The sequence below is a fragment of the Telluria sp. PB2R4 genome (assembly GCF_059685695.1).
Map to the genome: position 1 here is coordinate 57672 of NZ_JCASIC010000008.1, position 110954 is coordinate 168625.

105 protein-coding genes, 3 tRNA genes and 1 other RNA gene (2 of these 109 cut by a window edge) are annotated in these 110954 nt (G+C 64.5%); 50 read left to right on the plus strand and 59 right to left on the minus strand.

Annotated features, from left to right (window positions below):
* Positions 1–1595, minus strand: partial view of a chaperonin GroEL gene (gene groL / locus AC56LU_RS14495; RefSeq protein ID WP_497176315.1) — the 5' portion only. The gene continues 52 nt to the left of window position 1, outside the view; 1595 of the gene's 1647 nt are visible here — the first part of the coding sequence; it begins with the start codon at positions 1593–1595; its stop codon lies off the left edge, out of view.
* Positions 1596–1637: 42 nt separating this feature from the next.
* Entirely contained in the window at positions 1638–1928 is a 291-nt protein-coding gene (gene groES, locus AC56LU_RS14500; RefSeq protein ID WP_036244728.1) for a co-chaperone GroES, read from the minus strand.
* A gap of 384 nt (positions 1929–2312) precedes the next feature.
* Here groES and AC56LU_RS14505 point away from each other — a divergent pair, with 384 nt between their 5' ends.
* From AC56LU_RS14505 to AC56LU_RS14525, 5 genes are all read left to right on the plus strand, one after another.
* Complete coding sequence (locus AC56LU_RS14505) at positions 2313–2564, plus strand: hypothetical protein (RefSeq protein ID WP_497176316.1); 252 nt, start codon at positions 2313–2315, stop codon at positions 2562–2564.
* Complete coding sequence (locus AC56LU_RS14510) at positions 2561–2872, plus strand: cell division protein ZapA (protein ID WP_497176317.1); 312 nt, start codon at positions 2561–2563, stop codon at positions 2870–2872. Before AC56LU_RS14505 ends, AC56LU_RS14510 begins: the two co-directional genes overlap by 4 nt.
* 57 nt (positions 2873–2929) lie before the next feature.
* A non-coding RNA gene (gene ssrS, locus AC56LU_RS14515) (6S RNA) lies at positions 2930–3110 on the plus strand.
* Between the two features lie 98 nt (positions 3111–3208).
* Entirely contained in the window at positions 3209–3679 is a 471-nt protein-coding gene (locus tag AC56LU_RS14520; RefSeq protein ID WP_497176318.1) for an EVE domain-containing protein, read from the plus strand.
* On the plus strand, positions 3679–4482 hold the full coding sequence (locus AC56LU_RS14525; RefSeq protein ID WP_497176319.1) for a sulfite exporter TauE/SafE family protein: 804 nt from the start codon (positions 3679–3681) through the stop codon (positions 4480–4482). The genes AC56LU_RS14520 and AC56LU_RS14525 overlap by 1 nt, the downstream gene beginning before the upstream one ends.
* Here the strand turns inward: AC56LU_RS14525 and AC56LU_RS14530 are convergent.
* The 3 genes from AC56LU_RS14530 to AC56LU_RS14540 are packed head-to-tail and all read right to left on the minus strand — an operon-like array spanning position 4475 to position 8486.
* A complete protein-coding gene (locus tag AC56LU_RS14530) occupies positions 4475–6700 on the minus strand; it encodes a xanthine dehydrogenase family protein molybdopterin-binding subunit (protein ID WP_497176320.1) in 2226 nt (741 codons plus the stop codon). The two genes, AC56LU_RS14525 and AC56LU_RS14530, sit on opposite strands and share 8 nt — an antisense overlap.
* Positions 6700–7188, minus strand: coding sequence for a (2Fe-2S)-binding protein (locus tag AC56LU_RS14535; protein ID WP_497176321.1), 489 nt, complete (start codon positions 7186–7188; stop codon positions 6700–6702). The genes AC56LU_RS14530 and AC56LU_RS14535 overlap by 1 nt, the downstream gene beginning before the upstream one ends.
* Positions 7185–8486: a c-type cytochrome gene (locus AC56LU_RS14540; RefSeq protein ID WP_497176322.1), complete on the minus strand. Its 1302-nt coding sequence runs from the start codon at positions 8484–8486 to the stop codon at positions 7185–7187. The genes AC56LU_RS14535 and AC56LU_RS14540 overlap by 4 nt, the downstream gene beginning before the upstream one ends.
* 111 nt (positions 8487–8597) lie before the next feature.
* On the opposite strand from AC56LU_RS14540, the gene AC56LU_RS14545 reads away from it, so the two are divergent.
* Positions 8598–8942, plus strand: coding sequence for a hypothetical protein (locus tag AC56LU_RS14545; protein ID WP_497176323.1), 345 nt, complete (start codon positions 8598–8600; stop codon positions 8940–8942).
* 82 nt (positions 8943–9024) lie between these two features.
* A complete protein-coding gene (locus AC56LU_RS14550) occupies positions 9025–11208 on the plus strand; it encodes a hybrid sensor histidine kinase/response regulator (protein WP_497176324.1) in 2184 nt (727 codons plus the stop codon).
* A 16-nt stretch (positions 11209–11224) separates the two neighbouring features.
* Here the strand turns inward: AC56LU_RS14550 and lgt are convergent, their stop codons facing one another.
* The 3 genes from lgt to AC56LU_RS14565 all read right to left on the minus strand — a co-directional run bounded on the left by lgt (position 11225) and on the right by AC56LU_RS14565 (position 13249).
* Entirely contained in the window at positions 11225–12034 is an 810-nt protein-coding gene (lgt, locus tag AC56LU_RS14555; protein ID WP_497176325.1) for a prolipoprotein diacylglyceryl transferase, read from the minus strand.
* Between the two features lie 4 nt (positions 12035–12038).
* The gene (locus AC56LU_RS14560) at positions 12039–12932 is read right to left on the minus strand and encodes a LysR family transcriptional regulator (RefSeq protein ID WP_497176326.1); all 894 of its coding nucleotides are present in this window, start codon (positions 12930–12932) and stop codon (positions 12039–12041) included.
* Positions 12933–13018: 86 nt separating this feature from the next.
* A complete protein-coding gene (locus tag AC56LU_RS14565; RefSeq protein WP_497176327.1) occupies positions 13019–13249 on the minus strand; it encodes a TIGR04438 family Trp-rich protein in 231 nt (76 codons plus the stop codon).
* A gap of 280 nt (positions 13250–13529) precedes the next feature.
* On the opposite strand from AC56LU_RS14565, the gene AC56LU_RS14570 reads away from it, so the two are divergent.
* Positions 13530–13838 (plus strand): c-type cytochrome, encoded by a 309-nt coding sequence (locus tag AC56LU_RS14570; RefSeq protein ID WP_497176328.1) that lies wholly within the window; start codon positions 13530–13532, stop codon positions 13836–13838.
* A 67-nt stretch (positions 13839–13905) separates the two neighbouring features.
* Here the strand turns inward: AC56LU_RS14570 and AC56LU_RS14575 are convergent, their stop codons facing one another.
* From AC56LU_RS14575 to folD, 9 genes are all read right to left on the minus strand, one after another.
* Positions 13906–14628, minus strand: coding sequence for an SIMPL domain-containing protein (locus AC56LU_RS14575; protein ID WP_497176329.1), 723 nt, complete (start codon positions 14626–14628; stop codon positions 13906–13908).
* 97 nt (positions 14629–14725) lie between these two features.
* Entirely contained in the window at positions 14726–16309 is a 1584-nt protein-coding gene (locus AC56LU_RS14580; RefSeq protein ID WP_497176330.1) for an FAD-dependent monooxygenase, read from the minus strand.
* 115 nt (positions 16310–16424) lie between these two features.
* Positions 16425–17123 (minus strand): NnrU family protein, encoded by a 699-nt coding sequence (locus AC56LU_RS14585; protein WP_497176331.1) that lies wholly within the window; start codon positions 17121–17123, stop codon positions 16425–16427.
* 44 nt (positions 17124–17167) lie between these two features.
* Positions 17168–19342: an NHL repeat-containing protein gene (locus tag AC56LU_RS14590; protein WP_497176332.1), complete on the minus strand. Its 2175-nt coding sequence runs from the start codon at positions 19340–19342 to the stop codon at positions 17168–17170.
* 120 nt (positions 19343–19462) lie between these two features.
* Positions 19463–19996 carry an REP-associated tyrosine transposase gene (locus AC56LU_RS14595; RefSeq protein ID WP_497176333.1) on the minus strand — a complete coding sequence of 178 codons (534 nt, stop codon included), beginning with the start codon at positions 19994–19996 and terminating at the stop codon, positions 19463–19465.
* Between the two features lie 39 nt (positions 19997–20035).
* Entirely contained in the window at positions 20036–20461 is a 426-nt protein-coding gene (locus tag AC56LU_RS14600) for a DUF2486 family protein (RefSeq protein WP_497176334.1), read from the minus strand.
* A gap of 13 nt (positions 20462–20474) precedes the next feature.
* On the minus strand, positions 20475–20903 hold the full coding sequence (locus AC56LU_RS14605; protein WP_497176335.1) for a DNA polymerase III subunit chi: 429 nt from the start codon (positions 20901–20903) through the stop codon (positions 20475–20477).
* A complete protein-coding gene (locus AC56LU_RS14610; RefSeq protein ID WP_497176336.1) occupies positions 20900–22978 on the minus strand; it encodes a M3 family metallopeptidase in 2079 nt (692 codons plus the stop codon). Before AC56LU_RS14610 ends, AC56LU_RS14605 begins: the two co-directional genes overlap by 4 nt.
* Before the next feature lie 17 nt (positions 22979–22995).
* Entirely contained in the window at positions 22996–23904 is a 909-nt protein-coding gene (folD, locus tag AC56LU_RS14615; RefSeq protein WP_497176337.1) for a bifunctional methylenetetrahydrofolate dehydrogenase/methenyltetrahydrofolate cyclohydrolase FolD, read from the minus strand.
* Positions 23905–24263: 359 nt separating this feature from the next.
* Here folD and aceE point away from each other — a divergent pair, with 359 nt between their 5' ends.
* The 3 genes from aceE (at position 24264) to lpdA (ending at position 30539) form a co-directional block, all read left to right on the plus strand.
* The gene (gene aceE, locus AC56LU_RS14620) at positions 24264–26975 is read left to right on the plus strand and encodes a pyruvate dehydrogenase (acetyl-transferring), homodimeric type (RefSeq protein ID WP_497176338.1); all 2712 of its coding nucleotides are present in this window, start codon (positions 24264–24266) and stop codon (positions 26973–26975) included.
* A 77-nt stretch (positions 26976–27052) separates the two neighbouring features.
* A complete protein-coding gene (aceF, locus tag AC56LU_RS14625; RefSeq protein WP_497176339.1) occupies positions 27053–28702 on the plus strand; it encodes a dihydrolipoyllysine-residue acetyltransferase in 1650 nt (549 codons plus the stop codon).
* 10 nt (positions 28703–28712) lie between these two features.
* Positions 28713–30539, plus strand: a complete 1827-nt coding sequence (gene lpdA / locus AC56LU_RS14630; protein WP_497176340.1) for a dihydrolipoyl dehydrogenase — start codon at positions 28713–28715, stop codon at positions 30537–30539.
* Positions 30540–30688: 149 nt separating this feature from the next.
* Here lpdA and AC56LU_RS14635 read toward each other — a convergent pair whose 3' ends face one another.
* The 4 genes from AC56LU_RS14635 to AC56LU_RS14650 are packed head-to-tail and all read right to left on the minus strand — an operon-like array spanning position 30689 to position 34511.
* On the minus strand, positions 30689–31405 hold the full coding sequence (locus AC56LU_RS14635; RefSeq protein WP_497176341.1) for a LytR/AlgR family response regulator transcription factor: 717 nt from the start codon (positions 31403–31405) through the stop codon (positions 30689–30691).
* 32 nt (positions 31406–31437) lie between these two features.
* Complete coding sequence (locus AC56LU_RS14640; RefSeq protein ID WP_497176342.1) at positions 31438–32613, minus strand: sensor histidine kinase; 1176 nt, start codon at positions 32611–32613, stop codon at positions 31438–31440.
* Positions 32610–34085 (minus strand): carotenoid oxygenase family protein, encoded by a 1476-nt coding sequence (locus AC56LU_RS14645; RefSeq protein WP_497176343.1) that lies wholly within the window; start codon positions 34083–34085, stop codon positions 32610–32612. Before AC56LU_RS14645 ends, AC56LU_RS14640 begins: the two co-directional genes overlap by 4 nt.
* 9 nt (positions 34086–34094) lie before the next feature.
* Positions 34095–34511: a DUF2141 domain-containing protein gene (locus AC56LU_RS14650; RefSeq protein WP_497176344.1), complete on the minus strand. Its 417-nt coding sequence runs from the start codon at positions 34509–34511 to the stop codon at positions 34095–34097.
* Between the two features lie 376 nt (positions 34512–34887).
* Here AC56LU_RS14650 and AC56LU_RS14655 point away from each other — a divergent pair, with 376 nt between their 5' ends.
* Positions 34888–35205, plus strand: coding sequence for a hypothetical protein (locus AC56LU_RS14655; RefSeq protein ID WP_497176345.1), 318 nt, complete (start codon positions 34888–34890; stop codon positions 35203–35205).
* A 70-nt stretch (positions 35206–35275) separates the two neighbouring features.
* Here the strand turns inward: AC56LU_RS14655 and AC56LU_RS14660 are convergent, their stop codons facing one another.
* Both AC56LU_RS14660 and AC56LU_RS14665 read right to left on the minus strand, forming a co-directional pair.
* Entirely contained in the window at positions 35276–35461 is a 186-nt protein-coding gene (locus AC56LU_RS14660; RefSeq protein ID WP_497176346.1) for a hypothetical protein, read from the minus strand.
* 134 nt (positions 35462–35595) lie between these two features.
* Positions 35596–36234: a TetR/AcrR family transcriptional regulator gene (locus AC56LU_RS14665; RefSeq protein ID WP_497176347.1), complete on the minus strand. Its 639-nt coding sequence runs from the start codon at positions 36232–36234 to the stop codon at positions 35596–35598.
* A 127-nt stretch (positions 36235–36361) separates the two neighbouring features.
* Between AC56LU_RS14665 and AC56LU_RS14670 the strand changes: the two genes are divergently transcribed.
* From AC56LU_RS14670 to AC56LU_RS14710, 9 genes are all read left to right on the plus strand, one after another.
* Positions 36362–37519, plus strand: a complete 1158-nt coding sequence (locus AC56LU_RS14670) for an HlyD family secretion protein (RefSeq protein WP_497176348.1) — start codon at positions 36362–36364, stop codon at positions 37517–37519.
* Positions 37520–37528: 9 nt separating this feature from the next.
* Complete coding sequence (locus AC56LU_RS14675) at positions 37529–39133, plus strand: DHA2 family efflux MFS transporter permease subunit (RefSeq protein ID WP_497176349.1); 1605 nt, start codon at positions 37529–37531, stop codon at positions 39131–39133.
* 18 nt (positions 39134–39151) lie between these two features.
* A complete protein-coding gene (locus AC56LU_RS14680) occupies positions 39152–40594 on the plus strand; it encodes an efflux transporter outer membrane subunit (RefSeq protein WP_497176350.1) in 1443 nt (480 codons plus the stop codon).
* A gap of 57 nt (positions 40595–40651) precedes the next feature.
* On the plus strand, positions 40652–41701 hold the full coding sequence (locus tag AC56LU_RS14685) for a WD40/YVTN/BNR-like repeat-containing protein (RefSeq protein ID WP_497176351.1): 1050 nt from the start codon (positions 40652–40654) through the stop codon (positions 41699–41701).
* A gap of 57 nt (positions 41702–41758) precedes the next feature.
* Positions 41759–43468 carry a DUF8614 domain-containing protein gene (locus AC56LU_RS14690; RefSeq protein WP_497176352.1) on the plus strand — a complete coding sequence of 570 codons (1710 nt, stop codon included), beginning with the start codon at positions 41759–41761 and terminating at the stop codon, positions 43466–43468.
* Between the two features lie 166 nt (positions 43469–43634).
* Entirely contained in the window at positions 43635–44819 is a 1185-nt protein-coding gene (locus AC56LU_RS14695; protein WP_497176353.1) for a methyl-accepting chemotaxis protein, read from the plus strand.
* 103 nt (positions 44820–44922) lie between these two features.
* Positions 44923–45621 (plus strand): hypothetical protein, encoded by a 699-nt coding sequence (locus AC56LU_RS14700; protein WP_497176354.1) that lies wholly within the window; start codon positions 44923–44925, stop codon positions 45619–45621.
* 113 nt (positions 45622–45734) lie between these two features.
* The gene (locus AC56LU_RS14705; RefSeq protein ID WP_497176355.1) at positions 45735–46745 is read left to right on the plus strand and encodes a BON domain-containing protein; all 1011 of its coding nucleotides are present in this window, start codon (positions 45735–45737) and stop codon (positions 46743–46745) included.
* Positions 46746–46839: 94 nt separating this feature from the next.
* Positions 46840–47658 carry an HDOD domain-containing protein gene (locus tag AC56LU_RS14710; protein ID WP_497176356.1) on the plus strand — a complete coding sequence of 273 codons (819 nt, stop codon included), beginning with the start codon at positions 46840–46842 and terminating at the stop codon, positions 47656–47658.
* Positions 47659–47671: 13 nt separating this feature from the next.
* Here AC56LU_RS14710 and AC56LU_RS14715 read toward each other — a convergent pair whose 3' ends face one another.
* Entirely contained in the window at positions 47672–48592 is a 921-nt protein-coding gene (locus AC56LU_RS14715; RefSeq protein WP_497176357.1) for a LysR family transcriptional regulator, read from the minus strand.
* Between the two features lie 107 nt (positions 48593–48699).
* Here AC56LU_RS14715 and AC56LU_RS14720 point away from each other — a divergent pair, with 107 nt between their 5' ends.
* On the plus strand, positions 48700–49284 hold the full coding sequence (locus AC56LU_RS14720; RefSeq protein ID WP_497176358.1) for a cysteine hydrolase family protein: 585 nt from the start codon (positions 48700–48702) through the stop codon (positions 49282–49284).
* Here AC56LU_RS14720 and AC56LU_RS14725 read toward each other — a convergent pair.
* The 5 genes from AC56LU_RS14725 to AC56LU_RS14745 all read right to left on the minus strand — a co-directional run bounded on the left by AC56LU_RS14725 (position 49263) and on the right by AC56LU_RS14745 (position 53629).
* Positions 49263–50429, minus strand: coding sequence for an MFS transporter (locus AC56LU_RS14725; protein ID WP_497176359.1), 1167 nt, complete (start codon positions 50427–50429; stop codon positions 49263–49265). The two genes, AC56LU_RS14720 and AC56LU_RS14725, sit on opposite strands and share 22 nt — an antisense overlap.
* Before the next feature lie 106 nt (positions 50430–50535).
* Entirely contained in the window at positions 50536–51129 is a 594-nt protein-coding gene (locus AC56LU_RS14730) for an IMPACT family protein (RefSeq protein WP_497176360.1), read from the minus strand.
* A gap of 66 nt (positions 51130–51195) precedes the next feature.
* Entirely contained in the window at positions 51196–52842 is a 1647-nt protein-coding gene (locus AC56LU_RS14735; RefSeq protein ID WP_497176361.1) for a choice-of-anchor I family protein, read from the minus strand.
* 114 nt (positions 52843–52956) lie between these two features.
* Positions 52957–53032, minus strand: a tRNA-Lys gene (locus AC56LU_RS14740).
* A gap of 81 nt (positions 53033–53113) precedes the next feature.
* Positions 53114–53629, minus strand: coding sequence for a hypothetical protein (locus tag AC56LU_RS14745; RefSeq protein WP_497176362.1), 516 nt, complete (start codon positions 53627–53629; stop codon positions 53114–53116).
* Positions 53630–53795: 166 nt separating this feature from the next.
* On the opposite strand from AC56LU_RS14745, the gene AC56LU_RS14750 reads away from it, so the two are divergent.
* Genes AC56LU_RS14750 through AC56LU_RS14765 form a run of 4 tightly spaced genes read left to right on the plus strand, consistent with a single transcriptional unit; the run spans position 53796 to position 60051 of the window.
* Positions 53796–56651, plus strand: a complete 2856-nt coding sequence (locus tag AC56LU_RS14750; protein WP_497176363.1) for a type VI secretion system Vgr family protein — start codon at positions 53796–53798, stop codon at positions 56649–56651.
* A gap of 8 nt (positions 56652–56659) precedes the next feature.
* Positions 56660–57475 carry a DUF4123 domain-containing protein gene (locus AC56LU_RS14755; protein ID WP_497176364.1) on the plus strand — a complete coding sequence of 272 codons (816 nt, stop codon included), beginning with the start codon at positions 56660–56662 and terminating at the stop codon, positions 57473–57475.
* A 1-nt stretch (position 57476) separates the two neighbouring features.
* Positions 57477–58076 (plus strand): DUF3304 domain-containing protein, encoded by a 600-nt coding sequence (locus AC56LU_RS14760; RefSeq protein ID WP_497176365.1) that lies wholly within the window; start codon positions 57477–57479, stop codon positions 58074–58076.
* Positions 58027–60051, plus strand: coding sequence for a T6SS phospholipase effector Tle1-like catalytic domain-containing protein (locus AC56LU_RS14765; RefSeq protein ID WP_497176366.1), 2025 nt, complete (start codon positions 58027–58029; stop codon positions 60049–60051). Before AC56LU_RS14760 ends, AC56LU_RS14765 begins: the two co-directional genes overlap by 50 nt.
* 186 nt (positions 60052–60237) lie before the next feature.
* Here the strand turns inward: AC56LU_RS14765 and AC56LU_RS14770 are convergent.
* The 4 genes from AC56LU_RS14770 to AC56LU_RS14785 form a co-directional block, all read right to left on the minus strand.
* Positions 60238–60313 (minus strand) — tRNA-Lys (locus tag AC56LU_RS14770).
* 63 nt (positions 60314–60376) lie between these two features.
* Positions 60377–62182: a type IV pilus assembly ATPase TfpB gene (tfpB, locus tag AC56LU_RS14775; protein WP_497176367.1), complete on the minus strand. Its 1806-nt coding sequence runs from the start codon at positions 62180–62182 to the stop codon at positions 60377–60379.
* A gap of 21 nt (positions 62183–62203) precedes the next feature.
* Positions 62204–62986, minus strand: coding sequence for a spermine/spermidine synthase domain-containing protein (locus AC56LU_RS14780; RefSeq protein ID WP_497176368.1), 783 nt, complete (start codon positions 62984–62986; stop codon positions 62204–62206).
* A gap of 94 nt (positions 62987–63080) precedes the next feature.
* A complete protein-coding gene (locus AC56LU_RS14785; RefSeq protein ID WP_497176369.1) occupies positions 63081–63590 on the minus strand; it encodes a glycine zipper 2TM domain-containing protein in 510 nt (169 codons plus the stop codon).
* Positions 63591–63995: 405 nt separating this feature from the next.
* Here AC56LU_RS14785 and AC56LU_RS14790 point away from each other — a divergent pair, with 405 nt between their 5' ends.
* The 5 genes from AC56LU_RS14790 (at position 63996) to AC56LU_RS14810 (ending at position 69095) form a co-directional block, all read left to right on the plus strand.
* A complete protein-coding gene (locus tag AC56LU_RS14790; protein WP_027865202.1) occupies positions 63996–64403 on the plus strand; it encodes a barstar family protein in 408 nt (135 codons plus the stop codon).
* Positions 64404–64485: 82 nt separating this feature from the next.
* The gene (gene purN, locus AC56LU_RS14795; protein WP_497176370.1) at positions 64486–65115 is read left to right on the plus strand and encodes a phosphoribosylglycinamide formyltransferase; all 630 of its coding nucleotides are present in this window, start codon (positions 64486–64488) and stop codon (positions 65113–65115) included.
* Between the two features lie 12 nt (positions 65116–65127).
* A complete protein-coding gene (locus tag AC56LU_RS14800) occupies positions 65128–66435 on the plus strand; it encodes an RsmB/NOP family class I SAM-dependent RNA methyltransferase (protein ID WP_497176371.1) in 1308 nt (435 codons plus the stop codon).
* Positions 66436–66444: 9 nt separating this feature from the next.
* Positions 66445–67764, plus strand: coding sequence for a mechanosensitive ion channel family protein (locus AC56LU_RS14805; protein ID WP_497176372.1), 1320 nt, complete (start codon positions 66445–66447; stop codon positions 67762–67764).
* A gap of 116 nt (positions 67765–67880) precedes the next feature.
* Positions 67881–69095, plus strand: coding sequence for a DesA family fatty acid desaturase (locus AC56LU_RS14810; RefSeq protein ID WP_497176373.1), 1215 nt, complete (start codon positions 67881–67883; stop codon positions 69093–69095).
* Between the two features lie 53 nt (positions 69096–69148).
* Here the strand turns inward: AC56LU_RS14810 and AC56LU_RS14815 are convergent, their stop codons facing one another.
* The 4 genes from AC56LU_RS14815 to radC form a co-directional block, all read right to left on the minus strand.
* Positions 69149–69898 (minus strand): hypothetical protein, encoded by a 750-nt coding sequence (locus tag AC56LU_RS14815; RefSeq protein ID WP_497176374.1) that lies wholly within the window; start codon positions 69896–69898, stop codon positions 69149–69151.
* Positions 69899–70072: 174 nt separating this feature from the next.
* A complete protein-coding gene (gene rpmG / locus AC56LU_RS14820) occupies positions 70073–70240 on the minus strand; it encodes a 50S ribosomal protein L33 (RefSeq protein WP_005665735.1) in 168 nt (55 codons plus the stop codon).
* Positions 70241–70253: 13 nt separating this feature from the next.
* Positions 70254–70490 (minus strand): 50S ribosomal protein L28, encoded by a 237-nt coding sequence (gene rpmB / locus AC56LU_RS14825; protein ID WP_005665737.1) that lies wholly within the window; start codon positions 70488–70490, stop codon positions 70254–70256.
* 174 nt (positions 70491–70664) lie between these two features.
* Positions 70665–71336 carry a RadC family protein gene (radC, locus tag AC56LU_RS14830; RefSeq protein WP_497176375.1) on the minus strand — a complete coding sequence of 224 codons (672 nt, stop codon included), beginning with the start codon at positions 71334–71336 and terminating at the stop codon, positions 70665–70667.
* 104 nt (positions 71337–71440) lie between these two features.
* Between radC and AC56LU_RS14835 the strand changes: the two genes are divergently transcribed.
* From AC56LU_RS14835 to AC56LU_RS14860, 6 genes are all read left to right on the plus strand, one after another.
* The gene (locus tag AC56LU_RS14835; protein WP_497176376.1) at positions 71441–71890 is read left to right on the plus strand and encodes an FKBP-type peptidyl-prolyl cis-trans isomerase; all 450 of its coding nucleotides are present in this window, start codon (positions 71441–71443) and stop codon (positions 71888–71890) included.
* A 14-nt stretch (positions 71891–71904) separates the two neighbouring features.
* Positions 71905–72846 (plus strand): 4-hydroxy-3-methylbut-2-enyl diphosphate reductase, encoded by a 942-nt coding sequence (gene ispH / locus AC56LU_RS14840; protein WP_497176377.1) that lies wholly within the window; start codon positions 71905–71907, stop codon positions 72844–72846.
* 161 nt (positions 72847–73007) lie between these two features.
* Positions 73008–73937, plus strand: coding sequence for a branched-chain amino acid ABC transporter permease (locus AC56LU_RS14845; protein ID WP_497176378.1), 930 nt, complete (start codon positions 73008–73010; stop codon positions 73935–73937).
* Positions 73938–73953: 16 nt separating this feature from the next.
* Positions 73954–75177, plus strand: a complete 1224-nt coding sequence (locus AC56LU_RS14850) for an ABC transporter permease subunit (RefSeq protein WP_497176379.1) — start codon at positions 73954–73956, stop codon at positions 75175–75177.
* Entirely contained in the window at positions 75174–75944 is a 771-nt protein-coding gene (locus AC56LU_RS14855; protein WP_497176380.1) for an ABC transporter ATP-binding protein, read from the plus strand. Before AC56LU_RS14850 ends, AC56LU_RS14855 begins: the two co-directional genes overlap by 4 nt.
* Positions 75945–75952: 8 nt before the next feature.
* Entirely contained in the window at positions 75953–76675 is a 723-nt protein-coding gene (locus AC56LU_RS14860) for an ABC transporter ATP-binding protein (RefSeq protein WP_497176381.1), read from the plus strand.
* A 217-nt stretch (positions 76676–76892) separates the two neighbouring features.
* Here AC56LU_RS14860 and phaP read toward each other — a convergent pair whose 3' ends face one another.
* Positions 76893–77477, minus strand: a complete 585-nt coding sequence (phaP, locus tag AC56LU_RS14865) for a TIGR01841 family phasin (protein WP_497176382.1) — start codon at positions 77475–77477, stop codon at positions 76893–76895.
* A 344-nt stretch (positions 77478–77821) separates the two neighbouring features.
* On the opposite strand from phaP, the gene AC56LU_RS14870 reads away from it, so the two are divergent.
* From AC56LU_RS14870 to AC56LU_RS14880, 3 genes are all read left to right on the plus strand, one after another.
* Positions 77822–78748 (plus strand): DMT family transporter, encoded by a 927-nt coding sequence (locus AC56LU_RS14870; RefSeq protein ID WP_497176383.1) that lies wholly within the window; start codon positions 77822–77824, stop codon positions 78746–78748.
* Positions 78745–79440 carry a nitroreductase gene (locus AC56LU_RS14875; RefSeq protein WP_497176384.1) on the plus strand — a complete coding sequence of 232 codons (696 nt, stop codon included), beginning with the start codon at positions 78745–78747 and terminating at the stop codon, positions 79438–79440. Before AC56LU_RS14870 ends, AC56LU_RS14875 begins: the two co-directional genes overlap by 4 nt.
* Before the next feature lie 179 nt (positions 79441–79619).
* The gene (locus tag AC56LU_RS14880; RefSeq protein WP_497176385.1) at positions 79620–80822 is read left to right on the plus strand and encodes a serine hydrolase; all 1203 of its coding nucleotides are present in this window, start codon (positions 79620–79622) and stop codon (positions 80820–80822) included.
* 5 nt (positions 80823–80827) lie between these two features.
* On the opposite strand, the gene AC56LU_RS14885 is transcribed toward AC56LU_RS14880, so the two are convergent.
* A complete protein-coding gene (locus AC56LU_RS14885) occupies positions 80828–81637 on the minus strand; it encodes an IclR family transcriptional regulator (protein ID WP_497176386.1) in 810 nt (269 codons plus the stop codon).
* 133 nt (positions 81638–81770) lie between these two features.
* Here AC56LU_RS14885 and AC56LU_RS14890 point away from each other — a divergent pair, with 133 nt between their 5' ends.
* The 7 genes from AC56LU_RS14890 to AC56LU_RS14920 all read left to right on the plus strand — a co-directional run bounded on the left by AC56LU_RS14890 (position 81771) and on the right by AC56LU_RS14920 (position 87789).
* Positions 81771–82157 (plus strand): diacylglycerol kinase, encoded by a 387-nt coding sequence (locus AC56LU_RS14890; protein WP_497176387.1) that lies wholly within the window; start codon positions 81771–81773, stop codon positions 82155–82157.
* 99 nt (positions 82158–82256) lie between these two features.
* Complete coding sequence (locus AC56LU_RS14895) at positions 82257–82895, plus strand: peroxiredoxin (RefSeq protein WP_497176388.1); 639 nt, start codon at positions 82257–82259, stop codon at positions 82893–82895.
* A gap of 211 nt (positions 82896–83106) precedes the next feature.
* Positions 83107–83880 (plus strand): sulfite exporter TauE/SafE family protein, encoded by a 774-nt coding sequence (locus AC56LU_RS14900; protein ID WP_497176389.1) that lies wholly within the window; start codon positions 83107–83109, stop codon positions 83878–83880.
* Between the two features lie 108 nt (positions 83881–83988).
* A complete protein-coding gene (cysT, locus tag AC56LU_RS14905) occupies positions 83989–84861 on the plus strand; it encodes a sulfate ABC transporter permease subunit CysT (RefSeq protein ID WP_497176390.1) in 873 nt (290 codons plus the stop codon).
* Positions 84858–85778 carry a sulfate ABC transporter permease subunit CysW gene (gene cysW, locus AC56LU_RS14910; RefSeq protein WP_497176391.1) on the plus strand — a complete coding sequence of 307 codons (921 nt, stop codon included), beginning with the start codon at positions 84858–84860 and terminating at the stop codon, positions 85776–85778. Before cysT ends, cysW begins: the two co-directional genes overlap by 4 nt.
* On the plus strand, positions 85775–86848 hold the full coding sequence (locus tag AC56LU_RS14915) for a sulfate/molybdate ABC transporter ATP-binding protein (protein ID WP_497176392.1): 1074 nt from the start codon (positions 85775–85777) through the stop codon (positions 86846–86848). Before cysW ends, AC56LU_RS14915 begins: the two co-directional genes overlap by 4 nt.
* An 11-nt stretch (positions 86849–86859) precedes the next feature.
* Positions 86860–87789, plus strand: a complete 930-nt coding sequence (locus AC56LU_RS14920; protein ID WP_497176393.1) for a CysB family HTH-type transcriptional regulator — start codon at positions 86860–86862, stop codon at positions 87787–87789.
* Positions 87790–88092: 303 nt separating this feature from the next.
* On the opposite strand, the gene AC56LU_RS14925 is transcribed toward AC56LU_RS14920, so the two are convergent.
* The 4 genes from AC56LU_RS14925 to AC56LU_RS14940 all read right to left on the minus strand — a co-directional run bounded on the left by AC56LU_RS14925 (position 88093) and on the right by AC56LU_RS14940 (position 91415).
* Positions 88093–89130 (minus strand): quinone-dependent dihydroorotate dehydrogenase, encoded by a 1038-nt coding sequence (locus AC56LU_RS14925; protein ID WP_497176394.1) that lies wholly within the window; start codon positions 89128–89130, stop codon positions 88093–88095.
* 67 nt (positions 89131–89197) lie between these two features.
* On the minus strand, positions 89198–89926 hold the full coding sequence (locus AC56LU_RS14930) for an arginyltransferase (RefSeq protein ID WP_497176395.1): 729 nt from the start codon (positions 89924–89926) through the stop codon (positions 89198–89200).
* 127 nt (positions 89927–90053) lie between these two features.
* Positions 90054–90818: a leucyl/phenylalanyl-tRNA--protein transferase gene (gene aat / locus AC56LU_RS14935; RefSeq protein WP_497176396.1), complete on the minus strand. Its 765-nt coding sequence runs from the start codon at positions 90816–90818 to the stop codon at positions 90054–90056.
* Positions 90819–90833: 15 nt separating this feature from the next.
* Positions 90834–91415, minus strand: coding sequence for an NUDIX hydrolase (locus AC56LU_RS14940; protein WP_497176397.1), 582 nt, complete (start codon positions 91413–91415; stop codon positions 90834–90836).
* 172 nt (positions 91416–91587) lie between these two features.
* On the opposite strand from AC56LU_RS14940, the gene AC56LU_RS14945 reads away from it, so the two are divergent.
* Positions 91588–91664 (plus strand) — tRNA-Met (locus AC56LU_RS14945).
* A 189-nt stretch (positions 91665–91853) separates the two neighbouring features.
* The gene (locus AC56LU_RS14950; RefSeq protein WP_497176398.1) at positions 91854–92267 is read left to right on the plus strand and encodes a T6SS immunity protein Tdi1 domain-containing protein; all 414 of its coding nucleotides are present in this window, start codon (positions 91854–91856) and stop codon (positions 92265–92267) included.
* 4 nt (positions 92268–92271) lie between these two features.
* On the opposite strand, the gene AC56LU_RS14955 is transcribed toward AC56LU_RS14950, so the two are convergent.
* The 9 genes from AC56LU_RS14955 to AC56LU_RS14995 form a co-directional block, all read right to left on the minus strand.
* Positions 92272–93159 carry a DNA-3-methyladenine glycosylase family protein gene (locus AC56LU_RS14955; protein WP_497176399.1) on the minus strand — a complete coding sequence of 296 codons (888 nt, stop codon included), beginning with the start codon at positions 93157–93159 and terminating at the stop codon, positions 92272–92274.
* Entirely contained in the window at positions 93159–94061 is a 903-nt protein-coding gene (locus tag AC56LU_RS14960) for a DMT family transporter (protein WP_497176504.1), read from the minus strand. Before AC56LU_RS14960 ends, AC56LU_RS14955 begins: the two co-directional genes overlap by 1 nt.
* A 105-nt stretch (positions 94062–94166) precedes the next feature.
* Complete coding sequence (locus AC56LU_RS14965) at positions 94167–95192, minus strand: XdhC family protein (protein ID WP_497176400.1); 1026 nt, start codon at positions 95190–95192, stop codon at positions 94167–94169.
* Between the two features lie 145 nt (positions 95193–95337).
* Positions 95338–96420, minus strand: coding sequence for a M48 family metalloprotease (locus AC56LU_RS14970; RefSeq protein WP_497176401.1), 1083 nt, complete (start codon positions 96418–96420; stop codon positions 95338–95340).
* A gap of 24 nt (positions 96421–96444) precedes the next feature.
* Positions 96445–96894 (minus strand): dUTP diphosphatase, encoded by a 450-nt coding sequence (gene dut / locus AC56LU_RS14975; RefSeq protein ID WP_497176402.1) that lies wholly within the window; start codon positions 96892–96894, stop codon positions 96445–96447.
* 18 nt (positions 96895–96912) lie between these two features.
* A complete protein-coding gene (coaBC, locus tag AC56LU_RS14980; RefSeq protein WP_497176505.1) occupies positions 96913–98133 on the minus strand; it encodes a bifunctional phosphopantothenoylcysteine decarboxylase/phosphopantothenate--cysteine ligase CoaBC in 1221 nt (406 codons plus the stop codon).
* A gap of 33 nt (positions 98134–98166) precedes the next feature.
* The gene (lspA, locus tag AC56LU_RS14985; protein WP_497176403.1) at positions 98167–98694 is read right to left on the minus strand and encodes a signal peptidase II; all 528 of its coding nucleotides are present in this window, start codon (positions 98692–98694) and stop codon (positions 98167–98169) included.
* A gap of 48 nt (positions 98695–98742) precedes the next feature.
* On the minus strand, positions 98743–101649 hold the full coding sequence (gene ileS / locus AC56LU_RS14990) for an isoleucine--tRNA ligase (protein ID WP_497176404.1): 2907 nt from the start codon (positions 101647–101649) through the stop codon (positions 98743–98745).
* Between the two features lie 106 nt (positions 101650–101755).
* Positions 101756–102739 carry a bifunctional riboflavin kinase/FAD synthetase gene (locus AC56LU_RS14995; RefSeq protein ID WP_497176405.1) on the minus strand — a complete coding sequence of 328 codons (984 nt, stop codon included), beginning with the start codon at positions 102737–102739 and terminating at the stop codon, positions 101756–101758.
* A 210-nt stretch (positions 102740–102949) separates the two neighbouring features.
* Between AC56LU_RS14995 and AC56LU_RS15000 the strand changes: the two genes are divergently transcribed.
* Positions 102950–103924, plus strand: a complete 975-nt coding sequence (locus AC56LU_RS15000) for an IS1595 family transposase (protein ID WP_497176406.1) — start codon at positions 102950–102952, stop codon at positions 103922–103924.
* A gap of 65 nt (positions 103925–103989) precedes the next feature.
* On the opposite strand, the gene AC56LU_RS15005 is transcribed toward AC56LU_RS15000, so the two are convergent.
* From AC56LU_RS15005 to AC56LU_RS15035, 7 genes are all read right to left on the minus strand, one after another.
* Entirely contained in the window at positions 103990–105216 is a 1227-nt protein-coding gene (locus AC56LU_RS15005; protein ID WP_497176407.1) for a tetratricopeptide repeat protein, read from the minus strand.
* Positions 105217–105284: 68 nt separating this feature from the next.
* Positions 105285–105716 (minus strand): ExbD/TolR family protein, encoded by a 432-nt coding sequence (locus tag AC56LU_RS15010; protein ID WP_497176408.1) that lies wholly within the window; start codon positions 105714–105716, stop codon positions 105285–105287.
* Positions 105717–105797: 81 nt separating this feature from the next.
* The gene (locus AC56LU_RS15015) at positions 105798–106229 is read right to left on the minus strand and encodes an ExbD/TolR family protein (RefSeq protein ID WP_497176409.1); all 432 of its coding nucleotides are present in this window, start codon (positions 106227–106229) and stop codon (positions 105798–105800) included.
* A 2-nt stretch (positions 106230–106231) separates the two neighbouring features.
* The gene (locus AC56LU_RS15020; RefSeq protein WP_497176410.1) at positions 106232–107173 is read right to left on the minus strand and encodes a MotA/TolQ/ExbB proton channel family protein; all 942 of its coding nucleotides are present in this window, start codon (positions 107171–107173) and stop codon (positions 106232–106234) included.
* Positions 107174–107259: 86 nt separating this feature from the next.
* Positions 107260–107919 carry an energy transducer TonB gene (locus AC56LU_RS15025; RefSeq protein ID WP_497176411.1) on the minus strand — a complete coding sequence of 220 codons (660 nt, stop codon included), beginning with the start codon at positions 107917–107919 and terminating at the stop codon, positions 107260–107262.
* Positions 107920–108870: 951 nt separating this feature from the next.
* Positions 108871–110394, minus strand: a complete 1524-nt coding sequence (locus AC56LU_RS15030; RefSeq protein ID WP_497176412.1) for a SpoVR family protein — start codon at positions 110392–110394, stop codon at positions 108871–108873.
* 56 nt (positions 110395–110450) lie between these two features.
* Positions 110451–110954, minus strand: partial view of a YeaH/YhbH family protein gene (locus tag AC56LU_RS15035; RefSeq protein ID WP_497176413.1) — the 3' portion only. Its footprint extends 768 nt past the window's final position; only the last 504 of its 1272 coding nucleotides appear in the window; its start codon lies beyond the right edge, outside the window; it ends in the stop codon at positions 110451–110453.

Consider the following 110954-nt stretch of genomic DNA (forward strand, 5'->3'; position numbering starts at 1 on the left):
ATGCCGCCGGCTGGCTTGTCTTCGGTGACTTCCGAAACCATGCAGTCGGTGGTCAGCATCAGGCCGGCGATCGACGCTGCATTCTGCAGGGCCGAGCGGGTGACCTTGGCCGGATCCAGCACGCCCATTTCGACCATGTCGCCATAGGTGCCGTTGGCTGCGTTGTAGCCGTAGTTGCCGGTGCCGGCGATGACGGCTGCGACCACGACCGACGGCTCGTCACCGGCGTTCTGGACGATCATGCGCAGCGGCTCTTCCATCGCGCGCAGGACGATCTTGATGCCTGCGTCCTGGTCAGGGTTGTCGCCCTTGATGTCGATGTTCGAGCGAGCGCGCAGCAGGGCCACGCCGCCGCCTGGGACGATGCCTTCTTCCACGGCAGCGCGGGTAGCGTGCAGTGCGTCTTCCACGCGGGCCTTCTTCTCTTTCATCTCGACTTCGGTGGCTGCACCGACGCGGATGACGGCAACGCCGCCGGCCAGCTTGGCCACGCGCTCTTGCAGCTTTTCGCGGTCGTAGTCCGAGGTCGCTTCTTCGATCTGGACGCGGACCATCTTGACGCGTGCTTCGATCGATTCAGCGGCGCCGGCGCCGTCGATGATGATGGTGTTTTCCTTGCCGACTTCGATGCGCTTGGCCTGGCCCAGTTCGTTCAGGGTGACCTTTTCCAGGGTCATGCCGACTTCTTCGGCGATCACCTGGCCGCCGGTCAGGACGGCGATGTCTTCCAGCATGGCCTTGCGGCGGTCGCCGAAGCCAGGCGCCTTGACGGCGACGGTCTTCAGGATGCCACGGATGTTGTTGACCACCAGGGTTGCCAGCGCTTCGCCTTCGATGTCTTCGGCGACGATCACCAGCGGACGGCCGGCCTTGGCGACTTGCTCCAGCACCGGCAGCAGGTCACGGATGTTCGAGATCTTCTTGTCGCACAGCAGGACGAATGGGTTCTCGTGAACGGCAACCTGCTTGTCCGGGTTGTTGATGAAGTACGGCGACAGGTAGCCGCGGTCGAACTGCATGCCTTCCACGATATCCAGCTCGTCGTTCAGCGACTTGCCGTCTTCGACGGTGATGACGCCTTCCTTGCCGACTTTTTCCATCGCCTCGGCGATGCGCTCGCCGATCGAGGTTTCCGAGTTGGCCGAGATGGCGCCGACTTGTGCGATCTCTTTCGAGGTGGTGGTCGGCTTGGCGATCTTCTTGAGTTCTTCGACGGTGGCTGCGACAGCCTTGTCGATGCCGCGCTTCAGATCCATCGGGTTCATACCGGCGGCAACGAACTTCATGCCTTCGCGGACGATGGCTTGTGCCAGCACGGTCGCGGTGGTGGTGCCGTCACCGGCGTTGTCGCTGGTCTTGGAAGCGACTTCCTTGACCATCTGCGCGCCCATGTTCTGCAGCTTGTCCTTCAGTTCGATCTCTTTGGCGACCGAGACGCCGTCCTTGGTGACGGTCGGGGCGCCGAACGAGCGCTCCAGCACGACGTTGCGGCCTTTCGGGCCCAGGGTGACCTTGACTGCGTTGGCGAGGATGTTGACGCCTTCAACCATCTTGGCGCGCGCTGCGTCGCCGAAAATTACTTCTTTAGCTGCCATGTGTTTCTCCGAATTCGTAGATGTTAAGGGGTGAATGCGAGATTACAGGGCCACGACGGCCATGATGTCTTCTTCGCGCATGACCAGCAGTTCCTGGCCATCGACCTTGACGGCCTGGCCCGAGTACTTGCCGAACAGGACGCGGTCGCCGACCTTCACTTCCAGCGCGCGGACTTGGCCGTTTTCCTGCACCTTGCCGTTACCGACGGCGAGGATCTCACCCTGGTCCGGCTTCTCGGCTGCTGCATCAGGAATGATCAGGCCGGATGCAGTTTTGGTTTCCTGGTCGAGACGCTTCACGATTACGCGATCGTGCAGAGGACGAAGGTTCATGCAAAACTCCTTATTTTTCAGTGGTTTGACTAGCTATTCAGTGCCGGCTCCAACATGGTGCCGGCCAGGGAATCTGGTACCGCGGTTGTTAGCACTCTCGACTAACGAGTGCTAACGAGATGTGATTATAGGGACGATAACACCCTATTTCAAGCGGGAATGTGGGGGAGCGAACCGACTTTTTTGCGAAAACACAATTCAATCGACCGGTTGTACACTGTCGCCTCGTGATGTCCATGACAATGGCCGGGCAGGGTACACCGGATGGTGCCGGGAGTGCCGCACGGCTGCGCAGGGAGTCCGCTAGCGGCCCGCTTCCCGTCTCGCGCCGAGTAGAGACGCGATTCGGTTGACGGAAAAACCATCTCAGTCCTATAGTGTCGAATGATTTCCGAATTTCAAGACCTCTCCGATAAGATCGACCGGCTTGCCCAACTGGCCCAGTCGCTGCGCGCCGAAAATTATCTGCTGCGCCAGGCCAACAGCCTGCTGAGCGCGGAGAATCTCGCGTTCAAGGAACGGCTGATCGAAGCCCAGCGCCGCGTCGAATCCCTGCTCGAACAGTTCCCCGCGCCCGATGACGCGGATCCCGAGGACGGCCCTGGCGCCGATGAAGCGCGCGAGGCGACCCAATGATCCATCTCGATTGCACCATCATGGGCCAACCTTACCGCCTGGCCTGCCGCGAAGGCGAAGAGCGCACCCTGCGCGAAGCGGTCAGCTACCTGGACGGCAAGATGTGCGCGCTGCGCGACTCGGGCAAGGTCAAGGGCACCGACCGTATCGCAGTCATGGCGGCACTGAGCGTGGCGGCCGAATTCCTGTCGGTCAAATCGCCCCAGGGCCCGCTGTCGGACATGTCGATCCTGGAAGTCAAGCAGAAGCTCGAAGTGATGCACTCGGTCCTGGACAAGGCCTTGGCGCCGCAGGAAAATCTGTACTGATCGTCGGGTTTGAATCCGGATTCGGTTGACATGGCCGGCCAACAGAGTAAACTCCGCTCTACCCTGCGGTGTTCGAGATTTGTCATATATTCCTTGAACCATTCTTTCGCATAGGTTGTGGGACATGCTTGGTGGGCGCGAGCGTCACTAGTCTGACGAACCCGAAATTGAGCTGACTGCGACCACCTTGAGCCTTTTGGTTCGGGATGCCGGCAATAACGACACAGGCGGGGCTACACACACGAGCGGTTGCGCACTTTGGTACGCAGCCGCTTTTTTTTGCTGGGCGTTTTTAACTTGGCCGGCAACGCCGGCCAGGTTACGTATGGAGTTCTGATGCGCTATTGGTTGATGAAGTCGGAGCCCGACGAAGTCAGTTTCGACGACCTGCTGGCGGCGCCACAGCAAACGCTGGCCTGGTTTGGCGTGCGTAACTACCAGGCGCGCAATTTCATGCGCGACGGGATGGCCATCGGCGACGGCATCCTGTTCTACCACTCCAGCTGCGCGGTGCCCGGCGTGGCCGGCATCGCCACCGTCGCGAGCGGCCCGTATCCGGACGCGACCCAGTTCGACGCAAGCTCTCCCTACCACGACCCGAAAGCCACGCAGGAAAATCCGCGCTGGATCTCGGTCGACGTGCGCGCGCTGGAAAAGGGACGCTACCTGCCGCTCACCGAGATGCGCGCTGTCCCGGCGCTGGAGGACATGGTGCTGCTGCAGAAGGGCAGCCGGCTGTCGGTGTCGCCGGTAACGCAGGGCCAGTGGAACACGATCGTCGCCCTGGTGCGCGGCGGGAAGCGCTGATGGACATCATGATGATCATGGCGCTGCTGGCAATGGGCGCCTTCGGCGGCTTCGCGGCCGGGCTGCTCGGCATCGGCGGCGGCATGGTGCTGGTGCCTTTCATTACGATGATCTTCACCGCGCGCGGCATTGCGCCGGAACTGACCATCCACATGGCGATCGCCACCTCGCTCGCCACCATCCTGTTTACGTCCCTGTCCTCGGTGCGCGCCCACCACCAGCACGGCGCGGTGCTGTGGCCGGTGGTGAAGCTGCTCGTGCCGGGCATCCTGGTCGGATCCTGGATCGGGCCGTGGATCGGCAAGCAGATGAATGCCACCGTGCTGGCCGCCTTCTTCGGCGTGTTCGTCGCGTTCTCGGCCACCCAGATGCTGATCGGGAAAAAGCCGGCGGCCTCGCGCGCGCTCCCGGGCACGCCCGGCATGTTCGCCACCGGCGGCTTCATCGGCACCCTGTCGGGCATTGTCGGCGCCGGCGGCGGCTTCGTGTCGGTGCCGTTCATGACCTGGTGCGGGGTGCGCATCCACAATGCGGTGGCCACCAGCGCGGCGCTGGGCTTCCCGATCGCGTTGTCCGGGACACTCTCGAACATCTGGTTCGGCTGGGGCGAGCCCGGGCTGCCGGCCTATTCGCTCGGCTTCATCTACCTGCCGGCGCTGGCCATCATCGTGCTGGCCAGCGTGTGCATGGCGCCGGTCGGGGCGCGCACCGCGCACAAGATGCCGGTGCGGCAGCTGCAGAAGGTGTTTGCGGTGATCCTGTATGCGCTGGCGACGTACATGTTCTGGAAGGCGGTCAACTAACCGGATTGCCCGCTGCGAAACTGCGCATGCGCGCGCGGTCCATCGGCAGGTCGCGCACGCGCGCGCCGCAGGCATCGGCCACCGCATTGGCCAGCGCCGCCGCGGCCGGGCCTTGGGCCGCTTCGCCGGTGCCGAGGAAGGGCTGGCCCGGACGGTCCAGCAGGTGCACGGCGATGCGCTCCGGCACGCCGTTGAAGCGCAGGATCGGGTAGCCGGCCCAGTCCCGGCTCGCGACCCCTCCGGCATCGAAGCGCACCTGCTCCAGCAGGGTCCAGCTGGCCGACTGTACGATGCCGCCCTCGATCTGGTTGCGCACGCCGTCGGGACTCACCACTTCGCCGCAGTCCACGGCGGCGTCAAGGCGCACGATGCGCACGAAGCCGGTGTCCAGCGCCACCTCGACTTCCAGCGCGATGGCGCAGTAGGCAGCCAGGTTCTTGTAGCGGGCAAACGCAAAGCCGCGGCCACGGCCGGCGCTGCGCTGGTAACCGTCCCAGCCGAATTTCGCCGCCGCCAGCCGCACCGTCTCGATGGCGCGTGCATCCCGCAGGTGGCGCAGGCGGAAAGCCACCGGATCCTGCTTCGCGGCGCGCGCCAGTTCGTCCATGAAGCTCTCGATCGCGAACACGTTGCAGTAAGCGCCGAGCGAGCGCACTGCCGACGTGCGCACCGGCCCGGCCGGCTGGAAGCGGTGGGTCACGCGGGCATTGGGCAGCGCGTAATAGGGAATCGCATTACGGTCGCCGCCGCCTTCCGGCTGCGGGATCGGGCGCGGCGCGGGCGGCGCGAACGGGCGCGCCAGCAGCGTGGCGGCCAGCAGGTTGCCTGCCTTGCCGGGGCGGGTGGCGTGGGCCTGGCTCCAGACTTCGTACTGCCAGTCGACGATGCTGCCCGCGGCATCGAGGGTGGCCTGGACCTCGGCCAGCATCGCCGGTCCGAAGGGTTCCCAGGCGTGTTCGTCTTCGCGCATCCATTGCACCCGCACCGGCAGGTCGGGAAAGGCGCGCGCCAGCAGCACCGCATCGGCCGCGACATCGTCGGCGCCGTTGTGGCCATAGCAGCCCGACCCCTCGGCGTGGATGCAGCGCACGGCTTCTTCGGGCACGCCGAGCAGCTCGGCCAGCGCCGTGCGCAGCGGGTAGACGCCCTGCGAATGCGTCCATACCGTGTAGCGGCCGCCTTCCAGCAGCCCGATCGCGCACGATGGACCGAGCGAGGCGTGCAGCTGGTAGGGGCGGGTATACCGTGCGCGCAGCGTGCGGCCCGGTGTGCCCGGTTTGCCACGCGCCAGCACTTCCTGCGGCTGCGAGGGCAGGCTGCGCACGTGGGCGGCGATGTCGCGCCCCACCGGCAGGGTGGCCGACGCGGTGGGCAATACCTCCCAGCGCGCCGCCTGCGCCAGCGCCCTGGCCGCCTTCACCGCGCGGTATTCCTCGTCGGCGATCACGGCCAGGAAGCGGCCGTCCTGCACCACCTCGAGCACACCGGGCAGGCGCGCCACCGCCGCCCTGTCGACGCCGAGCAGGCGCGCCCCGGGCGACGGCGGACGCACCACGCGGCCGTGCATCATGGCGGGCAGGCGGATGTCCTGCAGGTAGGCCAGCTGTCCCTTCAGCTTGCCGGGGATGTCGACCCGCGGCAGCGTGGCGCCGATGTAGGACCGGGCGTTCGGCAGGCGTGGCGGCAGCGCGTCGGTGGCGCGTACATGCTGCTCGCCGCCCGCCACCAGTTCGCCGAAGCTCACGCGGCGCCGGTCGGGCGCGCGGAACACGCTGTTGTCCTGCGCCAGCGACGCCGCCGGCACTTGCAGGCGCTCGGCCGCGCGCGCGTGCAGGATGGCCCGCACCTGCGCCGCCGCGTGGCGGATCGCGGTGGCGCTGTCCTGCATCGAATGGCTGCCGGCGGTATAGCCTTCGTCGGGTGTGCGTTCGGTGTCGGCGGTGACCAGGATCAGGCGCCCGGGATCGATCTGCAGCTCGTGCGCGGCCACCTGCAGCAGCGCGGTCTTGATGCCCTGGCCCAGCTCCACCTTGCCGGTGAAGACCGTGACGCGGTTGTCGGCGCCGACCCGGATCCAGGCGTCGAGCCAGGGTGCGTCTTCCAGGCTGCCGGGCAATGCCGCGCCGGCCGCGCGCAGCGGCAGCGCGAACGACAAGGTGAGCGCGCCGCCGCTCGCCAGGAAGCGGCGCCGGCCCGGACGCTGTGGAGCCTCGTTCATCAGTAGTTCCGGATCGGCTGGGCCGCCAGCACGTCGGCGGCGCGGCGCACCGCGCGCAGGATGCGCAGGTGGGTGCCGCAGCGGCACAGGTTGGGCTGCATCCAGGCCTTGATCTGGGCGTCCGTCGGCGAGGGCACCTGTTCGAACAGGGCGGTGGCGCGCATGATCATGCCGGCGATGCAGTAGCCGCACTGCGCCGCCTGCTCGTCGATGAAGGCTTGCTGCAGCACCGAACCCGGCACCCAGCGCGTGCCGCCCGACTCCACCGTGCGCACCGCGCGGCCGCCCACCATCGACACCGGCAGCAGGCAGGACATCACCGGCTGCTTGTCGAGCATCACGGTGCAGGAACCGCACTGGCCCAGGCCGCAGCCGAACTTGGCGCCGTTGAGTTTCAGGTCGTTGCGCAGCACGTAGAGCAGCGGCGTGTCGGCGTCGACATCGACCGTGTGCGGCTTGCCGTTGACCCGCAGCGCGAATTTGCTCATGGTTTCCTCTTGTTCTGCACCGCGTCTTCCACGCTCTCTTCAAGCCCTGGCCAGGGTTCGGCCCCGGCGCCATAACGGCGCAGGTAGGCCGCCAGCGCCGTGATCCGGGCGTCATCGAGCACCGTGCCGAAGCCCGGCATCCAGCGTCCCGGGGCGTCGTCCAGCGGCACGATGCCTTCGCGGATGATGTGGACCAGGCTGCGCGGGTCCGGGTCGTACAGGGCCACCGCCTGCTGCAGCTGCAGCGCCGCGCCGGAACTGGCGCCGCGCCCGGCGTCGTGGCAGCTGGCGCAGGCCATCGCATAGGTCTCGTAGCCCAGGCGCATGCGCGCCAGGTCGGGGTCGTCGTCGCGCGGCGCCGGGAGCGGACCGGGGGTGCGGGCGGCCGGTGCGCGCGCCGGCGCCTCTTTGAGATAACCGTGGATGTAGCCGGCGAGGGCGGCGACATCCTTCTCGTCGGCCTGCCCGAGCTGGACCACCACGTCCTGCATCGGGCCGCCGGCAATGGCGTGCCCGGGTGCGATCCCGGTTCGCAGGTATTGCGCCAGGTGGGCCTGCGTCCACGGCAGCGGCGACGGCGAGCGTGCATTGAGTGCCGGGGCATACCAGTCGTCGGCCTCGCCGCCGTCGAACTGGCGCGTGATATCGGGGCCGCCAAGAAAGGTGCGCGGCGTGTGGCATGCGCTGCAGTGGGCGAGCGTATCGGCGATGTAGGCGCCGCGGTTCCACGCGGCCGGCTGGCCGGGGTGTGGCTGCCAGGGCGACTGGTCCAGGTAGAGCAGGTTCCAGAACGCCAGCAGCGGGCGAAAACCGAAGGGGAAGTTCATCCGGTTCTCGCGCGCCGGCGCGTCCAGGGCCGGGCGCGTCACAAAATAGGCGTACAGCGCGCGCATGTCGTCCTGCGCCAGCTTCGTGTAGTGCGTGTAGGGGAAGGCGGGGTAAAGCAGGTGGCCGTCGCGCGCGACGCCCTGGCGCATGGCACGCTCGAACGCCTCCAGGCTCCAGCCGCCGATGCCGGTGCCTTCATGCGGCGTGATGTTGGTGCTGAACACGGTGCCGAAGGGCGTTGCCATCGCCAGGCCGCCGGCGAAGGGCCGGGCCGGATCGACGGTGTGGCAGGATGCGCACATGCCGAGCTTCGACAGCTGGGCGCCGCGCGCCACCAGCGCAGTGTCGAATCGGGCGGGCGTCGCCTGCGCAGGCAGTGCGGGACGCCACATCAGGAAGAAGGCGGCGAGCGCCAGCACGGCGAACACCGCCAATGCCACCTTCCACCCAAATCGCCGCGTGTTCCTCATCTCATGATCTTTTCTTGCAACGCACCGAGAATAACATGGGCGAATCGACAACACCGCTTGGCGGCGCACGTCGCGGACGCCGCCCGCGCGCCGCGGTGGTATGCTGGCGCCATGACTACTGATTCCGACATCGAGCTGTCCGGCCCCTTCCAGGCCAAGGACGGCAGCGGCCGTACCCTCGACGTCAAGGCAATCCGCATCTTCGACGAGGGTTACGGGATCATCGACGTGTACGTCGACTTCAAGGCCAGGCTGGAGCCGGGTGCCTATAAAGACACTGTGCTGGTGCGGCAGATCATCGACCGCCTGCGCGCGCTCGGCTACAAGGGCCCGGACTTCGGCCACAGCGACCCGGGCCTGCAAGAGAGCCAGCTGGTGGTGCTCGAGGCGCCGGAGGAGTTTACTGCTTTCGCCAAGAGCCGGGGCTGGAAGAATTTGGCCGAAGACTTCGAATAACAGCCCGGCTGGTCCGAGCGCCAGCCCCGGCTTTGCGCCACGACCGTGCCTATAATGTCCTTTTCGACCTCAGGCCGATCGCATGCTGCTGCGCCAGGGCTCCACCGTTTCGCTCCGGCGCCTGCTGGTGCTGCTCACCGCCTTCGGCCTCCTGCCCCTGGCGCTGCTGGGCGTATGGGGCCTGCACCTCGTCAGCGAATTCCAGAAGCGTGAGCAGCAGGACCACCTGCTCGACCTGACGCGCGCCCTGTCCAGCGCGGTCGACGCCGAACTCGATGGCGCGGTCACGGCCCTGTCCGGCATCGGGCGCACGCCGGCGATGGCGGCCGGCGACCTGCGCACGGTGTACGAGATCGCCCGCATGCACGCCGCGGCCCAGCCGGAATGGCTGGCCGTGATCCTGACCGACGCCACCGGCGCCGTCCTGTTTCGCACCAATGCACCGTTCGGCCAGCCCGGCGGCATCATCGCCGATCCGCCCAGCCTGCACCGGGCGCTCGACAGCGGCCAGCCGCTGGCCGGCCGCGTCGCGATCGGCAAGGGCGGCCGCGCCGCGTTTCCGGTGCGGGTTCCTGTCACCGACAGCGCCGGCCGCCGCTATGTGCTGAGCGCGGTGATCCAGCCCGGCCGCATGCTGCGGGTGATCGAACGCCAGAAGGCGCCCGGCAGTTCCGTCATCGCGGTCGTCGACTCCGGCGGCGCCATCGTCGCGCGTTCGCGCGGGCAGGAGCAGGCGGTCGGCAGCTCGCCGCATCCTTCGCTGCTGCGCCTGCTGCGCGAGGGCGGCATGGAAGCGGCGGGCGAAACGATCTCGCGCGAAGGCAAGCCGGTAAGTTCGGCGTTTTCCCGTTCGCGCCATGGCTGGGCGGTGGCGGTCGGCGTCCCGCCCTCGGCGCTGGCGCCGGCCTCGCCGCAAGGCATGATGCTGTACGCGGCCGGCCTGGCCGCCTCGCTGCTGGCCTGCACGCTGCTGGCGACGCTGCTGTCGAACCGCATCGTGCACTCGTTCCGCAGCCTGCAGCGTGGCGCCGCGGCGCTGGGGGCGGGCCTGCCGGTGACGGTGGCGCCTTCGCGCATTACCGAGATCGACGATACCGGCAGCGCCCTGAGCGACGCCGCCGGCCAGCGCGACGCGCACGAGGCCGAACGCTCGCTGCTGCTGGCATCGCTCGAGGGCGCGCTCGAGGACAGCCGCGCGGCCTCGCGCGTCAAGGACGAATTCCTCGCCATGCTCGGCCACGAGCTGCGCAATCCGCTCAGCCCCATCGTCGCCTCGCTCGACCTGATGGACCTGCGCAACGACGCATCGAACCAGCGCGAGCGCACCATCCTGCGGCGCCAGGCCAACCAACTCAAGCGCCTGGTCGACGACCTGCTCGACGTCTCGCGCATCACCAGCGGCAAGCTGCAGATCGAACTGCATCCGGTCAACCTGGCCGAGGTGGTGCGCCATGTGACGGCATCGTTCCAGGGCAGCGTCATCGACGCGCATGCGCCGCTGGACGCATGGGTGCGGGGCGACGAGAGCCGCCTGACGCAGGTGCTCAACAATTTGCTGACCAACGCGGCGCGCTTCGGCAAGGACCGGACCGAAGTGCGGCTCGAGGCCGGCGCAGGCATGGCGCGCCTGTCGGTGCGGGACGACGGCGTCGGCATGGACCGGGAGATGCTGGAGCGCGTATTCGAACCCTTCTTCCAGGCGCCGCAGCCGCTCGCGCGCCACACCGGCGGGCTCGGACTGGGCCTGGCGATCGTGCGTCGCATCGTGGAGCTGCACGGCGGCACGGTGGCGGCCCACAGCGAGGGCCCGGGCAAGGGCAGCCGCTTCGAGGTGGCGCTGCCGCTGGTTGCGGCGCCCGAGGCGCGGGGTGGAGAGGCAGGCGCCGCGCCGCAGGCACGCCTGCTCGATGTGCTGGTGGTGGACGACAATCTCGACGCGGCCGCCAGCAGCGCCGCGCTGCTCGCGTACCTCGGACACACGGTGCGCATCGCGGGCACGGCCACGGCTGCGGTAGAGGAGGTGCGGCGCGCGGTGCCGGATGTCGCGATCCTGGACATCGGGCTGCCGGACATGGATGGCTACGCGCTGGCGGCGCAGCTGCGCGCGCAGGACGCGCACCTGCGCCTGGTGGCGCTGACCGGCTACGGCCAGCGCGCCGACGTGGCGCAGGCGCTCGGCGCAGGATTCGACCTGCACCTGACCAAGCCGGCTACGCTGGATGATCTACGGCGGGCGCTCACGCCCGCTTCAACACAGAGCGTCTGACAGCACCCTCAGGCGCTCAAGCGTGCGCCGCGCGCCCGTTCGGCTGGCGGTAGGCCCAGGCCAGCATGACCAGGGCGCCGACGATCATCGGCAGCGACAGCACCTGGCCCGAGGTGATCGGCATCCCGAGCACGGTGGTTTCCCAGTCGGGCACCCGGAAGTACTCGGTGGTGAAGCGCGCGCACCCGTACAGCAGGGTGAACATGGCGCCCACCGCCAGGCGCGGGCGCTGCTTGCGCGCATAGGGCCACAGGATCAGGAACACGACGATCCCGTCGAGCAGCATCTGGTACAGCGGCGACGGATGGCGCGGGCCCTCGACGCCCGGCCACAGCATGGCCCAGGGCAGGCTGGGGTCGGCCAGGCGGCCCGGCAGTTCGGCGTTGATGAAGTTGCCCAGGCGCCCTGCGGCATACCCGAGCGGCACCATCGGCGCGATGAAGTCGTAGACGTCGAGCAGGTTGCGTTTGCTCTTGCGCGCCCACAGCGCCATCGCGAGCAGCACGCCCAGGAAGCCGCCGTGGAAGGACATGCCGCCGCGCCAGACCATGAAGATCTCGAGCGGATGCTCCAGGAAATAGGCGGGCTGGTAGAACAGCACTTCGCCCAGGCGCCCGCCCAGCACCACCCCAAGCATGCCGTAGAACAGCATGTCGTCCAGGTCTTCGGCCTTCCAGCCCTGCGCGGCGATGTGCGGCTGGCGGATGCGCACCCGGCCCAGGATCAGGAACAGGGCGAAGGCCACCACGTACATCAGGCCATACCAGTGGATCTGCACCGGTCCGATGGCAAAGGCGATGGGATCCGGCTGCGGGTGTACTAGCATTGTTTTACTCTTTCTCGATTAAATCCAGGAAGCCCCTGAGCACGGGAGAATCGCTGTCGCGGCGCCAGGCCAGGCCAGTCTCGGCCAGCGGCGTGGGATCCAGCAAGGCACGGTATTCTACGCCCGCGCGCATCAGGTTCGACACGGATTGTGGCACAAGTGCCAATCCCATGCCGCCGGAGACCAGGCTGACGATGGTCTGCATCTGCAGCGCTTCCTGCCCGATGACGGGGGTGATGCCGGCCGCGCGGAAGCACGAGAGGATGGCGTCGTACAGGGCCGGCGCGGCGGCGCGCGGGAAGATCACCAGCGGCAGCGGCGGCAGGTCGCGCAGGCGTACCGGTCCGCCGGCGCGCAGCGCAGCCAGTCCTGCAGGGGCGCACAGGATCAGCGGCTCTTCTAACACCTTCCGGTAATCGAGAGCGGCATCGGCATGGCTTGGCAGCGGCGGAATCACGAAGCCGGCGTCGATCCGGCCGTCCAGCAGTTCATCGGCCTGGATGTCGGACGTCGCTTCGCGCAGCACCAGCCCCACCGCCGGAAAAGCGGCGCGGTAGCGCTGCAGGATCGCGGGCAGCACGCTGTAGTCGGCGGTGGAGACGAAGGCCAGCGCCAGGCGGCCCGCTTCGCCCGCGGCGACCCGGCGCACCAGGTCGGGCAGCGCGCCGGCATCGTCAAGCAGGCGACGCGCTTCCGGCAGCAGGGCGGTGCCGGCGGCGGTGAGGGTGACCTGGCGGCGGTTACGCAGGAACAGCGCGGCGCCGAGCAGCTCTTCCAGCCCGGCGATGCTTTGCGAGAGCGGCGGCTGGGTCATGTGCAGGCGCTCGGCGGCGCGGCCGAAATGCAGTTCCTCGGCGACCGTGACGAAATGGCGAAGCTGGCGGAGTTCGAGGTTCATTGATACGCGCGGTGTATGAATAGAGCTGGGTGATATGCAAAACATATCACACTACACGCGGCGTCACTTGCGGCGCAGGACCGCCGTCAGCGTTTGCTGCGCTTGTCGAAAGCCTGCTTGACGCGCGCTTCGCGATGGTGGTGAAGGACGTTGTGCTCTTTCTTCTTGTCGAGGCCGAGCGCCTTTTCGATGAACTCGAACCAGACGAAGGCGAACACCATCAGGGCGACGATGTACCACCACGACAATTCGGCAAAACGCCAGACGTCGAAAAAGCGCAGTCCGCACAGGGCGGCGATCAAGAGGATGAGCGGCATGGAAGACTCCTTCAGGCATGCATATTACAGCGAAGATATTGCCGTGTGGAAAAATCTTCTTTGTTGTAGGATTTCATCAACGTGCCCCCGGGGAGCGCTTAACAAAACCCCGAGGGCAAGGCGCATCGGCGAAGACAGTACGCTAGTACGGCAAGACGATGCAACGCAGCCATCGGGGGAATTGTTAAGCGCTCTTGCGTCTTGGTTACAGAGTGTATCCCTGGATGAAGCTTGCGGAAATCCACGGTAGAATGCATTTGTCATATACCTGGAGAAACAAATGAAACGCTCGTTGTTGTTGTGTGTGCTGATGTCGGCCTTCGCGTCCAGCGGCGCGTTCGCTCAGGCCGACCTGGCGAAAGCCAAGAATTGCATGGCGTGCCACGCCGTGGCCAACAAGCTGGTCGGTCCTTCCTACAAGGACGTCGCCGCCAAGTACAACGGCCAGAAGGGCGCCGAGGACAAGTTGGTGCAGAAAGTGATGAAGGGCGGCGCGGGCACCTGGGGCCCGGTGCCGATGCCGGCCAACCCGCAGGTGAGCGAGGCCGAAGCCCGCAGCCTGGTGAAGTGGGTGATGGCGCAGAAGTAATCCCTGCCCGCACAAGAAAAGCGCGCCTGCGTGAGCATGGCGCGCTTTTTGTTTTTTTACACGGCGCTTATTTGCCGCCGATCCGGTAGATCACGTCGACGCCCTGCGCCAGGCGCATCGCCTGGACCAGCGCCATTTCCGTTCGCGGTGGGGGGCGGCGGGTCGCGCCGCCGCGCGCGTTGGAATCGCTCGCCATGCCCATCGCGTTCGACAGGTTCTTCAGCGGGCCGATCGACACGCCGGTCGCCGCCCCCAGCCGGGCGCCGACGCCGCGCGCGATGTCCTGCGCCTTGCGCTTGGCCGAGGCAAGCGCCTGCCGGAGGAGCTCGCTTTCGACTTTCTCGCGGTCGCTGCTGTTGAAGGAGACGGCCAGCGATTCGATGTCCTTCATGACGAGCAGGGCCTGCATCACCGGCGTCCAGTGGGCCATGTCGCGCACCGTGACGTGCATCGAGACCCGCGTCTCCATCGGCATCGGCTGTCCCTCGGGCAGGACCTCGACCTTGCGCGGGCAGCGCACGATATCCTGCACGAACACGTCCTCCGTCGCGATGCCGTTCTGGGCGAACAGCGCGCGGCTCGCTTCGAGCCGTTCATTGACCAGCTTCCAGGCGGCGTCGGCATCGGGTTCGAGCGACACGAGGTCGATATCGATCTCGCCGACATCGGGCATGATGTACTGGTCGGCGGTCGCACTGACGTGGATGAAGGGATGATTGGGCAGGTCGGCCGCCATGCCGGGAAGGGCGGTGGCGGCCAGCAACAGGGCGGCAAGCAATCGGTTCAGCATGCGGGCACTCCGTGGTCCGTGGGAATGCCTCGACAATAAATTAAGTAGACAAACATGTCTACAAAATGTTTGCTCGGATCTGCAGCTTATGCGTGCTTCATGGAACGGCCGGTTTCGGCTGGCATACACGGAAGCGCTGGTAGTTCAGGTCGCAGAAATAATCTTCCAGCGCCTGCGCCGAGGCCCCCGGGTCGCACAGGGCCACGTAGCCGTCCGGTCGCAGCAGGTAGCCGGCATTGCGCGCAAAGCCGGCCTCGTCGTGCACCGAACCCCATTCGAATTCGCGCAGGATCATGCCGTGGCGGTCGCACCAGGCGCGCAGGTCCGGGTAGGCCTGGCCATAGACGTGCACCTGCCAGTCGATCCGCGCCGATGGCGCGAAGTTATCCTGTACCTCGTCGACCGCTTCGCGCATCACCCAGGGCAGGCGGTCGCCGCCATGCACGCGGCCGGCCACGCCGCTCGACAGCGGGCTGTCGTGGTAGCTGATCGTGGTCTGCGACAGGATCCGGAAGATCATCTCGCGCACCGGTCCAATGCCGTAGGCGGCGCTGGCGAACATCGGCGCGATGCGGGTGCGCACGAAATCGGCGAAGCCGCTCTCCGCAGTGACGAAGCTGAACAAGCGGTCGGTCGTGTCGACCAGCTTGCGAGCAAAGGCAATACGCTCTTGTTCATAGGTGTCGAGCAGGCTGTCGGGCGCATCGCCGCGCACCACGGCGGCCAGTTTCCAGGCCAGGTTGATGGCGTCGCCGATCCCGGTGTTCATGCCCTGGCCGCCTGCCGGGCTGTGCACGTGGGCGGCGTCGCCGAGCAGGAAGACGTGGCCGCATTGGCCACCCCTGTAGTGGTCGGTCACCCGGTGGTGCACACGGTAGGTCGAGAACCAGTGCACCTGCTCGACTTCCAGCCCGAGGCTGGTCATGGCGCGGTGGCTGACGTCCTTGAAGCTCAGCGCCCCGGCCGCGTCGGTCACGCCGCCGCGCTCGTCACGGATGGTGCCGACCAGGCGTCCGCGTCCGCTGTCGTCGTAGCCCAGGAAGATGACGAAATCCGCCGTTTCGAGCGACAGGTGGATTTCGCCGTTCGCCGCCTGGCCGCGCGACTGCACGTCGGCGACATAGAAGATGTGGTCGTAGGTGCCGCCGCCAAACCCCGTGCCGAGCGTGCGCCGCACGAAGGAACGGGCGCCGTCGCAGCCGGCCAGGTAGCGCGCCTCGACGTGCAGGTCTTCGCCGCTGGCGCGGCGCAGCCGGGCCAGCACGTGGTCGTCTTCTTCCTCGAACTCGGCCAGCTCGGTGCGGCGCAGGATCGACACCCCGGCCGCCTCGAGATGGCGCTCGAGCAGCCGTTCATGCGCGTCCTGCGGATAGATCAGCACATACGGGTAGGGCGTCAGGCGGGCGCCGGCATCGCGCAGCGACAGCCTGGCGCGGCGCTTGCCCCTGACCCACAGGTTGATGCAGGGATTCGGGCGGCCGGCGGCGGCCACCTCGTCGGCCAGCCCGAGCGCGCGGTACAGCTCCAGCGTGCGCGCCTGCACCGCCATCGCGCGCGAGGTCGTGCCCGGTCCGTCGGCACTGTCGACGATGCAGATCCGGATGCCCTGCTTTGCCAGCGCCAGCGCCAGCACCATGCCGGTGGGGCCCGCGCCGGCGATGAGTACGTCATATCGGTCCACGATGGCCTCCTGTAACAAGCCACGACGCAAGCCTACTCTATGTACAGACGCCGGCGAGACCGAAATGTTCCGCTCTCGCGCAGGAGGATCCGGGATATTCGTTGTCGAGACAGGATCAGGTTAGCCAGCGCCAGATGCCCGCTGCCCGTCCGGCCAGCGGTATGTGCGCCCAGGTCGCCAGCAGCCACACCAGCAGGCCACCGCCCAGCGCGTGGGCGCCCAAACCGGAGATACCTCCCACGCGCGCCCGGCCCTGGAGGATGGCCGCGAAGGGCCAGTAGCTGGTGCGCTGTTCCCAGGCCGGCCAGCCCTGCGGATCGAGCGCAGCCTTCTTGCGGTCCTGGAGCGCCGCGCCGACCAGCGACAGCAGGATGATGGCGAGCGCGACGATGATATTTCTGGTCACCGGATACACCAGGATGTGCACCACGCCCCAGATGGCGAACGCCCACAGCATGGGATGCCGGGTGATGGCATAGACGCCGCGCGCCTCGGCGCTGGCTGCGTTGCTGGCGCCCGGCATGGCTGGATTGCGCACCAGCGAGCCGAGCAGCATCACGGACGCCGCCAGCATCAGAATCGTGGCCAGCGCCCACATGCCATCGCCGACGTTCCAGAGCGGCGCACCGACCGGGGTCTTCGGGTAGAAATGGCCCATGGCGCCCAGGGTGGCGAAAGCGACGAAGGAATACAGCGCCAGGAAGCCTTTTTCGCCCACTGCCTTCACCAGGGGACGGCGCAAGGGATGCGACAGGAGGAAGTGCGATCCAACGAAGGCGCCGGCAGAGCCCAGCAGTAACATTGATTCGTCCATCTGCGGCTCCTTCGTGAATGTCGCGGTGCGCCAACTATACGCCCTTACTCGACCACCAGGGGCAAGTCCCTTCCTTCCAGGGCTACCTGTCCAGCATAGTCCGCTGCATGGATGCGCAGGATGTACTCGCCCGGTGCGATGCCGCCGAGCTGCCAGCTGCCGGTCTCGACCTCGCCATCCTGCAAACGGCTGTGCAGCGCATAGGCGAACTGGGTGGCCTTGCTGCCGTACACGGTGATGCCGCTGTTGGGCGCATAGACGGCCTTGACCGCATCGGGGTTGCGCGGCAGGCGGTCGTACACCTGGGTGATCAGGGGGCGCTCATGGCCGGGCACGGGCGTGCCGTCGGCGCGCAGCAGCTGGTAGCCGAGCTTGTACAGCCCGAGGCGGCGGCGCGCCAGGTTGCCGTCCACCTGGTCGTAGGCGTCCACGACGATATTCACCTCGCCCAGCGAACGCGGCACCCGAAGGCGCTTGTCCAGTGCCGGCCGCTTGCGCGTGCCGCTTGGCGGGCGCAGGCGCTTTCCGGTGCTGTCGAACAGCGCGATACTGTTGATGCGCGGCGCCACGGTGTCGGTGAAGCCCACGAAGGGAAGGCTGAGCGGATTGACCACCGCGCCGCCCTGGTAATAGTCGAGGTGGACGTGGGCCATCGCATTGATGGTGCCGAGCGGGTCGCCCACGGCGAAGCGGGTGCCGCGCGGCACGCGCACGCGCTCGGCCTTGCCGCGCGCCTTGCCGTCCTGAGCGGTGAGCACCTGGAAACGCGGATCGAGCGGCCGGCCGCGGGTGTCGCGCCCGACCCGCATGTGGATGTACGACAGCGGCCCGACGCTGATGCCCTCGCTGAGCGAGTCGAAGCCCCAGTTGGCGTACGGGTCCGATACCTTCGAGGGGAACACGGCCAGCACTTTCGAGCCGACGTCGGCGCGCACGTCGAGGCCGGCGTGGAAGTGGTCGCGGCTGTCGCCGTTGTAGCTGCCGCGTACCTCGCCCATCACGCCGACCACCTCATGCACGCTGTCCTGCGGGCCGACCGGCCACGGCATCGGCGCCTGGCGCCGCACCGCGACGGGTTGTGACCTTTCTGGCGCCGCTTCTCCGGGGCGCGGGCTGGACAGGCGATGCACGCGGTGGGCCTGGGCATCGGCCACCACCAGGCTGCCGTCGCGCTCGACCGCGATGCCGCGCGGGCCGTAGAGCTGCACGGTGCCGTCGGGACCGAAGCCGTCGCCGGAGGCGGGGAGGTCGGCGTCCGGCAGCGGACGGACTTCGCCCTCCGGCGTGAGCTGCAGGATGCGCCCGCCCGCGCTGGCCGCGATGTACAGGTAGCCGTCGCGGGTCAGGGCCAGGGCGACCGGGCGGCGCAGGGGCGCCCGGCGTTCTCCGTCGGCGGGGGCCGCGATGGTCGTCACCGTGCCATCGAGGGCGGCGCGGCGGATGGCGTTGTTGCCGGTATCGGCGACGTAGAGCGTGCCGTTGGTGGTCACCGCGACCGCGCTCGGGGTGTCGAAGCTGGCCGCCGTGCCCATGCCATCGGCGTTGCCCGGCCTGCTGCCGCCCGCGACGGTGGTGACGCTGCCGTCGCGGCCGATGCGGCGGATGCGGTCGTTATAGGTGTCGGCCACGTACACGATGCCGGCGTCGTCCACCGCGAGGCCGACCGGGCCGTTGAACCGGGCGGCGCGGCCGATGCCGTCGACGTCGCCGGGCGCGCCGTTGCCGGCAAGCGTGGTGACGCTGCCGTCTTTCGCGATCTTGCGGATGGCGTGGTTGCCGGTGTCGGCCACGAACAGGTTGCCCTCGTGGTCGAAAGCCAGCGCGGAAGGGGTGTGGAAGGCGGCCGCGCTGCCGGTGCCGTCCTGGAACCCTTCCTTGCTGCCGGCGAATGTAGCGACGCTGCCATCGGGCGCGATCGTGCGGATGCGGTTGCTGTTGCCGGCGTCGGCGATGTAGATCGTGCCTTTGCTGTCGAGGGCGACGCCGAACGGATCGTCGAAACGGCTGCTTGCTGCGGGGCCGTCCACCGCGCCGGGAATGCCGTCGCCGGCCAGGGTGGTGACGCGGGCGGGCCAGAACGGCGTCGTCCTGGCGGCCTTGGGCGTGAGCACGGCCAGCGCGCCGGGCTGGCGCCCGATGATGTCGGTGAAGTAGAGGACGGCGCCGGCCGCCACGATGCCCGCGCCGGCGAGGGACGCGATGAGGGTCTTTCGGTTCACTGGAGTTGCCAGAAAATTGCTGAGGCAGCAATCTTAGCGGATACATGTGAACCATGTTGCACGTAGGGTGGGCGGGTTTCCCGCCCACGCGTTCAACCAACGGATGCGGCGTCGTAACGCCTATTCGAACTCCATCCCGTCACACACTGGATTACCGCCCCAATCTGCCGCGTACAGGCCCGCCCGGACAAACCGTCCGAACGTCGAATACGGCCACTCGGACGCCGCCTTCACGAATCCGTGCTTCACTGGATTGAAATGGATGTAATCGACGTGCCGCTCCATGTCGGCCTCGTCCCGGATCTCGTGTTCCCAGAAACGGCGCTGCCAAATGGCCGCCGTGCGTTGGCGTTGCCGGGACTTTGACAGCGTTGCCGAATACTGCTGGCCGCAAGTGTGCGAAACGTGGTGCTTGATTTGCGACCAGCGCGATGAGAAGTTGGTATCGCCGTCGGGCAGCGTCCAGATACAGTGCAGGTGGTCCCGCATCAAGACCATTGCATCGGTGGTGAACAGCCGCCGGAGTCGGACGCGTTCGATGGCCTGGCGTAGCGCGGTGCGAACGGCATCGTCGCACAGGATGGGCCGGCGGCGATGCGTGACGACCGTGAAGAAGTAGGTAGTGCCAGTCAGGGCGCGGCGGTAGCGGGGCATTGGCGCATGGTAGACGGTGCGCCAGCAGTGAAATGTGCGTCAGATCAATGTGGGTTTGGACGCGTGGGCGGGAGACCCGCCCACCCTACGGAGATGCTCGAGTTCCTTGTCCACCGCCTGGCTGACGATCTCGCCTAGAGCTTCATTCAAGCCTGCGCGCAGGTCGGCGGTGAACGACTCTAACGTGCGCTGCATGGCGTCGGCCATGGCGTCGCGTACGCGCTGCTCAAGCACGAAGTCGACGCGGCCCTGCAGCTGCTGCAGCACGCGCTCGGTGACGCGGCGTTCCAGCACGCTCCATTCCTCGCCGGTCCAGCGCTCGTGGGCGCGGCGTTCCAGCTGTTCGCCCGAGGCTTCCTGGGCCGGCACGGGCGCCGCCGTCGGCGCGGCTGCTTCCGTGACAACTTCGCTGACGACTTCGGTCAGTACCGGGATGCTCGGGTCGAAAGCTGGGTTCTCGTTCATGACTGTCCTGGGCTCATGATTGACCCGCAACGAAGTGGGTCAGGGGATAGTTCTGCTTCTTGTAGGCGACGTAGCGCTGGCGCCCGGCGGCGGCGTCGTCCTCGTCGATCGAGATGATCTCGAACACGCGCGCGAACTGTGATAGTAGCGCAGGAGTGCGGCGGGTGAGGTTGACCAGCATCTCATGATGGGGCAATGGCAGCCCCTCGTCAGCGGTGATGATGACAGGCGTTTCATTCGCCAATGGGTCACCGGCCGGCACGTGCGGGATGAAGTCGGTGCCGGACACCGTCCACAGCGCCGCGTTCAGGGCCTCGGCCTGGGCGGCATCCTCGGCCAGCACCACCACCCTGGCCTTGGCCGCGTAGGCCTTGCGGGCCAGGCGGCAGGCGTAGGCCAGCTTGTCGGGGATGTTGGTGTGGAAGTCGATCCGGGTCGTCATGGGGCGTTCATGCCGCTATGGCGCAGCAGCGCGTCGATCGAGGGTTCGCGGCCGCGGAAGGCCCGGAACGATTCCAGCGCCGGACGCGAACCGCCCACCGCCAGGATCTCCTGCTGGAAGCGCTTGCCGGTCTCCTGCAGCTTGCCGGACTCTAAAGCCTCCTCGAACGCCGCATAGGCGTCGGCGGACAGCACTTCGGCCCACTTGTAGCTGTAGTAGCCGGCCGCATAGCCGCCCGAGAAAATGTGGCCGAACGAATGCTGGAAACGGTTGAAGCTCGGCGGGATCATCACCGAGAACTGCTTGCGGATGTCGTCGATCAGGTGCTGGACCGTGCGCTCGCTTTGCGGATCGAAGTCGTAGTGCAGGTGCATGTCGATCAGCGAGAACTCGACCTGGCGCAGCGTCATCATCCCGGACTGGAAGTTCTTTGCGGCCAGCATCTTGTCGTACAGCGCGCGCGGCAGCGGTTCGCCCGTCTTCACGTGCGCCGTCATCTGCTGCAGCTTGTCCCACTCCCAGCAGAAGTTTTCCATGAACTGGGACGGCAACTCCACCGCATCCCATTCGACACCCGAAATGCCGGAGACCGACAGCTCCTCGACTTCGGTCAGCATGTGATGCAGGCCGTGGCCGAATTCGTGGAACAGGGTGATGACTTCGTCGTGCGTGAACAGCGACGGCTGCTGCTTGCCGTCCACCGTGGCGGGTGGCGTGAAGTTGCAGGTCAGGTAGGCGATCGGCGTCTGCACGATGCCGCCAATGGTCACGCGGCGGCCGCGCGCATCGTCCATCCAGGCGCCCTGGTTCTTGCCCGGGCGGGCGTACAGGTCGAGGTAGAACTGGCCGATGAGCTGGCCCGCGCGCTCGATGCGGAAGAAGCGCACGTCCGGATGCCACACGGTCGCCACATCCTGCCTGATCTGCACGTCGAACAGGTCCTGGATGACGGTGAACAGGCCCTCGACGACCTTCGGCTCCGGGAAGTATTCCTTCACTTCCTTCTCGGAGAAGGCATAGCGCTGCTCGCGCAGCTTCTCGGAAGCATAGGCCACGTCCCAGGATTGCAGGTCAAGGATGCCCAGCTCGCCGCGCGCAAAGGCGCGCAGCTCTTCCAGGTCTTTTTCGGCGAACGGGCGGGCGCGCCTGGCCAGGTCCTGGAGGAACTCGACCACGTGCTGCGGGCTCTCGGCCATCTTCGGCACCAGCGAGACCTCGGCGAAGTTCGCGTATTCCAGCAGCTGGGCTTCTTCGTGGCGCAGCTGCAGCAGCTTGACGATGTTGGCCGTGTTGTCCCACTTCGCGCTGTCGCTGAACATGCTGCCGGCTTCCGAGGCCTTGGTGCTGCTCGCGCGGTAGATGGTTTCGCGCAGGGCGCGGTTGTCGCAGAACTGCAGCACCGGGTAATAGGACGGGAAGTGCAGGGTGAACTGCCAGCCGGCCTTGCCGTCCTTCTCGGCCAGTGCGCGGGCCGCAAGCTTGACGTCGTCGGGGATGCCGCTCAGCTCCGCTTCGTTCTCGACCAGCAGCTTGTAGTCGTTGGTTGCGTCCAGCACGTTCTGCGAGAAGTTGGTCGAGGTCGCGGCCTGCTGTTCCTGGATCTCGGCGAAGCGCTCCTTCTTATCCTCGGGCAGCTCGGCGCCGCCCAGGCGGAAGTCGCGCAGTGCGTTCTCGACGATGCGCTTGCGCGCCGGGGTGAGGGTAGCGTATTCGCTGCTGGTGCGGAGCAGCTTGTACTTGGCGAACAAGGCCTCGTTCTGGCTCAGCGCGGTCCAGAACTCGGTGACCTTGGGCTGGTTTTCGTTGTAGGTGGCGCGCAGCTCGGGCGTGTCCACCACGTGGTTCAGGTGGTTGACCACGCCCCAGGCCCGGCCCAGGCGTTCGGTGGCTTCCTCGAGCGGGATCACGAAGCTGTCCCACGTCACCTCGTCCGAAGGGGCTTCCAGCTGGGCGACCACGTCGGCCGCCCCCTTGATCAGTTGCTCGATGGCCGGCGTCACGTGCTCCGGCTTGACCAGGTCGAACCGGGTCAGGCCGGAAAAATCGAGGAGGGGATTGCTGGTGGCAGTGGTCATGGCTTTCCTTTTGAGGTTCAGGCCACGCCGGGCTTCGGTTCCATTCCCGTTGCCTGGCTGGGGCAGTCTTGGCTGGCGGAGTGCACGCGTTCGGCGGACTCCACGGTGTTCATCAACAGCATGGTGATCGTCATCGGACCGACGCCGCCCGGCACCGGCGTGATGTGGGACGCGACTTCGCGCACGCCGGCGTAATCCACGTCGCCGCACAGCTTGCCCGCGTCGTCGCGGTTCATGCCGACGTCGATCACGATCGCGCCCGGCTTGACCATGTCGGCGGTCAGGGTGTTGCGGCGGCCGACGGCGGCCACCACCACATCGGCCTGGCGGGTGTACAGGCCCAGGTCCGGCGTCGCGCTATGGCAGATGGTGACGGTGGCGTTGGCTTGCAAGAGCAGCAGGGCCATCGGTTTGCCGACCGTGTTCGAGCGGCCGATCACGACCGCGTGCTTGCCGCGCAGGTCGACGCCGGTGGTCTCGATCAGCTTCATGCAGCCATACGGCGTGCAGGGACGGAAGCCCGGCAGGTTGGCGACCAGTTCGCCGGCCGACAGCACCGAATAACCGTCGACGTCCTTGGCTGTCGAGATCGCCTCGATGACCCGGCTCGGGTCGATATGCTTCGGCAGCGGCATCTGCACCAGGATGCCGTGGATCGCCGGGTCGGCGTTCAGGGCGGCGATCCGGTCGAGCAGGGCTTGTTCGCTCAGGTCGGCGTCGTACTTTTCCAGCACCGAATGGAAGCCGACATCGCCGCAGGCCTTGACCTTGTTGCGCACGTAGACGTGGCTGGCCGGGTCTTCGCCGACCAGGATCACGGCCAGGCCGGGCTGGCGGCCGCTGGCGGTGAGCTTGGCGGCGCGCTGGGCGATTTCGCCGCGCAGTTGTTGGGAAAGGAGGACTCCGTCGATGTTCTGGGCTGGCATGTTTTGGCTCGGGCTAGGCAAAAACGAAATTATAAGGCCCATGCTCATATCGCGCGCCGCGACGAAGCGAGCATCGTCATATTGGCAGGTACGCCCGGATCGCCCCGCTCTGCCATAAGTGAGAGTCGGCGCTTGCGTCCGAATCGCGGTGCTGTTATAGGATTATTAAGACCTCGTCATAGGGGAAATTGTGCAGGTGCAGCATAAGATTCCACTATATGAAATGGCATATCATAGTTTGAAAAAGGACGTGGCCACTGGTAGAATCGAAGAGTTTATTTTCAGATATTTGAAATTTCACCATACGCCACCAGCCATTCCAGAGAGCGGTCGGGGCGCAAACTCAAGGAGACGCATTAATGTCAGCTCAACTCGACCAGTTGACGGCACAAGCTGCCAACGACCCGGACACGCTCGAAACCCAGGAATGGCTGGACGCGCTGGAAGCGGTGATCGAACATGAAGGCACCGACCGCGCGCACTACCTGATGGAGCGCATGGTCGACCTGGCGCGCCGCCGCGGCGCCCACATTCCGTTCTCGAGCAACACGGCCTACGTCAACACGATCCCGGCCCACCTGAACGTGAACTGCCCGGGCAACCTGGAATACGAAGAGCGCCTGCGCTCGTGGATGCGCTGGAACGCGATGGCGATGGTGGTCAAGGCCAACCGCGCCGACGGCGACCTGGGCGGCCACATCTCCTCGTTCGCCTCGCTGGCGAACATGCTGGGGATCGGCTTCAACCACTTCTGGCACGCCCCGACCGAAGAGCACGGCGGCGACCTGCTGTACATCCAGGGCCACTCCTCGCCGGGCATCTACGCCCGCGCCTACCTGGAAGGCCGCATCACCGAAGAGCAGATGCTGAACTTCCGCCGCGAAGTCGACGGCAAGGGCCTCTCTTCGTATCCGCACCCGAAACTGATGCCGGACTTCTGGCAGTTCCCGACCGTGTCGATGGGCCTGGGCCCACTGATGGCGATCTACCAGGCGCGCTTCCTGAAGTACCTGCACGCACGCGGCATCGCCCAGACCGAGAACCGCAAGGTCTGGGTCTTCTGCGGCGACGGCGAGATGGACGAGCCGGAATCGATGGGCGCGATCGGCATGGCCGCGCGCGAGCGCCTCGACAACCTGGTCATGGTCGTCAACTGCAACCTGCAGCGCCTGGACGGTCCGGTGCGCGGCAACGGCAAGATCATCCAGGAACTCGAAGCCGACTTCCGCGGCGCCGGCTGGAACGTGGTCAAGGTCATCTGGGGCTCGCAGTGGGATGCGCTCCTCTCTAAAGACAAGGACGGCATCCTGCAGCGCGTGATGATGGAAACCGTCGACGGCGAATACCAGAACTACAAGGCCAAGGACGGCGCCTACGTGCGCAAGCACTTCTTCGGCAAGCACCCGGAACTGCTCAAGATGGTCGCCAACATGAGCGACGACGACATCTGGCGCCTGACCCGCGGCGGCCACGACCCGCACAAGATCTATGCAGCGTTCAAGAACGCGCAGGAGAACAAGGGTTCGCCGACCGTGCTGCTGGTGAAGACCGTCAAGGGCTTCGGCATGGGCAAGTCGGGCGAGGCGCGCAACACCGCGCACCAGACCAAGAAGCTGGACGACGCCGCGATCCGCGAGATGCGCGACCGCTTCAACATTCCTATCCCGGACGACAAGCTGGCCGAGATCCCGTTCTTCAAGCCGTCCGACGATGCGCCGGAAATGCAGTACCTGCACGAGCGCCGCAAGGCCTTAGGGGGCTACCTGCCGCAGCGCCGCTCCAAGGCCGACGAAGCCCTGGTGGTGCCGCCGCTGGACAGCTTCAAGGCCGTGATCGAGCCGACCCCGGAAGGCCGCGAGATCTCGACCACCCAGTCCTACGTGCGCGTGATCACCAGCCTGCTGAAAGACCCGAGCATCGGCCAGCGCATCGTGCCGATCCTGGTCGACGAATCGCGTACCTTCGGTATGGAAGGCCTGTTCCGCCAGATCGGCATCTTCAACCAGCAGGGCCAGCTGTACGAGCCGGTCGACCGCGACCAGGTGATGTACTACCGTGAAGACAAGGCCGGCCAGATCCTCCAGGAAGGCATCAACGAAGCGGGCGGCATGAGCTCGTGGATCGCCGCGGCGACCTCGTACTCGTCGAACAACCGCCAGATGATCCCGTTCTACACCTTCTACTCGATGTTCGGGATGCAGCGTGTGGGCGACCTGGTCTGGCTGGCGGGCGACATCCGGGCGCGCGGCTTCCTGATGGGCGGCACCGCCGGCCGCACCACGCTGAACGGCGAAGGCCTGCAGCACGAGGACGGCCACAGCCACATCATCGCCGCCACCGTGCCGAACTGCCTGCCGTACGACCCGACCTTCGGCCATGAAGTGGCGGTGATCATCCAGGACGGCCTGCGCCGCATGGTGACGGAACAGGAAGACGTGTTCTACTACATCACCATCATGAACGAGAACTACGCGCATCCGGGCCTGAAGCCAGGCCAGGAAGAGGGCATCCTGAAGGGCATGTACCTGCTGCAGGAAGGTGGGGCGATCGACGGCGGCAAGGACAGCTCCAAGCGCGTCCAGCTGATCGGCTGCGGCACCATCCTGCGCGAGTCGATCGCAGCAAGCGAACTGCTGAAGAACGACTGGGGCGTCGATGCCGACGTGTGGTCGGCGCCGTCGCTGACGCTGCTGGCCCGTGACGGCCAGGATTGCGAGCGCTGGAACATGGTCAACCCGGATGCGCAGCAGCGCGTGCCGTACGTGACTTCGCTGCTGCAGAACACCGCCGGCCCGATCGTCGCGACCACCGACTACATGCGCATGTTCGCCGAGCAGATCCGCGCCTTCATGCCGAAGGACCGCACCTATAAAGTGCTGGGCACCGACGGCTTCGGCCGCTCGGATTCGCGCGTCAAGCTGCGCGAGTTCTTCGAGGTGAACCGCTACTACGTGACGGTTGCCGCCCTGCGTGCGCTGGCCGATGAAGGCAAGATCGACCGTGCAGTGGTCGCCCAGGCGATCGCGAAGTACGGCATCGACCAGAACAAGCCGAATCCTGTGACCCAGTAAATGCTCGAAGTCCGCCGTCCCGCGTGTGCAGGGCGGCGGCTTAAGCGCGAACTCAAAGAACAAACGGAGCTAACACTATGAGCATTGTGGAAGTCAAAGTCCCGGACATCGGCGACTTCAAGGAAGTCGAAGTCATCGAGCTGATGGTCAAGCCGGGCGACACGATCAAGGTCGACCAGTCGCTGGTCACCGTCGAGTCGGACAAGGCAAGCATGGAAATCCCGTCGAGCCACGCCGGCGTCGTGAAAGAAATCAAGATCAAGGTCGGCGACAAGGTTGCCGAGGGTTCGCTCGTGCTGCTGCTGGAAGAAGCCGGCGGCGCTGCCGCTGCTGCACCTGCTACTGCGGCCGCACCAGCACCGGCAGCCGCTGCGCCTGCCGCTGAAGCTGCGCCGGCGCCAGCCGCTGCCGCCCCTGCAGCCTCGGGCGGCATCGTCGAAGTCACCGTGCCGGACATCGGCGACTTCAAGGAAGTCGAAATCATCGAGCTGATGGTCAAGCCGGGCGACCAGATCAAGGTCGACCAGTCGCTGATCACGGTCGAATCGGACAAGGCGAGCATGGAGATCCCGTCCAGCCACGCCGGTACCGTCAAGGAAATCAAGGTCAAGGTCGGCGACAAGGTCGCCAAGGGCTCGCTGGTGCTGCTGGTCGAATCGACCGGTGGCGGCGCCGCTGCGCCGGCGCCAGCGGCCGCACCTGCCCCTGCGGCCGCTGCTCCGGCTGCCGCACCCGCCGCCGCTGCAGCTCCGGCACCTGCCGCAGCTGCACCGGCCCCGGCCCAGGGCCTCACCGGCTCGAAAGCCCACGCCTCGCCGTCGATCCGCAAGTTTGCCCGCGAACTGGGCGTGGACCTCGGCCGCGTGCCGGGCACCGGCCCGAAAGGCCGCATCACCCAGCTCGACGTGCAGAACTTCGTCAAGGGCGTGATGGCCGCGCCGGCCGCCGCCGCCGCACCAGCCAAGGGTGGATCGGGCGTTGGCCTCGACCTGCTGCCATGGCCGTCGCTCGACTTCTCGAAGTTCGGTCCGACCGAACTGCTGCCGCTGTCGCGCATCAAGAAGATCTCTGGCCCGAACCTGCACCGCAACTGGGTGATGATCCCGCACGTCACCACCTTCGACGAAGCCGACGTCACCGACCTGGAACGGTTCCGCGTCGATTCGAACGCCGCGCTGGCCAAGCAGAAGTCGACCGTCAAGCTGACCATGCTGGCCTTCGTCATCAAGGCGTCGGTCGCCGCGCTGAAGAAGTTCCCGCAATTTAACGCCTCGCTCAGCGAAGACGGTGCGAACCTGATCCTGAAGCAGTACTACAACATCGGCTTCGCCGCCGACACCCCGAACGGCCTGGTGGTTCCGGTGGTGAAGGATGCGGACAAGAAGACGGTGTCGCAGATCGCCACCGAAATGGGCGAGCTCTCGGCACAGGCACGCGACGGCAAGCTGTCCCCGGCAAACATGCAGGGCGCCACCTTCACCATCTCGTCGCTGGGCGGCATCGGCGGTACGGCCTTCACGCCGATCATCAATGCGCCGGAACTGGCGATCCTGGGCCTGTCGAAGTCGGCGATGAAGCCGGTGTGGGATGGCTCGGCATTCCAGCCGCGTTTGATGCTGCCGCTGTCGCTGTCCTACGACCACCGCGTGATCGATGGCGCCGGCGCTGCCCGCTTCGCCGCCTACCTGGCCGACGTCCTGGCCGACCTGCGCAAGACCCTTCTGTAAGGAGCCGAGCATGAGCACTGTCGAAGTAAAGGTTCCGAACATCGGCGACTTCAAGGACGTCGAGATCATCGAGCTGCTGGTCAAGCCGGGCGACACCATCAAGGTCGACCAGTCGCTGGTCACCGTCGAATCGGACAAGGCCAGCATGGAGATCCCGTCGACCCATGCCGGCGTGGTCAAGGAAATCAAGGTCAAGGTTGGCGACAAGGTGAACGAAGGTTCGCTGCTGCTGATGATCGAAGAATCCGGCGCGGGCGCCGCCGCGCCTGCTCCTGCCGCAGCCGCACCGGCGCAGGCAGTCGCTGCGACCGCCGCGAGCAAGCCGGCCGATTCGTACGCACCGGCCCATCCCGCGCCAGCCGCTGCGCAAGCATCGGCGCCGGCGCCGGGCGCGGCCAGCTACAGCGGCGCGGTCGACATCGAATGCGAGATGATGGTGCTGGGCGCCGGCCCGGGCGGCTATTCGGCCGCTTTCCGCTCGGCGGATCTCGGCATGAATGTCGTGCTGGTCGAGAAGTACGCGACCCTGGGCGGCGTGTGCCTGAACGTGGGCTGCATCCCGTCCAAGGCGCTGCTGCACGTGGCGCACATCATGGACGAGACCGCGCACATGGCCGACCTGGGTGTGAGCTTCGCCAAGCCTGATGTCGACATCGACAAGCTGCGCGCCTACAAGGATGGCGTCATCAAGAAGATGACCGGCGGCCTGAACTTCATGGCCAAGGCGCGCAAGGTCAATGTGGTGCAGGGCGTGGGCAGCTTCCTCTCCCCGAACCACATCGAAGTGACCGCAGCCGACGGCAGCAAGAAAGTGGTGAAATTCGCGAAAGCGATCATCGCCGCCGGTTCCGCCGTGGTGAAGCTGCCCTTCGTGCCGGAAGACCCGCGCATCGTCGATTCGACCGGCGCGCTGGAACTGCGCCAGGTGCCCAAGCGCATGCTGGTGATCGGCGGCGGCATCATCGGCCTGGAGATGGCAACCGTGTACTCGACCCTGGGTGCGCGCATCGACGTGGTCGAGATGATGGATGGCCTGATGCAGGGCGCGGACCGCGAGGCCGTCAAGGTCTGGCAGAAGTACAACGCGCACCGCTTCGACAACATCATGTTGAAGACCAAGACCGTCGGCGTCGAGGCGCTGCCCGAAGGCATCAAGGTGAGCTTCGAAGCCGCCGAAGCCGGCGCCACTGCACCTGAACCGCAGCTCTACGACCTGGTGCTGGTGGCCGTCGGCCGCAGCCCGAACGGCAAGAAGATCGCCGCCGAGAAGGCCGGCGTCGCCGTGAGCGACCGCGGCTTCATCGGCGTGGACGGCCAGATGCGCACCAACGTGCCGCACATCTTCGCCATCGGCGACCTGGTGGGCCAGCCGATGCTGGCGCACAAGGCGGTACACGAGGCGCACGTGGCGGCGGAAGCGGCGCACGGCGAGAAGGCCTACTTCGACGCCAAGGTGATCCCGTCGGTGGCCTACACCGATCCGGAAGTGGCATGGGTCGGCCTGACCGAGGATGAAGCCAAGCAGAAGGGCATCAAGGTCGAGAAGGGCCACTTCCCGTGGAACGCCAGCGGCCGCGCGGTCGCCAACGGCCGCGACGAAGGCTTCACCAAGCTGCTGTTCGACGCCGAGACCAAGCGCATCATCGGCGGCACCATCGTCGGCACCAATGCCGGCGACATGATCGGCGAAGTGGCGCTGGCGATCGAGATGGGCGCGGACGGCGTGGATATCGGCAAGACCATCCACCCGCACCCGACCCTGGGCGAATCGATCGGCATGGCGGCCGAAGTCTACAAGGGCGTCTGCACAGACTTGCCGCCGGTGCGCAAGAAGTGATCGCGCTCAGTCTGGCGTAGTGGAAGGGGACCTCGACGGTCCCCTTTTTTACATCCGCTTGAACAAGTCAATCGCCGCGTGGGCGGGGAACCCGCCCACGCTACAGAACCTTTTACTGGACGGCCTTGCCTCCGACAGTTCCCATCTTTCTACATCTGCTTGAACAAGTCCACGTAGTTCCGGCTCACGACCAGCTGTTCGTCACGCCCTTTCAAGCGCACGTGCAAGCGTCCGCGAAAGTCGGTGCGCGTTGCCGCCACGTGGCGCGCCGCGACGATCACGCCGCGGTGGATCTGCCAGAACTGCTGGGGATCGAGCTGCTCTTTCAGCTTGCTGAGCGGCGTGCGGATCAGGCACTCGCCATCGGCCAGGAACACGCTGGTGTACTTGTCGTTGCTCTGGAAGTAGATGACTTCGTCGATTGCGACCAGCCGAGTTTCCTGCCCTTTCGCCGCCCGGATCCACTGCAGCGGAGCCGGCGCCGCCGTGGTCACGCCCAATTGCCGCAGCAGTGCCGCCAGGGCATCCGGCGCTGGCGCCGCTGCCGTCACGGCCAGTGCTTCCTTCAGCCGCGCCACCGTGCGCGACAGGCGTTCGAGCTTGATCGGCTTGAGCAGGTAGTCGAAGGCCGCGTGCTCGAAGGCCTGCAGCGTGTAGTGATCGTAGGCGGTAGTGAAGACGACCCGCGGCGGCTGCCTGCCTTCGCAGAGGCGCGCAGCCAGCTCGATGCCGTTCAGTCCCGGCATCTGGATATCGAGGAAGACGACCTGCGGCGCCAGCTCGTCGATGAGCGCGAGCGCCTGCACCCCGTTGGCGGCGCGGGTCACGTGCAGGCCGGGCCAGGCAATGGCCAGCTGCGACTCCATATAGTCGAGCAGATGCGGCTCGTCGTCGGCGATCAGGGCGCGTGGGTGGTCGATGATGGCACCATGGCAGGGACAATGCGGGGAAGCAGCAGGCGCGAGCTCACGCCGCCCGCAGGGTTTTCGATGAGCTGTAGCTGGGCGCCTGCCCCGTACAGCTGGCGCAGGCGCTCGCGCAGGTTGGACAGGCCGACACCGCCGCCGGGGCGCGGGGCGGCCGAACGCAGCCCGGCGCCGGTATCGCTGACCTCGAGCACCAGCATGCCGCCGCCCAGACGCGCCCGGATCACGATCTCGCCGCCTTCCAGCATGGGCTCGATGCCGTGCATGATCGCGTTCTCGACCAGCGGCTGCAGCAGCATCGGCGCCAGCGGCAGCGTGCGCGCGGACGGGTCGAGCTCGAAACGGCAGCGCAGCCGCCCCTCCATGCGCACCGCCAGCACGTCGAGGTAGGCGCCGGCCAGATCGACTTCGCTGCCGAGCGTCGCATGCTCGGCGCGGCTGGCCGACAGGCTGGCGCGCAGGTAGTCGATGAAGCGCTCCAGCATGCGGCGCGCCTTGGCCGGCTGGCTGTCGATCAGGCTGACGACGTTGGCCAGCGTGTTGTACAGGAAGTGCGGCTCGATCTGGGCCTGCAGGGCCCGCAGGCGCGCCTCGGCGACCAGGCGGCCGGCGGCCTCGATCTGCTCCTGCTGGCGCGCCGCCAGCGCTTCGCGCCGCAGGCGCCGCTCGCCGGCGGCCAGCAGCAGCACCATCAGGCCGGCCGTCAGCACGCCGAAGGCAAGCAGGAACAACACGGTGGTGGTGCTCTGGAAGAAGCGCAGCGGGCTGCGGCCGACGAGCAGCGCATTCCCGAAGGGGATGCCGATGACGCTGGCTGCGGCGATGACCAGCAGCTGCGCCATGCGGAACAGCACGAGGTTCTCGCGCGGCATTGTCCGCTCGAGAAAATGCAGGGCAGCATGGATCATGAAGCCGATCATGTTGCTGATGACGAGCGTCGCGAACAGCAGCCGCGCGAACGGCATGCCGCGGCCGAAGAGCTTTTGCAGCACGGTCAGCGCCAGCGCCAGCATGCTGCTCCAGATCGCCGTGTACAGCAGGTCGCGGGCGAACGAGGGCGGCCAGCGCCGGAACAGCGGGATCAATTCCAGCGGATGGTTGCGCTCGCGCGCTATATCGCGCTCCTCGGGAGAATGGGCAGTAATCATGCTGACAAGAAATTACCATGAAAACAGTGCGGCGTGCGATAGGGCAGCCGCGCCAGCGCCAGCGGTCCAGCGGACACGTACGCCGCGTCGAACACGCTCAGCACGCCGACGCCCTTGCGCAAGTCCTGCGCCACGCCGACCAGGTAGCCATCGGTCTCGACGCGCGCATTGCGGCGCGGGACCAGCACGTGCTCCTCGACTTGCCAGCCTGGACCGAAACGGTAGCCGTCCACCTTGCCGCTGTCGGTGTCGACCAGGTTGACCGAGGACAGCAGGCCGGCTTCGCCACCCAGCAGCACCAGCCTGCGATGGCGCCTGCTGGCCACCTGCGGCGCCACGCGCGGAAATTCGCAGGCGCCGAACAGGCGGCTGGCATGTGCGCGGCCGCTGGCGTAGTCGAGGCAGACCTGCATCGCCTCGCTGCGCGAGCGGCTCCGCCGTTCGCCGGCCATCAAGCCGCCGAGTTCGGCCAGAGCGTCGCCCTCGTGCAGCACCACGTCGAAGCGGGTGCAGGCGCCGTCCTCCCAGGCATTGCCGAAGTGGAAGACCATGCGCGGCGGCAGCTCGAATACCTGGCGCACGGCCAGACTGTCCTTGGCCACGACCACGACGCGCAGCGGCCGTGCATCGGGGCCACTACCGGCCCAGATGTGGCGCTCGGCGAAACTCATGCCGCTTCCCGGCGTCAGGTCGTAGGGCGGAATCAGGAAGACCAGGTGCTTCGCGCTGACGACGAAGTCATGCACCATGGCCTGCCCGGGCACCGTGAGCAGGGCGGTGCGCAGGACCTGGCCGTCGGCGCCGATCTGGTAGATCGCGAGCCGGTTGGAACCGGGCAGGGCGCCGAAGTTCCACATCCCGCCTTGCGGGTCGGGTTTGGGATGGGCCGAGAACGGCATGGCGCGCAAATCCTCGCGCCAGGTCTTGACTCCGCGCGTGGACAGGGTGTCCGGATCGACTTCGATCGCCGAGCCGCCTTCCCACAAGGCGTACACGCGCCCGTTGAAGGGCAGCAAATTGGTGTTGGCTGCGTTCAGGCTGTCGTTGTCGCGAAAGCCGCGGCGCGCCACCCAAGTGCCGAAGGATGGGTAGAGGAATCGACCGGCCTCGGTCTCGTCCAGGAAGCGGCGCGTCTCGACGAAGCGGCCCTGGTGGCGCACGCGCCCGCCGGCAATGGTCCAGCGCTGGGCGAAGCCGTCGCCGTCGAACCAGTGGTGGTAGCGCTCGCCGCCCAGTTCGAATCGGCCGGGGCCGTTGCGATAGAAGCTGCCCTGCAGGTCGGCCGGCAGGCGCCCGCTGACCGAGGCGTCGCCGGCCTGGCTGCCGACGGTGTCGGCGTACACGGCCAGCGCCGGGTCGCGTGCCAGGGCGGCGTGGAAGCGGCGCCGGGTTTCCTCGTCGGCGCGCGCGGCGCCGGCCAGTCCGAGCGCACCAAGGCCAAGTCCGGCTCCGATCAAGCGGCGGCGGTCCATGCTCGCTCCTCAGCGCAGGCTGATGGTGGCCGTGGCGCCGGCAGCCGGCAGACTGAACTTCACCTGCTCGAATGTCGGCGGCCCCATGGTGCCGCGGGCATTGTTGCTGAAGGCATGGTCCTCGGAGGGGATGCCCATCGCGTTGCTGTCCATCTTCCCGTTGCCGTTGGTGTCGTGAAAAAGCGCAATGCCGTATTCGCCAGCCGGCAAATCCTTGATCACCAGGTCGACGCCGCCGGCCGCGGCGGCGACACGGGCGGCTTTGGCAGGGCGCTTCAGGAAGCTGGGGGCGGAATCGTAGACGGCGACCATGATGTTGCCTTGCGCCGACTTGACGTCCTCGACGCGGACGCTCAGGTCCGCTGCGCCGGCGGCGCTGCAGGCGGACAGGATGGCAATGGCGCTTGCGGTACGGATGGTTTGCATGACGGGCTCCTAGGGGTGGTTGATGGAGCCATTCTGGCGAGCCGATTCCGGACACGCTCGTGCTTGCGACGAAACGGCGGCGATTCGGCGCGAGCTGCATGCGGACGGCGCGAATTGCACGTCGGGTGCAGCTGAAAACTTCGGCGCTTTCACCGTCCCGTGTTGAACGAGCCCCGCGCAATTCGCAGCGGCTTCTCTAGCGAACCAATGCGGCGGTTCCGCTCAACAGTTCAAGATCTCCAACAGCTCACGCTGACAGCGCCGAAAATTTCAATCGTGACAGCCGCTCGACGCTGTATTGACTTGCTATGATGGGAGCGTGTGGCGGCAAGCCCACTTTGTCGCCGGTCGCGTGTGGGGCTACAGGGAGATTGTTATGTACGAGCACGGCAATGAATACGTCGGGACGGTCTATGTGCTGCCCGAAACGCGCTGCTTCGAACTCAGGACCACGGTCCACGGCGAATCGTCGGTTGTTCATGGCACCATTTCCCAGCAGCTCGCCGCGCGCTTCGTCGAAGGCGCCCCGGATGCGATCGACCCGCGCCAGGTAGCGGCCCAGCCGCGCAGGGTCGAGGTGATGACCCGCGAGATCCACGAACGCCACCGCGCCCCGCGCAAGGTGTATTGCCTGACTCGGCTGTATGACTTCGAGACCCGGGTCCAGGGAAGTGCGGCGCCGGCCATGGCCTGAACGCCGGACGTAAAAAAGCCGCCCGGCGGGTGCGGGGCGGCTTTTATCGGTTCGGATGATCAGCGGGTCGTCACGTGAAGGCGATGAAACGCTGCGGAATGTCGATGGTGCCGGATTGGGCGGCGGCGGCATACGCGCGCATTTCCGCCAGCACCGCTTCGAGCTGTTCGTTGTTCGGATTCTGCAGGAAGCCCTTCATACGCTCCTGCAGCGAGGCCTGCTGGTCACGCCATTCGTATCGGGATGACTTGCTCATGCTTCCTCCTCGCGGCGAACGGCCGCTGTTCTTGTATTGTTCATGACATCCTCCTGTAATAAGGATGTCAGATTGACACAGTTACTTGCCGCAAGTCGGTGCGATCACGCACAGACCGCTTTTTGACCATATGGTCAAAGAATGCTCCGATAAAACAGCTCTAGCCGCTCAGCAAGGACGTGCCGGGCTTCCTGGCCAATGGGTTCACGTTCCGGGAACAGATAACGCAGCACCGGGTCGCCGTTGATGCAGGCGATCAGGTGCGAGGGGAGCAGGGCAAACGGCACGTCGGCGCGCAGCTGGGCGCGGATATCGGGCCGGGCGAAATACCGCTCGAGCATCTCGCGCGTCATGCGCGGGCCGCCTTCGTAGAAGGCTTCCGCCAGCTCCGGGTTGCTGGCGGCTTCCGCCATCACCACGCGCTGCAGGGTCATCGCATCCGGTTCGCACAGCATGGTGTAGAAGTGGCCGGCGAACTCATCGATGACTTCGCGTAGCGGACGCTGGTCCACGTCCATCTTGCCGACCGGGAAAAAGCGCTCGCGGCGCGCCGCCAGCACGGCCTTCAGCAGGCCAGCCTTGCCGCCGAACTTCACGTAGATGGTCCGCACCGCCACCCGCGCTTCGCGCGCGATGGCTTCCAGGCTGACGCCAGCATATCCATGCTTCAGGAACAGGCAACCGGCGACATCGATCAAGCCCCGTGTACGCGCCTCGACTTCGGACGCCTTGGGGCGACCGGCGGATTTCGCAGGAGAGGTGGGCTCGGTCATCGCTTTATTCATGCTGAATAATGTAATCGACCTAGGAATGAAATGCAACCGTTTCATTTCTTGACTTCGCTCACTAGCTCGCGAATAATGCGCATGACCCATTTCATTTTCAGCGGAGTTTGACCTCATGGCAGAATCGCACACCTCGGCCCCGGCTATGCAGCCCGCCGTTCCGACCCACGCGCCGGCGGCGCCGGGCAAGACGCCGCCCAACAAGCGCGTGCTGGGCGTGGTGGCGCTCATCGCCGTCGTCGCCCTCGGGGCAGGCGGGCGTATGTGGTACCGCAGCCACCATTACGTCGAGACCGAGAATGCCTATCTCACCGGACGGGTGCATCCGGTATCGGCGCGCGTGGCCGGCGTGGTAACGCGGGTGCTGGTCGACGATAACCAGCGAGTGAAGGCGGGCGACGTGATCGCCGAGCTCGATCCCGCCGACCACGGCGTGCGCGTCGAGCAGATCGAAGCCCGGATCGCCTCGGTGGAACAGCAGATCGCCCAGGCCGGCGCCCAGGTGACGCAGGTGCGGGCCCAGGCCGCCGCCGCCGGCGCCCAGATCCGCCAGGCCGAGGCCCAGCTGGTGCGTGCGCGCCAGGATGCCGAGCGCTTCGGCCAGCTGTACAACGAGACCATGAAGGCCGTCTCCAAAGCCGAAGTGGACGCCTCGCGCGCGGCGCGCGCCGCGGCCCAGGCCGACGTGGCGGCGCGCCGCGACAGCGCTGGCGCGGCCCAGGCGCAGGTGCTTGCGGCCGATGCCGGCCGCGACGTGCTCAAGGCCCAGGTCAGGGTGCTGCAGGCCGAGCTCAAGGACGCGCGCCAGCAGCTGGCCTATAACCGCATCCTCGCGCCGGTCGCCGGCCGCATCGGCAAGCGCAGCATCGAAGTCGGGGCCCGCGTGCAGCCGGGCCAGCAGCTGCTGGCCGTGGTCGAGGACGAGGTCTGGGTCACCGCCAACTTCAAGGAAACCCAGCTGGCCGGCCTGGAGCCGGGCCAGCAGGTGCAGCTCGAGGTCGACGCGCTGCCGGGCAAGCACTTGACGGGCCGCGTGCACAGCTTCTCGCCGGCCTCGGGCAACCAGTTCGCGCTGCTGCCGGCCGATAACGCGACCGGCAACTTCACCAAGATCGTCCAGCGGGTGCCGGTCAAGATCGTGCTCGATCCGAGTGACGTCAAGAAGTACGCCGGGCGCCTGGTGCCGGGCATGTCGGTGATCGCGGAGGTGGAACTCGGCCAGAAGCGCGCGCCTGTCCAAACGGCTACCGCCGCGCCGCAGTTGGCAAACTAAGGTTCTGCAATGACTAGCCTCACGCAGGGAGCCGTACCTGCTATCGTCCCTGGCGCGCCCGCCAACGGCGCCCGTATCGACGCGCGCACCTGGATCGCGGTGGCCGCCGGCATGCTGGGCGCCTTCATGGCGGTGCTCGACATCCAGATCACCAATTCCTCGCTGCGCGACATCCTCGGTTCGCTTTCCGCCACCCAGGAAGAGGGCTCGTGGATCTCGACCGCCTACCTGTGCGCCGAGATCGTCGTGATCCCGATGACCGCGCTGTTCACGCGTGCGTTTGGTGCGCGCCGCTACATGATCGGCACCACCGCCCTGTTCCTGCTGTTCTCGACTCTGTGTGGGGCGGCCTGGAACCTGGAAAGCATGATCGTGTTCCGCATGCTGCAGGGCTTTACCGGCGGCGCCCTGATCCCGATGGCGATGACGCTGGTGATGACGCGCCTGCCCGCCTCGAAGCGCGCGGCCGGCATGGCGATCTTCGGCCTGACCGCCACCCTGGCGCCGGCCATGGGCCCGACCCTGGGCGGGTTCCTGTCCGAGCTCTACGGCTGGCCGTCGATCTTCTATATCAACTGGGTGCCGGGCGTGCTGCTGATCGCGGGGCTGCTGTACGGGCTGGACCGGGAAAAATCGAAGGTCGAGGCGCTGCTGCATGCCGACTGGCTCGGCATCGGCCTGATGGCGATGGGCCTGGCCTGCCTCACCATCTTCCTCGAAGAGGGTAATTCGAAGGACTGGTTCGAGTCCTCGTTCATCGTCAGCTTCGCCTCGCTGTCGCTGGTCGGCATCCTCGGCTGGGTGGCGCTGAGCTTCACGAAACCCGAGCCCTTCGTCAACCTGCGCCTCTACGGCCAGCGCAACTTCCTGGTGGCGACCGTGCTGTCGGCGGTGACCGGGATGGGCTTGTATGGCTCTTCGTTCCTGCTGCCGCTCTACCTGGGCCAGATCGCGGGCTACACGCCGATGCAGATCGGCGAAGTCATCGCCTGGGTCGGGCTGCCGCAGCTGCTGGTAATGCCGTTCGCGGCGGCGCTCTCGTCGAAAGTGGACAACCGCATCCTGTGCTCGTTCGGCCTGCTGCTGTTCGGCGGTTCCTGCCTGATGAACGCGTTCATGGACGCCAGCACCGGCTACGACCAGCTGATGCTCACCCAGGTGGTCCGCGCGATCGGCCAGCCCTTCGTGATGCTGACCCTGTCGAATTTCGCGATGCAGGGCATCGCGCCGAAGGACATGCCCTCGGCCTCGAGCCTGTTCAACATGACCCGCAACCTGGGCGGCTCGATCGGCATCGCGCTGCTGGCCACGGCGCTGACCAAGCGCGAGCACTTCCATTCGGCGCGCCTGGGGGAAGCGGTGTCGACCTACGCACTGCCGACCCAGCAGCGCCTGGAAGGGCTGACCCAGGGCTTCATCGCGGGCGGCATGGACCCCGCCACCGCCGCCAGCCAGGCGCTCGCCGTGGTCGACCGCATCGTGCGGCGCGAGTCCTATGTGATGGCCTACAACGACGCCTTTTTGATCATCGGCCTGGTGCTGATCGGCTGCATCGCCGCAATCTGGCTGGCCGACAAGGTGAAGTCTCCTGGTGGCGTATCGGCTGCGCACTGATTGTTTGAAAGAGTGAACATGTTAAAGAATCTCGTCATTGTTTCCGCGCTGTCCGCCGCGCTCGGCGCCTGCACCACGGTCGGTCCCGATTTCAAGGCGCCGGCTGCCGCCCCCGATGCTGCTTACCGCCATGCGGCGGCCGGCAGCGAGGCTGCCCGCCTGCCCGCCCAGTGGTGGACCGTGTTCGGCGACGCCACCCTCGACCGGCTCGAACAGCGTGCGCTGCGCGACAATCCGGGCGTAAAGGCGGCGGCGCAGCGCCTGCTGCAGGCGCAGGCCCAGCTGGGCGTGGTGCGCGCGGGCCAGATGCCGAACGTCGCCGTGAGCGCCGGCGTGTCGAACACCCGCAGCTCGAGCGAAACCGCGCAGGGCATCGCGCTGGGCGGCCGCTCGATCGAGGGCAACAACGTCAGCGTCGGCGCGTCGCTGTCGTATGAGCTCGACCTGTGGGGCCGCGTGCGCCGCGTGGTGGAAGCATCCGACGCCCAGGCGCTGGCAGCCCAGGATGAGCGCGACGGCGTGCTGCTGATGCTCTCGAGCCAGGTGGCCCAGTCGTACTGGCAGCTGCGCGGACTGGACGCCGAACAGGCAATCCTGCGCGGCGCGCTCGCTGCACGGCGCGAGGCCCTGGCGCTGGTCGAGGCGCGCTTCAATGCCGGCCTGTCGAACGAACTGGACGTATCGCGGGCCCGCATCGAGCGCGCCAATGCCGAAGCCGACCTGCACGAAGTGCGGCGCCAGCGCAATGCGGTCGAGCATGCGCTCGCCACGCTGGTGGGGGCCTCGCCGAGCCAGCCGCTGCTCGATGGCAGCGCGCATGCCCAACTGCCGCTGCCGCCTGCGATTCCGGCCGGCCTGCCCGCCAGCCTGCTGAAGCAGAGGCCCGACCTGGCGGCCAGCGTGGCCCAGCTCAAGGCCTTCAATGCCCAGGTGGGCGTGGCCGCAGGCGCGTTCTACCCATCCCTGTCGCTGACCTCGAACTTCGGCTTCGCGTCGGAACACCTGCGCGACCTCGCCAGCGGCGGCGCGCGCCAGTTCTCGATCGGCCCGCTGGCGCTGTCGCTGCCGGTCTTCGACGGTGGCCGCAACCGCGCCAACCTGGCCTTGTCACAAGCGCGCTACGACGAAGCGGTGGCGAACCACCAGACACGCCTCCTGACGGCACTGCGCGAAGTGGAAGACGCGCTGTCCGACGCCGAGGGGCGCCAGCAGCAGGGCGAGGTGCAGGCGCAGTCGCAGCAGGCCGCGGCGCGCGCCTTGCTCGTGGCGCAGGCGCGCTACGAGCGCGGCCTGTCGACCTACCTCGACGTGACCGATGCCCAGCGCAACGCGCTGGCCGCGGATCGCGCGGCAAGCCAGATCCGCACCCAGCGCCTGCTGGCCGCCGTGGCGGTGGCGCGTGCGCTCGGCGGCGGCTGGGAGCAGGGCGAAGCCCTGGCAACGATCGCAAAGGCGCCCTGAGGAGGCAGGGCGTCAGCTAGAATGCGGGATCACTCAACCATGCGAGGATCCGCACCCATGTCCCTGTCCGCACGCGCCCTGTTCATCGCCGCCCTCCTGGCTTCCAACGCGGCGTCCGCCGCATCCTCTTCCCAGCGGTGGCAAACGGTCCCCAGCGGTACCGGCGCCGAACTGCGCGGCCTGTCGGTCGTCAGCGACAAGGTCGCCTGGGCCAGCGGCGCCAAGGGCACCGTCCTGCGCACCGCCGACGGCCAGACCTGGCAGGCGATGCAGGTGCCGGAGGCCGACAAGATCGACTTCCGCGACATCCATGCTGTCGACGCGAAGAGCGCCATCGTGATGGGGGCGGGGCCCGGCGCGGCCTCGCGCATCTACCGCACGGTCGACGGCGGTGCAAGCTGGCAGCTGGTCATCACCAATGCGGTTGCCGAGGGATTCTGGGATGCGATGGCGTTCTGGGACAAGGACAACGGCATCCTGTTCGGCGATCCGGTCAAGGGCAGCTTCCAGGTGTACACGACCCGTGACGGCGGCAGCACCTGGCAGGAAGTCGCGGCCAAGGGAATTGAGGCGATGCCCAACGAAGGCGCGTTTGCCGCCAGCGGCACCTGCCTGACCGTGACCGGGTCGAACGACGCCTGGATCGCCACCGGCGGCAGCGCCAGCGCGCGCGTGTTCCACTCCGCGGACCGCGGCAAGACCTGGCGCGCGGCCTCGACGCCGATCCCGGCCGGTGCACCCGCGCGCGGCGTGTTCTCGGTCGCCTTCCTCAACAGCAAGGAAGGCTTCGCCGCCGGCGGCGATTACAAGGAAACCCGCATGGCCGGCATCAACGGCGCCTTCACCGCGGACGGTGGCGCGAACTGGACGCCGGTCGAGGTGGCGCCAAGCGGCTACATGTCGGTGGTGGTGCCGGTGCCCGGGGCGCCGCGCGCCCTGGTGGCCGCCGGCCTGGCCGGATCGGGTTACTCGCGCGATGGCGGCCGCAGTTGGGCCGAGCTCGACAGGACGCCGATGAACACGGTCGGGTTTTCCAGCCCGACCCAGGGCTGGGCGGTAGGGCCCAAAGGATTGTTGATGAAGTACACGGGGCCTGCGCTGCAATGACGAATCGTTGAGCCGAACAGATTACAATCCCCCGACTACAACTATTCCAGAGACACCATGAACAAGTTACTTGCTCCTCTCGTGCTGTTTGCCGCGATCGCCGGCGCGTATGCACACGCGGCCGAACCCGCCACCACCGCCCAGCTTACCAGCATGAGCAAGCGCTTCGCGCCGGTCGAGCTGAAGGCCGATATCTCGAAGCTCTCGAAAGGCGACCGCGCCGCGATGGTCAAGCTGATCGAGGCCGCCAGGATCATCGACACCCTGCAACTGCGCCAGCGCTGGGCCGGCAACGAAGCCCTGTGGGCCGCCCTGCAGAAAGACAGTTCCGAGCTCGGCCGCGCGCGCCAGAACGCCTTCTGGCTGAACAAGGGCCCGTGGTCCAGCCTCGACGACAACAACTCCTTCATGCCCGCCGAGTATGCCGGCATCAAGATCCCGGCCAAGAAGCCGCTGGGCGCCAATTTTTATCCGGAAAACGCGACCAAGGAAGCGCTGGAAAGCTGGATGAACGGCCTGCCGTCGGCCCAGAAGGCCGATGCGCAGTGGTTCTTCACCGTGATCCGCACCGGGCCGGACGGCAAGTTCCGCACCGTGAAGTATTCGGATGAATACCGTCCGGACCTGGAAAAGCTGGCCAAGCTGCTGCGCGAGGCAGCAAGCCTCACCGACAACGCCTCGCTCAAGAAATTCCTGACCCTGCGCGCCGACGCTTTCCTGTCCAACGACTACCTGGCCTCGGACTTCGCCTGGATGGACCTGGATTCGCCGGTGGACATCACCATCGGCCCCTACGAGACCTATAACGACGAACTGTTCGGCTACAAGGCCGCGTTCGAGGCCTATGTCAGCATCCGCGACCAGAAAGAAACGCAGAAGCTGGCCTTCTTCGGCAAGCACCTGCAAGAGCTGGAAGACAACCTGCCGTTGGACAAGCAGTACCGCAACCCGAAGGTCGGCGCGATCGCCCCGATGGTCGTGGTCAACGAAGTCTATGGCGCCGGCGACGGCAACATGGGCGTGCAGACCGCCGCCTACAACCTGCCGAACGACGAGCGCGTGATCCGCGAGCGCGGTTCCAAGCGCGTGATGCTCAAGAACGTGCAGGAAGCGAAGTTCGAATCGACCCTGAAACCCATCTCGAAGCTGGTACTCAAGCCCGCCGACCAGAAGGACCTCGATTTCGATTCCTTCTTCACCCACATCCTGGCGCACGAGATCATGCACGGCCTCGGCCCGCATACCACCCGCAAGGACGGCAAGGAATCGACCCCGCGCCAGGACCTGAAAGACACCTACTCGACCATCGAGGAAGCCAAGGCCGACATCACCGGCCTGTGGGCGCTGGGCTACATGATGGAGAAGGGCCTGCTGAAGGACACGCTGGGGCAGGGCGCGGCTGCCGAGCGCAAGCTGTACAACACCTTCCTGGCATCGGCTTTCCGCACCCTGCACTTCGGCCTGACCTCGTCGCACGCACGCGGCATGGCGATCCAGATGAACTACCTGCTGGACAAGGGCGGTTTCGTCGCCAACGCCGACGGCACGTTCTCGGTCGACTTCAAGAAGATCAAGGGGGCCGTGATGGACCTCGACCGCGAGTTCCTGACCATCGAGGCCACCGGCGACTACGCGCGTGCCAAGGCAATGATGACGAAGTACGTGGTGATCCGTCCGGAAGTGCAGAAGGCGCTCGACCGCCTGAAGCCGACCGTGCCGAACGATATCCGCCCGAGCTTCGTGACTGCGGCTGGGCTGACAAAGTAATTGAACCATTGGTATCGACGCAACAGATGCCGCCCAGTTTACTTAACTTAAACTGAAAGCTTCGTCAATCCATACAGCGTCATGTTATAGTCGTTACATTGCTTAGGGGAAAGTATTGGCGCCGTCCGGCGTCCCCCACAGCGCTTTCTGCACCAACGACGAGAACATGACGACGAAGCCCCTTACCACCGGCGCGCGGCTGGCCATCGGCTACGGCGCCGTGCTCCTCCTGATGATCGCGCTCGGCGTGCTGGCGGCTTCGCGTGCCGGGCAGATCGGACAGCTGCTGTTCCGCATCGACGATGTCAGCGGCATCAAGGGGCGCTATGCCCTCGAACTCGGCGCCAGCGTGCGCGACCGCGCAATTGCGCTGCGCGACGTCGTGCTGGCCCCCGATGCCGCCGCTGCCGCTGCGCCCATCGGCCGCCTCAAGACCCTGACCGACGCCTATGCGCGCGCCGCCACGCCGCTGGACGCGCTATTCCACGAATTGCCGGGCATCCTGCCCGAGGAACGCGAGGCGCTGGCCGCCATCAAGGAACAGGAACGCCGTACCCGCCCCCTGGTCGACCGTGTGGTTGCCCTGCACGCGGCCGGGCAGGCGCAGGAAGCCGGCGCGCTGCTGGCACAGCAGGCGGCGCCGGCCTTCGTGGACTGGCTCGCCAGCGTCACCCGCTTCATCGAACTCCAGCAAAAACGCGCGGCCGACGACATGGCCTCGGCACGCCTGCTGGCATCCGGCTTTGCGCAATGGATCATCCTGCTGTGCGCGGGCGCGGCCGCGGCGGCCGTGATCGGCACCTGGTACGTGGTGCGCGGGCTGTCGCGCGCCGCTGCGGCACCTGCACCGGCCGGCGCAGGTGCCGCAGCGGCCACAGCGGCGGAACCCGCAGCGACCCCCAAGCGCGTCGACGACATCGTCGGCGCCATCGACGGCCTGGCCTTCCGCGCCAACATCCTGGCGCTCGACGCCGCGGTGCAGGCGCTGCGCACCGGCGAACACGACGAAGAGCAGACCGCGGTCGTGGAGGAGCTGCAGGCACTGGCGCTGCGCTCGAGCGCCGTGGTGAAGGACATCCGCGACCTGGTCGGCAGCCCGGTGGCGCACATGGAAGACGCCGGCGCCCTGCAGGCGATCGCCAACGCGGTGGCCCGGGTCACCGCCGTCACCTCCGCGATCGGCCAGGAAGACGGCCCTGCCCGGGGCCAGACCGAGAGCACGCGCCGCACCACGGCGCTGCTGCAGGCGTCCACCGCGGCGGCCGCCATGGAAGCCGAGGCGCAGCGCCTGGCGGCCATGGTCGCGCCAGTACTGCCCGGCGTTGAAACCGATCTGCCAAGGCAAAACTGACAAGTTTATTGTTCTAAACACGCAGCAAAATTTTCCCAAAAGCAGGGCTTGTTCAGGGGCTAGAATTGCCGTTAGGCATTTCATCGTCCTTGAGAGAATCGATATGTTCAAGCCCCTGCAGCTTGCCGTCCTGTTTGCCGCCACCTCGCTGGCGCCACTACTCCATGCCGCCGAGCTGACCGCGCTGGAGAAGCGCTGGCTCGGCGCCGCCGGGCCGGTCCTGGCCTACTCCCAGCAACTCAAGCTTCCCCTCGATATTACGGTCCAGCCCCAGCCGCGACCCGGCGACGTGCCGCTGGCGATGGGCTTCGACAAGGGCCGCTGCAAGCTGGTGATGTCCCTGCGCAATAACCCGGACGCCGAGACCATCCTGGCCGGCATTCCGGAAGCGCAGCAGGGCGCCCTGATCGAAGCGATGGCGGCGCACGAGATCGCGCACTGCTGGCGCTATGCGCAAGGCGCCTGGCACGCCTTGCCGGCCGGCTTCGTGGAAGCGGGCGAAGAGCGCGCCCTCGACGCCTCGCTGCTGGCGGCATCGAAGGCCATGCGCGAGACGCGTCGCGAAGAAGGTTTCGCCGACCTGGCGGCGCTGGCCTGGACCTGGCGCAGCAACCCGGACGACTACGCGCGGGTCTACCGCTGGCTGGCCGGCGTGCGCGACAAGGTGGCGGTGCCGCGCAGCGGCCACGACACGCGCGTCTGGGTGCGCCTGGCAGGCGACGGCGCGGCCTTCGGCAAGCTTGATGCACCGTTCGACGATGTGGACGAACTGTGGCGCGAAGGACTCCTGGCGACCGAATGAGGCCGCCAGGATGGCAAGGAACGCGGCGAGCGTTCGTTGTCGCACAGATGTTGTCGGGCATGGAGCGTTTAATGATGATTGTCATCACAACAACCACTTCAAGGGACAACATCATGAACCGACTCCTCGCCGCCCTGCTGGCAACCGCTGCCGGCGCCACCATCGCCGCCGCTCCCGCCTTTGCCCAGAACGACAGCGCCGGCTACCGCAAGGCCATGGACAAGATCGCGGCCGACCACAAGGCCTCCAAGCAGAAGTGCGATGCGCTCAAGGATGAAGACGTGTGCGAAGAACAGGCCGACGTCGCCCGCGCCCGCGCCGAGCTGGCCGCAGTGCAGAAGTACGACAACACCACCGCCAACCGCGACTCGGCACGCCGCAAGCTGGCCGAAGCCGAATACGAGCTGGCCGAAGAGAAGTGCGACACCATGAGCGGCAACGCCAAGGACAGCTGCATGAACAATGCCAAGTCGGTGCGCACCGCCGCGCTGGCTGACCTCGGTACCGCGGACAAGGCCCGCACCACCGGCGGCAGCGGCAGCACCGCGGCTACCGCGGGCGCCGCCGGCAGCGCCGGCCTGATCGCCTCGACCGACACCAAGGATCCGGTCAAGGCGGCAGCCGTCGAGAAGTGCGACGAGCGCGGCAACAAGACCGCCTGCCTGGTCGAGAACAAGGACAAGCCGGATACGGCCCTCGAACGTGCCGGCGAGAAGACCCGCAACGCGCTGACCACCGCGGTCGACAAGACCAAGGAAGCCGGCCGCACCGTTGCCGACAAGACCAGGGAAGTGACCGGCGCCGCCGCGGTCGGCACCGAACGCGCCGCCGAGAACGTTGGCGACAAGACCCGCGACACCGCCTCGACCGCTGTCGACAAGACCGAGCGCGCCGGCTCGCGCACCGCGACCAATATGTCGGATACCGCCATCACCGCCAAGGTCAAGGCCGGCCTGGCTGCAGCGCCGGACACCAGCGCCCTGGCGGTCAAGGTCGAAACCGAGAAGGGTGTCGTGATGCTGAGCGGCTTCGTCGAATCGAAGGCCGAGGCCGAGCGCGCCGAGAAGGTTGCCAAGGGCGTCGAGGGCGTCACCAGCGTCAAGAGCACGCTCAAGGTGAAGTAAGCACCTGCACTCGCTACAAGGAAGCCTGCACGCCTGCCGTGCGGGCTTTTTTTTTACTGCCGGGCAGACCTGGGCCCGGAGGTATAATCCCGCTGTGAATAAACTCGAAGCTTTCGGATACATCGCTGCCCAGGCCGCGCGCGGGGACATCAGCTTTCCCACCAGCGTGAACGCCGTGCTGCGCCTGCAGCTGGCCCTCGACGATCCGGATTGCCATGTGGACGAGGCGATCCGCCTGGTGCTGTCCGAACCACAATTGGCGGCGCGCACCGTGGCCTTGGCCAATACCGCAGCGTACGGCGCCGCAGGCGGGACGCAGGTGAGCAGTGTGCGCGCGGCGGTGTTGCGGATCGGCTACCGCCGGCTGCGCGGCCTGGTCGGCGCACTGATGGTGCGCCAGTTCGGCCACCGCATCGCCGATCCGCTGCTGCGCGCCAAGGCCGAGCAGCTGTGGACCCACAGCGCCCAGGTGGCGGCGCTGGCGCATGCCATCGCGCGCCACGTCACCAGCACCGATCCCGATACCGCCCTGTTTGCCGGCATCGTGCACGAGATCGGCGGCTTCTACCTGCTGTCGCGCGCCGACGAGTTCCCCGGCCTGCTGGAGGACGACACCGAGAACTGGGGCATGCTGGTCGAGGACGTGGCCAGCCAGGAAATCATGCGCAAGCTGGCGATCCCCACCGATGTGGCCGAGGCCGTTGGCGGACTGCGCGACGGCGCCGTCAACCCGCAGCCGCATACCCTGCTCGACACCCTGCTGCTGGCCAACCACTACGTGCTGGTCGATTCGCCGCTGGGCGCTCCGCTTGGCGACCACGAGGCCGGCCCGCTCGACGCCGCCACCCTGGCGGTCCTGCGCAGCGAAGCCGCCGAGACCGCCCAGGCGCTGGGCGACGCCGCGCTGGTCTGAGCTTTTCCGGTTTCTATTCCCACCCGACGATGCCGGCGCGGCCGACCGCCGTATCGGCCGCCAGCCTGCGCTCGCCCAGGGCGCGCACCACGGCGCGTACCCTGGGCAGGCGCATCAGGTCCGGCAGTGCCGCAATGGCGAACCGGCGCCGCGCCGGGATCGGCAGCGGCAGGATCCGCACATCCGGCGGTTCCGGAAAGGTGGCCAGGCGCGGCAGGATCGAATAGCCCATGCCGCGGCCGACCATGGCGGCGATACTGGTGTCGTTGGCCAATGTGCGGCTGGGCTCGAGCGCAAATCCGGCCGCGCGGCAGCGCGCCAGGATGTCCGCGGCGCCGCTGCAGGCCAGGCCGATAAAGGGCAGGGAACCCGGCACCGGCCAGCCGGAATGCGGATCGGCGCTTGGCGCCGGCGGCAGCGCGGCAGGGACCACGAGCACGTAGTCATCGTGCAGGTAGGGCCGCGAAGCCAGCGTGGCGGCCAGCGGCAGCTGGGCGATGCCGATCTCGGCCAGTCCATCCCGGAGCGCGGCCGTCACGTCGGCACGCTGCTCGCAACTGTCGTCGATCTCGACGCGCAGCTGTGGATGGCGCCGCACCAGCGCTTCGACCACATGGGGCAGCAGGTGGGTTCCGATGCTGCGGAAGCAGGCGATGCGCACGGTGCCGGACAGGCCGCCGCCGGTCAGTGCAGCCTCGCGCAGCCTGTCCTCGAGGCGCAGCATCTGGCGCGCCGTGTCCAGTACCCGCTGCCCGGCCTCGGTCGGCGCGGAACCGGCGCGTCCGCGCGCGAGCAGGCTGACGCCGAGATCGCCCTCCAGCTCGGCGATCGCATGGCTGATGCGCGACTGCGTGCAGCCCAGCTCCGCAGCGGCGGCGCTGAAACTGCCGTGCTCGGCAACGGCGACCAGCATCTTGAGTTGGTTCAGCTTCATGCCATCGAAATCCTTCATGTCAAGCCGGCCATTATCCGTCATTTCGGTTGTGGCATCGGGGGGAGCGGCGCAGGATGGGGTCTCCATCCACTTCGCTACACTAGCCCATGAAGCAACTACCGCCGAACGCAGCCCTGGTCAGCATCGACGTGCAGCAGGCTTTCAACGACCCCGCCTGGGGACAACGCAACAACCCCGATGCCGAGCGCAAGATTGCCGCGCTGCTGGCGGCCTGGCGCGCCACCGGCCGGCCAATTTTCCATATCCAGCACTGTTCGGCTTCGCCGGCCGGGCTGTTCCGCCCGGGAACGCCGGGCTACCTGCACAAGCCGGAAGGGCAGCCGCTGGCGAACGAGCCGGTGATCGTCAAAAGCGTCAACAGTTCCTTCATCGGCACCGACCTCGAGGCACGCCTTCGCGCGGCCGGCATCGGGGTGCTGGTGATCATGGGACTGACCACCGACCACTGCGTGTCGACCACGGCGCGCATGGCCGGCAACTTCGGTTTCGACACGTATTTCGTGGCCGATGCCAGCGCGACCTTCGAGCGTACCGGGCCGGACGGACGCCATTTCACGGCCGAGCAGATGCATGACACAGCCCTGGCCAGCCTGCATGGCGAATTTGCGACCGTGGTGTGGTCGGAGGAGGTGCTGGCGGCCCTCGGCCTTCAGGCCAGCGCGCGCGCCTGAGTGCGGCCCTGCGCCAGCATGGCCGACGCCAGCATCACGCCCGACAGGGCCAGACCGGCCGCGACCCATTGCGGCGACGCATACGAATAGCCCAGCGTCAGCGGAATGCCGCCGAGGAAGGCTCCGAGGGCGTTGCCGATATTGAAGCCCGACTGTCCCAGGGAGGAACCCAGCATTTCCGCTTCGCGCGAATGTTCGATCAGCAGCATCTGGATCGGCGGACCCAGCGCCAGCGCGTTGGCGCCGGTAGCGAAGGCCAGCACCAGCATGGCCGGCTGCGATGCGGCGAACAGGCCGTTGCACAGCAGCAGGGTGGTCATGATGAGCAGCAGGATCAGGATCGCCTGCAGGGGCGGCACGCGGTCCGCCAGCCGCCCGCCGAGGTTGACGCCCACCGTCATGCCGACCCCGACCACGGTCATCACCAGCGGGATGCTGGCGGGCTGGAAGTGCGTGACTTCGGTCAGCAGCGGCGCGATATAGCTGAAGAAGGCAAAGAAGCCGCCGGTGCCGATCGAGGTGATGGCCAGCGCCAGCCACAGGGCCGGGCTGCGGAAGATGCGCAGGTCCTGCGTCAGGCTGGTGCGCGCATTGGCCTGGATGTGCGGCACCCACTGGCGCAGCGCCAGCACCGTGAGCAGGCCGATCGCCGCCACCACCAGGAACACCGCGCGCCAGCTCATGTTGTGGCCGAGCCAGGTCCCGGCCGGCACGCCGACGACATTGGCCAGCGTCAGGCCGGTGAACATGGTGGCCAGCGCGGCCGCCACCTTGCCCTCGTCGGCCAGGCGGCTGGCGACGACTGCGCCGACGCCGAAGAAGGCCCCGTGCGGCAGCCCGGCCATGAAGCGCGACAGCATCATCACCTCGAAGTTCGGCGAGAAGGCCGACAAGGCATTGAACACTGTGAACATGACCATGAACCACATCAGCACGCTGCGCGGCGGACGGTGCGCCATCAGGCTGACCAGCGTCGGCGCGCCCACCACGACGCCCAGTGCATAGGCGGTGATCAGGTAGCCGGCTTGCGGAATGCTGATGTGCAGGCCGCCGGCGATGTCGGGCAGGATGCCCATGATGACGAATTCGGTCATGCCGATGCCGAAACCGCCGAGGGCGAGGGGAAGGAGGCTTTTCTTGATCAAGGTGCGCAGACGTGGCGGGGAGGACCGGCCACTATAGCGCTTGACACGCGCCCAGTCCGCTTTCGAGTCGTGATGTCTGGTATAGCCCTGTGAAATGAACGACGGCCTATTCGTCGATCCTCGGCCAGGTAATCCGGCCGTGGCCGGCGTTGTCGAGACGGGTGCGCAGGGCGCCGGCGTCCTGGTCCGGCAGGCTGAAATCGAACAGCACCGCGTCGCCGTGCGCCACCGCGTCCAGGCGGGCGCCGGCGGCATCGAGTTCGCGCCGCACCAAGCCCTCCAGCGCGTAGGGCGCCGTGCAGCGCAGCGCCTGCAGCTTGATGATCGGCACTTTTTGCGACAGCAAGAGGGCCTGCGCCACGCTGTCGGTATAGGCGCGCACCAGGCCGCCCGCGCCCAGCTTGACCCCGCCGAAGTAGCGCACCACGGTGGCCAGCACCCCTTCCAGGTCCTGGTGACGCAGCACGTCGAGCATCGGGCGGCCCGCCGTCCCGCTCGGTTCGCCGTCGTCCACGGCAGCCGACTGGCCGCCGGCCAGCAGGGCCCAGCACACGTGGGCGGCGCCGGGGTGTCCTGCACGCAGGCTGGCGACGACCTGCTGGGCGCCGGCGCGGTCGGGCATGGGCTGGACGCAGGCCAGGAAACGGCTCTTCTTGATGATGAGTTCGAAGTGGACGGGCGAAGCGATGGAGTAGGGCATGGCGCCGATTATCGGCGGCGCGGCAGGAAATGCCAACCGTCGCGGCTGGCATTTCCCCGTTCAGGCTCAGTAAGCCAGGTTGATTTGCAGGATGGCGGTGGTACCGCTGACCTCGTTGCCCACCACCAGCAGCGGCTTGCTGTTCGGCGATTTGTCCGCCGGAATGAACGTCAGGCCTTCCGGACCCCGGTCGCCGGTGTCGTTGCTGCGGGTATTGAGGTAGGTGACGAAGCTGGCTGCCGACGGCTTGCTGACGTCGTACACCATCACGCCGCCGATACGCTCGAGGCCGATGAAGGCATAGGTCTTGCTGCCGAAGCGGCCGACCGTCACGCCTTCCGGCTCCGGCCCCTTCGATGCACTGCGGCCGTCGAGATCGTTGTTGTCGTTGCTGGCGTTGAAGCGCACGTTCGGCAGCGACACGGTCTTCTGTTCGAACTCGTCGCCCGAGTCGTACACGCGCTTCAGGTCGGTATCCCAGATCGAGAACGAGCGCGCGCCGAAAGCATACAGCTCGTTGCACTGGCCGGCCGCGTTCTTGCCGGCACTGCCGCCATTGGGCGTGGTGGTGATGCGCAGGCGGCCGAGGTTCGAATCCAGGACCAGGTTGGCGGCATCGCCGAACACGGCGGGGTCGAGGCCGGCGCCGCAGTGAGCACGTACTCGCGTCTCCTCGTTGAAACCCGGCCAGTCGGCGCGTGCATCGCCTTCGTTGGCGGTGATCAGATAGGCCTTGCCGTCCACGGTGAAGCGGGCGATCGCATCCGGCAGGTACATGCCTTTCACCGGCTGCGGGGCGATTCGGACCGCCGGCGTGCCGCTGTTGGTGTTGGTGCCGCCGTCTTCGTCGGAAGCGTCCATGCCCATGCCGGCCAGGTTGTGGTTCTTGGTGCCGAGCGGCTTGATCGAGGTGACCCTGGCAGTGGCGACGTCGACGATGGCCACCGCATTGTTTTCCTGCAGGGTGACCCAGGCGGTGCGGCCGTCTTCGCTGGCGGCGATGTATTCCGGCTCGAAGTCCTGGGCGGCGCTGGCGCCCGGGCCATAGATGCGGATGCCCTGGCTGCGCAGCGCCGCTTCCTGGCCGTTGAATGCGCGGAAGTCGGCGCTGGCGACCGTCGGCGTGCCGCCGCGGTTGACGGTGATGACGCTGACCGAGCCTTCCGGATCGATCGAATCGGCCAGGCCATAGCTGTTCGGTTCGCCTTCGTTGGCGACCAGCACGGTGCGGCCGTCCGGCGTGAAGGTGAGCATGTCGGGCTGGGCGCCGACCCGGACGCTGTTGACCAGCTTCAGGTCGGCGGCAGTATAGAAGGCTACGGTGCCGGGACTGGTCTTGGGCGCCGACTCGATGGCCAGCGCGACCAGGCCGTCATGGATGGCGACGCTGTTCACGCCCGCTCCGAGGCCGGCCACGCTGATGGTGCCGGCCAGCTTGGGCGCGGACGGGGTGGACAGGTCGAGTACATCGACCGTGCCGTTGGCGCCATTGACCACGAACAGGCGCTTGCTGGCCGCATCGAACGCGGTGATCTCGGCCGCGCCCACCTTGCCGCCGTTGTAGGCGCCGATCTTTTCCATCGTCAGCGTCTTCGGCGTCAGGTCTTCATCGTCGTCACTGCTGCCGCAGCCGGCCAGGATGCCGGCAGCGAGCATGGCGCCGACGAGGACGCGCAGGGGTTTGGGGGAAGCGGCGAGGTCGAGAAACGGCATTGTCGGATTTCCTGTTGAAAAACCGACAGCATAGGAGGCGGGGATGACAAGGCGATGACGCGAAAAACAAAAAAGGCGTCACGATTTCTCATGACGCCTTCATTGCTGAATCTTTGGTAGGCCGTGCGGGATTCGAACCTGCGACCAACGGATTAAAAGTCCGCTGCTCTACCAGCTGAGCTAACGACCCGAAGAAGACAAGATTATAGCGGCGTTTGCACGAATATCCAAGTGCTTCGTGTCATTGTTTTAGGAATTGGCGCTTTTTCACTCAAGTTTCAAGTTCCTTGTCCTCGGCCTGCACTTCGTGCATCGATTGCGGTTCGAGCTTTTCCGCTTCGACGTTCATGCGGATGAACATGCCCCAGGTGGCCAGGATCGCGGCCGCGGCCACGCCGATGGCGGCCGAATGCAAGAGGTATTCCGGACGGCCGTGCATGAACTGGAAGACGCCGATCAGGCATTCGATCGACAGCGACACCACGACCACGATCAGGAAGCGCGACAGGAAGCGGCGCACGCGGGTGGGCGAGCTGATGTTGACTGAACGCTGCACTTCCTCTTCCAGCACGGTCTGGCCGAGCTCCAGCGAAGCGACCGCGATCGTCAGCAGACCCACGCATTCCAGGATCAGTTGGAAGCGCTCGCGGACCTTGAGCTCGACGCCGGGATTGAGGGCGCTCCAGGTTTCCACCGCAGCCAGCACGATCAGCCCCAGGCCGCAGACGAAGAAGAGGGCGACGATCAGCATGTAGCCGAGGAGGAAGATGTTCTGGATGAGTTTCACGACGCGCGCCAGATGGGGGGTTGCAAATAGTTTAACTATTTATTGAATAGACAGGCGTTCGGTTCAGCACGGGTTTGCAACTGATGACGCGGCGCAAGAATTGCCGTTCGGACTGCTTATATCGTGGTGCCTTCGGCCACCGCATCCATCGGGAGTCACTACGTTCATGAGCACGACGCTGACGGACCAGATCTTTGCAGCACTCGCTGAGTTCAGCAGTGCCAGCAGGCTGTACAAGCTCAAGATTGGCGATCGCGAAGAGGCCGACCTGCTGGTCGAAGCCTTTCTTGCCGACGATGCGCTGCAAAAGGTCGGTACGCGCGACGTGATTGCACTGTCGACCGACGCCTGCCTGGAACCGGACACGCTGCTGGGCCAGTCCGCCGTGCTGGAAATCTGCCTCGCGGATGGCGCCCGCGAGCGCTTTGCCGGGGAAATCCGTGAAGCAGCGATGCTGGGCAGCGACGGCGGCCTGGCGCGCTACCGCATCCGCATGTCGTCGTGGCTATGGCGGCTTGGAGAGGTTCGCAATAGCCGAGTGTGGCAGGACGCGCGTGTGGTCGATATCGTCGACGCGGTGTTCGCGGCCTACCAGCCGCTGGCGCGCTGGCGCTGGAGCGAGGATGTCGGGTCATTCCTGGACCAGGTGTCGCCGCGCAGCTACTGCTGCCAGTATCGGGAATCGGACCTTGATTTCGTGTGGCGGATCCTGGCCGAAGAGGGACTGTGCTGGCGCCTTGAGCAGACAAGGGACGGGCCGGGGCTGGTGCTGTTTGCGGACAGCAGCCGGCGCTGTGCGGTGCCGGAAGATGCCAGCAGCGCGGAGCTTGGAGGCATTCGTTTTCATGGCGCCCGCTCGGTGGAGGAATCGGACAGCATCCAGGCGCTGTCGACGCAGCGGCGTCTGCACGCTTCCATGACGAGCTTGCTCAGTGATGACTACAAGGCAAAGCAAGTCATTGGAGCCAGTTCACCGTCGCACGTTATTTATGGGAGCAAGCTGCCTGCGCTGGAGGCGTATGAGTTGCCGGGGCAGTACGCCCGTGCCGACTGGCGCCAGGCGCAGCATTACGCCGACTTGCGCATGCAAGAGCAGGAGGCTTGCGGACACGTGTGGCGGGGGCGCTCCACCGTGAGGACACTGCGCGCGGGGACGCGGATGCAGGTGCTCGGCGCGCCCTTGCAGCAGCTGGGCGATACGGCGTCGTTCACCGTGCTGCGGGTTCTCAGCATCGGCGTCAACAATATGCCGCCGCCGGCGCAGCATGCGCTTGCCGAATTGTTCGGGCCGATTCCAGAGTTGCTGGAGGATCTGACCCGTGCGGATACGCCGGAAGATCTCGCGCTGGCGATGACGCAGGCGCGGGAGACTGGTTATGCCAACTGCTTCAATGCAGTGGCAACCGAAATGGTCTGGCGCCCGCCGCTGGAGCGGAGCGACGGGCAGGTGTATCCGAAGCCGCTCGCCTTCGGCGCGCAGAGTGCCGTCGTGGTCGGCGCCGACGGCAACGACCAGCCGAGTGGTGCGGATGAGCTGTATTGCGACAGGCTGGGGCGGATTCGGATTCGCTTTCACTGGCAGGACAGCGGGAATGCGAGCTGCTGGGTGCGCGTTGCCCAACGCTCGGCCGGCAGGGGAATGGGACACCAATTCCTGCCACGGATCGGGCAGGAAGTCCTGGTGCAGTTCCTGGAGAACGATATCGATCGGCCGATTGTCATTGGCGCGCTTTACAACGGGCGCGGTGAAGGCGGTGTCGTTGCTACCCCGGGTGGTCGTCGCGACAAGGAGGCGGACCTTTCCTGCTTTGAAACTGCGCATGATCACGCGACGTCGGCGCAGGCAAACCTCAGTGGCGGGAAAGGCCCGGTGTGGCATGGCGCATCGGCGGATAGCGCGGGGCATCGGAATCCGGCATCGCAGTGGGGGATGCGGAGCAAGGAATTCGGGGGGCAAGGGTATTCGCAGCTGTTGTTCGATGACGTGGATGGGCAGGGGCGGGTGCAGCTCAAGAGCACGTATGCGGCGAGCGAGCTGAATCTGGGGCAGCTGATTCATGCTGCGGATAATTACCGCGGAAGTTGTCGTGGCTTGGGGGCGGAACTGCGTACTGATGCTTACGGCGCAGTGCGGGCGGGGGCTGGTTTGGTCGTTTCGAGCTACAAGCTCAATCACAGCACTGCCAGGAGAGATGCGGCCGGTGAAAATACTGCTGCAATCGCATTGCTGAAGCAGTTACTCGCAACAGCCGACACCTTTAGTTCCGCGGCAGGTACGCATCAGACCGTGGCGCTAGCCGCTCACCAGGGTGCAGTAAAAGCAAGCGAAAGCGTATTGGATAGCACAGCGGCGCCACTCAAGGCGATGTCGACTGGTCTATCAGGGATAGGTGCGACAAAAGATCTCCAGTCTGCGCTTGCTGATGCGGCCGCCAAGAACACAAGCGCAGGTGACGGAAAAATTCAGATTTTAACTGATCCGATTATTGCAATCACTGCAAAGGATGGCTTCGGCGCAGTCGCCGGACAAAGTGTACAACTAACAGCTGAGGAGACTACCACTTTGTCCAGCGGTCAGGACACGCAGCTGGTAGCAGCGGCACAAATGCGCCTTCAGTCAAAGCAAGCGATCGGGGTACTTGGCGGGGCAGTGAAGCCAGGCGAAATCAACATCGGCTTGCAACTCATTACAGTTGAGGACGCAATTGACGTTCAGTCCCAGTTCGGGGATCTGAATGTAAATGCAAAAAATGAATCAATCATTAGAAGTGCCAGCGCCCATATCGAATTCGCAGGAAAAAATAAAATCACTTTAGTCACAGCGGACGGCGCAAGCATAACGATCGAGGCGGGAAATATCGCGGTGGAATGCCCGGGTGCAATCAAGGTGCATGCTGGGAAAAAAAGCTTTATGCAAGGCGCGAAGTATTCCTATTTATTTCCACAATTGCCAAATGGCATATGCCTTGAATGTTTGCTCAGGGCTCAGAGCAGCGGTGCACCTTTCATTTTGCGGAGCTAGTCGACGATATGGATCTATATAGCCTGGCGCAGGGCCAGATATCGTCTGGTTCTGAAAAAAACTTTTTCTTGCTAGTTAACGGCGCTGGCATGCCCAGACTACGCGTTCGGTTGGCGTCAACTCCGCTACGCTGGAAAAGTCTCTTTAGTGATACTTGCGATTCCAGTGTTGAAGAGGCCGGACCTATTCTGATTTTGGCTGGTAGTAAAAGCCGTTTGCTGGTTTCGAGGCGATTTTTGGAGTGGGTTCAAAAGTCAGGGAACGCAAATTCAACGACTTTAATGCTTTCCTCTCCTCTAGGCTTTGACGCGGCATCAACACGATTGACTGAGCGGCTTGAAATCACCTTGTGCGGACACTTACAGGCTATGCTCCGATTTTACGACCCTCGCGTGTTTGAGGCGCTTACATTACATCTTGATGAATCCCAGAAGATTTGGTTTTGCGGGATTGCAGATAGCTGGTGGTATTTCAATCGGTTGGGCAAGATCGTGCATTTTGCCTGCGGGTTTAGCGAAAGTTCGACCGAAAGGGGGAGGATTTTTTTAACACAAGCACAAGAAGATTTACTGTTGAGAGAGTCAGCAGTAGACCAAGTAATGCATATTCTCCAACGCAATTTTCAGGATTTAATGATGAGTACTCCCCCAGTTGATCTTTGGAGGGAGATAATGGATTCGATCGCTTTTTTCGGAAACGAAAGCATGTTCTCAATGGAAAGCGTTGTTTGCAGAGTCGTAGATATTTTGTCTGTCAAAAAAGAACAGCATTGGGATTTTCCAGATTCCAATAACGCGCCTGATCATTTAACAGCCTGGAATTGACATGCTGGTAAAAAAATATTTAGAATCAACAATGGTGCGGAAGATATTTTTTATCCTGTCACAAAGTTTGCTATACATACCGGTATTTTTATATTTGATAATACTGCCTACAGAAGCACGTGGATATGATTTTCCTATTGTGGAGCGCAATAATACATCATTAGGTCTTATTGGTTATAACTATACGAGTAAAGATATAGAGAATTACACGTTGAATGGGGTGGGAGGTGGGGATGTTCGACTTAGTTCGAAGACGAGTGGAGGAGGTGGTATAACATGTTGCATTGGTTTTTCGTCTGTAAATTCACCGCATAAAAATATAAAAGTTAGGTGGCAAGTCGATGGTTGCATGTATGTTCTTAGAAGCGAACTGACCGGCGCGACGCAGAATATTCGCCATCTCTACTACAGGGAGGTACTGATTCCGGTGAAGGATGTTTCCAAAGGACGTCCTCAGTATGTAGAAACTCACTTTTACCGTGACGGAACAGTAGAGGTTTTGGTAACACACGAATTGTCTGCTCCGCAGGTTCGACTGGACGGAAATCGTCTTGAGCAATCATTTTTTCCAAGGTGCAAGGATGACAAAAGGCCAGAATAACTCTGTGGTCGGCGATTCAAAGATGACCCCTTTGCAACCATCTGGGACTAAACTGAGAACGGCTGCGGAATTGCCGATTATTCCGGCGAATCCTTCGCCGCCATCAGCCTGTATTAGCGCTACCGAGAATATTAAAACAGTACTCGCTGGTGAAGAGCTTCACCTTCGTAAGCCGTTGACATGCAAGCAAAAACTTTGGCTAACATTTTTTTTCGATGGAACGGGGAATAATTTAGAGGCGGATCTTGGGTTGTTAAAGCACAGTAATGTCGCGCGGCTGTATCGGATTCATCGAGAAACGGATCCAGTAAATGGCATTTATCGATTTTATATTCCCGGGATAGCCACTTATTTCAAAGAGGTAGGTGATAAAGGCGGGAGTGCAGCTGGAAACGCTTTTGGAGCGATGGGCCAGGCTCGTTTGGACTTTGCTTTGCGTCAGTTCGATCAAGCATTGGAGCGTCCGATAGCGATCTCCAAATCTAGAATGAATCTAATTGAAGAGATTAATATTGCCGTTTTCGGATTCAGTCGAGGGGCGGCGCTCGCTCGGGCTTTTGTAAGCATTTTGATGGAGACTCGCTGCGTTTCTCAGAAGAGTCGTTGGAGGTTGCGCAGCGCAAACGCCCCTATAAATTTCCGATTTATGGGATTGTTTGACACGGTCGCTTCGGTGGGGCAACCCATGAGCAGAAATAACACTGATTACTGGAATCCAGCGCTTGGTGATGTGAAAGGTATGATGTCGGAACGCTTGGAAGATTACCCCGATACGACACCTGTAGCCTTGGCATTTTCTACTGGAGGAGTGGCAGGTGCCGATCCTGCTCCAGGAGACTACGGTGGTCACGACGCATGGGGCGAGCGAATGGCAATACATGAAACCGTTATGGAGGTACGTCATTTTATTGCAGCTCACGAGATACGAAACTCCTTTCCAGTGGATAGTATCAGCATGATGGGGGGCGCCGGGATGACCAAACCGGCTCACTTTCACGAAACAGTTTATCCAGGATCGCACTCCGATGTGGGTGGTGGATACGCTCCTGGTGAAGGTGCAAAGGCAATGCTCCCAAAAGAAAACTTTTGTCTTATTCCTTTGCGTCATATGTATGACTCTGCCTTGCGTCAAGGTGTTCCGCTGTTGCCAATAAAGGCGTCACGTAATATGCAAGATTTCGATGTTAGTGATGACCTGCGTAAAGCTTACGATGGTTATTCGAAGGCCGTTGGCGTAGGGAGTGGTGTTGGAGACTTGATGAACAAGCACAGGGAAATGTATTTCTCTTGGCGCTTCTCTTCAATAAAACGGAAACTAGGTGGGGAGTGCAAGGAAGCCGGGATAATCAAGGAATATAGCGACAGATATCGTAGTCAGGAAAAATTAATGGCCGCTGAAGTTTCTAATCTTGCGAAAGTGGAGAGCTCTGCCAGAGTTAAATACGATTTACTGATGCGGACGCAGCAGGTCGGTGTTGGCCCCATGGCCACAGCACATGCGAGTGGTAGGGCATCAGCACCGGATTTCTCTGCAGTAAAAGCAGCGCGTCAACAGTATTTGGAAGCACGAGACAATCGATTGAGGGCGGAGGCTAAAAGGAATGCTATTCCGAATATGGAAAATTATCAGGCGATGCTAGATATATACGATCAGCAATTAATGGAAGATGCTAAATCAATTCTTTCTGCACTATCCCGTACCTCTGATAAAAACCTATCTGTGCAACGGAAAAATCTGAGACCGCACTACAGAGCCTTAATTAACGCTTATGAGAATGAATTTCATAAAAATACGGGCTTGCGGGATGCGGAAACGATTGCACTTTTTGATTTTTTTGTGCATGACTCGCTGGCTGGATTCGCCAGGGATGCCACACTTCCATCTGATCCGCGGGTGGTGTTTGTGGGAGGAGATCGTAAGCTGTTATTCGCGGCCAGGCAGGCGCGGGAGGAGGATTTTTCTCATCAAGCATGAGTCGGATTATGAAAAAAGCACGGGAACGGCGCCCCGATACCGAATTCGGGAAGTCGATACTAGCCGGATAAAACTATTTTTTCGATACGGTATGAATGCTATACACACAAGCATTTATATCCTTGGTTACAAAACAAAAAAGGCGTCACGATCACTCGTAACGCCTTTTTTGCTGCAACAAATTCGTGGTAGGCCGTGCGGGATTCGAACCTGCGACCAACGGATTAAAAGTCCGCTGCTCTACCAGCTGAGCTAACGACCCGAAAGAGGCAGCATTATAGCCGGGTGTTCCGGTTTGCGCTAGTGCCAACTGTACAAGCAGGCCTCAGCCCAGCGCCGCAGTCACCTTCAAGACCTCGTCCGCCGTGGTCACGCCCTCGACCACCTTCATCGCCCCCGCAATGCGCAGCGGCTTCATGCCGTCCGCCACGCTCTGCTGCCGCAGCTTCTGGATGTCGCCGGATGCGCGGATGACATGCGCAAAGCCTTCGCTCACCGTCAGCAGTTCATAGATGCCGGTGCGCCCGCGATAACCGGTCTGCCGGCACTCCGGACAGCCAATAGGACGATAGACAATCGAAGGCTTCGGAATATTCCACGCGCCTCCAATGCCCTGCCACACCTCATCGCTCAGTTCACCCCCAGGTGCCTTGCACTCAGGGCAGAGCGTGCGCACCAGCCGCTGCGCCATCACGCCAATCAAGGTGGCTTCCAGCAGATAATCCGGCACGCCAAGTTCCAGCAGCCGCACCACCGCAGCTGGCGCATCGTTGGTATGCAGCGTCGAAAACACCAGGTGCCCCGTCAGCGCCGCCTGGATCGCCATTTCGGCCGTCTGCAGATCGCGGATCTCGCCCACCATGATGATGTCCGGATCCTGCCGCATCAGGGCGCGTACGCCGTCGGCAAACGACAGGTCGATCCCCGGCTGCACCTGCATCTGGTTGAACGAGGCCTCGACCATCTCGATCGGATCCTCTACCGTGCACACGTTGACTTCGCTGGTCGCCAGGGCTTTCAGGGTCGTGTACAGCGTGGTCGTCTTGCCCGACCCGGTCGGCCCGGTCACCAGGATGATTCCATGCGGCCGGGTGGTCAGCGCGTCCCAGCGCGCCGCGTCGTCCGGGGGGAAGCCCAGTTCCGGCAGGGTCTTGACGACCACCTCCGGGTCGAAAATACGCATCACCAGCTTTTCGCCAAAGGCCGTCGGCAGCGTCGACAAACGCAGTTCGACTTCCTGGCCGCCGCCGGTGCGGGTCTTGATCCGTCCGTCCTGCGGCCGGCGCTTTTCGATCACGTCCATCCGCCCCAGCAGCTTGATGCGCGCGGTCATCGCAATCATCACGACCGCCGGCACCTGGTACACCTGGTGCAGCACGCCGTCGATGCGGAAGCGGATGACCGCGAATTCGCGTTTCGGCTCCAGGTGAATATCCGAGGCGCGCTGCTCGAAGGCGTAACTCCACAGCCAGTCGACGATATTGACGATGTGCTGGTCGTTCGCGTCGAATTGCTTGTTCGATTTGCCCAGCTCGACCAGCTGCTCGAAATTGTTCCGCATCGCCAGGTCTTGCCCGGTATGGCGGTTGGCGTCACGGATCGATTTGGCCAGGCTGAAGAATTGCGAGATGTACTGGGCGATGTCGAGTGGATTGGCCAGCACCAGTTCGATCTTGCGGCGCGAGACCTTGGCGATTTCCGCTTCCCATTCCACGTTCGCCGGATCGGCCGTCGCCACCACCAGCGTCGAGCCGGTCATTTCCACCGGCAGGATATTGAAGCGCGCCGCATAGCTGGCCGACATCACGTCCGCCACCTTGGTGAAGTCGATCTTGAGCGGATCGATGCGGATGAAAGGCAGGCCGACCTTGCTCGCGCACCATTCGGTCAGGGCGTCGAGTGTCAGCATGCGGTGCGGCGGCAGGTTTGAAATTAGTTTGCACTGGGCCACCGCGGTAAGCGGGTGCATCGAACCCGCGGCATTCTTGAGGATGCCCTGGGCATGGGCAAACTGCGTCTTGACGAATTCCTTGGTGACGATGCCATCGGCCAGCAGCCAGGAGAAGATCGACTGCAGGTCGAGCGCACGCAGGCGCGGCGCCTTGGATGGGGCAGGGATGGCACTGTTCACGTTCGGCTCCCGGTGGAGATATCAGGCGGCGGCGAAAATACCCTTGACCCAGGACTTGGCCGGCAGCCTGGTCGCGGCGACGATCTGGGCCGCGCGCGCCGCGAGCGCTTCCTTGTCCAGCGCTGGGCGGTCCCTGAAGCACAGGGCGACCACATTGCCGTCGTGGACTTCCGGCAGGCAGATCACGTGCTCGAAGGCGAATTTCATGGCCTTGATGTTCTTGGCAAAGCTCGGGTGGTCGCCGAACAGGTTTACCGTCATGATGCCGCCGTCAAGCAGGCAGTCGTTGCAGGCCTGGTAGAACTCGGGCGTATCGAGTACCGGGCCACGCGCGGTGGCGTCGTACAGGTCGCATTGCAGCACGTCGAAGGCGCCGTGGTTGGCCGGATCGGTGACGAAATCCATCGCATCCATTTCCAGCACCTGCAGGCGCTCGTCGCCCGGCGGCAGTTTGAACATCGAGGCGCAGATGCCGATCACCGATTCGTTGAGCTCGACGGCGGTGACGCTCGCTTCAGGAAACTGGCGATAGCAGAACTTGGTCAAGGTAGCGGCGCCGAGTCCCAGTTGCGCGATGGCGCGCGGCGACTCGATGAACAGCATCCAGGCCATCATCTGCTGCGCGTACTCCAGCTCCGGCCAGTCCGGCTTGCGGATGCGCATCGCGCCCTGCACCCATTCGGTGCCGAAATGGAGGTAGCGGACGCCGTCCTGTTCGGACAGGGTGACGGGGGCGAACTTGGGCTTGCGCGCGGGACGGCGCGAGGATTCGGCCTGTTCGATGGATTTGCGTTTGATGAGCATAGGGCAACCTGGTTGAATCGCCCTATTATCGGGGGAGGGGTTCCCGCAGCGCAAGCGCGGGAACCAGGCGCCGGGCGAATGCCGGCGCGGGAGCTCAGTAATCGATCGGCTGGACCGACACGCGCAGGCGCACGCGGTTGCCCGGATCGCGGTTCATCAGGGTGGTGTAGGTCTGGCCGCGGAATTCGTAGGTGACGTCGTAGCCGCGGGTGCGCGACTCGATGGCGTCGACGGTGCGGCACTGGCGCACCGCCTGTTCCTGCACGCCGCCTTGCGGACGGTTGTTGTTTTCCGCACGGTCGCCGACCATGGCGCCGGCAATCGCGCCGGCCGCCGTCGCGGCGACACGGCCGCTGCCGCTGCCGACCTGGTTGCCGAGCAGGCCGCCGACGACACCACCGACGATGCCGCCGCCGACGCCGCGTTGCTGCTGCACCGGCACTTGCACGTATTCAGTACGGCATTCCTGGCGCGGCATGCGGACTTCTTCCACACGGGGCTGCACGCGCACCACGCGGCCGAAGTCTTCGAAATCCTGGGCCTGGGCCAGCGGCAATGCGGCAAGGCCCATGGCGGCGATGATCAGTTTGGCTTGAAAGTTCATGTTCTACCTCGTAGTGGGCACGTGATGGGCAAGAGACGAGTCTGGTGGGAGAGCAAGCCGACCGGACTTTCTTACCTCCTATGGTAATCCGATCCGCCGGCCGCATCGAATCCACGTGGCAACAAAATGTAACAGCAGCGCAAGCATTTTTTACTCCGCGCCAGAATGACAAAGGGCTTTTTAAAGGTCTAATCCAGGCGGATATTTCACTACTATTTTTTACAAATGCAATTCCTGTAATCACATTTGGGTTGCTTCCAATACCACAAAACGTTACCCTTACACAAATCAGGGTCTTATTGGCGCGTGGAAATGACAGGGAGAGAACAAGACGGCGGATGCCAACCGTTGTACAGGGTGGCCGTGGCGCCACTATCGTACCGACCTGGTCAACTTGAGGAAAAAATGAGTTTGTTGATGAGAGTGCCGCCCAATCTTGTGCAGTCGATCCGCGCGTTCCGCGTCGCCGAGCTGCAGCAGGAGGCTGCGCGCCTGGGTCAGCACTTCCTGTATGCGCATTGCGCCAATACCCTGACCAAGCAGCAGGTATGCGCTCGCATCGGCGAAAACTTTTATTTCCCCAAACCCTGCAGCAAGAACTTCGACGCCCTGCGCAAGTGCCTCACCGAGACCGTAGCCGAGGCCGGTCCGCAGCCCGGTTTCCTCGTCGTGCTCGAACAATTGCCAAGTGCGCAAAAATTCGACAAGGAAGCGCGCGAAAACCTGCTCGACGTGTTCCGCGATGCGGCCGAATTCTGGGCCGAAAAGAAGGTCCCGTTCCGCGTATTCTACTCGTTCGCGATCCCGGCCTGAACGCCGGACGCCCGGTCCGCAGGCAGCCGCCAGGACTTGGCCCGCTGCGGTTGCCCGCTGGCGATACGGTACAATGCGCGGTATGAAAAATATCGTGATCCTCATTTCCGGCCGCGGCAGCAATATGGAAGCGGTCGTGCGCGCGCTGGAAGCCGAGGGCTGGCCAGCCAGAGTGGCGGCCGTCATCAGCAACAAACCGGAAGCGAAAGGCCTGGATTTTGCCGAGGGCCGCGGCATCCCGACGGCCGTCGTGGCAAACAAGGCGTTCGCCAGCCGCGCCGAGTTCGATGCGGCCCTGCAGGAAACCATCGACGGCTTTGCCCCTGACCTGGTCGTTTTGGCAGGCTTCATGCGTATCCTGACGGCGCCCTTCGTCGAGCACTACGCCGGCCGCATGCTGAATATCCACCCCTCGCTGCTGCCGCTGTTCCCTGGCCTGGGCACGCACCAGCAGGCGATCGACGCCGGCGAGAAGGAACACGGCGCCACCGTTCATTTTGTGACGGCCGAACTCGACCATGGCCCGATCGTGGCGCAGGCGAAGGTGCCGGTGCTGCCGGATGACACCGAGGACACGCTATCCGCCCGCGTGCTCGTCGAAGAACACAAGCTGTACCCGTATGCGGTGCGCCTCTTCGTCGAAGACAGGCTCAGTATTGAAAACGGCGAAGTTCGCATTAACAGTGCAGCCGCCGAAACCACCAGCATCTAATTAAGGAACACCATGAGATTGCCACCAGCAATCCTCGGCAATACGGAAGAAGTATTGCGCGAGGTACTGCGCTTTACATCGCCGGCCGACGTTACCCTGTCGCGTTACTTCAAGGATCACCCGCGTTTCGGCGGCCGTGAGCGCGGCGTCATTGCCGAGGCGGTGTACGCCGTCCTGCGCAACAAATCCTTCTTCACCGATTTCGCCGGCGCCGGCAACATGCCGTCGATGCGCAAGCTGGCCCTGCTGGGCCTGTCCGAGACCGTCGGCATCGATGCCCTCGGCGGCCTCAGCGAGGACGAAACGCAGTATCTCACCCGCATCAAGGAAGTGGACCGCAGCCTGCTGCCGCCGCAGATGCAGGCGAACCTGCCGACCTGGCTGTACGATAAGCTGGTCGCGCAGTTCGGCCAGGAAGAAGCCCTGGCACTGGCTGCCGTGCTGAATACGCCGGCGCCGCTCGACCTGCGCGTCAATTCCATCAAGGCCAACCGCGACGACGTGATGGCCGAACTGGCCAAGGCGCCGATCGCCGCCGAACCGATGCCCTACGCACCGCTCGGCCTGCGCGTGCTCAAGAAGCCTGCGCTGCAGAACCTGCCGCTATTCAAGGAAGGCGCGATCGAGGTGCAGGACGAGGGCAGCCAGGTGCTGGCCCAGATCGTCGGCGCACGCCGCGGCGAGATGGTGGTGGACTTCTGCGCCGGCGCCGGCGGCAAGACCCTGGCCCTGGGCGCGACCATGCGCAACACCGGCCGCCTGTATGCCTTCGACGTCTCCGAAAAGCGCCTGGCCAAGCTGAAACCGCGCATGGCGCGCAGCGGCCTGTCGAACGTGCACCCGGTGCTGATCGCGCATGAGCGCGATGCGAAAATCAAGCGCCTGGCCGGCAAGATCGACCGCGTGCTGGTCGACGCGCCGTGCAGCGGCCTGGGCACCTTGCGCCGCAATCCGGACGTCAAATGGCGCCAGCATCCCGACGCCATCGGCGAGATGCAGGAAAAGCAGGCCGCCATCCTGGACGGCGCCGCGCGCCTGGTCAAGAGCGGCGGCCGCCTGGTGTATGCCACCTGCAGCCTGCTGAACGAAGAGAACGACTTCATCGTCGAACAGTTCCTGTCGACCCATGCCGACTTCGAACTGGTGCCGATGAAGGACGTGCTGGCCGAGCAGAAGATCCCGCTCGAGATGGACCAGTACCTCAAGATGCTGCCGCACAAGCACCAGACCGATGGCTTCTTCGCCGCCGTGCTGCAACGCAAGGCGAAGGCCAAGGCAGCGCCGGCCGACGAGTCGGAAGTCGCCCAAGCCGAGGAATAACGCCGACACATGCCGCTCCAGCAACTGCTGGCCGACCTGCTCGGCGACATCAACAAGCCTGCCATCCTGTGGCAGCTACTTGCCATCGCCCTGTGCATCGGGGTCGGCTGGGGTCTGGCGCGGCTGATGCATCGTTCCTGGCTGGCGAGCCACCAGGAGCAGGCCCGTGGCCTGATCGGCCTCGGGATGGCCAGCTTCAGCCGCGTGCTGCCACCGTTGCTGATCCTCGGCCTGCTGGTGGTGACCCGCGCCGTCATGGCGAACTACCAGAGCGTGCACCTGCTCGACCTGGCAGTGCCGCTGGCGTCTTCGTTCGCGGTGATCCGCACCTTCTTCTACCTGCTGCGACGGGTGTTCGCGCGCCACGGCCAACTGGGCGAGACGCTGCAGACCTTCGAAAAGATATTCGCGCTGGTGGTCTGGCTCGGCGTGGCCCTGCACATCATGGGCGTGCTGCCCGACGTGATCCGCTACTTCGAACAGCGTACACTGCCGATCGGCCAGCACAAGATCACGCTGGCCGACCTGGTCGAAGGCGCGGTCTCGATCGTGGTCTTGATGATGCTGGCCTTGTGGGCCGGCGCCGCGCTGGAAGAGCGCCTGATGAAGGTCGAGCGCATGCACAGTTCGATCAAGGTGGTGCTGGCGCGCATGAGCCGGGCGGTGCTGATCCTGGTTGCGTTGCTGTTCAGCCTGGGGCTGGCGGGGCTGGACCTGACCGTGCTGTCGGTATTCGGCGGCGCGCTCGGCGTCGGCCTCGGTCTCGGCATGCAGCGCATTGCAAGCAATTACGTATCCGGCTTCATCATCCTGCTGGAACGCAGCCTGTCGATCGGCGACCCGATCACCCTCGATAAATATTCCGGCAAGGTAGCGCGCATCAACACGCGCTATACCGTGCTGCGCGGCGCGGACGGCACCCAGACCCTGCTGCCGAACGAGATGCTGATCACCGGCGTCGTACTGAACCAGTCTTCGACCAACCGCAACGTGCGCGCGGTCACCAGGCTGACCGTGTCCTACGACAGCGACTTGTCCAAGGTCATGCCGCTGCTGGAAGCGCAGCCGCGCGGCGTGCCGCGGGTGCTGGAACAACCCGCTCCCAATGTGCTGCTCAATGCGTTTACGCATGACGGCTACGAGCTGGAAGTCGGCTTCTGGCTGGGTGATCCGGAAAACGGGCAGGGTGGTCCGATCTCGGACGTGAACAAGAAAATCTATTCGCTTGTCCAATCAGGCGACATCAAACTTGGCCATCCGACCATGGATACGCGTTTGCTCGATGCCCATATATCATCGCTTGTGGCGCGAACTACTGGTCAAGCTTGATTCCTACATGAATTCGGGCATCTTGGCGTGCCGTGTGTCACTAGAACAGCGTAAAATATCAGCTTGCGCGACGGTGCGAACGAACTGTGTGCTGGCGCAACATCCATGGAGACCGAATGAATTTCTTAAGTAGCGACCCCGTGCAAGCCGTGCTGACTTTCCTGTCCACCGGCCTGCTGGACTTCACCGGCTGGGAGGTGTTCTTCGCCACGCTGGTGCTGACGCACATCACGATTGCCGCCGTCACGATCTATTTGCACCGCCACCAGGCGCACCGCGCCCTCGAGCTGCACGCGATTCCGAGCCATTTCTTCCGTTTCTGGCTGTGGTTGACCACCGGCCAGGTCACCAAGGAATGGGCGTCGATCCACCGCAAGCACCATGCCAAGTGCGATACCGAAGAAGATCCGCACAGCCCGCAGACGCGCGGCATCCGCAAGGTGCTGTTCGAAGGCGCCGAGCTGTACCGTGCCGAGAGCAAGGTCAAGGAAACGATGGAGAAGTACGGCCACGGTACGCCGGACGACTGGATCGAGCGTAATGTGTACACCAAGCACAGCGCCATGGGCGTGGTGCTGATGCTGTTCATTGACTTCGCGCTGTTCGGCATCGTCGGCATTTCGGTGTGGGCGGTCCAGATGATGTGGATCCCGATCACCGCGGCCGGCATCATCAACGGCATCGGCCATTACTGGGGTTACCGCAACTACGACTGCAGCGATGCGGCCACCAACATCATGCCGTGGGGCATCCTGATCGGCGGCGAGGAACTGCACAACAACCACCATACCTTCGCCACCTCGGCCAAGCTGTCGAGCAAGTGGTACGAATTCGACCTGGGCTGGGGGTATATCCGCATCCTGGAAACCCTGGGCCTGGCCAAGGTCAAGAAGGTTGCGCCGGAGCCGAAGTTCGCCAAGGACAAGATGGTGGCCGACCACGACACCTTGCAGTCGGTGATCGCCAACCGCTACGACGTGATGGCCAAGTATGCCAAGTCGGTGCGTCATGCGTTCCGTGAAGAATTCGAGCACCTGAAGCACAAGGCCGAGCTGGAAGCGCGCTTCCTGAAGAGCTCGCGCAAGCTGATGCAGCGCGAGCCGGCCAAGCTGGAGACGTCGCAGAAGCAGCAACTGGTCGAGTTGTTCCAGCACAGCAAGGCGCTGGAAACCATGCACCAGATGCGCGTGGAACTGGGCGCGATCTGGGAACGTTCGCACGCGACCCGCGACCAGCTGCTGCAACAGCTGCAGGACTGGTGCGCCCGCGCCGAAGCCTCGGGCATCAAGTCGCTTCAGGAGTTCTCGCTGCGCCTGCGCAGCTACGCATAAGCGGCTTCGCGCGGCATATGGGCGGCTCCTTGGGGAGCCGCTTTTTTTTCGTCTTAAATCAGCAGTACCTGCGCATCCTCGGGCAGTACCAGCCGCGCGCGTGGATCGAAGTCTTCGTTGCCGGTGAAACGGTGGCAATACACCGGCGAATTCGCATGGTTGCGTGCCGGTTCGCTGGTCGGGTAGCGCGCCAGCCGGCGGCTGCCGTCGAACACCTCGACATGGGCGCGCGGCGACAGGCTGCACACCGACAGGCCGAGCTTGCGCATCGAGGCCCAGTTCAGGAAGCGGTGATGCCAGGGGATCAGCGGATCGATGGTCGCGTGCACGTCGTGCAGCAGGCGCCGCACTTCGCCCATGGTCCAGGCGTCCGGCGCCAGGGTGGGAATCAAGACCAGGTTGGTGCGCAGGTCGGACGGGTTGGCATTGATCGAAAAGCTGCCGTCCTGCTGCGCGATGCGGTCGGCAACCGGCACGATGTACAGACCGTGTTCACCGGCGTGCACCGGCAGCGATTCGCCGCCGCCTTCGAGCCACAGCGACAGGTCGTCGGTGCGCACGCCGGCCCGGGCCGGGCGCAGCTGGACCGCCAGGGCGGCGCGTCCGGCCAGGTTATGCTGGACCGCCTTGGCCATCGGGTAGAACAAGGGCTTGTAGGGCAGCAGGCGCGTGCGCGAGGCCTTGACTTCGACCATCGGCAAACTGTCGGGCGCCTGAGCGGGCGCCTGGGCATGCGCGGGCAGGGCGCACAGCAGGCAGGCGACCAGGGCGGACAACACGGCAGGTGACAGGAGCGGGAGCATGCCTTCGTGATGAAGTCGGCAAGCTTCCATGCTTTCATGGGCTGGCGAAGATTGCAATGTTCGCTGGCCTGTCCCGCTGAGCGCAGTCAAGCACTGTTGTATTTTCAGGACGAGTCGCCGCCATAAAAAAAGCCGCCAGTCGAAACGGGCGGCTTTCTCGAAAAGCAAGATCGATTACTTGATCTTGGTTTCTTTGTAGATCACGTGCTTGCGTGCCTTCGGGTCGAATTTGGTGATTTCCATTTTCGCCGGCATGGTGCGCTTGTTCTTGGTGGTGGTGTAGAAGTGACCGGTACCTGCGGTCGATTCCAGCTTGATTTTGTCGCGGCCAGTTTTTGCCATGATAGCTCCCTAATTAAACTTTTTCGCCACGGGCACGCATGTCGGCCAGCACGGCGTCGATGCCGAGCTTGTCGATCACGCGCAGACCGGCGTTGGACAGACGCAGGGAGACCCAGCGGTTTTCCGATTCCACGTAGATGCGACGGTTCTGCAGGTTCGGCAGGAAACGACGCTTGGTTTTGTTGTTAGCGTGGGAGACGTTGTTGCCAACCATCACACCCTTGCCGGTAACTTGGCAGACACGTGCCATAGTGCACTCCTTAAATATATTCCAGGATTGGAAAAACGAGAGTATAGCGTGGAAACACACGACAAATCAATCACTTGCGAAAAACAAATGTGTCTTAATGTAGTAGTTAAATTTAACAATTGCTGTCGAGTGATGTAACACCCTGTTTTCACGCGCTTATTCGCGCTTCCAGGCTTATAGCTGGCCGTGTTCCGCGAACGAATGGACCTGTGTCCCCGCTACCACGAAGTGGTCGAGCACGCGGATGTCGACCAGGGCCAGCGCCTGTACCAGCGCGGAGGTCAGCCGCAGATCGGCCTCGCTCGGTTCCGGCACGCCCGATGGGTGGTTGTGTGCCAGGATCACGGCCGCGGCATTGCGGCGCAGCGCCGCCTTCACCACTTCGCGCGGATACACGCTGGTATGGGTCAGCGTCCCGCGAAACATCTCTTCGTAATTAATCAGGCGGTTCTTGACGTCGAGGAAGAGCACGGCGAAGGACTCATGCGCCTGTAATGCGAACTGGTGGCGCAGGTAGGCGCGCACCGCTTCCGGCGAGCACATGCCCTCGCGTTCGAACTCCTCGGCCACTGCGCGCCGCGTCAGCTCGATCGCTGCCTGCAGCTGGGCATACTTGGCCGGTCCGAGCCCGTGCAGGGCGCCGAACTCGGTCGCGCTGGCGTGCAGCAGCCGGTGCAGCGAACCGAAATGGTCGAGCATGTCGCGCGCCAGCGCCACCGCGCTTTTTCCCGCCACGCCCACCCGCAGGAAAATCGCCAGCAGTTCGGTGTCCGAGAGCACCCTGGGTCCGCCGCGCAGCAGGCGTTCGCGCGGGCGTTGCTCTTTCGGCCATTCAGTGATTCTCATTGTCTGATCCTTGCCATAAAAAAGGACACACCGGGGCGTAGCAGCCGGGCGTGGCTTACAATAGCGGTTTGCCCGCAACAGGCCCGCCTGTCATCACAAAGAACATGTCCAACGCTCCAGTCGTCAACGAATCGTCTTACCTGACCCTGCATTATCGGCTTGCTACTTCCGACGGTACTGATCTCATCACTACCTTCAGCGGCACGCCGGCCACCTTGCTGCTGGGCCAGGGCCAGCTCGCACCTTTCCTCGAGTCGCGCCTGATCGGCCTGCCGGAAGGCGCGCACCAGACCTTCCAGCTGAGCGCAGCGGAGGCCTTTGGCGACCGCAACCCCGAGCTGATCCGGCCGGTGTCGAAGGCGACGCTGGCAGAGAACTCGGTACCGGACGCCGACTACAAGGTGGGCGAGCTGATCGAGTTCAACGCGCCCAAGGGCGGCCGCTTCGCCGGCGTGTTGCTGGAAATGCGCGAGACCACCGCATTGTTCGACTTCAACCATCCGCTGGCCGGCCAGGCCCTGCAATTCGAAGTACAACTGATTTCGGTTCTGTAAAACAGGAAACCTTCATGGACAACGAAATTCTGCTTGCCCAGCCGCGCGGCTTCTGCGCCGGCGTGGACCGCGCGATCGAGATCGTCGAGCGCGCCCTGACCCAGTTCGGCGCGCCGATCTATGTGCGCCACGAGATCGTGCACAACGCCTATGTGGTGGAAGACCTGCGCAACAAGGGCGCGATCTTCATCGAGGAACTCGAAGACGTCCCGGCGGGCAACACCCTGGTGTTCTCGGCCCACGGCGTCTCGAAGGCTGTCCGTGCCGATGCCGAGGCGCGCGGCCTGACCATTTTCGACGCTACCTGCCCGCTGGTGACCAAGGTACACGTGGAGGTGGCCAAGATGCGCAGGCAGGGCTGCGAGATCATCATGATCGGCCACGACGGCCACCCGGAAGTCGAAGGTACGATGGGGCAGGCCGAGGAAGGCATGCACCTGGTCGAGACGGTGGACGACGTGGCGACGCTGCAGGTCAACAACCCCGACCACCTGGCCTACGTGTCGCAGACCACGCTGTCGGTGGACGACACCGCCGACATCATCGCCGCGCTGAAGGCACGCTTCCCGAACATCATCGAGCCGAAGAAGGGCGACATCTGCTACGCCACCACCAACCGGCAGGAGGCCGTCAAGTTCCTGGCGCCGCAGGTGGAAGTGGTGATCGTGGTCGGCAGCCCGAACAGCTCGAATTCGAACCGCCTGCGCGAAGTGGCGGACAAGATGGGCACCCCGGCCTACATGGTCGACAATGCCGCTGCCATCGACCCGCAATGGATCGCCGGCAAGAAGCGCATTGGCGTGACCGCCGGCGCTTCGGCCCCGGAAGTGCTGGTGCAGGCCGTGATCGACCGCCTCAAGGCGTTGGGCGCGGCCAGCGTGCGTGCGCTCGAGGGCGTCGAAGAAAACGTGGTGTTTCCGTTGCCGAAGGGCCTGGATGGCATCAAGGCTGCGTAATTACGCAAGAGCAAATTTGCTGGAATGAGCTGTTTTCCAGTGTAAGTTTTCCTGAATGCCATTTATCATGATGGCAATCGGAACATGAACGTCGGGCCGGAACGGCACTGCGGGGATACCCGGAGTGCCGTTTTTTTTAGACCGGAGATACAACGCATACGATGGAAACATTCATCCAACAAATCCTCAACGGCCTGGTGCTGGGCAGCATGTACGCCCTGGTCGCCCTCGGCTACACGATGGTGTACGGGGTGCTCAACCTGATCAACTTCGCCCACGGCGACGTCTTGATGATCGGCGCCATGATCGGCTTGAGCATCCTGAAGCTGCTGGAAAGCTACGCCCCTGGCCTGCCGGGCTATGTGCAGCTTGCGGCCGCCATCCTCGGCGCGATCCCGGTCGCCATCCTGGTCAACATCCTGATCGAGCGCGTCGCCTACCGGCGCCTGCGCAACGCGCCGCGCCTGGCGCCCCTGATCACGGCGATCGGGGTGTCGATTTTGCTGCAGACCTTTGCCATGATGATCTGGGGCCGCAGCCCACTGCCTTTCCCCCAGCTGCTCTCGCCCGAACCGGTGTCGATCGGCGGCGCGCTGATCTCGCATACGCAGATCCTGCTGCTCGTGCTGGCCGCCGTGGCGATGCTCGGCCTGGTGCTGCTGGTCGAACGCACCCGCATGGGCCGCGCGATGCGCGCGGTGGCCGAGAACCCGCGCGTGGCCGGCCTGATGGGCGTCGATTCGAACCGCGTGATCGTTGCCACCTTCGCCATCGGCGCCGCACTTGCCGCGGTCGCCGGCGTGATGTGGGGCGCCAACTACGCGTCGATCACCTTCACCATGGGCGTGTTGCCGGGCCTGAAGGCCTTCTGCGCCGCCGTGCTGGGCGGAATCGGCAACATCTACGGCGCCATGATCGGCGGCATCCTGCTGGGCATCATCGAAGCGCTCGGCGCCGGCTACATCGGCGACCTTACCGGCGGCTTCCTGGGCAGCCACTACCAGGACATCTTCGCCTTCGTCGTGCTGATCCTCGTGCTGACCCTGCGCCCGTCGGGCATCATGGGCGAGCGCGTGGCGGACCGCGCGTAGCCAGGGAGGGACACACATGGCACTCCTGACTTTCGACGTCCAGCACAAGCCGCGCCAGGCCTACGCCAGCATGGCGATCGTCCTCATCCTGATGCTGGTCTTCCCTTTCGTCGCTTCCCAGTTCGGCAACTCCTGGGTGCGCATCATCGACATCGCGCTGCTGTACATCATGCTAGCGCTGGGCCTGAACATCGTGGTCGGCTTTGCCGGCCTGCTCGACCTGGGCTACATCGCCTTCTTCGCGGTGGGCGCCTACATGGTCGGACTGTTCTCGTCGCCGCAGTTCGCGGCGCTGCTCGAATCCGTGATCTATTATTCGCCGGCGCTGGGCGAAGCGCTGGTGACTTTCTTCGGACCCGAGATCCAGCAGAACGGCATCCACCTGTCGGTGTGGGCGATCGTGCCGCTGGCGGGACTGGTGGCGGCCCTGTTCGGCGCGCTGCTGGGCGCCCCGACCCTGAAGCTGCGCGGCGACTACCTGGCGATCGTGACGCTCGGCTTCGGCGAGATCATCCGCATCTTCATGAACAACCTGAACGACCCGATCAACTTCACCAACGGGCCGCAGGGGATCAACATGATCGATCCGATCCGCGTGTTCGGTGTGTCGCTGGCGGGGGAGGCCGGTTCCCAGGCCACGGTCCACATCGGTAGCTTCTCGATGCCCTCGGTGAACGCCTATTACTTCCTTTTCCTGTTCCTTACCATCGCCACGATTTTCATCACGTCGCGCCTCCAGCATTCGCGCCTGGGCCGCGCCTGGGTGGCGATCCGCGAGGACGAGATCGCGGCCAAGGCCATGGGCATCAATACCCGCAACGTGAAGCTGCTGGCGTTTGCCATGGGCGCGTCGTTTGGCGGTGTGGCCGGCGCCATGTTCGGCGCCTTCCAGGGCTTCGTCTCGCCCGAATCGTTCTCGCTGACCGAATCGATCGCCGTGCTGGCGATGGTGGTGCTGGGCGGGATCGGCCACATCCCTGGCGTGGTGCTGGGCGGCGTGCTGCTGGCGGCGCTGCCGGAAGTGCTGCGCCACGTGGTCGAGCCGGCGCAGCAGGCGCTGTTCGGCACCGTGCTGATCGAGGCCGAGGTGCTGCGCCAGCTGCTGTACGGCCTGGCGCTGGTGCTGATCATGCTGGTCAACCCGGCCGGCCTGTGGCCGTCGCCGAACAAGGAGGAACGCCCCAACGCCGCGCTGGCCCATGACGAGGCAAATGAGGAAGAAGAAGGGGCCAAGGCATGAGTGAGATCATCTTGAACATCGCCGGCGTCAACAAGCGCTTCGGCGGCCTGCAGGCGCTGACCGATGTCGGCATCCGCATCGAGCGCGGCCAGATCGTTGGCCTGATCGGCCCGAACGGCGCAGGCAAGACCACCTTCTTCAACGTGATCACCGGACTGTACCAGCCGGACAGCGGCAGCTTCGAGCTGGCCGGCAAGCCGTATTCGCCGTCGGCCCCGCACGAGGTGGCCAGGGCAGGCATCGCCCGCACCTTCCAGAACATCCGCCTGTTCGGCGAGATGAGCGCCCTGGAAAACGTGATGGTGGGCCGCCACGTGCGCACCCGCCAGGGCGTGTTCGGTGCGATCTTCCGCCACAAGGCGGCGCGCATCGAGGAAGCGGCGATCCGCGGGCGCGCGCAGGAGCTGCTGACTTTCGTGGGCATCGGCCAGTACGCCAACCGCACCGCCAAGTACCTCTCTTACGGCGACCAGCGCCGCCTCGAGATCGCGCGCGCGCTCGCCACCGACCCGCAACTGCTGGCGCTGGACGAGCCGGCCGCCGGCATGAACGCCACCGAGAAACTGGCCTTGCGCGAGCTGTTGGTGAAGATCAAGAACGAAGGCAAGACCGTGCTGCTGATTGAGCACGACGTCAAGCTGATGATGGGCCTGTGCGATCGCATCACGGTGCTCGAATACGGCAAGCGGATCGCGGAGGGATTGCCTGCCGAGATCCAGAAGAACGAGGCCGTGATCAAGGCCTATCTCGGCGGAGCGCATCAGTGACCGACACCATGAGCGACACTATCCTGAAAATTTCGGGCCTGAAGGTGGCCTACGGCGGCATCAAGGCCGTCAAGGGCCTCGACCTCGAAGTGAACAAGGGCGAACTGGTGACCCTGATCGGCGCCAACGGCGCCGGCAAGACCACGACCCTGAAAGCCATCACCGGCACGCTCCCGCCCTGCAAGGTGGAGGGCGAGATCAGCTACCTGGGCCAGCCCTTGCGCGGCACGCCATCCTTCCGCATGGTGCAGCGCAGGCTGGCCATGGTACCGGAAGGGCGGGGCGTGTTCACCCGCATGAGCATCCACGAGAACCTCTTGATGGGCGCGTACACGCGCCAGGACAAGGCCGGAATCGCGGCGGATATCGAGAAGTGGTACGCCGTGTTCCCGCGCCTGAAGGAGCGCGCCGCGCAGTTGGCGGGCACGCTCTCGGGCGGCGAGCAGCAGATGCTGGCGATGGCACGCGCGCTGATGTGCCATCCGACCTTGCTGCTGCTGGACGAGCCATCGATGGGGCTGTCGCCGATCATGGTCGAGAAGATCTTCGAGGTGATCCGCGACGTGTCGAAGCAGGGCATCACGATCCTGCTGGTGGAGCAGAATGCGAAACTGGCGCTGCAGGCGGCGCACCGGGGCTATGTGATGGAGTCGGGGAGCCTGACGATGACGGGGAATGCGGTGGACATGCTGAACGACCCGCGGGTGCAGGCGGCGTATCTCGGGGAGTGATGTTCGTAGGGTGGGCGGCTACGCCGCCCACGCGTTCAAATCACGTTTGAATCGATGCGCCTCGAAGTATCATCGGCGGGCTGAACGCGTGGGCGCTTGTAATTCCGGGCATTGCCCGAAATTACCCCGCCCACCCTTCATAAGGCGCAAACGCAAAAAAGCCGGGACGTCACCGTCCCGGCTTTTTCATTTGACTAGTCGCAGCTTCGGCCGAAACTTAGGCGGCAGCCGACTGGGTGGCAGCAGCAGCAGTAGCGGTAGCCTTGCGAGCAGTTGCCGAAAACTGGCTCACCGCTGCGTTGACGTTGCTCTCGATGGCTTCGGCAGCCTGCTTGCTGGTCTTGCTGAACTGCTCGTAGCCGGCGTTGGCGTTGCTGATCACGGTCTTGACGGCGGCAACGAAGGTTTCCGAACCGGCCGGGGCGTTCTTGCTCACTTCGTCGACCAGTGCGATCACCTTGCGGTTGGTTTCGACGATCTGGCTCTCGGCAGCCTTCGAGAATTCAGCGCCGGTGCCGCTGGCGATGGCGGCCAGCTGGCGGTTGTAGGCCAGGGCTTTTTCGGCGCTTGGCTGGGCCTGCGAAGCGGTGACCGAGAAGAACTCTTGCGGGTCCTTGGCGCTCAGCAGCTGGCGGGCGACGTTCGACGAATCTTCCAGGGTGCTGCGGGCGACGCTGATATTCAGGCCGACCAGCTTTTCCATGCCTTCAAAGGTCTTGGCCGTCAGCGACGACATCAGCGCGAATTGCGATTCGAGGTTGGCTTTGGTGGCGTTCGAGAACTGCTCAGGAATTGCAAACATGTGATTCTCCAAATTCAGTGCGTTTAGTGGATGAAATGTTGCTTGGACCGGTGAGGCAGGTTTTCCGTTTGTTTTGAACGAAACTGTTTTTCTTGTGCACCGCAACAAATCCAATTTTCAATCAAGTTTGAGGCCGAGTCAAGCGAATTTGATGCGATGCACCATGATCTTGTGCATAAATTTCTTGAATGCATTGATTGCAAGAGAATTCAATCGTTTTTGTTTGATTTATCGCAACAAATGGTGGAATTGCTGACCGCCCAAGGGAGCTGCACCGGCGTGCTAGACTGATGGTTTGTCCTTTCGCCAAGCCATCCACACCGCTGCACCGCGGCGTCTCTTTCATGTCTTCCTGTACCCCCTCCAGCTCCCGTTCCATCCCGGCCGCTTCCTGGCTCTCGCCCGTGCCGCTGCTGTTCGTGTTCCTGTGGAGCACCGGCTTCATCGTCGCCAAGCTCGGCCTGCCCTATGCGCCGCCGCTGACCTTCGTGATCCTGCGCTGCCTGGGCGTGCTGGCCGTGCTGCTGCCGGTCGTGTTCCTGCTGCGCGCGCCCTGGCCGCGCGGCCAGGTCCTGCATGTGGCGGTCGCCGGACTGCTGCTGCAGGCCGGCTACCTCGGCGGCGTATGGACCGCGATCAAGCTTGGCATGCCTGCCGGGCTCACCGCACTGATCGTCGGCATGCAGCCGATCCTCACCGCCGCAGCCGCGCCCCTGATCGGTGAGCGGGTGCGCCTGCACCAGTGGCTCGGGTTCGCACTCGGCCTGTCCGGCGTGGTGCTGGTGGTCTACAGCAAGCTGCACCTGGCCGGGCTCACGGCGGCTGGCGTGCTCCTGTGCGTGTTCGCGCTGCTGTGCATCACGGCCGGCACCATGTACCAGCGGCGCTGGTGCCCGGGCTTCGACCTGCGTACCGGCACCGTGATCCAGTTCGCCGCCACCGTCGCCGCGCTGCTGCCGCTAGCCATCGTGCTCGAAGACCTGGACCCGGGATTTTCCAGGGTTACCTGGAGCCTTGACTTCATCGCGGCCTGGCTGTGGTCGATCTTTGCGCTGTCGATCGGCGCGATCTTCCTGCTGTTTACGCTGATCCGGCGCAGCCGCGCCACCGAAGTGAGCAGCCTGCTGTACCTGACGCCGCCGACCACCGCCATCATGGCCTGGCTGATGTTCGGCGAGTCGTTCAGCCCCCTGGCACTGGCCGGCATGCTGGTTGCCGTGCTGGGTGTCGCATTCGTCGTCAAGAAACCCCCGCACAAGGAGACCCCATGATTACCAGCCCCCAGCAGGAAGCCGTCGACGCGGCCATCACCTCGCGCCGTTCGATCCGCGCCTTCCTGGACAAGCCGGTCGAGCGCGCCGACATCGAGCGCATCCTCGAGGTGGCCGCGCGCGCGCCGTCCGGCACCAACACCCAGCCATGGCGTGTCTACGTATTGACCGGGCAGGCGCGCCGCGCGCTGAGCGAGGCGATTCTGGCGGTGAACGCGGATCCGGAGGGGGCGCGCCAACATGCCGAGGAATACGCCTATTACCCGCGCGAGTGGATCTCGCCCTATGTCGACCGGCGCCGCAAGGTGGGCTGGGACCTGTATACGCTGCTGGGGCTCACGCGCGACAACAAGGCCGGCATGGCGGCCCAGCATGCGCGCAACTACCGCTTCTTCGACGCGCCGGTCGGCCTGATCTTCACCATCGACCGCATCATGGAGCAGGGCTCCTGGTTGGACTACGGCATGTTCCTGCAAAATATCATGGTCGCCGCACGCGGCCGCGGCCTCGACACCTGTCCGCAGGCGGCCTTCACACAGTATCACCGCGTGATTGCGCGCCAACTCGGGTTGCCGGAAAATGAAATGGTGGTGTGCGGCATGGCGCTCGGCTGGGCCGACCCGGGAAAAATCGAGAATTCGCTGGTGACCGAGCGCGAGCAGGTCGGACACTTCGCCCGCTTCATGGAATAAACTCCCGGCGCCAGGCAAGCCCAGGCGCTCGCGTAAATACTTGATTGCTAAGGACTGTTGGATTCTTGATGTTGCCGCACGGAATTTCGATTATCGCTTGCGGTCAGACGTCGTTCCGCTAAACTGGATTGCGCATCTCATCGGTTTTGCGTCATCAGTGTTGCGTCGAAGGGTTTCAGATGTTCAAACTTGCATTGGCCGCTATCGTTTCGCTGCTGTTTGCGGTCCAGTCCGTCCACGCGTCTGGCGCGGGCGCCGGTGCCGGTGCCGGCGCCGGTGCCGCCGCGGAGTCCAAGTCCAAGTCCAAGGCCAGCAAGAAGAAGGTCGTCAAGAAAAAGCGCGCGGTGAAGCGCAAGGCCGTGCGCGGCAAACGCAAGGACCTGGCCCAGGTCATCGCCGATGACAACCGCCAACGCATGGTTCGTCGCGTGGAGATGGTGCGCGGCAAGCGCAAGGTCACTTACCGGCTGGTGCGCCGTGCCGCCGGTAGCGCGGTCGCGGTCGATCCGCGCACCGTCGGCGACGCCGCCGGCCTGCGCCGTACCACCGATCCGCTGTCGCTGCGCTCGAACGTCGCCTTCGTGCTCGACCAGAACAGTTCGGAAGTCCTGTTCGAAAAAAACGCCGGCATTGCCCTCCCGATCGCCTCGATCACCAAGCTCATGACCGGCCTGGTCGTGCTGAAGGCCGGGCAAGATCTCGACGACATGCTACGAATTACCGACGCCGATGTCGACCGCCACAAGTATTCCAGCTCACGCCTGCCGGTGGGCACGCGCATGACGCGCCGCGAACTGCTGCACATTGCCCTGATGAGCTCGGAAAACCGCGCTGCCTCCGCGCTCGGCCGCAACTATCCGGGCGGCATCGACGCCTTCGTGGCCGCGATGAACGCCAAGGCACGTGAACTGGGCATGAAGGATACCCACTTCGTCGATTCGAGCGGCTTGTCGAGCCGCAACGTGTCGAGCGCGCGCGATCTGGCGCGGCTGGTGACCACCGCCTACCAGGAACCGCTGCTGCGCGAGTATTCCACCACGCCGAACTCGGTCGTCAAGGCCAGCGGCCGGCCAATGCGTTATGCGAACACCAATTACCTGGTGGCCTTGCCCGATTGGAATATCGGCCTGCAGAAGACCGGCTTCATCAACGAAGCGGGGCGCTGCCTGGTGATGCAGGCGGCGATCCACGGCCGCAACGTGATCATGGTGTTCCTGGATTCGAAAGGGAAGATGTCACGCACCGCTGATGCCGGCCGGGTGCGCCGCTTCCTCGAAGCGCTGGCGCCGGGCAAGCTCGATGTGCTGACGCCGGGGACCCTGGGCAACACCGATACACCGATCATGAGCAGCGCCACGGCGGCGGCGCCGACGCTGCACTGACCGGATCAGATTGCTGGAGCAGGGCGGTAGCCCAAGGTGGATGAGATGCTCGACGCCGTCTGCACCAGGTCATCCAGCCATTCTTCCTGCAGGCGGTCGGCCGGGGCCGAGATCGACAGGCCGGCCACCAGCTTGCCGCTGTCGTCGAAAATGCCGGCGGCCATGCAGCGCACGCCCAGCTCCAGTTCCTCGTTGTCGCGCGCATAGCCGCGCGCCCGCACCAGGCTCAATTCGCGCTCGAAGCGCGCCAGGTCGGTAATCGAATTCTTGTTGTGGCCCGCCAGGCCGGTGCGCGTTGCATAGGCGCGGATGGTCTTGGCGTCGTCGATCGACAGGAACAGCTTGCCGGTCGAGGTCAGGTGCAGCGGCGCCCGGCCGCCGATCGCGCGCACCACCTGCATGCCGGAGCGTTCGGAATAGGCGCGGTCGATGTAGACGATCTCGTCGCCCTGGCGCACCGACAGGTTGACGGTCTGCTGGGTTTTCTTGTGCAGGGCGCGCATGAAGTCGAGCGCCGCTTCACGCACCGACAAGCGGCTTTTCACCACGTTGCCCAGTTCCAGCAGGCGCATGCCGAGGCGATAGGTGCCCGGCTCGACCCGGTCGACGAAGCGCGTGACCACCATGTCGTTCAGGATGCGGTGCGCGGTCGACGGATGTAGGCCGGAAACTTTCGACAATTCCTTCAGGCTCACCGGATCGGAATAGGTGGCCAGTGCATCGAGCAGCGCCACCATGCGTTCGATCACCTGGATCGAGGTCTTGCCCGATGCCGGGGATGCCTGTGTGTCCAACAAAGGGTTTTCCATTTTCATGATGTGCTTGGTGCAGTGCAGTATTGGTCCTTTATACCATGATGTGAAACGCAGATGCAAACCGATGGGCTGTAGTGTGCAAGCGGAAGCCGGCACGGCATAATGACACGCCTGCAATCAATTCTTTGAGCCAATGGAACAACCGATCAGCGAGTTCAAGACCAAGCGCGGCATCGCCCGCATCCTCGCAGCCTGCCGCAATACCGGGGATGGCCTGGCCTGGGCCTGGCGCAGCGAGGCTGCGTTCCGCCAGGAAGTCGTCGTGATTGCCATTGCCGCCGTGGTGGCGCTGCTGCTTCCGGTGTCGGGCTTTCAGAAGCTGGTCCTGATCGGGGTGCTGGTCCTGGTGCTGATCGTCGAGATCATCAACTCCGCCATGGAAGCGATCGTCGACCGCATTTCGCTCGAGCGCCACCCGCTCTCGAAGGTGGCGAAGGACATGGGGAGCGCGGCGGTTGCCCTGACCCTGCTGCTGGCGACGGCCACCTGGGCGGTCGTGCTGTACAGCCGTTTTTTTTAGCAGCATTGCGGAACAAGCAAATAACAAACCTGTCGTTTGACTAATGGCCGAGTCCACGTAGACTAGGCTACCGTAGTCCAATCACATGGAGAAATGACGATGAGCTTACGCCTCGGCGATACCGCCCCCGATTTCGAGCAGGATTCCAGCATCGGCAAGATCCGCTTCCACGAATGGGCGGGCGATTCCTGGGTAGTGCTGTTCTCGCACCCGGCCGACTTCACGCCGGTCTGCACGACCGAGCTGGGCCTGACCGCGAAGCTGAAGCCGGAATTCGACAAGCGCAACGTCAAGGCGATCGCACTGTCGGTCGACCCGGCCGAGCAGCACCGCGCCTGGATCAAGGACATCGAAGAAACCCAGCAAACCGTGGTCGGCTTCCCGATCATCGCCGATGCCGACAAGTCGGTCTCGAGCCTGTACGACATGATCCACCCGGAGGCCTCGGCCACCGCCACCGTGCGCTCGCTGTTCGTGATCGACCCGGCCAAGAAAGTGCGCCTGATGATCACCTACCCGATGAGCACCGGCCGCAACTTCGACGAAGTACTGCGCGTGATCGACGCCCTGCAGCTGACCGACGGCTACACCGTGGCCACCCCGGGCAACTGGAAGGATGGCGACGACGTCATCATCCCGCTGACCGTGCAGGATCCGGCCGTCATCGAGCAGAAGTATCCAAAGGGTTATACCTCGCCACGGCCTTACCTGCGCCTGACGCCGCAGCCCAACAAGTAAGTTGTGTTTCGTGGGATGGACGGCTTCGCCGTCCGCGCGTACACATCACGTGTGCATGACATGCGCCGGTGTTCTTCATGAACTGTTTGAACGCGCGTGCGGCAAAGCCGCACACCCTACCAACCCATCCGTCGCATAAGCAAATAAGAAACCTGTTGTTTGCGTAACTGCCGAGTCCCCTTACGCTGTGGCTTAACGTAAGGGTCCAGGCATGTCGACGACATACATCATCGCGGGTTTCGCAGTAGGGCTACTGGTCGGCATGACCGGCGTGGGCGGCGGTTCGCTCATGACGCCGCTGCTGACGCTGCTGTTCGGCGTGTCGCCGGCGGTCGCCGTCGGCACCGACCTGGCCTTCGCGTCCATCACCAAGGGCGTCGGCACCATCACCCACCGCTTCAACCGCACTGTCCAGTGGCAAATCGTCGGCCACCTGTGCCTGGGCGCCTTGCCGGCCGCGCTGGTGGCAACGCTGGCGCTCAAGCATTTCGGCGGGCTCGACGCACAGATCGGGGAGCTCATCCGTTATTCGATCGCCGGCTCCGTGATGCTGACCGTGGTGGCGCTGCTGTTCCGTGCCCGCATGCTGGCCTGGGTCAGTGCGAAGCCCGGACGCCAGCTGCAGGGCAGGGCGCTCATGGTCGCCACCGTCGTCTCGGGTGCGGTGCTGGGCATGCTCGTCACCGTCTCGTCGATCGGCGCCGGCGCAATCGGCGCCACGCTGCTGGTCATGCTGTATCCACGCCTGAGCCCGGCCGAGGTGGCTGGCACCGACATCGCCTATGCCGTGCCGCTGACCGCGATCGCCGCCGTCGGCCACTGGTGGCTGGGCTCGATCGACTGGATGCTGCTGCTGACCCTGCTCGTGGGCTCGGTACCGGGCATTACGCTGGGCGCGATGGCCGCCCGCAAGGTGCCGGAACGCTTCCTCCGCGCATTGTTGGCGACCACGCTGACCGGGGTGGCGGCCAAGCTCGTTTTCTGATTCGTAATAGCTGTTTCCGTCTATGCAAATGAGAAAAGCTTCGTTTGTAATATAAGGGCTGCATGCGATTATGGTAGCCCGTTAGAAGAATTTGTAATAAGGGCTTCCATGACCTCCCTCGTGCAAACGCACAGCGCGCCGCGCAGTTCGCCACGCAGATCGCCGGGCCGCGTGATCCCCGGCTTCGGCATCTCGCTCGGCTTCACGATTTTCTACCTCGCCCTGATCGTGCTGATCCCGCTGTCGGCGGTCTTCCTGAACACCTTCACCATGAGCTGGGAGGCGTTCTGGAGCGCGGTCACCTCCGAGCGCGTGATGGCGTCCTACCGCCTCACCTTCGGCGCCTCGCTGCTGGCCGCCTTCATCAACGTCATCTTCGGCGGCATCGTGGCCTGGGTGCTGGTGCGCTACACCTTCCCCGGCAAGCGCATCATCGACGCCCTGGTCGACCTGCCGTTCGCGCTGCCCACCGCAGTGGCCGGCATCACGCTGACCGCGCTGTACTCGCACAACGGCCTGATCGGCGAACAGCTGGCCAGGTTCGGCATCAAGGTGGCCTTCACCCCGCTCGGCGTGCTGGTGGCGCTGACCTTCATCGGCCTGCCCTTCGTGGTGCGCACGGTGCAGCCGGTGCTCGAAGAAGCCGAGCGCGAGCTCGAAGAGGCCGCCGCCAGCCTGGGCGCCTCGCCGCTGCAGACCTTCTGGCGCGTGGTGCTGCCGACGGTGACGCCGGCGCTGCTGACCGGCTTCGCGCTGGCCTTCGCGCGCGCCACCGGCGAATACGGCTCTGTGATCTTCATCGCCGGTAACCTGCCGATGGTTTCCGAGATCACGCCGCTGTTCATCATCACCAAACTCGAGCAGTACGACTACGCGGGCGCCACGGCGATCGCGGTGGTGATGCTGATCATCTCGTTCATCCTGCTGCTGACGATTAACCTGCTGCAGGCCTGGACGCGCAAACGGGCAGGTAAAAAATGAGCGCAGTCCTCGACAACGTCAGTACTGCGCCGAAGAAGGCCGCACCGGTGCGCCGATCAGCAAATAACGTGCTCGAACCGGACTGGGTGCGTTATCTGCTCATCGCCGTGGCGCTGGCCTTCCTGACCCTGTTCCTGTTCGTGCCGCTGGCCGCCGTGTTCACCGAAGCACTCAAGCGCGGCTGGGGCACCTACCTCGAATCGATCACCGACCCGGATGCGGTCTCCGCCATCAAGCTGACGCTGATCGCGGCCGGCATCTCGGTGCCGCTGAACCTGGTGTTCGGCGTGGCCGCGGCCTGGGCCATCGCCAAGTTCGAGTTCCGCGGCAAGAGCTTCCTGCTGACCCTGATCGACCTGCCGTTCTCGGTGTCGCCGGTGATCGCCGGCCTGATCTACGTGCTGCTGTTCGGCGCCCAGGGCTGGTTCGGCGAATGGCTGATGGAGCACGACATCAAGATCCTGTTCGCGGTGCCGGGCATCGTGCTGGCAACCATCTTCATCACCTTCCCGTTCGTGGCACGCGAACTGATCCCGCTGATGCAGCAGCAGGGTACCGAAGAAGAAGAAGCCGCGCTGGTGCTGGGCGCCTCCGGCTGGTCGACCTTCTGGCGCGTGACGATCCCGAACATCAAGTGGGGCCTGCTGTATGGCGTCATCCTGTGCAACGCCCGGGCGATGGGCGAGTTCGGCGCGGTGTCGGTGGTGTCGGGCCACATCCGCGGCGAGACCAACACCATGCCGCTGCAGGTCGAGATCCTCTACAACGAATACAACTTCACGGCCGCCTTCGCGATCGCATCGCTGCTGGCGCTGCTCGCCCTGGTCACCCTGGCGGTGAAGAGTTTCATCGAATGGCGCCTGCACGAGGCACGCAAGGCAAGCACCGACGAACGCATCATGGAGCACACAGCATGACCATCGAAGTCCAGCACATCCATAAACAGTTCGGCCAGTTCACCGCGCTCGACGACGTGTCGCTGCAGTTCCCGGACGGCCAGCTGACCGCCTTGCTCGGCCCTTCGGGCTGCGGCAAGACGACCCTGTTGCGCGTCATCGCCGGCCTCGAGCATCCCGATTCGGGCGCCGTGCTGCTCGACGGCCAGGATGCCTCGCACCGCCACGTGCGCGAGCGCCAGGTCGGCTTTGTGTTCCAGCACTACGCACTGTTCAAGCACATGACCGTATTCGAGAACGTCGCCTTCGGCCTGCGCGTCAAGCCGCGCAAGGAGCGCCCGTCCGAACAGCAGATTCGCGACAAGGTGCGCCAGCTGCTCGAACTCGTGCAGCTCGACTGGATCGCCGACCGCTATCCGCCGCAGCTCTCCGGCGGCCAGCGCCAGCGCATCGCCCTGGCGCGCGCGCTGGCCGTGGAGCCGCGCGTGCTGCTGCTCGACGAACCTTTCGGCGCGCTGGATGCCAAGGTGCGCAAGGAGCTGCGCCGCTGGCTGCGCCGCCTGCACGACGACCTGCACGTGACCTCGATTTTCGTCACCCACGACCAGGAAGAAGCGCTCGAAGTGGCGGACCAGGTGGTCCTGATGAACAAGGGCCGCATCGAGCAGCTTGGTTCTCCTGGCGATGTGTACAACAAGCCGGCGTCGCCGTTCGTGTACGGATTCCTCGGCAACGTCAACCTGTTCCACGGCCGCGTGCACGAAGGCGTGCTGGCCAGCGGCGAAGCACAGTTCAAGACGCCGGAACATGCCGGCATCCGGAACGGCGAAGGCATCGGCTACGTGCGTCCGCACGACCTCGACGTCGAGCGCTACACGCCCGGCGCCGAAGGTGTGGTGGCGAAGCTGCGCCGCGCGCATGCGATCGGCCCGCTGGCCCAGCTCGACCTGGAGCGCGCCGACAACCAGCAGCTGATCGAAGCGGTGATGCCGAACGAACTGTTCGCGCGCCACGGCTTCCGCGAGGGCGACACGCTGGTGGTCAAGCCGCGCCGCATCGAAGTCTTCGTCGATGCCGGCGACGGAATCTGAAAGGCGGGCATATGAACTTCCAGCAGCTGCGTTCCGTGCGCGAGGCCGCACGCCGCGACTTCAACCTGACCGACGTCGCCAATGCGCTGTTCACCTCGCAGCCCGGCGTGTCGCGCCAGATCCGCGAACTCGAAGACGAACTCGGGGTCGTGATCTTCGAGCGCAATGGCAAGCGCCTGACCGGCCTGACGCCGCCGGGCAAGGGCATCCTCAAGATCGTCGAGAAGCTGCTGGTCGAGGCCGAGAACCTCCAGCAGGCCAGCGCCGAGTTCGCGGCCCAGGACAGCGGCACGCTCACCGTGGCGGTCACCCACACCCAGGCCCGTTATGCGCTGCCGCAGGTAGTGCAGTCGTTCCGCAACGCCTTCCCGGGCGTGCGCATCGCCCTGCAGCAGAGCGCGCCGGAGCACATCGCCGAATGGGTCCTGTCGGGCAAGGCCGACATCGGCATCGCCACCGAGGGCCTGTCGGCCTTCCCCGACCTGGTGTCCTTCCCGTGCTACCGCTGGAGCCACCTGGTCGTGGCGCCGGAAGGGCACCCGATCTTCTCGAGCGGGCAGCCGCTGAAGCTCGAAGACCTGGCCGAGCACCCTTTGATCACCTACGACGTCGGCTTCACCGGCCGCAGTCACATCGACGCGGCTTTCGTGGAAGCGGGGCTGGCCCCGGACATCGTGCTTACCGCGATGGACTCGGACGTCATCAAGCAGTATGTGTCGCTGGGGATGGGCGTGGGAATCGTGGCCTCGATGGCCTTCGACCATGGCCGCGACAAGGGCATGCGCGCGATCGAGGCCTCGCACCTGTTCGCGCCCAACGTCACGCGCCTCGCCGTGCGCAAGGGCTCCTACCTGCGTACGTATGCGTACCACTTCATCGAGCGCTTTGCGCAGGGGTATACGCGCTCGGATATCGAGAAGGCGTTGCAGGCGGTGGAGTGATCGAGTGGCGCTGACCGAGCGCGTTCATGGCGGCGCTTGCGGAATTCGTAGGGTGGGCGGCTCCGCCCTGCAAGATGCGTAGCCTGCGCCGTGAGCGCCGCCCACGCGTTTAGCCGGTGCACGAATAGCCAGTCCGTCTGTTCTAGCGGGAGTTGAACGCGTGGGCGGCACGCAACGCGCGTATGCGGACAGTTTCAGGTAGAGCCGCCCACCCTACGATTGGTAGCGCACTGAGCTGGAGAACAGAGCTTCGACACCATCAGCTCAGCCTGCCCCAGCCGACGGCGTTCCATGTGCTCTCCTTCAGCGGCGCAGTGCCGCCGCGCAATCGCGGATCAGCGCCGGGCCGGCATAGATGAAGCCGGTGTAGAGCTGCACCAGCTGGGCGCCGGCGGCGATCTTGGCGCGCGCATCCTCGCCACGCATGATGCCGCCCACGCCGATGATCGGCAGTGCGTCGCCCAGTTCGGCCTTCAACAGGCGGATCACCGTGTTCGACAGCTCGAACACCGGCGCGCCCGACAGGCCGCCGGCTTCCTCGCCATGCTGCATGCCCTGCACCGCGCTTCGGCTGAGCGTGGTGTTGGTGGCGATCACGCCGTCGATCTTGTGGCGCAGCAGGGCGCCGGCGATGTTGCGCACCTGGTCGCCATCGATGTCCGGCGCGATCTTCAGCGCCACCGGCACGTAGCGCTTGTGCTGGTCGGCCAGCCGGAGCTGTTCTTCTTTCAGCTGCGCCAGCAGGGAATCCAGTTCCGATTCGCCCTGCAGCTGGCGCAGGTTCTTGGTGTTCGGCGACGAGATGTTGACCGTCACGTAGCTGGCGTACGGGTAGACCTTGCGCAGGCAGTGCAAGTAGTCGTCGGCGGCGCGCTCGATCGGCGTGTCGGCATTCTTGCCGATGTTCAGGCCGAGCACGCCCTGCTTGTCCTGGTAGAACCGCGAGGCCTGCACGTTGGCCACGAAGGCATCCACGCCGCCGTTGTTGAAGCCCATGCGGTTGATGATGCCCTGGGCCTGCGTCAGGCGGAAGATGCGCGGCTTCGGGTTGCCGCCCTGGGCGCGCGGGGTGACGGTGCCGATCTCGATCGAGCCGAAGCCGAGCGAGGCCAGGCCGTCGATGTAGGCGCCATCCTTGTCGAGGCCGGCGGCCAGGCCGACCGGGTTCGGGAAGCGGATGCCCATGACCGTGCGCGGGTCCGGCGCCGGCCGGCTGGCGAGCCTGGTGAGACCGAGTGCGGCGGCGCGGCGCAGCAGCGGCAGGGCCAGGTTGTGGGCTTGTTCGGCGTCGAGCGAGAACAGCAATGGGCGGGCGAGGGAGTACAGGAGCTTGTCGGACATGGGGGACTCGAAGTAATGACTCCCGCCATTTTACAGCGCCGTGAGAGCACGGCGACCGTTGGCGGCCTCAGCGCTCCAGTATGCTCCACACGCCCTTGATGCGCGCTTCCAGCGGACGGAAGTTGATCTTGTAGGCCATCTTGGGGCTTTGTTCGATCCAGTAGCCGAGGTAGACGTATTGAAGGCCGAGCTCGCGCGCCTGGTTTACCTGCCACATCACGTTGTAGGTGCCGAAGGATGCGCCCGGCAGGTCCGGGTCGAAGAAGGTATACACCGAGGACAGGCCGTCGGACAGTACGTCGATGATGGATACCATGCGCAGCTGGCCGTCGGGTTCGCGGAATTCGACCAGGCGGGTGTTCACGCGGCTCTGCAGCAGGAACTGGGCGTACTGGTCGCGGCTGTCCTGGTCCATGCCGCCGCCGACGTGGCGGGTGGTCTGGTAGCGCAGGTAGAGTGCGTAGTGCTCGTCGGAAAAGGCGAGGTTGGCCACCATCGCCACCAGGTCGCCATGGCGTTTCCAGGCGCGGCGCTGGGTACGGCTGGGCACGAAGTCTTCGCACTTCACCCGCACCGGGATGCAGGCCTGGCAGCCGTCGCAGTAGGGACGGTAGGTGAAGATGCCGCTGCGGCGAAAGCCATTGCGCACCAGCTCGGAATACACGTCGGCGTTGATCAGGTGCGAAGGCGTCGCCACCTGGGAGCGGGCCTGGCGCGCGTCGAGATAACTGCAGGGATAGGGCGCCGTCGTGTAGAACTGCAGGGTGGCGAAGGGCAGGTCATTTAGGTGCGTCATGCAAAAGCCTCGAGACGACGTGATGAACCTATTTTAACGAAATCGCGGCATTGCCACTGTTAGCCAATCAACGGTGCCGCGAGCGCCCGACAAAACCTTCATGGCTGCGTTGCATCGTCTCGCCGTACTAGCGTACTGTCTTCGACGCTGCGCCTTGCCCTGAAGGCTTTGTCAGACGCTCGGGTGATACCACTTCCCAGCGGGTGATGGCCGGCTCGCGGATGGCCTCGCGCAGGTGCGCCAGGAAGGCGCTGCGCGGAATCGGCGCGGCGCCCAGCGAGGCCAGGTGGCCGGTCTCCTGCTGGCAATCCACCATCTGCACGCCCTGGCTGCGCAGGAAGGCGACCAGGTAGGCCAGCGCCACCTTGGACGCGTCCGTCACCCGTGCGAACATCGACTCGCCATAGAACATGCGGCCGATGCAGACGCCATAGGCGCCGCCGACCAGCTCGCCCTCGTGCCAGACCTCGGATGAGTGCGCATAGCCCATTGCGTGCAGGCCGGTGTAGCCGTCGATGATGTCCTCGGAGATCCAGGTGCCCGGCCCGTCCCTGCGCGGCGCGGCGCAGGCCCGCATCACCTCTTCGAAGGCGCTGTCGAAGCGCACCTGCCATGGGCCGCCTTCGCGACGGCTCCTTTCGATCCGCTTCAAGGTCTTCTTCAGGCTGTCGCTGACCTTGAAATGTTCGGTGCGCAGCACCATGCGCGGGTCGGTACTCCACCACAGGATCGGCTGGCCTTCCGAGAACCAGGGAAAGATGCCGTTCTGGTAGGCCAGCAGCAGGCGCTGCGGCGACAGGTCGGCCCCGGCCGCGAGCAGGCCCGGCGCGTCGATCGTCAGCGCGTCGGAGACGTCGGGGAACGGCGAAGTCGGCTCGAGCCAGGGAATCATGGCGGCTTCTACGGATCAGTCGGGTTCGCGGGGCGCCAGCATCGGGCGCACGATGTCCCGGCTATGGAAACCGTAGCTGCCGCCCTCGCGCACTTTGACGCGGTCGGCAAAGAAGAGTTCCAGCGTGGTGCGCACGGTCGGGAAGGCCAGGTCGTCCCAGGGGATCTCGTCCTGCTTGAACAGCTCCACCTCGAGGCTTTCTTCTCCCGGCGCGAAGTCCAGCTTGCGCAGGCGCGCCAGGTAGAACAGATGCACCTGGTGCACGTGGGCCACGTTGAGCAGGGTGAACAGCTTCCCGAGCTCGACATCGGCGCCGGCTTCCTCCTCGGTTTCGCGCACGGCGGCCTGCTCGGTGGTTTCCTCGTTTTCCATAAAGCCGGCCGGCAAGGTCCAGTAGCCATAGCGTGGTTCGATTGCGCGCTTGCAAAGCAGTATCTGCAGTGTGCCGTCCTGTTCCCAGACGGGGATCGAGCCGATGACCAGCTTGGGATTCTGATAATGGATGGTGTGGCAGTGCGGACAGACGTAGCGCGGCCGGTTGTCGCCTTCGGGAATCGCCAGGGCGACGGGGTGGGCGCACTCGGAACAGAATTTCATAGGTCAGCGGCAGGTTGAGTTGCTTGTTACTTTACACTGATTTTCCGGTCTCTGGCCGTCGCCGGCGCGCGCCGGTGTGAGCAATGCCGAGCCATACCATTCTGCAATTGCACACGGCGAGAGGATTGGATTTGCCTAAAAGACCGTTGCAGCGTATAATTCATTTCACAGACGCGGGGTGGAGCAGTCTGGCAGCTCGTCGGGCTCATAACCCGAAGGTCACAGGTTCAAATCCTGTCCCCGCAACCAGAATTCAAGGCCGTTGATACGTACGTATCAACGGCTTTTTCGTTTTTATCGTCATTCTGGCGCCCGCACGACCCAGCTCAAGCCGGGCGCATCCATCCGGAATGTTGTCGAGCCAGCCATGTCCAACACCCGAAACGGCCGTTGCGCGCAGCCTTGGCGCCGGCCTGCGAACCAAACGGGGCAGACCACATGATCAACGTAAACGACATCAACGACGCCTGGGGCTGGGTCGGCTTGACCGCTGTCGAGGTTCTTGGGTCCAATGCATTCGGCAACCTCATCATTCGCGACGACGAAGGGCGCTACTGGCGGCTGCGCCCGCAAGACCTGTGCTGCGAACCGGTCGCCGACAGCCGCGCGGCACTGGATGCGCTGGCCTACAACCAGGATTTCCTCAATGACTGGTACATGCCGGAGGTCGTGCACCTGGCCGAATCCACGCTCGGCCCGCTGGCCGAAGGCCGCAAATACTGTCTCAAGATCCCGAGCGCGCTCGGCGGCCACTATGGGCGCGACAACCTGGCCACGGTGCCGCTGCCGGAACTGATCCGGTTCTCGGGGGAGAGCGCCCAGCAGTTCGATGATTTGCCGCGGTGGAATTAACTGTTTAGTCGGCTTGCCCGCTGAGGCTCGCCCACAGGTGGGCTGCGGCCATCGTGCGATGCGGCGCATAGCGTTCCAACAGGCGCTGCGTGGCCGGGATGTCCGGTCGTGCATCGCCGCCCAGCAGCCGGTGGAAGGCGGTGCGGATGGCTACGTCGCCTTCCAGCGAACAGTCCGGGTAAGCATAGCCGCGCAGCAGGGCGTAATTCACGGTCCATGGGCCGATGCCCTTGATTGCCAGGAGTTCCTGTTCCACCTCGTCGACAGGGCGCTCGCGCTCGAGGTCGACGCGGCCATCGGCAACGAGGTGTGCCAGGCGCAGCAGAGTCTCGGCCTTCGAGCGCGAAAACTTGCGGCTGGTCAGGTCTTCCAACGCAAGGCCGGCGACGTCCGCTGCCTCCGGATAGCACCACAAGCCGCTCGCATGGACCCGGCCGGCGAGCTGGATGAAGGTACGGCGCAGCGAGATCGCAAACGGCAAATTGATCTGCTGGCCGATGACGGCCCAGGTCAGGGCCTCGAACACCGTCGCCGACTGGACGATGCGCAGACCAGGCTGGCGCGCCACGACCGGCCCCAGCACAGCGTCGGTGCGTGCGAATGCTTCGAATCCGGCCGGGTCGATGCGCAGGCCGAGGATATTGAGCAGTGCGTCGCGTGCGCGCGCCAGCAGGGCCGGGGTCAGCTCGCCGTCGGCCTCCACCGCGCAGCGTGCGGCCGCTTGTCCGAACGCGACTTCCAGCAGTACCGGCACGCCGTCGAGCAGCACGCCCTTGCTCAGGCTGCCTTCGCTTGCCCTTTCCGCGATCCCTTCGGCATCGCGGCTGTGGAAGGCCAGCACGTCTTGCGTGCGATAGCCGGCCGGCAGCGCAAGCGCGAGTTCGACACGCATCACTTCGCCTGTTTGTCGGCCTGCACCGCAGGGCCGCGCAGGAAGGCCGGCACGAAGCCCGTCACCAGTGCCGTACCGACCAGCACGATGCTTGAACCCAGCAGCGTGTGCCAGCCGATCACTTCATGCAGGAACAGCGCTCCCCATAAAATGCCGAACATCGGGTTCAGGAAAGTGACGGTGAGCGCCGAGGTGGTGCCGACTTCTTCGATCAGCTTGAAGTACAGGATGTAGGCGATGCCGCTGCACACGACGCCCAGTGCGAGCACCGCAGCCATGATGCCCGGCGTTGGCGTGCCCGGCGCAGGGAAGAAAGGCAGGGCGGGGATCACGAACAGCGTGGCGGCCCACATCGAGCCGTGCGCGTTGGCGAAGGGCGGCACCGCCTTGGCCGACTTGGCGTACTGGCTGGCAATGCTGTAGCAGAAGGCGGCCACCAGTGCGGCAGCGATCGCGACAAAGGCGCCCGGACGTTCCGACACGTGGTCGAAGCCGACCAGCAGGCTCACGCCAACCGTGCCCAGTACCAGCCCCAGCGCGGCGCGGCCTGAGACCTTCTGGCGCGCCCATACAGCGCCAACCAGCGCGCCGAACATCGGCGCGGTGGCATTCAACACCGATAGCACCGAGGCCGACAGCGTGCGCGCGGCAAAGGCGAACAGCAGGAAGGGCAGGGCCGAGTTGAAGAAGCCCAGGATCAGGTAGTGCTTCCAGTGGTGGCGCAGGTCGAGTGGCGTACCCTTGCCCCTGCGGCGCATGACCCAGGCGACGGCGGCCAGGAACAGGGCCGCGAACAGCACCCGGTATTCGATCAGCACGGCCGGGCCCAGCACCGGGGCGGCAATGCGCATGAAGAGGAAGGAACCGCCCCAGATGGCGGCCAGCGCTACCAGGCGCAACATGTTCACGGAATTCATCGGGGCAGGGGCGGGGGCAAAGGTGCGATTATGGCGCTTCGGCGCGCGCCGCGCCATCCGGATGTTGCGATTGAATTATTGCGGCCGAATTCACGCGGCAGCGCCGCGCAGCACCGTGCAGGCCGCGCTGCCCGCCGGCTGGGGCGCATTCGCATGCGGCACCAGCAAGGCGGCCGGCACGCCGTTCTTCACGGCGGTCATTTCGGCCATGATCGAGACCGCGATCTCGGCCGGGGTCTTGCTGCCGATGTAGATGCCGACCGGGCCGTGAAGCCGTGCCAGCTGGGCGTCGTCGAGGTCGAACAGCTTGAGGCGTTCGCGGCGCCGCTCGTTGTTCAGGCGCGAGCCGATCGCGCCGACATAGAAAGCATCGGACCTGAGCGCTTCCATCAGCGCCAGGTCGTCCAGCTTGGGATCATGGGTGAGGGCGACCACCGCGCTGCGCGCATCCAGGCGCGCCTCGATCACCAGGTCGTCGGGCATCGCGTGAACCAGCTCCACGCCCGGCAGGTTCCAGCCACTGCGGTATTCCTCGCGCGGGTCGCACACCAGCACGCGATAATCCATGCCGCTCGCGATCTGCGCCAGGAAGCGCGACAGCGGGCCGGCGCCGATGATGAACAGGCGCCAGCGGGGGCCGTGGATGGTCGCGAGTACCCCGTCTTCCACGCGCTGGACGGCGCCGGCATCGGCCCGTGCCAGGCTGACCGCGCCGCTGGCCAGGTCGACGCGGCGCTCGACCAATTCGCCTTGCGCCAGGCGCGCCAGCAGCTCGTCGATGCGGCTGCCCTGCGAGAGCGGCTCGATGGCCAGTTCGATGGTGCCGCCGCAGGGCAGGCCGAAACGATGCGCCTCGTCGGCGCTGATGCCGTAGCTGACGATCTCGGGACGCGCCAGTTCGATGCCGTTGGCGCGCACCCGGTCGATCAGGTCATCCTCGATGCAGCCGCCCGAAACCGAGCCGACCACGCTGCCGTCGTCGCAAATGGCGAGCGTGGCCCCGACCGGGCGCGGGCTCGAGCCCCAGGTCTTGACGACGGTCACCAGCTGGCAGCGGTGGCCGGCGGCGAGCCAGGCGTCGCAGGTTTTCAATACGTCGAGGTCGATGCTGTCCATGGTGCCGGTGGGGATGGTGTGAGATGGACCATGATACAAAAAATGCGCAGGACGCGTTGGATGCGGGGTACGCAGGGTGGAAGGCAGCGCTCAAATGAATGCGGACGCACGCAGCGTCCGCATTTTCAACCCTGTCGCTGGAAACTCAGGGCGTCAGCGGCTTGTTGGCCGACTTCTTCGCCTTGACCTCGGCCACCGCCTTGTCAATGGCGGCAGTGCGCTGGGCCAGCGCCGGGTGGTTGGCGCTATGGCCGTTCAGGACCGTGGCCGGATAGGTGTCGGCGAAGCGCTTCCAGAACCCGGCGATGCCCTCGATGCGGTAGTCGGCCCGTGCCAGCAGGTAGACCGCGAGGCGGTCGGCGGCGCTGTCGTGCGCGGCCGGCATCGCCTTGATGCCGCCGCTGCCGATCAGCATCGAGGTGTCGGGCGTGATGCGGGTGAGGTTGTCGATGATGCTGCCGATGGTGGCGGAATTGCGCTGGCTGGCCGCGTGGTTGAGCATGTTGTGCGCCATGGTGTGCGCCACCACGTAGGCCAGTTCGTCGTCGTTCTGCACGAAGCCCATCATGCCGCGCGTGACCATCACGCGCTGGCCGTCGGCGTAGGCGTTGATGTTGTCCGCGTTGCCCAGCTCGATGCCGAAGGCGCAGGCGCGCGTCACGGGAACCGTCACGTCGCGCTGCGATCCGCGGCGCTCGATCGTCAGCGGCAGGCTGGCCTGCTTCTGCACGATCGGCCCGAATACGGCGCCAGCCTGGGACAGGGCATTGGGACCGGTCGGCAGCGGCTTGCCGCCGGCAGCCACCAGTTCGTCGCCCTGGCGCAGGCCGGCCTTGGCGGCGCCGCTGCCGGCCAGCACGTTGGTGACCTGCAGGCGCTCACCCATGCCGAGCACGGCGTGGGCGGCGTCGTTATAGGTGCCAGGGTAGGTGTAGCGGTTCTTGGCGGTGAACCCGAGCAGGTTGCGCGCGTGGCGCGTGCACAGCTCGGCGTTGTCGATCAGGAGGGGCGCAGCGACCTTGTACAGGCGGTCCTGCAGCGTCGCCATCCGGGTGAGAGTGTCGGCGGCCGCCGTCATCTCCGGTGTTACTTGCGGTGTCGCGGGAGCCGTCTGCCCCGGTGGGAGCGGCTGGCCCGGCTGCATCGGTCCCTGCGTGGCGCAGGCCGACAGCAGGACGGCGCTGGCGATGGCGAGCCCGGCCTGACGCAAACGATTGATGCGGAACATGGTCCTCCTTACTTGTCTTCGGGTTTATTGTTTGCCGGTGCTGCCGAACCCGCCGGCGCCCCGTTCGCTCGATGCGAACTCCTCCACCACGTTGAAGCCCACCTGCAGCACGGGCACGATGACGAGCTGGGCGAGCCGGTCGAGCGGCTGCAGCGTGAAGCTCGCGTGGCTGCGGTTCCAGGTCGAGACCATCAGTTGTCCCTGGTAGTCGGAGTCGATCAAGCCTACCAGATTGCCAAGAACGATGCCGTTCTTATGGCCGAGTCCACTGCGCGGCAGGATCATCGCGGCATAGCCCGGATCGCCGATGTGGATGGCCAGGCCGGTGGGTACCAGTACCGTCTGGCCGGGTTCGATGACGAGCGGGGCGTCGATGCAGGCGCGCAGGTCCAGGCCGGCGCTCCCTGGCGTGCCGTAGGCGGGCAGCAGCTCCCTCATGCGCGGGTCGAGGATCTTGAGATCGATGTTCTTCATGCGGTGTTCTTCTTGTGTTCATGTCAGGAGCGAGCGCTGTTCGAGGCGCTTCGCGATTTCGGAAACCAGCTGGCGCGCCAGGCTCAGTTTGCCGGCGCGCGGCAGCACCGTGTGGCCGCCCTCGTCGAACAGGATGATGGTGTTCTCATCCTGACCGAAGGTCTGCGGGCCGATATTGCCGACCAACAGGGGAATGCCTTTTTTCTGGCGCTTGGCCGGGCCGTAGGCCATCAGGTTCTCGGATTCGGCGGCGAAGCCCACGCAGTAGGGCCAGCCGGACAGCGTGGTGGTGGCGGCGACGGTGGCCAGGATGTCGGCGTTCTGCACGAATTCGAGCTGCGGGGCGCCGCCGCCGTCGAGCTTCTTGAGCTTCTGGTCGCTGGCATTGGCCACGCGCCAGTCGGCCACCGCGGCCACGCCGATGAAGACGTGCTGGCCCTCGATGCCGGCCATGACCACGTCGTGCATCTGCTGGGCGGTGAGCACGTCGATGCGGCGCACGCCATGCGGGGTCGGCAGCGAGGTCGGGCCGGTGACCAGCGTGACGTCGGCGCCGGCTTCACGCGCGGCGCGCGCCACCGCATAGCCCATCTTGCCCGAGGAAAGGTTGGTGATGCCGCGCACCGGGTCGATCGGCTCGAAGGTCGGCCCGGCGGTGATCAGGACGCGGCGCCCGGCCAGGACCTTGTGCTGGAACGAGGCGATCAGCTCTTCGACCAGCTGTTCCGGCTCGAGCATCCGGCCCAGGCCGGTCTCGCCGCAGGCCTGGGAGCCGGCCGCGGGGCCGAACAGCTTGACGCCGTCCTCGCCAAGTTGCTTCACGTTGCGGGCGGTCGCCGGGTTTTCCCACATCTCGACGTTCATCGCCGGCGCCACCAGCAGCGGCACCCGGCGCGGGCGCGCCACGCACAGGGTCGACAGCAGGTCGTCGCATGCGCCGTGCGCCAGCTTGCGGATGAAATCGGCCGAGCAGGGCGCGACCAGGATCGCGTCGGCATCGCGCGTCAGGTCGATATGGGCCATGTTATTGGCCATGCGCGGGTCCCACTGGTCGAGATAGACCGTCTGGCCGGACAGCGCCTGCATGGTCACCGTGCCGATGAAATGGGTGGCGGCTTCGGTCATGACCACCTGCACGCTTGCGCCCTGCTTGACGAGGGCCCGGCACAGTTCGGCCGCCTTGTAGCAGGCCACGCCGCCGGTCAGGCCGAGGACGATCTTCTTGCCCTTCAGTTCCATGCTCATCATGCCTCCCTGTTCAGGACTTGCTCATTACGATTTGTTCACGCGGCGCAGTTCGTCGACGATGAACAGGAAAGCGCCGATCGAAATGGCGATGTCGGCGATATTAAACGCCGGAAAGTGGCCGACGCCCCTCCAGTAGAAATCGAGGAAGTCGATCACGTGGCCGTGGACCACGCGGTCGATGCCGTTGCCGATCGCGCCCGCCATGATCAGGGCCAGCGCGAAGCAGAACAGGCGCTGGCTGGCGTTCTTCTTCATCATGTACAGGCAGAAGCCCACCGCGCCGATCGCGATGGCGAGGAAGAGGTAGCGCTGCCAGCCGCCTGCGTCGCCCAGGAAGCTGAAGGCCGCCCCCGGGTTGTAGACCTTGATCAGGTTGAAGAAGCTGGTGATCGGCAGCGTCTCGGCATACGCGAAGCTGCGTTCGACGGTGAGCTTGGTGACCTGGTCGAGCAAGACCAGGATGAGCGACAGGCCGAGCCATGGGAACAGGCTGGCGGAACTCATGTAGACGGGCTTGGCGCCCGGCGATGCGGTTTTCTTTTTGGTGGCCATGGTAGAGGAAGTGATGCTCGCGGGAGGAATCCCGCGAGCGGATGTTGCTTACGCGTAGCGGCGTGCTTCGCCGCTGCCGAACAGGTTGCTGGTGCAGCGGCCGCACAGGCCGGCGTGCGCGTGGTCATGGCCGACGTCGCGGCGGTAGTGCCAGCAGCGCTCGCACTTTTCCGCTTCCGACGGGGTCACGGTCACCGCTTCGTCGGCGGCATCAGGCACCTGCTCGACGCTTGCCTGCGAGGTGATGAACACGAACTTCAGGTCGTCGTCCAGGCTGGCCAGCAGCTTGTACTTCTCGCCCGCCGCCCTGATCGCCAGTTCCGCCTGCAGCGAGGAGCCGATTGCACCCGAGGCGCGCACTTCTTCCAGCTGCTTGGTGACATCGGCACGCACTTCGCGCAGCGCGGTGTACTTGGCGAGCAGTGCCTCGGCGTCAGGCAGCTCCGGGAAGCTCCAGAGGGTCTGGGTGAAGATGGTCTCGTCGGACTCGGCAAACGCCTGCTGGCCGGCGAACTTCTCCCAGGCCTCCTCGGCGGTGAAGGACAGGATCGGCGCCATCACACGCAGCAGGGAATTAGCGATGTGCCACAGCGCGGTCTGGGCCGAGCGGCGCGCAAGCGATTCGACGCCGGTGGTGTACAGGCGGTCCTTCAGGATGTCGAGGTAGAAGCCGCCCAGGTCTTCCGAGCAGTAGTTCTGCAGGCGCGAGACCACAGGGTGGAACTCGTAGCGCTCGAAGTGGCCGGCGATGTCGTTCTGCAGCTGGGCCATCGAGGCGATCGCGTAGCGGTCGATCTCGAGCAGCTCGGCCACCGGCACGGCGTGCTGCGCCGGGTCGAAGTCCGAGGTGTTCGCGAGCAGGAAGCGCAGCGTATTGCGTATGCGGCGGTACGACTCGGTCACGCGCTTCAGGATCTCTTCGCCGATCGACAGCTCGCCGGTGTAGTCGGTCGAGGCCACCCACAGGCGCAGGATGTCGGCGCCCAGGGTATCCGAGATCTTCTGCGGCGCCATGGTATTGCCGAGCGACTTGGACATCTTCTTGCCGTTCTCGTCGACGGTGAAGCCGTGGGTCAGCAGCGCCTTGTAGGGCGGGCGGCCGTTGAGCATCGAGGACGTCAGGAGCGAGGAGTGGAACCAGCCGCGGTGCTGGTCCGAACCTTCCAGGTAGAGGTCGGCCGGGAAGGCGGACTGTTCCGCGTGCGAGCCGCGCAGCACGGTCTGGTGGGTGGCGCCCGAGTCGAACCACACGTCCAGCGTGTCCTTGTTCTTTTCATAGGTCGTGGCGTCCTCGCCCAGCAGGGTGGCCGGGTCCAGGGTCTGCCACGCATCGATGCCGTTCTGCTCGATCAACTGGGCGACCTGTTCCACCAGTTCCGGGGTGCGCGGGTGCAGTTCCCCGGTTTCCTTGTGGATGAAGAAGGCCATCGGCACGCCCCACTGGCGCTGGCGCGACAGGGTCCAGTCCGGACGGTTCTCGATCATGCCATGCAGGCGAGCCTGGCCCCAGTCGGGGAAGAATTTGGTCTCGGCGATACCGCTAAGGGCAGTCTCGCGCAGGGTCGGGCCGCCATCCTTCGGGGTGAGGTCCATGCCGGCGAACCACTGGGAGGTGGCGCGGTAGACGATCGGGGTCTTGTGGCGCCAGCAGTGCATGTAGCTGTGGTCGAACATCTTCAGTTCGAACAGGGCGCCAGCGGCGCGCAGGGCTTCGCAGATCGGCTTGCTGGCTTCCCAGATGGTCAGGCCGCCGAACAGGGGCAGGGTCGAGGCGAAGCGGCCATCGCCCATGACCGGCTTCAGGATCTCGTCGTCCTTCATGCCGTGGGCCTTGCACGACTGGAAGTCTTCCTGGCCGTAGGCCGGGGCCGAGTGGACCACGCCGGTGCCGCTGTCGGTCGTCACGTAGTCGGCCAGGTAAACCGGCGACGTGCGGTCGAAGAAGGGGTCTTGCGCATGCAGCGGGTGCTTGAAACGCAGGCCTTCCAGCTTCTCGCCGAGGGTGGTGGCGATGACCGCGCCTTCCAGCTTGTAGCGCTGCAGGGTCGCTTCGACCAGGTCTTGCGCCAGGATCAGGAGCAGCGGCTGGCGTTGTCCATCAACTTCGCGCTCGGCCTGAACCAGCGCATACGTTACTTCCGGATTGACGTTCAGTGCCTGGTTCGACGGGATGGTCCACGGGGTGGTGGTCCAGATCACGATGAAGCCGTTGGCGGCCGGCAGGGAAGCCAGGCCGAATGCGGCGGCAAGCTTTTCCGGCTCGGCAAACGGGAAGCCGACGTCGATCGCCGGGTCGCGCTTGTCCTGGTACTCCACTTCCGCTTCGGCCAGCGCCGAGCCGCAATCGAAACACCAGTTCACCGGCTTCAGGCCGCGGTACACGTAGCCCTTCTCCAGCAGCTTGCCGAGGGCGCGCAGTTCGTCGGCCTCGTTACCGTAGGCCATCGTCATGTAAGGGTTTTCCCACTCGCCCAGCACGCCCAGGCGGATGAAGCCGGCGCGCTGGCGGTCGATCTGCTCGAGCGCGTAGGCGCGGGCTTTCTGCAGCACTTCGGCGGTCGGCAGGTTCTTGCCGAACTGTTTTTCGATCTGGATCTCGATCGGCATGCCGTGGCAGTCCCAGCCCGGCACATAGGGCGCGTCGTAGCCGGCCATGGTGCGCGACTTCACCACCATGTCTTTCAGGATCTTGTTGACCGCGTGACCGAGGTGAATGTCGCCGTTCGCATACGGCGGGCCATCGTGCAGGATGAACTTCGGACGGCCGGCGGCCGCCTTGCGGATGCGCTGGTAGATCTTTTTGTCCTGCCATTGCTTGACCCAGCCCGGCTCGCGCTTGGCGAGGTCGCCGCGCATCGGGAACGGGGTGTCCGTCATGTTGACTGGGTATTTACTCTCTGGCTTTTTCGCGCCCTTCTGGGCGGGCTTGTTCTGGTCTGGCTTGGTATCGGACATATGCTTCTTCTCTAGGGGATTCGGTTCGGTGCCGCGGGCGGACCGCTTTGCATTCGCATGCTGCACCTGGATTCGGTGTGCCTCGGTCGGTGCTGGACTGGCGGCGTCAAATTCGGTCGGTCGCGGTGAGCGCGCCGCTGCGCTGCGCGAAAAAGGCGCGCGCCTGGACGGCGTCGCGCTCGATGGCGGCCGTGAGGGTGGGCAGGTCGACGTATTTTTCCTCGTCGCGCAGCTTGGCGAGGAATTCGACCCGGACCTGCTTGCCGTAGGCGGGCTGATCGTAGTCGAACACGTGGACTTCCAGCAGCATGCGGCCGGCGTCTTCGACCGTCGGACGCACGCCGAGGCTGGCGACGGCCGGCAGCGGCGCATTGCTTCCGTCCTCTGCCAGGCCGTGGACCTGCACCACGAAAATGCCGGACAGGGCAGGGCGGTGCGCAACGCGCAGGTTCAGGGTCGGGAAACCGAGCGTGCGGCCAAGCTTCTGGCCATGGATCACGTGGCCCGACATCGCGTACGGATGGCCCAGCAATTCCTGGGTGGCGGCGAAGTCGCCGGCGGCCAGCGCTTCGCGCACGGCCGAGGACGAGATGCGGCGCTCGCCCAGCATCACGGCGTCCAGGGTCTCGACCTTGAAGCCATATTCGCGGCCCGCGTCCTGCAGCATGGCGATGTCCCCGAGACGGCGGGCGCCGAAGCGGAAGTCGTCGCCGACCATCAGCCACTTCACGTGCAGGCCGTCGACCAGCACGCGTTCGATGAAGTCGCGCGGAGACTGGGAAGCAAAGTGTTCGTTGAAGTGCTCGACGATGACACGGTCGATGCCGGCCCGGGACAGGTCGCCCAGCTTGTCGCGCAGGTTGGCGATGCGGGCCGGCGCCCTGGACAGGTCGCCGCTGCGCCGCGCAAAGTATTCGCGCGGGTGCGGCTCGAAGGTCATGACGGCGGCTTCGATCCCCAGCTCCGCGGCTGCGCCGCGCACGTGCGCCAACAATGCCTGGTGGCCGCGGTGGACACCGTCAAAGTTGCCGATCGTGAGGGCGCAGGGTGCGCGCGCCCTGTCGTTGGGAAGTCCGCGAAATACCTTCATCAATGATTCCAGTTGCGCAACCGGCCGGTCCGGCGCGAAATATCTGATTATACGGTAACTCGCATGTTGCACAGCAACGTAGGTCTGCCGATGCGGCGGCGCCAACGCGAGTAGCAATTAAAGGGCGCTGTCACCTTTGGCTGTGGATGAGGATTGAACTGTTGAGCTCCTTGGCGGTCGAACACCCGACTGCATTGACGGGAGCCGGCCGTGAAAGCACCCAGTTTCAAGAAATGGTTCGCACGACTGCCTGCGCTGAACCAGCCGCAGCGCCTGCAAACACTGGCCGCCCTGCATCCGGCCGCCGGTCTCGACCAGGTAATCGCGCTCATCGGACAGATCCGGGCACCGACGCGCCGCTGCCCGCGTTGCGCCAGCACCCGCCATTACCGCCATGGCCAGGCCAATAACCTGCAGCGCTTCCGCTGCCGTGACTGCGGGCGCACCTTCAACGATCTGAGCGGCACACCGCTGGCGCGGCTGCGCCTGCGCGAGAAATGGCTCGATTATCTCAGTGCGCTGCGCGAATCGAAGCCGGTGCGCACCGCCGCCGTTGACACCGGCGTTCACCGCAACACCGCCTTTCGCTGGCGCCACCGTTTCCTCGACCGGGTCAAGCACGACCTGCCGCAGCGCCTGCACGGCATTGTCGAGGCCGACGAGATGTTCATCCTGGAATCGCAAAAGGGTTCACGCAAGCTGGACCGTGCGCCGCGCAAACGGGGCGGCAGGGCAAGAAAACGCGGCATCTCGAACGAGCTCGACTGCATCCTGGTGGCACGCGACCGCAGCGGGCAGACGATCGGTGCACTGGTCGGCCGCGGCGCTCTCAACATGGCGCAACTGGAGCGCCATCTGTTGCCCAGGTTGGATGATCACGTGCTCCTGGTCAGCGATTCGAATGCGGCTTACCGCGCATTTTCACGCAAACATGGCATCGCTCACCAGGCGGTCAACCTGCGGGCAGGGCAGCGGGTACGTCACGGCGCTGCCGGCGCAATCCATGTGCAGAGCGTCAATGCCTACCACCAGCGCTTGCGCCATTGGCTGCTCCGGTTTCATGGCGTGGCCTCGCGCTACTTGCCGAATTACCTGGGCTGGCATCGGGCACTTGATTGCGAACGAGTTACTACTGTTGAGCAATTGCTGCGCATCGCAGTTGGAGTCATCAATACGAAACGGTGACAGCGCCATAAAAAACGCCGCCTGCGAACAGGCGGCGTTTCGTGGACGCGTGATCGACGGAGCGATTACGCGATCGGACGGTTGATCGCCATGATCCAGTAGCGGGCCAGGTCGGCAGTGCCTTCCTTGCCCGAGACGGTCTTGAGCGTGTTGATGGCTTGCTGCTTCTTGCCGGCCGCGGCATAGGCTTCGCCCAGGCGCAGCTTGGCTTCGTCGGCGTAACGCAGACCGCCGGCCTTGATGGCGCTTTCCATCATCTTCAGGCCCTTGTCGGCCTGGCCAGCCTGCACCAGAGCGTAGCCGAGGCCCACCAGCGCGTCGTTGTCCTTGGCGGCGGTGTATTCGGCTTCCAGGGCGGCGACGCCCTTGTTCTGCTCGGCCAGGTTCTTCTCGGCCAGGTCTTTCAGACGCTGGTGGCGGGCGGCGTCGGTGCCGGTGCCCAGGGCGCCGGCCTTGTAGCCCTTGTCGATCACCTTCAGCGCTTCGGCCGGGGCTTTCGCCTGCAGCACCAGCTGGGCCATTTCCATGAACTCGCTCGGCTTCTTCATCAGGTTGTTGGCGAGCTTGAGTCGGTACACGTCGACCATCAGGCGGCCCGAGAAGCCCGGCTTGCCCTGCACGCGGTTGAGCAGGTCGTTCCAGTACTGTGCCTTCGGGTAGTTGCTCGCCAGCTTCTCGATGGTGTTGACATAGCCGAGCTTGTCATTTTTCTTGAGCTGGATGTTCGCCAGCATGCCGAGCTCGTCTTCGCTCAGGCGGCCGCTCTTTTCAGCATTGCGCAGTTCCTGCTCGAGCGCGGCGACATTGCCTTGCTTGTAGTAGTTCTGCATCAGGTAGGCACGCAGCTTCGGATCGTTACCGTTCTTCAGCAGCTTCAGGATGGTGGCGTTCGCCTTGTTCAGGTCGCCGGCGCGCATGTAGATGCCGACCAGGCCTTCCGAGAACTGCGAACGCTCATTGGCGCTCAGCTTGCCCGAGTCGAGCAGCTTTTCGAACGAGTTGGCGGCGAGGTTCCAGTCGCCTGCCGACGAGGCTGCCGAAGCGCGCACGCGCTCGATCAGGAAGCGTTCGTTGTCGTCCTTGGCTGCCTTGTCCGCGTCGCGCAGGGCAGCGAGTGCGCCCTTGGCATTGCCTTGCTTCAGCAGCGACTGCGCTTGCTGCAGCGGCTTGCCGACTTCAGGACGCAGGGTGACCGCGGCGTGCACAGGGGCCATGCCGATGACCGGCAGGGCAGCGGTGAAACCGAGAGCGGCCATTGCGAGGCCAAGGTGTGCGAGACGGAATTTAATCATCTGAAAACATCCTTCTTCAAAATGGACACGGCAGGGAAACCCTGCCGTGTTGGTCATACATGGATCGATTACTGGAACTGCTCGTTACCGACCATGCCGATCTTGGTGACGCCGAGTCGCTGTGCGGTTGCCATGACACCCGCAACCACCTTGTACTCGACCAGCTTGTTCGGACGCAGGTGCACTTCCGGCTGGTCCGGCATCGCAGCGACGCCGTTCATCTTGGCTTCCAGTTCCTGGCGATTCGGAACAACCTGGCCATCCCAGAGGATGGTGCCGTCGAAGTCCACGTCAATCGTCACCACCACCGGCTGGGTGGTCGACGGTGGCGGGGTGCCGACCGGCATGTTCAGATTGACCGAGTGATTTTGCTTCGGAATCGTGATAATCAACATAATGATAAGAACGAGCAGGACGTCGATCAGCGGCGTCATGTTCATTTCCATCATCGGTTCCGGATCAGCTCCTTTAGCGGAGCCTGAACCTATACTCATGCCCATGGTGTTTCCTTTTCAAATGTTGGGGTCTCGGACGCGATATCAAGGCCTCGCGAACAAGGCCCCGACATCGCGGACAGGGTGTTAGCCGCCCTTGTCAGGTGGTTCGATAACGAAACCGACCTTCTGAATCCCAGCACGCTGAGCCGTGTAGATGACCCGGCCGACTGCTTCATAGCGCGATTCCTGATCGCCACGAACTTTCACAGCAGGCTGCGGCTGCTTCACCGACTGCTCCGCGAGGAACTTGAACAGCTCGTCCGTGTTCGCGATGCGCGTCTGGTTGTAGTACATCTCGCCATCTTTGTTGATGGTGATGTTGACGTCTTCCGGCTTGGTCTTGGTGACCTGGTTCGATTCTGCAGGCAGGTTCACTTTCTGCAAGTTCAGAACCACCGGGCTGGTGATCAGGAAGATGATCAGGAGAACCAACATGATGTCCACGAGGGGCGTCGTGTTGATCTCCGACATCACGGTATCTTCATCTCCGGAATCGGAGCCGACACTCATCGACATGATTAGCCAGCCTTCTTAGCACCGGTGGCAGCGTTCGAGGTCGACATGGCACCCGAGATCAGGACCGAGTGAACGTCGGCCGAGAACGAACGGATGTCTTCCATGACCGACTTGTTACGACGAACCAGCCAGTTGTAACCCAGAACCGCAGGAACTGCAACGAACAGACCGAATGCGGTCATGATCAGTGCTTCACCCACCGGACCTGCCACTTTGTCGATCGACGCGTTACCCGACATACCGATGGCGGTCAGCGCGTTGTAGATGCCCCAGACGGTACCGAACAGACCGATGAACGGCGAGGTCGAACCGACGGTTGCCAGGAACGACAGGCCATCTTGCAGGCGCGACTGGACGCGGTCAACGGCGCGCTGGATCTGCATGGTCACCCAGGTCGACAGGTCGATCTGCTCGAGCAGGGCGCCGTCGTGGTGCTGGGTTGCCTTGGTGCCGGTTTCAGCGATGAAGCGGAATGGCGAGCCTTCTTTCAGCTGAGCCGAACCAGCGGCGATCGACGGCGCTTTCCAGAACTTGGCGGTCGCTTCTTTCGACTGCTTCATGATCTTCTGCTGGTCGATCAGCTTGGTGATGATGATGTACCACGAACCGATCGACATCAGCGACAGGATGATGATGGTGCCCTTGTTGACGAAGTCGCCTTCTTCCCACATGGCGGCGAAGCCGTACGGGTTGTGGACTTCTTCGGTGGCGCCTTCGGCAGCTGGAGCAGCTGCGTCGACCGGAGCAGCTGCGTCGACAGCCGAAGCGTCGGCAGCCGGTGCAGCGGCTGCGTCGACAGCCGGGGCAGCCGCGTCAGTCGCCGGAGCGGTAGCGCCTGCGGCAGGAGCGTCAGCGAAGGCTGGTGCGGAGACCAGGGCCGATGCCGCCGATACCGAGAACAGGACAGCCGCCAGCACAGCGGACAAACGGGTATTCTTAAACATGCTTCCTCCAAAAATATAAAATAGACAGTTCGCTGAACTTAATTAACAACGAAAATCATAGATTGAGACGATGTTCTGTCTCGGTTTTATTCCAGCGTCCAGACGTACTGCACCGCTGTCCACGACTGTTGCGGCTGGCCATCAACAGTTCCCGGCTTGAACCGGCATTTGCTCAGGGCCGATTGCGCAGCCCGGTCCAGGTCGCGGAAGCCAGACGACTTCTGCAGTTTGGATTCTATTACTCGACCATCGACACCGATCAGGAACTGCAGGGTCGTGGTACCAGTTTCTTCGTTACGCTGCGACGAGCGCGGGTATTCCGGACGCGCGCAAGTGTTGAAGTCCACACCTGCCTCGGTACGGCTCGGGCCGCGCGGTGCTGCCGGCGGCGCCGGCGGAGCGGGTGGTGCAGGTGGTGCCAGGCTCGTGGTCGGCGGCGGCGTGTTGGTTGCCGTCGTGATCGCGTTCTGCGGCGGCGGCGGCTGCTGCACCTGGACTTCGACCGGCGGGATGAATGGCGGTGGCGGAGCCTTCATTTCCGGCGGCGGCGGCGGCGGCGGCGTGTCCGGCGGTGGCGGCGGCTTCACCTCTTCGATCAGTTTCGTTTCCACAGCCTCGGTCACCTTGGCAACGATCCGGGTACCCAAGCCATTGATGACGGCCCAAGCTACCAGAACGTGCAACAGGATGACAATGGCGAGACCGGTAATATTCTTTCCCGGGTTCTTCTCATGCGTAAAATTCATGCCATCTTTCTCCAATACCAACTCTTTTTTGTTGCCACTAAACCCACTAAACACGACAAAAACCTAGGGCCGCATCCGGGACATCGAAGAATTATACCTACGAATTCTTTTTTGGGCATACATTTTTGTACCCCCGAAAGGAGTGCTAACTGCCTGTAAAAGCAGGCAAAGAAGCTCATCTATACAAGTCCGGCGCCAGGGTGTTCGTGGTCCAGAAAGCAGGTGCGAATTGTAATTTTATGTAGCAGTTCCCCTCCATATGTGGATCGTGAGGCACGTAGCGTGGTTTTGCCGAATTTTTATTGCCAAACTGGTTCTGTGGCAAATTTCGTACGACGCTATCCCGGTCTTTACGCAAACTATAGCCAGTTTTACAGAAGCGGCGCGTACTGTTGAGTACACCGGAAAAGCCCATTCCCACTGCATAACGCATAGCTAAAAGTCATGGGCAAAGCTCGTCTTGATATGCTTCAGTTGTGCGTTTGATAACTGGATTTCCGATATCTGCTTCTCATGCATAGCAAAACTACATGGAAATCGTCATTTTGAACAGTGTGTTTGCGCACAGATGCGCAAAAAAATATGCGTCCACGTGGCTATACCCTTGGGGGAGGGCTAGTAAAACGGATGATCGGACATGGAAGAACGGGCTAGGCTAAGCGGGTAACTGCAGCCTCTGTGCCCGAACACGGATTTCCCGTCGCCTCAGGCGGATCCGAGCGTGAACGCAGGTCGTCGTCGCGTTGTGGCGCTGCGCGTGGAGGCGTGGGGAGGTATGCGGACACCGGCGCCGGTAGCGGGCGCAGGCATTATGGCAGGAAAGACCGCCGGAAGGCGCGGCCATCGTGAGAAATTAGAGGGAAGGCTCGGCAGCTCCGGGAGAAGCCGCGGTCGGGCAGGCGCCCGCATGCTCGCCGCCAGCGGAGCGGCCCCGGCAGGCCTCACCGGCCTTCAGCGGCCGCGTTTCTCGCGCCGGCACTCCAGGAAGCTGACCACGTGGCCGTTCGGGTCCACGGTTTCGAGCCGCACATCGAAGCCCCACAGGCGCGCGACGTGTTTCAGTACCTCCTGGGCCTGCTGGTTCAGCGGCCGGCGGTTGAACTGGGTATGGCGCAGGGTCAGTGCGCGGTCGTCGCGGGTATTGACCTGCCAGACCTGAATGTTCGGCTCGCGGCTGCCTATGTTGTACTGCTCCGCCAGCTTGTGGCGCACGTAGCGGTAGCCCTGCTCGTCGTGGATCGCCGAAATCGTGAGCTTGTCACTGCGGTCGTCGTCGAGCACGGCGAAGAAGTGGAATTCGCGAATCAGCTTGGGCGAGAGGTACTGGGCGATGAAGCTCTCGTCCTTGAAGTTGCGCATCGCAAAGTCCAGGGTCTTGATCCAGTCGCTGCCGGCCATGTCGGGGAACCAGGCGCGGTCTTCGTCAGTCGGATCTTCGCAAATACGGCGAATGTCCGTCATCATCGCGAAACCGAGCGCATAGGGGTTGATCCCGCTATAGTAGGGGCTGGTCGCAGGCGGCTGGTAGACGACGTTCGTATGGCTTTGCAGGAACTCGAGCATGAATCCGTCGCCGACGATGCCTTCCTTGTACAGCTCTTGCAGGATCGTGTAATGCCAGAAAGTGGCCCAGCCTTCGTTCATCACCTGGGTCTGGCGCTGCGGATAGAAGTATTGCGAGATCTTGCGCGTGATGCGCACCAGCTCGCGCTGCCAGGGTTCCAGCAGCGGCGCGTATTTTTCAATGAAGTAGAGCAGGTTCTCTTCGGGCTCGGGCGGGAAGCGCACCGGCGCGGCATTCGTTACCTGTTCGTCGCGCAGCGGCAGGGTGCGCCAGATTTCGTTGATCTGCGACTGGGCATATTCTTCACGTTCCTTCTGGCGCGCGGTTTCCTGCGCTACCGACAGCTTGGCCGGCCGCTTGTAGCGGTCGACGCCATAATTCTGCAGCGCGTGGCAGGAGTCGAGCAATTCCTCGACCGCATCGATACCATAACGCTGTTCGCACTCGGCAATATAGTTCTTGGCAAAGACCATGTAGTCGACGATGGCGTCGGCATCGGTCCAGGTGCGGAACAGATAGTTGCCCTTAAAGAATGAATTGTGCCCGTAGGCAGCGTGCGCGATCACCAGGGCCTGCATCGTCAGGCTGTTTTCCTCCATCAGATAGGCGATGCAGGGGTTGGAGTTGATGACGATCTCGTAGGCCAGGCCCATCTGGCCGCGCTTGTAGCTCTTTTCGGTCGACAGGAAGTGCTTGCCGAAGGACCAGTGGTTGTACGAGACCGGCATGCCGACGGACGTATAGGCGTCCATCATCTGCTCGGCCGTGATGATCTCGAGCTGGTTCGGGTAGGTGTCCAGGCCGTAGCGCTTGGCCACCCGCTTGATTTCCTCGTGCGCCTGTTCGATCAGGTCGAAGGTCCACTCCGACTGGTCGGGCAGGGCGCGCGGGTTGTTCGGGTCTCTTGGCATGGAGGGCCTCCGTGTCGTCGGTGTTTGCAGCGAGGTGTCGCTGCATTCCTTGATGTTTACTTCGGCTGTTTCTTGAACAGCTCCCGGAAGACCGGGTAGATGTCGGCCGGGGTGACGATCTTCTGCATCGCGAAATTCCGATGATGGTCGGCCACCTCGCAATACTGCTCCCACAGGTTCTGCGGCGGGCCGTCGGTGATCTCGACATACGTGTAGTACTGCACCCGCGGCATGATCGACTGGGACAGGATCTGCCTGCACAGCACCGAGTCGTTGTCCCAGTTGTCGCCGTCCGAGGCCTGGGCCACGTAGGCGTTCCAGTCGGCGCTGCCGTAGCGTTCGGAGAGCACCTTCTGCAGCAGGTGCAGGGCCGAGGACACCACCGTGCCGCCCGATTCGCGCGAATGGAAGAACTCGTTTTCATCCACTTCGGCCGCGGCCGTGTGGTGGCGGATGAAAACGACCTCGATTTTTTCGTACACCCGCTTGAGGAACAGGTAGAGCAGGATGAAGAAGCGCTTGGCGGTGTCCTTGCGGGTCTCGTCCATGGAGCCGGACAC

What these genes read in the sequence shown, in the direction of transcription:
- AC56LU_RS14645 (WP_497176343.1), bottom strand. Translation starts at nt 34,085, where the DNA reads ATGGACCGCCGCCGCTTGATCGGAGCCGGACTTGGCCTTGGTGCGCTC.
- AC56LU_RS14915 (WP_497176392.1), top strand. Translation starts at nt 85,775, where the DNA reads ATGACCATCGAAGTCCAGCACATCCATAAACAGTTCGGCCAGTTCACC.
- AC56LU_RS14715 (WP_497176357.1), bottom strand. Translation starts at nt 48,592, where the DNA reads ATGAAGCTGAACCAACTCAAGATGCTGGTCGCCGTTGCCGAGCACGGC.
- AC56LU_RS14735 (WP_497176361.1), bottom strand. Translation starts at nt 52,842, where the DNA reads ATGCCGTTTCTCGACCTCGCCGCTTCCCCCAAACCCCTGCGCGTCCTC.
- AC56LU_RS14720 (WP_497176358.1), top strand. Translation starts at nt 48,700, where the DNA reads ATGAAGCAACTACCGCCGAACGCAGCCCTGGTCAGCATCGACGTGCAG.
- AC56LU_RS14870 (WP_497176383.1), top strand. Translation starts at nt 77,822, where the DNA reads ATGTCTTCCTGTACCCCCTCCAGCTCCCGTTCCATCCCGGCCGCTTCC.
- AC56LU_RS14925 (WP_497176394.1), bottom strand. Translation starts at nt 89,130, where the DNA reads ATGTCCGACAAGCTCCTGTACTCCCTCGCCCGCCCATTGCTGTTCTCG.
- folD (WP_497176337.1), bottom strand. Translation starts at nt 23,904, where the DNA reads ATGCCAGCCCAGAACATCGACGGAGTCCTCCTTTCCCAACAACTGCGC.
- AC56LU_RS14730 (WP_497176360.1), bottom strand. Translation starts at nt 51,129, where the DNA reads ATGCCCTACTCCATCGCTTCGCCCGTCCACTTCGAACTCATCATCAAG.
- ispH (WP_497176377.1), top strand. Translation starts at nt 71,905, where the DNA reads ATGGACAACGAAATTCTGCTTGCCCAGCCGCGCGGCTTCTGCGCCGGC.
- AC56LU_RS14665 (WP_497176347.1), bottom strand. Translation starts at nt 36,234, where the DNA reads ATGACCGAGCCCACCTCTCCTGCGAAATCCGCCGGTCGCCCCAAGGCG.
- AC56LU_RS14540 (WP_497176322.1), bottom strand. Translation starts at nt 8,486, where the DNA reads ATGAGGAACACGCGGCGATTTGGGTGGAAGGTGGCATTGGCGGTGTTC.
- AC56LU_RS14560 (WP_497176326.1), bottom strand. Translation starts at nt 12,932, where the DNA reads ATGAACCTCGAACTCCGCCAGCTTCGCCATTTCGTCACGGTCGCCGAG.
- AC56LU_RS14960 (WP_497176504.1), bottom strand. Translation starts at nt 94,061, where the DNA reads ATGTTGCGCCTGGTAGCGCTGGCCGCCATCTGGGGCGGTTCCTTCCTC.
- cysT (WP_497176390.1), top strand. Translation starts at nt 83,989, where the DNA reads ATGACCTCCCTCGTGCAAACGCACAGCGCGCCGCGCAGTTCGCCACGC.
- AC56LU_RS14815 (WP_497176374.1), bottom strand. Translation starts at nt 69,898, where the DNA reads ATGCTCCCGCTCCTGTCACCTGCCGTGTTGTCCGCCCTGGTCGCCTGC.
- AC56LU_RS14920 (WP_497176393.1), top strand. Translation starts at nt 86,860, where the DNA reads ATGAACTTCCAGCAGCTGCGTTCCGTGCGCGAGGCCGCACGCCGCGAC.
- AC56LU_RS14845 (WP_497176378.1), top strand. Translation starts at nt 73,008, where the DNA reads ATGGAAACATTCATCCAACAAATCCTCAACGGCCTGGTGCTGGGCAGC.
- AC56LU_RS14570 (WP_497176328.1), top strand. Translation starts at nt 13,530, where the DNA reads ATGAAACGCTCGTTGTTGTTGTGTGTGCTGATGTCGGCCTTCGCGTCC.
- AC56LU_RS14760 (WP_497176365.1), top strand. Translation starts at nt 57,477, where the DNA reads ATGCTGGTAAAAAAATATTTAGAATCAACAATGGTGCGGAAGATATTT.
- AC56LU_RS14505 (WP_497176316.1), top strand. Translation starts at nt 2,313, where the DNA reads ATGATTTCCGAATTTCAAGACCTCTCCGATAAGATCGACCGGCTTGCC.
- AC56LU_RS14510 (WP_497176317.1), top strand. Translation starts at nt 2,561, where the DNA reads ATGATCCATCTCGATTGCACCATCATGGGCCAACCTTACCGCCTGGCC.
- rpmB (WP_005665737.1), bottom strand. Translation starts at nt 70,490, where the DNA reads ATGGCACGTGTCTGCCAAGTTACCGGCAAGGGTGTGATGGTTGGCAAC.
- AC56LU_RS14610 (WP_497176336.1), bottom strand. Translation starts at nt 22,978, where the DNA reads ATGACCACTGCCACCAGCAATCCCCTCCTCGATTTTTCCGGCCTGACC.
- purN (WP_497176370.1), top strand. Translation starts at nt 64,486, where the DNA reads ATGAAAAATATCGTGATCCTCATTTCCGGCCGCGGCAGCAATATGGAA.
- AC56LU_RS14885 (WP_497176386.1), bottom strand. Translation starts at nt 81,637, where the DNA reads ATGAAAATGGAAAACCCTTTGTTGGACACACAGGCATCCCCGGCATCG.
- lgt (WP_497176325.1), bottom strand. Translation starts at nt 12,034, where the DNA reads ATGCTAGTACACCCGCAGCCGGATCCCATCGCCTTTGCCATCGGACCG.
- AC56LU_RS14525 (WP_497176319.1), top strand. Translation starts at nt 3,679, where the DNA reads ATGGACATCATGATGATCATGGCGCTGCTGGCAATGGGCGCCTTCGGC.
- ileS (WP_497176404.1), bottom strand. Translation starts at nt 101,649, where the DNA reads ATGTCCGATACCAAGCCAGACCAGAACAAGCCCGCCCAGAAGGGCGCG.
- aceE (WP_497176338.1), top strand. Translation starts at nt 24,264, where the DNA reads ATGTCAGCTCAACTCGACCAGTTGACGGCACAAGCTGCCAACGACCCG.
- AC56LU_RS14700 (WP_497176354.1), top strand. Translation starts at nt 44,923, where the DNA reads ATGTTCAAGCCCCTGCAGCTTGCCGTCCTGTTTGCCGCCACCTCGCTG.
- AC56LU_RS15025 (WP_497176411.1), bottom strand. Translation starts at nt 107,919, where the DNA reads ATGAATTTTACGCATGAGAAGAACCCGGGAAAGAATATTACCGGTCTC.
- AC56LU_RS14670 (WP_497176348.1), top strand. Translation starts at nt 36,362, where the DNA reads ATGGCAGAATCGCACACCTCGGCCCCGGCTATGCAGCCCGCCGTTCCG.
- lspA (WP_497176403.1), bottom strand. Translation starts at nt 98,694, where the DNA reads ATGGCCACCAAAAAGAAAACCGCATCGCCGGGCGCCAAGCCCGTCTAC.
- AC56LU_RS14520 (WP_497176318.1), top strand. Translation starts at nt 3,209, where the DNA reads ATGCGCTATTGGTTGATGAAGTCGGAGCCCGACGAAGTCAGTTTCGAC.
- lpdA (WP_497176340.1), top strand. Translation starts at nt 28,713, where the DNA reads ATGAGCACTGTCGAAGTAAAGGTTCCGAACATCGGCGACTTCAAGGAC.
- cysW (WP_497176391.1), top strand. Translation starts at nt 84,858, where the DNA reads ATGAGCGCAGTCCTCGACAACGTCAGTACTGCGCCGAAGAAGGCCGCA.
- AC56LU_RS14805 (WP_497176372.1), top strand. Translation starts at nt 66,445, where the DNA reads ATGCCGCTCCAGCAACTGCTGGCCGACCTGCTCGGCGACATCAACAAG.
- AC56LU_RS14895 (WP_497176388.1), top strand. Translation starts at nt 82,257, where the DNA reads ATGAGCTTACGCCTCGGCGATACCGCCCCCGATTTCGAGCAGGATTCC.
- AC56LU_RS15010 (WP_497176408.1), bottom strand. Translation starts at nt 105,716, where the DNA reads ATGGGCATGAGTATAGGTTCAGGCTCCGCTAAAGGAGCTGATCCGGAA.
- AC56LU_RS14800 (WP_497176371.1), top strand. Translation starts at nt 65,128, where the DNA reads ATGAGATTGCCACCAGCAATCCTCGGCAATACGGAAGAAGTATTGCGC.
- AC56LU_RS14950 (WP_497176398.1), top strand. Translation starts at nt 91,854, where the DNA reads ATGATCAACGTAAACGACATCAACGACGCCTGGGGCTGGGTCGGCTTG.
- AC56LU_RS14940 (WP_497176397.1), bottom strand. Translation starts at nt 91,415, where the DNA reads ATGAAATTCTGTTCCGAGTGCGCCCACCCCGTCGCCCTGGCGATTCCC.
- AC56LU_RS14810 (WP_497176373.1), top strand. Translation starts at nt 67,881, where the DNA reads ATGAATTTCTTAAGTAGCGACCCCGTGCAAGCCGTGCTGACTTTCCTG.
- AC56LU_RS14690 (WP_497176352.1), top strand. Translation starts at nt 41,759, where the DNA reads ATGAACAAGTTACTTGCTCCTCTCGTGCTGTTTGCCGCGATCGCCGGC.
- AC56LU_RS15030 (WP_497176412.1), bottom strand. Translation starts at nt 110,394, where the DNA reads ATGCCAAGAGACCCGAACAACCCGCGCGCCCTGCCCGACCAGTCGGAG.
- AC56LU_RS14650 (WP_497176344.1), bottom strand. Translation starts at nt 34,511, where the DNA reads ATGCAAACCATCCGTACCGCAAGCGCCATTGCCATCCTGTCCGCCTGC.
- aceF (WP_497176339.1), top strand. Translation starts at nt 27,053, where the DNA reads ATGAGCATTGTGGAAGTCAAAGTCCCGGACATCGGCGACTTCAAGGAA.
- AC56LU_RS14995 (WP_497176405.1), bottom strand. Translation starts at nt 102,739, where the DNA reads ATGAAGGTATTTCGCGGACTTCCCAACGACAGGGCGCGCGCACCCTGC.
- AC56LU_RS14600 (WP_497176334.1), bottom strand. Translation starts at nt 20,461, where the DNA reads ATGAACGAGAACCCAGCTTTCGACCCGAGCATCCCGGTACTGACCGAA.
- AC56LU_RS15005 (WP_497176407.1), bottom strand. Translation starts at nt 105,216, where the DNA reads ATGATTAAATTCCGTCTCGCACACCTTGGCCTCGCAATGGCCGCTCTC.
- AC56LU_RS14850 (WP_497176379.1), top strand. Translation starts at nt 73,954, where the DNA reads ATGGCACTCCTGACTTTCGACGTCCAGCACAAGCCGCGCCAGGCCTAC.
- AC56LU_RS14635 (WP_497176341.1), bottom strand. Translation starts at nt 31,405, where the DNA reads ATGGAGTCGCAGCTGGCCATTGCCTGGCCCGGCCTGCACGTGACCCGC.
- AC56LU_RS14890 (WP_497176387.1), top strand. Translation starts at nt 81,771, where the DNA reads ATGGAACAACCGATCAGCGAGTTCAAGACCAAGCGCGGCATCGCCCGC.
- AC56LU_RS14855 (WP_497176380.1), top strand. Translation starts at nt 75,174, where the DNA reads ATGAGTGAGATCATCTTGAACATCGCCGGCGTCAACAAGCGCTTCGGC.
- AC56LU_RS14595 (WP_497176333.1), bottom strand. Translation starts at nt 19,996, where the DNA reads ATGCCCCGCTACCGCCGCGCCCTGACTGGCACTACCTACTTCTTCACG.
- coaBC (WP_497176505.1), bottom strand. Translation starts at nt 98,133, where the DNA reads ATGGAACTGAAGGGCAAGAAGATCGTCCTCGGCCTGACCGGCGGCGTG.
- phaP (WP_497176382.1), bottom strand. Translation starts at nt 77,477, where the DNA reads ATGTTTGCAATTCCTGAGCAGTTCTCGAACGCCACCAAAGCCAACCTC.
- AC56LU_RS14790 (WP_027865202.1), top strand. Translation starts at nt 63,996, where the DNA reads ATGAGTTTGTTGATGAGAGTGCCGCCCAATCTTGTGCAGTCGATCCGC.
- AC56LU_RS14880 (WP_497176385.1), top strand. Translation starts at nt 79,620, where the DNA reads ATGTTCAAACTTGCATTGGCCGCTATCGTTTCGCTGCTGTTTGCGGTC.
- AC56LU_RS14680 (WP_497176350.1), top strand. Translation starts at nt 39,152, where the DNA reads ATGTTAAAGAATCTCGTCATTGTTTCCGCGCTGTCCGCCGCGCTCGGC.
- AC56LU_RS14655 (WP_497176345.1), top strand. Translation starts at nt 34,888, where the DNA reads ATGTACGAGCACGGCAATGAATACGTCGGGACGGTCTATGTGCTGCCC.
- AC56LU_RS15020 (WP_497176410.1), bottom strand. Translation starts at nt 107,173, where the DNA reads ATGTTTAAGAATACCCGTTTGTCCGCTGTGCTGGCGGCTGTCCTGTTC.
- AC56LU_RS14695 (WP_497176353.1), top strand. Translation starts at nt 43,635, where the DNA reads ATGACGACGAAGCCCCTTACCACCGGCGCGCGGCTGGCCATCGGCTAC.
- AC56LU_RS14535 (WP_497176321.1), bottom strand. Translation starts at nt 7,188, where the DNA reads ATGAGCAAATTCGCGCTGCGGGTCAACGGCAAGCCGCACACGGTCGAT.
- AC56LU_RS14780 (WP_497176368.1), bottom strand. Translation starts at nt 62,986, where the DNA reads ATGCTCATCAAACGCAAATCCATCGAACAGGCCGAATCCTCGCGCCGT.
- AC56LU_RS14955 (WP_497176399.1), bottom strand. Translation starts at nt 93,159, where the DNA reads ATGCGTGTCGAACTCGCGCTTGCGCTGCCGGCCGGCTATCGCACGCAA.
- groES (WP_036244728.1), bottom strand. Translation starts at nt 1,928, where the DNA reads ATGAACCTTCGTCCTCTGCACGATCGCGTAATCGTGAAGCGTCTCGAC.
- AC56LU_RS14660 (WP_497176346.1), bottom strand. Translation starts at nt 35,461, where the DNA reads ATGAGCAAGTCATCCCGATACGAATGGCGTGACCAGCAGGCCTCGCTG.
- AC56LU_RS15015 (WP_497176409.1), bottom strand. Translation starts at nt 106,229, where the DNA reads ATGTCGATGAGTGTCGGCTCCGATTCCGGAGATGAAGATACCGTGATG.
- AC56LU_RS14860 (WP_497176381.1), top strand. Translation starts at nt 75,953, where the DNA reads ATGAGCGACACTATCCTGAAAATTTCGGGCCTGAAGGTGGCCTACGGC.
- AC56LU_RS14565 (WP_497176327.1), bottom strand. Translation starts at nt 13,249, where the DNA reads ATGCCGCTCATCCTCTTGATCGCCGCCCTGTGCGGACTGCGCTTTTTC.
- AC56LU_RS14755 (WP_497176364.1), top strand. Translation starts at nt 56,660, where the DNA reads ATGGATCTATATAGCCTGGCGCAGGGCCAGATATCGTCTGGTTCTGAA.
- AC56LU_RS14965 (WP_497176400.1), bottom strand. Translation starts at nt 95,192, where the DNA reads ATGGACAGCATCGACCTCGACGTATTGAAAACCTGCGACGCCTGGCTC.
- AC56LU_RS14685 (WP_497176351.1), top strand. Translation starts at nt 40,652, where the DNA reads ATGTCCCTGTCCGCACGCGCCCTGTTCATCGCCGCCCTCCTGGCTTCC.
- AC56LU_RS14970 (WP_497176401.1), bottom strand. Translation starts at nt 96,420, where the DNA reads ATGTTCCGCATCAATCGTTTGCGTCAGGCCGGGCTCGCCATCGCCAGC.
- AC56LU_RS14530 (WP_497176320.1), bottom strand. Translation starts at nt 6,700, where the DNA reads ATGAACGAGGCTCCACAGCGTCCGGGCCGGCGCCGCTTCCTGGCGAGC.
- AC56LU_RS14785 (WP_497176369.1), bottom strand. Translation starts at nt 63,590, where the DNA reads ATGAACTTTCAAGCCAAACTGATCATCGCCGCCATGGGCCTTGCCGCA.
- AC56LU_RS14675 (WP_497176349.1), top strand. Translation starts at nt 37,529, where the DNA reads ATGACTAGCCTCACGCAGGGAGCCGTACCTGCTATCGTCCCTGGCGCG.
- AC56LU_RS14835 (WP_497176376.1), top strand. Translation starts at nt 71,441, where the DNA reads ATGTCCAACGCTCCAGTCGTCAACGAATCGTCTTACCTGACCCTGCAT.
- AC56LU_RS14575 (WP_497176329.1), bottom strand. Translation starts at nt 14,628, where the DNA reads ATGCTGAACCGATTGCTTGCCGCCCTGTTGCTGGCCGCCACCGCCCTT.
- AC56LU_RS14930 (WP_497176395.1), bottom strand. Translation starts at nt 89,926, where the DNA reads ATGACGCACCTAAATGACCTGCCCTTCGCCACCCTGCAGTTCTACACG.
- AC56LU_RS14545 (WP_497176323.1), top strand. Translation starts at nt 8,598, where the DNA reads ATGACTACTGATTCCGACATCGAGCTGTCCGGCCCCTTCCAGGCCAAG.
- radC (WP_497176375.1), bottom strand. Translation starts at nt 71,336, where the DNA reads ATGAGAATCACTGAATGGCCGAAAGAGCAACGCCCGCGCGAACGCCTG.
- AC56LU_RS14750 (WP_497176363.1), top strand. Translation starts at nt 53,796, where the DNA reads ATGAGCACGACGCTGACGGACCAGATCTTTGCAGCACTCGCTGAGTTC.
- AC56LU_RS14640 (WP_497176342.1), bottom strand. Translation starts at nt 32,613, where the DNA reads ATGATTACTGCCCATTCTCCCGAGGAGCGCGATATAGCGCGCGAGCGC.
- dut (WP_497176402.1), bottom strand. Translation starts at nt 96,894, where the DNA reads ATGAAGAACATCGATCTCAAGATCCTCGACCCGCGCATGAGGGAGCTG.
- AC56LU_RS14705 (WP_497176355.1), top strand. Translation starts at nt 45,735, where the DNA reads ATGAACCGACTCCTCGCCGCCCTGCTGGCAACCGCTGCCGGCGCCACC.
- aat (WP_497176396.1), bottom strand. Translation starts at nt 90,818, where the DNA reads ATGATTCCCTGGCTCGAGCCGACTTCGCCGTTCCCCGACGTCTCCGAC.
- AC56LU_RS14585 (WP_497176331.1), bottom strand. Translation starts at nt 17,123, where the DNA reads ATGGACGAATCAATGTTACTGCTGGGCTCTGCCGGCGCCTTCGTTGGA.
- AC56LU_RS14605 (WP_497176335.1), bottom strand. Translation starts at nt 20,903, where the DNA reads ATGACGACCCGGATCGACTTCCACACCAACATCCCCGACAAGCTGGCC.
- AC56LU_RS14550 (WP_497176324.1), top strand. Translation starts at nt 9,025, where the DNA reads ATGCTGCTGCGCCAGGGCTCCACCGTTTCGCTCCGGCGCCTGCTGGTG.
- rpmG (WP_005665735.1), bottom strand. Translation starts at nt 70,240, where the DNA reads ATGGCAAAAACTGGCCGCGACAAAATCAAGCTGGAATCGACCGCAGGT.
- AC56LU_RS14900 (WP_497176389.1), top strand. Translation starts at nt 83,107, where the DNA reads ATGTCGACGACATACATCATCGCGGGTTTCGCAGTAGGGCTACTGGTC.
- AC56LU_RS14875 (WP_497176384.1), top strand. Translation starts at nt 78,745, where the DNA reads ATGATTACCAGCCCCCAGCAGGAAGCCGTCGACGCGGCCATCACCTCG.